Origin of the sequence: Microbacterium sp. M3 (assembly GCF_033548675.1) — a bacterium.
Classification (GTDB): Bacteria; Actinomycetota; Actinomycetes; order Actinomycetales; family Microbacteriaceae; genus Microbacterium; species Microbacterium arthrosphaerae.
In genome coordinates this window covers 791,816-897,308 of record NZ_JAWTZT010000001.1, presented here as the reverse complement: position 1 = coordinate 897,308, position 105,493 = coordinate 791,816, and the positions used below count along the sequence as shown (strand labels likewise).

At 70.7% G+C, this 105,493-nt stretch carries 102 protein-coding genes and 1 tRNA gene (1 of these 103 only partly in view); 55 read left to right on the top strand and 48 right to left on the bottom strand.

Features of this window, described 5'->3' with window-relative positions:
• Nucleotides 1-31: 31 nt before the first annotated feature.
• The 6 genes from R8Z57_RS04125 to R8Z57_RS04100 form a co-directional block, all read right to left on the bottom strand.
• Entirely contained in the window at nt 32-1,129 is a 1,098-nt protein-coding gene (locus R8Z57_RS04125) for an extracellular solute-binding protein (RefSeq protein ID WP_318352473.1), read from the bottom strand.
• Nucleotides 1,130-1,175: 46 nt separating this feature from the next.
• Nucleotides 1,176-2,291: an ABC transporter ATP-binding protein gene (locus tag R8Z57_RS04120; protein WP_318352472.1), complete on the bottom strand. Its 1,116-nt coding sequence runs from the start codon at nt 2,289-2,291 to the stop codon at nt 1,176-1,178.
• Nucleotides 2,288-4,045: an ABC transporter permease subunit gene (locus R8Z57_RS04115; protein WP_318352471.1), complete on the bottom strand. Its 1,758-nt coding sequence runs from the start codon at nt 4,043-4,045 to the stop codon at nt 2,288-2,290. The genes R8Z57_RS04120 and R8Z57_RS04115 overlap by 4 nt, the downstream gene beginning before the upstream one ends.
• Nucleotides 4,046-4,108: 63 nt before the next feature.
• Nucleotides 4,109-4,495, bottom strand: a complete 387-nt coding sequence (locus R8Z57_RS04110) for a cupin domain-containing protein (protein WP_318352470.1) — start codon at nt 4,493-4,495, stop codon at nt 4,109-4,111.
• Entirely contained in the window at nt 4,492-5,460 is a 969-nt protein-coding gene (locus R8Z57_RS04105) for a C-terminal binding protein (RefSeq protein WP_318352469.1), read from the bottom strand. Before R8Z57_RS04105 ends, R8Z57_RS04110 begins: the two co-directional genes overlap by 4 nt.
• A gap of 85 nt (nt 5,461-5,545) precedes the next feature.
• Entirely contained in the window at nt 5,546-5,893 is a 348-nt protein-coding gene (locus tag R8Z57_RS04100; RefSeq protein ID WP_318352468.1) for a cupin domain-containing protein, read from the bottom strand.
• A gap of 148 nt (nt 5,894-6,041) precedes the next feature.
• Here R8Z57_RS04100 and R8Z57_RS04095 point away from each other — a divergent pair, with 148 nt between their 5' ends.
• The 5 genes from R8Z57_RS04095 to R8Z57_RS04075 all read left to right on the top strand — a co-directional run bounded on the left by R8Z57_RS04095 (nt 6,042) and on the right by R8Z57_RS04075 (nt 10,020).
• A complete protein-coding gene (locus R8Z57_RS04095; RefSeq protein ID WP_318352467.1) occupies nt 6,042-6,518 on the top strand; it encodes an Lrp/AsnC family transcriptional regulator in 477 nt (158 codons plus the stop codon).
• Entirely contained in the window at nt 6,515-7,903 is a 1,389-nt protein-coding gene (locus tag R8Z57_RS04090; RefSeq protein WP_318352466.1) for an aspartate aminotransferase family protein, read from the top strand. Before R8Z57_RS04095 ends, R8Z57_RS04090 begins: the two co-directional genes overlap by 4 nt.
• Nucleotides 7,904-7,955: 52 nt before the next feature.
• A complete protein-coding gene (gene ald, locus R8Z57_RS04085; protein ID WP_318352465.1) occupies nt 7,956-9,047 on the top strand; it encodes an alanine dehydrogenase in 1,092 nt (363 codons plus the stop codon).
• 163 nt (nt 9,048-9,210) lie between these two features.
• Nucleotides 9,211-9,675, top strand: a complete 465-nt coding sequence (locus R8Z57_RS04080; RefSeq protein ID WP_318352464.1) for a DUF6098 family protein — start codon at nt 9,211-9,213, stop codon at nt 9,673-9,675.
• Nucleotides 9,676-9,684: 9 nt separating this feature from the next.
• Nucleotides 9,685-10,020 carry a sugar ABC transporter ATPase gene (locus R8Z57_RS04075; RefSeq protein WP_318352463.1) on the top strand — a complete coding sequence of 112 codons (336 nt, stop codon included), beginning with the start codon at nt 9,685-9,687 and terminating at the stop codon, nt 10,018-10,020.
• Nucleotides 10,021-10,074: 54 nt separating this feature from the next.
• On the opposite strand, the gene R8Z57_RS04070 is transcribed toward R8Z57_RS04075, so the two are convergent.
• Nucleotides 10,075-11,451 carry a permease prefix domain 1-containing protein gene (locus R8Z57_RS04070; RefSeq protein ID WP_318352462.1) on the bottom strand — a complete coding sequence of 459 codons (1,377 nt, stop codon included), beginning with the start codon at nt 11,449-11,451 and terminating at the stop codon, nt 10,075-10,077.
• A 1-nt stretch (nt 11,452) separates the two neighbouring features.
• Nucleotides 11,453-11,827 carry a PadR family transcriptional regulator gene (locus tag R8Z57_RS04065; protein WP_318352461.1) on the bottom strand — a complete coding sequence of 125 codons (375 nt, stop codon included), beginning with the start codon at nt 11,825-11,827 and terminating at the stop codon, nt 11,453-11,455.
• A gap of 171 nt (nt 11,828-11,998) precedes the next feature.
• Between R8Z57_RS04065 and R8Z57_RS04060 the strand changes: the two genes are divergently transcribed.
• Together R8Z57_RS04060 and R8Z57_RS04055 are read left to right on the top strand one after the other, a co-directional pair.
• Entirely contained in the window at nt 11,999-12,760 is a 762-nt protein-coding gene (locus tag R8Z57_RS04060) for a DUF1684 domain-containing protein (protein WP_318352460.1), read from the top strand.
• 78 nt (nt 12,761-12,838) lie between these two features.
• Nucleotides 12,839-13,996 carry an ion transporter gene (locus R8Z57_RS04055; protein WP_318352459.1) on the top strand — a complete coding sequence of 386 codons (1,158 nt, stop codon included), beginning with the start codon at nt 12,839-12,841 and terminating at the stop codon, nt 13,994-13,996.
• 24 nt (nt 13,997-14,020) lie between these two features.
• On the opposite strand, the gene R8Z57_RS04050 is transcribed toward R8Z57_RS04055, so the two are convergent.
• Nucleotides 14,021-15,268, bottom strand: a complete 1,248-nt coding sequence (locus R8Z57_RS04050) for an MFS transporter (RefSeq protein ID WP_318352458.1) — start codon at nt 15,266-15,268, stop codon at nt 14,021-14,023.
• 171 nt (nt 15,269-15,439) lie between these two features.
• Complete coding sequence (locus R8Z57_RS04045) at nt 15,440-16,504, bottom strand: ArsR/SmtB family transcription factor (RefSeq protein ID WP_318352457.1); 1,065 nt, start codon at nt 16,502-16,504, stop codon at nt 15,440-15,442.
• Between R8Z57_RS04045 and R8Z57_RS04040 the strand changes: the two genes are divergently transcribed.
• Nucleotides 16,503-16,898: a cupin domain-containing protein gene (locus R8Z57_RS04040; RefSeq protein ID WP_318352456.1), complete on the top strand. Its 396-nt coding sequence runs from the start codon at nt 16,503-16,505 to the stop codon at nt 16,896-16,898. The genes R8Z57_RS04045 and R8Z57_RS04040 overlap by 2 nt on opposite strands.
• A gap of 13 nt (nt 16,899-16,911) precedes the next feature.
• Nucleotides 16,912-17,202, top strand: a complete 291-nt coding sequence (locus tag R8Z57_RS04035) for a DUF4287 domain-containing protein (protein WP_318352455.1) — start codon at nt 16,912-16,914, stop codon at nt 17,200-17,202.
• A gap of 15 nt (nt 17,203-17,217) precedes the next feature.
• Here the strand turns inward: R8Z57_RS04035 and R8Z57_RS04030 are convergent, their stop codons facing one another.
• From R8Z57_RS04030 to R8Z57_RS03990, 9 genes are all read right to left on the bottom strand, one after another.
• A complete protein-coding gene (locus R8Z57_RS04030; RefSeq protein WP_318352454.1) occupies nt 17,218-17,817 on the bottom strand; it encodes a DUF1992 domain-containing protein in 600 nt (199 codons plus the stop codon).
• Nucleotides 17,814-18,665 (bottom strand): NAD(P)-dependent oxidoreductase, encoded by an 852-nt coding sequence (locus R8Z57_RS04025; protein WP_318352453.1) that lies wholly within the window; start codon nt 18,663-18,665, stop codon nt 17,814-17,816. Before R8Z57_RS04025 ends, R8Z57_RS04030 begins: the two co-directional genes overlap by 4 nt.
• A gap of 58 nt (nt 18,666-18,723) precedes the next feature.
• On the bottom strand, nt 18,724-19,758 hold the full coding sequence (locus R8Z57_RS04020; RefSeq protein WP_318352452.1) for a LacI family DNA-binding transcriptional regulator: 1,035 nt from the start codon (nt 19,756-19,758) through the stop codon (nt 18,724-18,726).
• Nucleotides 19,751-21,268 carry a sugar ABC transporter ATP-binding protein gene (locus tag R8Z57_RS04015; RefSeq protein ID WP_318352451.1) on the bottom strand — a complete coding sequence of 506 codons (1,518 nt, stop codon included), beginning with the start codon at nt 21,266-21,268 and terminating at the stop codon, nt 19,751-19,753. Before R8Z57_RS04015 ends, R8Z57_RS04020 begins: the two co-directional genes overlap by 8 nt.
• 59 nt (nt 21,269-21,327) lie before the next feature.
• Complete coding sequence (locus R8Z57_RS04010; RefSeq protein ID WP_318352450.1) at nt 21,328-22,347, bottom strand: ABC transporter permease subunit; 1,020 nt, start codon at nt 22,345-22,347, stop codon at nt 21,328-21,330.
• Nucleotides 22,344-23,387, bottom strand: coding sequence for an ABC transporter permease (locus R8Z57_RS04005; protein WP_318352449.1), 1,044 nt, complete (start codon nt 23,385-23,387; stop codon nt 22,344-22,346). The genes R8Z57_RS04010 and R8Z57_RS04005 overlap by 4 nt, the downstream gene beginning before the upstream one ends.
• Nucleotides 23,384-24,919 (bottom strand): sugar ABC transporter ATP-binding protein, encoded by a 1,536-nt coding sequence (locus tag R8Z57_RS04000; RefSeq protein WP_318352448.1) that lies wholly within the window; start codon nt 24,917-24,919, stop codon nt 23,384-23,386. Before R8Z57_RS04000 ends, R8Z57_RS04005 begins: the two co-directional genes overlap by 4 nt.
• A gap of 113 nt (nt 24,920-25,032) precedes the next feature.
• Entirely contained in the window at nt 25,033-26,028 is a 996-nt protein-coding gene (locus tag R8Z57_RS03995; protein ID WP_318352447.1) for an ABC transporter substrate-binding protein, read from the bottom strand.
• A gap of 264 nt (nt 26,029-26,292) precedes the next feature.
• Complete coding sequence (locus R8Z57_RS03990) at nt 26,293-27,234, bottom strand: oxygenase MpaB family protein (protein ID WP_318352446.1); 942 nt, start codon at nt 27,232-27,234, stop codon at nt 26,293-26,295.
• 94 nt (nt 27,235-27,328) lie between these two features.
• On the opposite strand from R8Z57_RS03990, the gene R8Z57_RS03985 reads away from it, so the two are divergent.
• The 5 genes from R8Z57_RS03985 (at nt 27,329) to R8Z57_RS03965 (ending at nt 33,758) form a co-directional block, all read left to right on the top strand.
• The gene (locus R8Z57_RS03985; protein WP_318352445.1) at nt 27,329-28,327 is read left to right on the top strand and encodes a LacI family DNA-binding transcriptional regulator; all 999 of its coding nucleotides are present in this window, start codon (nt 27,329-27,331) and stop codon (nt 28,325-28,327) included.
• Between the two features lie 242 nt (nt 28,328-28,569).
• Nucleotides 28,570-29,319, top strand: a complete 750-nt coding sequence (locus tag R8Z57_RS03980; RefSeq protein ID WP_318352444.1) for an L-ribulose-5-phosphate 4-epimerase — start codon at nt 28,570-28,572, stop codon at nt 29,317-29,319.
• Nucleotides 29,319-30,977, top strand: coding sequence for a xylulokinase (locus R8Z57_RS03975; RefSeq protein ID WP_318352723.1), 1,659 nt, complete (start codon nt 29,319-29,321; stop codon nt 30,975-30,977). The genes R8Z57_RS03980 and R8Z57_RS03975 overlap by 1 nt, the downstream gene beginning before the upstream one ends.
• 143 nt (nt 30,978-31,120) lie before the next feature.
• Nucleotides 31,121-32,632 carry an L-arabinose isomerase gene (gene araA / locus R8Z57_RS03970; protein WP_318352443.1) on the top strand — a complete coding sequence of 504 codons (1,512 nt, stop codon included), beginning with the start codon at nt 31,121-31,123 and terminating at the stop codon, nt 32,630-32,632.
• Between the two features lie 181 nt (nt 32,633-32,813).
• A complete protein-coding gene (locus tag R8Z57_RS03965; protein WP_318352442.1) occupies nt 32,814-33,758 on the top strand; it encodes an aldose 1-epimerase family protein in 945 nt (314 codons plus the stop codon).
• Between the two features lie 68 nt (nt 33,759-33,826).
• Here the strand turns inward: R8Z57_RS03965 and R8Z57_RS03960 are convergent, their stop codons facing one another.
• On the bottom strand, nt 33,827-34,024 hold the full coding sequence (locus tag R8Z57_RS03960) for a hypothetical protein (protein WP_318352441.1): 198 nt from the start codon (nt 34,022-34,024) through the stop codon (nt 33,827-33,829).
• Between the two features lie 123 nt (nt 34,025-34,147).
• Between R8Z57_RS03960 and R8Z57_RS03955 the strand changes: the two genes are divergently transcribed.
• A complete protein-coding gene (locus R8Z57_RS03955; RefSeq protein ID WP_318352440.1) occupies nt 34,148-34,531 on the top strand; it encodes a DUF5684 domain-containing protein in 384 nt (127 codons plus the stop codon).
• Nucleotides 34,532-34,581: 50 nt separating this feature from the next.
• Here the strand turns inward: R8Z57_RS03955 and R8Z57_RS03950 are convergent, their stop codons facing one another.
• Nucleotides 34,582-35,454 carry an SDR family NAD(P)-dependent oxidoreductase gene (locus R8Z57_RS03950; protein WP_318352439.1) on the bottom strand — a complete coding sequence of 291 codons (873 nt, stop codon included), beginning with the start codon at nt 35,452-35,454 and terminating at the stop codon, nt 34,582-34,584.
• A 103-nt stretch (nt 35,455-35,557) separates the two neighbouring features.
• Between R8Z57_RS03950 and R8Z57_RS03945 the strand changes: the two genes are divergently transcribed.
• The 4 genes from R8Z57_RS03945 (at nt 35,558) to R8Z57_RS03930 (ending at nt 39,216) form a co-directional block, all read left to right on the top strand.
• Nucleotides 35,558-36,187 carry an asparagine synthase gene (locus R8Z57_RS03945; RefSeq protein WP_318352438.1) on the top strand — a complete coding sequence of 210 codons (630 nt, stop codon included), beginning with the start codon at nt 35,558-35,560 and terminating at the stop codon, nt 36,185-36,187.
• 31 nt (nt 36,188-36,218) lie between these two features.
• Entirely contained in the window at nt 36,219-36,629 is a 411-nt protein-coding gene (locus R8Z57_RS03940; RefSeq protein ID WP_318352437.1) for an MmcQ/YjbR family DNA-binding protein, read from the top strand.
• A gap of 99 nt (nt 36,630-36,728) precedes the next feature.
• A tRNA-Arg gene (locus R8Z57_RS03935) sits at nt 36,729-36,801 on the top strand.
• Between the two features lie 774 nt (nt 36,802-37,575).
• Complete coding sequence (locus R8Z57_RS03930; RefSeq protein WP_318352436.1) at nt 37,576-39,216, top strand: cellulose binding domain-containing protein; 1,641 nt, start codon at nt 37,576-37,578, stop codon at nt 39,214-39,216.
• A gap of 147 nt (nt 39,217-39,363) precedes the next feature.
• On the opposite strand, the gene R8Z57_RS03925 is transcribed toward R8Z57_RS03930, so the two are convergent.
• Both R8Z57_RS03925 and R8Z57_RS03920 read right to left on the bottom strand, forming a co-directional pair.
• Nucleotides 39,364-41,508: an alpha-galactosidase gene (locus R8Z57_RS03925; protein WP_318352435.1), complete on the bottom strand. Its 2,145-nt coding sequence runs from the start codon at nt 41,506-41,508 to the stop codon at nt 39,364-39,366.
• Complete coding sequence (locus R8Z57_RS03920; RefSeq protein ID WP_318352434.1) at nt 41,505-42,488, bottom strand: LacI family DNA-binding transcriptional regulator; 984 nt, start codon at nt 42,486-42,488, stop codon at nt 41,505-41,507. Before R8Z57_RS03920 ends, R8Z57_RS03925 begins: the two co-directional genes overlap by 4 nt.
• 311 nt (nt 42,489-42,799) lie before the next feature.
• On the opposite strand from R8Z57_RS03920, the gene R8Z57_RS03915 reads away from it, so the two are divergent.
• The 10 genes from R8Z57_RS03915 (at nt 42,800) to R8Z57_RS03870 (ending at nt 56,371) form a co-directional block, all read left to right on the top strand.
• Nucleotides 42,800-44,122 carry an ABC transporter substrate-binding protein gene (locus tag R8Z57_RS03915; protein ID WP_318352433.1) on the top strand — a complete coding sequence of 441 codons (1,323 nt, stop codon included), beginning with the start codon at nt 42,800-42,802 and terminating at the stop codon, nt 44,120-44,122.
• Between the two features lie 66 nt (nt 44,123-44,188).
• Nucleotides 44,189-45,184 carry a sugar ABC transporter permease gene (locus R8Z57_RS03910; RefSeq protein ID WP_318352432.1) on the top strand — a complete coding sequence of 332 codons (996 nt, stop codon included), beginning with the start codon at nt 44,189-44,191 and terminating at the stop codon, nt 45,182-45,184.
• Nucleotides 45,181-45,999 (top strand): carbohydrate ABC transporter permease, encoded by an 819-nt coding sequence (locus tag R8Z57_RS03905; RefSeq protein ID WP_318352431.1) that lies wholly within the window; start codon nt 45,181-45,183, stop codon nt 45,997-45,999. The genes R8Z57_RS03910 and R8Z57_RS03905 overlap by 4 nt, the downstream gene beginning before the upstream one ends.
• Nucleotides 45,996-48,512, top strand: a complete 2,517-nt coding sequence (locus R8Z57_RS03900; RefSeq protein ID WP_318352430.1) for a glycosyl hydrolase 2 galactose-binding domain-containing protein — start codon at nt 45,996-45,998, stop codon at nt 48,510-48,512. Before R8Z57_RS03905 ends, R8Z57_RS03900 begins: the two co-directional genes overlap by 4 nt.
• Nucleotides 48,509-49,483, top strand: coding sequence for a glycoside hydrolase family 113 (locus R8Z57_RS03895; protein ID WP_404810342.1), 975 nt, complete (start codon nt 48,509-48,511; stop codon nt 49,481-49,483). The genes R8Z57_RS03900 and R8Z57_RS03895 overlap by 4 nt, the downstream gene beginning before the upstream one ends.
• Complete coding sequence (locus R8Z57_RS03890; protein WP_318352429.1) at nt 49,480-50,430, top strand: N-acetylglucosamine kinase; 951 nt, start codon at nt 49,480-49,482, stop codon at nt 50,428-50,430. The genes R8Z57_RS03895 and R8Z57_RS03890 overlap by 4 nt, the downstream gene beginning before the upstream one ends.
• A 79-nt stretch (nt 50,431-50,509) precedes the next feature.
• Complete coding sequence (locus R8Z57_RS03885) at nt 50,510-52,549, top strand: glycoside hydrolase 5 family protein (RefSeq protein WP_318352428.1); 2,040 nt, start codon at nt 50,510-50,512, stop codon at nt 52,547-52,549.
• 82 nt (nt 52,550-52,631) lie between these two features.
• Nucleotides 52,632-53,795 carry a mannose-6-phosphate isomerase, class I gene (gene manA / locus R8Z57_RS03880; protein WP_318352427.1) on the top strand — a complete coding sequence of 388 codons (1,164 nt, stop codon included), beginning with the start codon at nt 52,632-52,634 and terminating at the stop codon, nt 53,793-53,795.
• A gap of 57 nt (nt 53,796-53,852) precedes the next feature.
• The gene (locus R8Z57_RS03875) at nt 53,853-54,890 is read left to right on the top strand and encodes a LacI family DNA-binding transcriptional regulator (protein WP_318352426.1); all 1,038 of its coding nucleotides are present in this window, start codon (nt 53,853-53,855) and stop codon (nt 54,888-54,890) included.
• Between the two features lie 227 nt (nt 54,891-55,117).
• On the top strand, nt 55,118-56,371 hold the full coding sequence (locus R8Z57_RS03870; RefSeq protein ID WP_318352425.1) for a cellulase family glycosylhydrolase: 1,254 nt from the start codon (nt 55,118-55,120) through the stop codon (nt 56,369-56,371).
• Nucleotides 56,372-56,417: 46 nt separating this feature from the next.
• Here the strand turns inward: R8Z57_RS03870 and R8Z57_RS03865 are convergent, their stop codons facing one another.
• Nucleotides 56,418-57,560: an integrase core domain-containing protein gene (locus R8Z57_RS03865; RefSeq protein WP_378722548.1), complete on the bottom strand. Its 1,143-nt coding sequence runs from the start codon at nt 57,558-57,560 to the stop codon at nt 56,418-56,420.
• 448 nt (nt 57,561-58,008) lie between these two features.
• On the opposite strand from R8Z57_RS03865, the gene R8Z57_RS03860 reads away from it, so the two are divergent.
• Nucleotides 58,009-58,620 carry a dihydrofolate reductase family protein gene (locus R8Z57_RS03860; protein WP_318352424.1) on the top strand — a complete coding sequence of 204 codons (612 nt, stop codon included), beginning with the start codon at nt 58,009-58,011 and terminating at the stop codon, nt 58,618-58,620.
• 152 nt (nt 58,621-58,772) lie between these two features.
• The gene (locus tag R8Z57_RS03855; RefSeq protein WP_318352423.1) at nt 58,773-59,504 is read left to right on the top strand and encodes an EAL domain-containing protein; all 732 of its coding nucleotides are present in this window, start codon (nt 58,773-58,775) and stop codon (nt 59,502-59,504) included.
• Nucleotides 59,505-59,553: 49 nt separating this feature from the next.
• Here R8Z57_RS03855 and dinB read toward each other — a convergent pair whose 3' ends face one another.
• The 3 genes from dinB to R8Z57_RS03840 form a co-directional block, all read right to left on the bottom strand.
• The gene (dinB, locus tag R8Z57_RS03850) at nt 59,554-60,750 is read right to left on the bottom strand and encodes a DNA polymerase IV (RefSeq protein ID WP_318352422.1); all 1,197 of its coding nucleotides are present in this window, start codon (nt 60,748-60,750) and stop codon (nt 59,554-59,556) included.
• A gap of 72 nt (nt 60,751-60,822) precedes the next feature.
• A complete protein-coding gene (locus tag R8Z57_RS03845; protein ID WP_318352421.1) occupies nt 60,823-61,599 on the bottom strand; it encodes an alpha/beta hydrolase in 777 nt (258 codons plus the stop codon).
• Between the two features lie 9 nt (nt 61,600-61,608).
• Nucleotides 61,609-61,908, bottom strand: a complete 300-nt coding sequence (locus R8Z57_RS03840) for a hypothetical protein (protein WP_318352420.1) — start codon at nt 61,906-61,908, stop codon at nt 61,609-61,611.
• Here R8Z57_RS03840 and R8Z57_RS03835 point away from each other — a divergent pair.
• The 3 genes from R8Z57_RS03835 (at nt 61,882) to R8Z57_RS03825 (ending at nt 64,511) form a co-directional block, all read left to right on the top strand.
• Nucleotides 61,882-62,247, top strand: coding sequence for a VOC family protein (locus tag R8Z57_RS03835; RefSeq protein ID WP_318352419.1), 366 nt, complete (start codon nt 61,882-61,884; stop codon nt 62,245-62,247). The genes R8Z57_RS03840 and R8Z57_RS03835 overlap by 27 nt on opposite strands.
• Nucleotides 62,248-62,351: 104 nt before the next feature.
• Complete coding sequence (locus tag R8Z57_RS03830) at nt 62,352-63,938, top strand: L-serine ammonia-lyase, iron-sulfur-dependent, subunit alpha (protein ID WP_318352418.1); 1,587 nt, start codon at nt 62,352-62,354, stop codon at nt 63,936-63,938.
• Between the two features lie 117 nt (nt 63,939-64,055).
• Nucleotides 64,056-64,511 carry an Hsp20/alpha crystallin family protein gene (locus R8Z57_RS03825; protein WP_318352417.1) on the top strand — a complete coding sequence of 152 codons (456 nt, stop codon included), beginning with the start codon at nt 64,056-64,058 and terminating at the stop codon, nt 64,509-64,511.
• A gap of 62 nt (nt 64,512-64,573) precedes the next feature.
• On the opposite strand, the gene R8Z57_RS03820 is transcribed toward R8Z57_RS03825, so the two are convergent.
• The gene (locus R8Z57_RS03820; protein WP_318352416.1) at nt 64,574-65,164 is read right to left on the bottom strand and encodes a thymidine kinase; all 591 of its coding nucleotides are present in this window, start codon (nt 65,162-65,164) and stop codon (nt 64,574-64,576) included.
• Nucleotides 65,165-65,246: 82 nt separating this feature from the next.
• On the opposite strand from R8Z57_RS03820, the gene R8Z57_RS03815 reads away from it, so the two are divergent.
• Complete coding sequence (locus R8Z57_RS03815) at nt 65,247-66,047, top strand: ABC transporter ATP-binding protein (RefSeq protein WP_318352415.1); 801 nt, start codon at nt 65,247-65,249, stop codon at nt 66,045-66,047.
• Nucleotides 66,044-66,778 (top strand): ABC transporter permease, encoded by a 735-nt coding sequence (locus tag R8Z57_RS03810; RefSeq protein ID WP_318352414.1) that lies wholly within the window; start codon nt 66,044-66,046, stop codon nt 66,776-66,778. The genes R8Z57_RS03815 and R8Z57_RS03810 overlap by 4 nt, the downstream gene beginning before the upstream one ends.
• Before the next feature lie 6 nt (nt 66,779-66,784).
• Here R8Z57_RS03810 and R8Z57_RS03805 read toward each other — a convergent pair whose 3' ends face one another.
• Entirely contained in the window at nt 66,785-67,225 is a 441-nt protein-coding gene (locus tag R8Z57_RS03805) for a MarR family winged helix-turn-helix transcriptional regulator (RefSeq protein ID WP_318352413.1), read from the bottom strand.
• Between the two features lie 42 nt (nt 67,226-67,267).
• Here R8Z57_RS03805 and R8Z57_RS03800 point away from each other — a divergent pair, with 42 nt between their 5' ends.
• Entirely contained in the window at nt 67,268-69,067 is a 1,800-nt protein-coding gene (locus R8Z57_RS03800) for a DUF2207 domain-containing protein (protein ID WP_318352412.1), read from the top strand.
• 113 nt (nt 69,068-69,180) lie between these two features.
• Entirely contained in the window at nt 69,181-70,848 is a 1,668-nt protein-coding gene (locus tag R8Z57_RS03795) for an alpha-amylase family protein (protein WP_318352411.1), read from the top strand.
• Nucleotides 70,849-70,935: 87 nt separating this feature from the next.
• Here R8Z57_RS03795 and R8Z57_RS03790 read toward each other — a convergent pair whose 3' ends face one another.
• Entirely contained in the window at nt 70,936-72,354 is a 1,419-nt protein-coding gene (locus tag R8Z57_RS03790; RefSeq protein WP_318352410.1) for an HNH endonuclease signature motif containing protein, read from the bottom strand.
• Nucleotides 72,355-72,742: 388 nt separating this feature from the next.
• Here R8Z57_RS03790 and R8Z57_RS03785 point away from each other — a divergent pair, with 388 nt between their 5' ends.
• From R8Z57_RS03785 to R8Z57_RS03770, 4 genes are all read left to right on the top strand, one after another.
• Nucleotides 72,743-73,279 (top strand): DUF1643 domain-containing protein, encoded by a 537-nt coding sequence (locus tag R8Z57_RS03785; RefSeq protein WP_318352409.1) that lies wholly within the window; start codon nt 72,743-72,745, stop codon nt 73,277-73,279.
• Nucleotides 73,280-73,337: 58 nt separating this feature from the next.
• Nucleotides 73,338-73,826: a GNAT family N-acetyltransferase gene (locus R8Z57_RS03780; protein WP_318352408.1), complete on the top strand. Its 489-nt coding sequence runs from the start codon at nt 73,338-73,340 to the stop codon at nt 73,824-73,826.
• Nucleotides 73,827-74,118: 292 nt separating this feature from the next.
• Nucleotides 74,119-74,823, top strand: a complete 705-nt coding sequence (locus R8Z57_RS03775; RefSeq protein ID WP_318352407.1) for a DUF899 domain-containing protein — start codon at nt 74,119-74,121, stop codon at nt 74,821-74,823.
• Nucleotides 74,824-74,886: 63 nt separating this feature from the next.
• A complete protein-coding gene (locus tag R8Z57_RS03770) occupies nt 74,887-76,110 on the top strand; it encodes a DUF4232 domain-containing protein (protein WP_318352406.1) in 1,224 nt (407 codons plus the stop codon).
• A 118-nt stretch (nt 76,111-76,228) separates the two neighbouring features.
• Here the strand turns inward: R8Z57_RS03770 and R8Z57_RS03765 are convergent, their stop codons facing one another.
• Nucleotides 76,229-77,122 carry a phospholipase gene (locus R8Z57_RS03765; protein ID WP_318352405.1) on the bottom strand — a complete coding sequence of 298 codons (894 nt, stop codon included), beginning with the start codon at nt 77,120-77,122 and terminating at the stop codon, nt 76,229-76,231.
• Nucleotides 77,123-77,425: 303 nt separating this feature from the next.
• Here R8Z57_RS03765 and R8Z57_RS03760 point away from each other — a divergent pair, with 303 nt between their 5' ends.
• A complete protein-coding gene (locus tag R8Z57_RS03760) occupies nt 77,426-79,381 on the top strand; it encodes an FAD-dependent oxidoreductase (RefSeq protein ID WP_318352404.1) in 1,956 nt (651 codons plus the stop codon).
• A gap of 45 nt (nt 79,382-79,426) precedes the next feature.
• Here R8Z57_RS03760 and pgi read toward each other — a convergent pair whose 3' ends face one another.
• Complete coding sequence (gene pgi / locus R8Z57_RS03755; protein WP_318352403.1) at nt 79,427-81,109, bottom strand: glucose-6-phosphate isomerase; 1,683 nt, start codon at nt 81,107-81,109, stop codon at nt 79,427-79,429.
• A 178-nt stretch (nt 81,110-81,287) separates the two neighbouring features.
• Between pgi and R8Z57_RS03750 the strand changes: the two genes are divergently transcribed.
• The 4 genes from R8Z57_RS03750 to R8Z57_RS03735 are packed head-to-tail and all read left to right on the top strand — an operon-like array spanning nt 81,288 to nt 83,193.
• Nucleotides 81,288-82,127, top strand: a complete 840-nt coding sequence (locus R8Z57_RS03750) for a Cof-type HAD-IIB family hydrolase (protein WP_318352402.1) — start codon at nt 81,288-81,290, stop codon at nt 82,125-82,127.
• Nucleotides 82,128-82,136: 9 nt separating this feature from the next.
• Nucleotides 82,137-82,289: a hypothetical protein gene (locus tag R8Z57_RS03745; RefSeq protein WP_318352401.1), complete on the top strand. Its 153-nt coding sequence runs from the start codon at nt 82,137-82,139 to the stop codon at nt 82,287-82,289.
• Nucleotides 82,290-82,309: 20 nt separating this feature from the next.
• A complete protein-coding gene (locus R8Z57_RS03740; RefSeq protein ID WP_318352400.1) occupies nt 82,310-82,717 on the top strand; it encodes an HNH endonuclease in 408 nt (135 codons plus the stop codon).
• Entirely contained in the window at nt 82,714-83,193 is a 480-nt protein-coding gene (locus tag R8Z57_RS03735) for a GNAT family N-acetyltransferase (RefSeq protein WP_318352399.1), read from the top strand. The genes R8Z57_RS03740 and R8Z57_RS03735 overlap by 4 nt, the downstream gene beginning before the upstream one ends.
• A gap of 67 nt (nt 83,194-83,260) precedes the next feature.
• Here the strand turns inward: R8Z57_RS03735 and R8Z57_RS03730 are convergent, their stop codons facing one another.
• A complete protein-coding gene (locus R8Z57_RS03730; protein ID WP_318352398.1) occupies nt 83,261-84,016 on the bottom strand; it encodes an SDR family NAD(P)-dependent oxidoreductase in 756 nt (251 codons plus the stop codon).
• Nucleotides 84,017-84,124: 108 nt separating this feature from the next.
• Here R8Z57_RS03730 and R8Z57_RS03725 point away from each other — a divergent pair, with 108 nt between their 5' ends.
• On the top strand, nt 84,125-84,706 hold the full coding sequence (locus R8Z57_RS03725; protein ID WP_318352397.1) for a TetR/AcrR family transcriptional regulator: 582 nt from the start codon (nt 84,125-84,127) through the stop codon (nt 84,704-84,706).
• Between the two features lie 4 nt (nt 84,707-84,710).
• On the opposite strand, the gene R8Z57_RS03720 is transcribed toward R8Z57_RS03725, so the two are convergent.
• Both R8Z57_RS03720 and R8Z57_RS03715 read right to left on the bottom strand, forming a co-directional pair.
• On the bottom strand, nt 84,711-85,547 hold the full coding sequence (locus tag R8Z57_RS03720) for a hypothetical protein (RefSeq protein ID WP_318352396.1): 837 nt from the start codon (nt 85,545-85,547) through the stop codon (nt 84,711-84,713).
• 61 nt (nt 85,548-85,608) lie between these two features.
• A complete protein-coding gene (locus tag R8Z57_RS03715; RefSeq protein WP_318352395.1) occupies nt 85,609-86,295 on the bottom strand; it encodes a TetR/AcrR family transcriptional regulator in 687 nt (228 codons plus the stop codon).
• 115 nt (nt 86,296-86,410) lie between these two features.
• Here R8Z57_RS03715 and R8Z57_RS03710 point away from each other — a divergent pair, with 115 nt between their 5' ends.
• Entirely contained in the window at nt 86,411-87,874 is a 1,464-nt protein-coding gene (locus R8Z57_RS03710; RefSeq protein WP_318352394.1) for an MFS transporter, read from the top strand.
• Nucleotides 87,875-87,890: 16 nt separating this feature from the next.
• On the opposite strand, the gene R8Z57_RS03705 is transcribed toward R8Z57_RS03710, so the two are convergent.
• Together R8Z57_RS03705 and R8Z57_RS03700 are read right to left on the bottom strand one after the other, a co-directional pair.
• Nucleotides 87,891-89,618 (bottom strand): amidase, encoded by a 1,728-nt coding sequence (locus tag R8Z57_RS03705; RefSeq protein WP_318352393.1) that lies wholly within the window; start codon nt 89,616-89,618, stop codon nt 87,891-87,893.
• A gap of 121 nt (nt 89,619-89,739) precedes the next feature.
• Entirely contained in the window at nt 89,740-90,774 is a 1,035-nt protein-coding gene (locus R8Z57_RS03700; protein WP_318352392.1) for an agmatine deiminase family protein, read from the bottom strand.
• A gap of 97 nt (nt 90,775-90,871) precedes the next feature.
• On the opposite strand from R8Z57_RS03700, the gene R8Z57_RS03695 reads away from it, so the two are divergent.
• The 3 genes from R8Z57_RS03695 to R8Z57_RS03685 all read left to right on the top strand — a co-directional run bounded on the left by R8Z57_RS03695 (nt 90,872) and on the right by R8Z57_RS03685 (nt 92,690).
• Nucleotides 90,872-91,501, top strand: a complete 630-nt coding sequence (locus R8Z57_RS03695) for a TetR/AcrR family transcriptional regulator (RefSeq protein ID WP_318352391.1) — start codon at nt 90,872-90,874, stop codon at nt 91,499-91,501.
• A 126-nt stretch (nt 91,502-91,627) separates the two neighbouring features.
• Nucleotides 91,628-91,807: a hypothetical protein gene (locus R8Z57_RS03690; protein WP_318352390.1), complete on the top strand. Its 180-nt coding sequence runs from the start codon at nt 91,628-91,630 to the stop codon at nt 91,805-91,807.
• Nucleotides 91,808-91,856: 49 nt separating this feature from the next.
• A complete protein-coding gene (locus R8Z57_RS03685) occupies nt 91,857-92,690 on the top strand; it encodes an aldo/keto reductase (RefSeq protein ID WP_318352389.1) in 834 nt (277 codons plus the stop codon).
• Between the two features lie 466 nt (nt 92,691-93,156).
• On the opposite strand, the gene R8Z57_RS03680 is transcribed toward R8Z57_RS03685, so the two are convergent.
• Together R8Z57_RS03680 and R8Z57_RS03675 are read right to left on the bottom strand one after the other, a co-directional pair.
• Nucleotides 93,157-93,903: a 3-beta hydroxysteroid dehydrogenase gene (locus R8Z57_RS03680; protein ID WP_318352388.1), complete on the bottom strand. Its 747-nt coding sequence runs from the start codon at nt 93,901-93,903 to the stop codon at nt 93,157-93,159.
• Between the two features lie 56 nt (nt 93,904-93,959).
• Nucleotides 93,960-94,703 (bottom strand): SDR family oxidoreductase, encoded by a 744-nt coding sequence (locus tag R8Z57_RS03675; protein ID WP_318352387.1) that lies wholly within the window; start codon nt 94,701-94,703, stop codon nt 93,960-93,962.
• 127 nt (nt 94,704-94,830) lie between these two features.
• Here R8Z57_RS03675 and sigJ point away from each other — a divergent pair, with 127 nt between their 5' ends.
• Nucleotides 94,831-95,712, top strand: coding sequence for an RNA polymerase sigma factor SigJ (gene sigJ / locus R8Z57_RS03670; protein ID WP_318352386.1), 882 nt, complete (start codon nt 94,831-94,833; stop codon nt 95,710-95,712).
• A 43-nt stretch (nt 95,713-95,755) separates the two neighbouring features.
• Complete coding sequence (locus R8Z57_RS03665) at nt 95,756-97,885, top strand: S9 family peptidase (protein ID WP_318352385.1); 2,130 nt, start codon at nt 95,756-95,758, stop codon at nt 97,883-97,885.
• 108 nt (nt 97,886-97,993) lie between these two features.
• Here R8Z57_RS03665 and R8Z57_RS03660 read toward each other — a convergent pair whose 3' ends face one another.
• From R8Z57_RS03660 to R8Z57_RS03630, 7 genes are all read right to left on the bottom strand, one after another.
• Nucleotides 97,994-98,779 (bottom strand): siderophore-interacting protein, encoded by a 786-nt coding sequence (locus tag R8Z57_RS03660; RefSeq protein WP_318352384.1) that lies wholly within the window; start codon nt 98,777-98,779, stop codon nt 97,994-97,996.
• A gap of 35 nt (nt 98,780-98,814) precedes the next feature.
• A complete protein-coding gene (locus R8Z57_RS03655; RefSeq protein ID WP_318352383.1) occupies nt 98,815-99,567 on the bottom strand; it encodes an ABC transporter ATP-binding protein in 753 nt (250 codons plus the stop codon).
• A complete protein-coding gene (locus R8Z57_RS03650) occupies nt 99,567-100,559 on the bottom strand; it encodes an iron chelate uptake ABC transporter family permease subunit (protein WP_318352382.1) in 993 nt (330 codons plus the stop codon). Before R8Z57_RS03650 ends, R8Z57_RS03655 begins: the two co-directional genes overlap by 1 nt.
• The gene (locus R8Z57_RS03645; RefSeq protein WP_318352721.1) at nt 100,556-101,518 is read right to left on the bottom strand and encodes an iron chelate uptake ABC transporter family permease subunit; all 963 of its coding nucleotides are present in this window, start codon (nt 101,516-101,518) and stop codon (nt 100,556-100,558) included. The genes R8Z57_RS03650 and R8Z57_RS03645 overlap by 4 nt, the downstream gene beginning before the upstream one ends.
• A 74-nt stretch (nt 101,519-101,592) precedes the next feature.
• The gene (locus R8Z57_RS03640; protein WP_318352381.1) at nt 101,593-102,636 is read right to left on the bottom strand and encodes a siderophore ABC transporter substrate-binding protein; all 1,044 of its coding nucleotides are present in this window, start codon (nt 102,634-102,636) and stop codon (nt 101,593-101,595) included.
• Between the two features lie 182 nt (nt 102,637-102,818).
• Complete coding sequence (locus tag R8Z57_RS03635) at nt 102,819-103,004, bottom strand: DUF1918 domain-containing protein (protein ID WP_318352380.1); 186 nt, start codon at nt 103,002-103,004, stop codon at nt 102,819-102,821.
• 66 nt (nt 103,005-103,070) lie between these two features.
• Nucleotides 103,071-103,295 carry a hypothetical protein gene (locus R8Z57_RS03630; protein WP_318352379.1) on the bottom strand — a complete coding sequence of 75 codons (225 nt, stop codon included), beginning with the start codon at nt 103,293-103,295 and terminating at the stop codon, nt 103,071-103,073.
• A 99-nt stretch (nt 103,296-103,394) separates the two neighbouring features.
• Here R8Z57_RS03630 and R8Z57_RS03625 point away from each other — a divergent pair, with 99 nt between their 5' ends.
• Nucleotides 103,395-104,312 (top strand): aldo/keto reductase, encoded by a 918-nt coding sequence (locus R8Z57_RS03625; protein WP_318352378.1) that lies wholly within the window; start codon nt 103,395-103,397, stop codon nt 104,310-104,312.
• 5 nt (nt 104,313-104,317) lie between these two features.
• On the opposite strand, the gene R8Z57_RS03620 is transcribed toward R8Z57_RS03625, so the two are convergent.
• Nucleotides 104,318-104,734 carry a VOC family protein gene (locus tag R8Z57_RS03620; protein ID WP_318352377.1) on the bottom strand — a complete coding sequence of 139 codons (417 nt, stop codon included), beginning with the start codon at nt 104,732-104,734 and terminating at the stop codon, nt 104,318-104,320.
• A 210-nt stretch (nt 104,735-104,944) separates the two neighbouring features.
• Nucleotides 104,945-105,493: the 3' portion of a DNA-3-methyladenine glycosylase 2 family protein gene (locus R8Z57_RS03615; protein ID WP_318352376.1), read on the bottom strand. It continues 462 nt past the right edge of the window; only the last 549 of its 1,011 coding nucleotides appear in the window; the start codon falls outside the window, past its right edge — the gene reads right to left on this strand; the stop codon is at nt 104,945-104,947.

Genomic DNA, 105,493 nt, shown 5'->3' with positions numbered 1-105,493 from the left:
CCCCCCCCCCCCCCCCCCCCCAGGGTGGGTCTTACTGGCCGACCCAGCGGTTGAAGGCGTCGAGCACCTCGTCGAGGTTCTCGGCGTAGTAATCGGTGTCCTGCCGGATGGCGTTGTCGATGTTGGAGCCGACGGGAAGGAAGGGCTGGACCTCCTCGGGGAAGTCCGAGGGCTCCACGCCGATCACCGAGGCGGGGATGGGGGTCGGGATCTTCGAGGCGAACGCGATCTGGCCGTCCTTGTTCTCGATGACGTGTGCCAGCAGCTGCTGGGCCGCGGCGACGTTCGGACCGTCAGCGGGGATCGACCACACGCTGTTGGAGTAGCCGCCCTCGTCCCACGTGATCTCCATCGGGAACCCGTTGTCGGCGAGCGCGGAGTTGGCCCGGTTGGCCCAAAGGATGCCGATGTCGCACGAGCCGTTCTCGAACGACTCGATCGACTGGGCACCGCTCGTCCACCAGGTGATGTCGCCCTTGATCTCGTCGAGCTTGGCGAGCGCCCGCTCGACGTCGAGCGGGTAGAGCTCGTCGGGCGCGACGCCGTCGGCGAGGAGCGCCGCCTCGAGGGTCCAGCCGTACTGCGGGTTGTTGAAGAAGCAGCGCTTGCCGGGGAACGTCTCCAGATCCCACAGGTCGGCCATCGTGCTCGGTGCGGTGTCGTACGCCTCGCCGTCCCACGCGAGCACCATGCCGAACGTGCCCACCTCGATGCCGTGGTCGGAGTACGTGCCCTCGACCAGCTTGTCCACGGGCACGATCGACGTGTCGATCTCGGCGAGGAAGCCCTGCTCTGCGGCCGTGGCGGCATCGTTGACGGTCGGGAGGAAGAGCAGGCTCCAGGGAACCTGCCCTGCTTCCGCCGCGCCGAAGAACTTCGTCGCCGCCTCGTTGTAGTCGTCGGTGACGGTGACGCCGGTGTCAGCCGTGAAGTCGCCGAAGAGCGTGGCGTCGAGCTGCTCCCAGACCGTGCCGCCGCTGGTGTCGTAGAAGAGGATGTCGCCGCTGATCTCCTGCGCGTCCCCGGACGCCTCGGGGGTCGCGGACGACGACGCACACGCCGAGACGGCGAGGGCGGTGACGAGCAGTCCCGCTCCGGCAAGGAGCGAGCGCGAACGTGAGTGTGTCATTTCGATCCTGCTTTCTTGGTGCTTTCTTGGGTCATCCGAGATCGGGTCAGGCCTCGGAGGTCTTCTCTCGCGGGATGAGCGCGACTTCGCCGGCGCGCACGCACAGCGAGACGACGTCGCCCGCGCGCGGCACGGCGTCGTAGGGGTCGAGGTCGGCGGCGAGCTCCGTCCCGGCCAGCTCGAACCGCACGCTCTGGCGCTGCCCGAGGAAGCGGGACGAGATCACGCGTGCCCGGCCGAGCCGGTCGTAGCCCGCCGGCGCCTCACCGCCGCAGACGCGGATCTGCTCGGGGCGGATCACACAGGTGGCCTCCGGCCCCGCGACGGCGCTGTGGGGCCTGGTCGTGATCCGCGCTTCGCCCCACGCCACCGTCGCCAGGTCGCCGCTGCGCTCGACCACGGTGACGTCGATGAGGTTCGCCTGGCCGAGGAACTTGGCGACGAACAGGTCGGCGGGGGAGCGGTAGATGTCCTCCGGCCGCCCGATCTGGCAGATCTGGCCGTCGCGCATGACACCCATCCGGTCGGAGAGGATGAAGGCCTCGTCCTGGTCGTGGGTGACGTAGATCGCGGTCGTGTCGGATTCGCGCTGGATCCGCCGCACCTCTGCGCCGAGATCCTGCCGCAGGGCGCGGTCGAGGGCGCCGAGCGGCTCATCCAGGAGCAGCACGCGGGGGCCCTGGGCCAGCGCGCGGGCCAGCGCGACGCGCTGCTGCTGCCCACCGCTGAGCTGGCCGGGGTGCCGGTCGCCCAGGCCGCCCAGTGCGACGAGCTCGATCATCTCCGCGACCCGGCGCTGGCGCGCCGCCCCCTCGACGCGGCGCACCTTGAGGCCGAACTCGATGTTCTGCGCGACCGTCAGGTGGGGGAAGAGGGCGTAGTTCTGGAAGACGAAGCCGATGTCGCGGCGCTGGGTCGGCACGTGGGTGACGTCTTCGCCGTCGATGTCGACGCGACCCCGGGTGGGGTCGAGCAGGCCGGCGATGATGCGCAGCAGGGTGGTCTTGCCCGAGCCGCTCGGGCCGAGCAGGGTGAAGAACTCGCCGGCGTGCACGCGCAGATCGGTGTCGTCGAGGGCGGGTTTCCCGTTGTAGTCGAGACCGACGGCGGTGGCCGTCACCTCGCCGCGCGACGTGGACCGGATGGTGGTGGTGTCGCTCATGAGCTCTCCTGAGTCGAGGGGGGAGTGTTCTTGCGCCGGATCGCGGAGACGACGCCGCGGATGGCCAGGATGACGATGACCGCGGTCACGAGGAGCGATGCGACGGCGGGCACCGTCGGGACGATCCCGCTCTCGAGGTACTTGTAGATGGTCACCGGCAGCGTCTTGGTCGGCCCGGTCTGGAGGAACAGGGCCAGCACGACCTCGTCCCACGAGGTGACGAACGAGATCACGAAGGCGCCGACGATGCTCGGGATGATCCCGCGCACGACGACCGTCCAGAAGGCGCGCGTGCGCGAGGCGCCGAGCGTCCATGCCGCTGCCTCGAGTCCGCGGTCGGCACCGCTCATCGCGGCGAGGATGATGGCGAAGGCGAGCGGTGCGGCGATCACGGTGTGGGCGAGGATGAGCCCGATGATCGTGCCGGTCATGCCGAGCCGCAGCTGCACGTCGTACTCGCCGATGGCCAGGAGGATCGCGGGGGTGATGAGCGGCGCGAAGGCGAGCCCCGAGACGATCGCCTTGCCGGCGGTCGAGGTCATCGAGAGCATCGCCCGGGCGAGGACGAGGGCGATCGCGACGGAGAGGATGCCGGTGCCGAGGCCCACGACGAGGCTCTGCCCGATGGGACCCAGCCATGTGGCCGTCGTGAAGACCTGCGCGTACCACTGCAGCGTGAAGCCGCGCGGCGGGAACACCACCGTGCCGGTCTCGCCGATGGAGAGCGGGAAGACGAAGAGCACGGGCAGGACGAGGATCGTGATGGTGACGAAGGCCACCACCGCCGAGGCCACCATGGGTGCCGACCAGCGGAACGGCTGATCGCCGCTCACACCTTTCACCTGCACGGGCCCCACGCCCGTCTTGAACTCGCCGGTCACGCGCACCACGCCGACGTAGCAGATGAGCGTGGCGATGAGGAGCAGGATGCCCATGGCGCTGGCCACGGCCCACTGGAAGATGTCGATCTGCTGCTGGATGTAGACCGAGATCGTCTGCTCTGCCGGACCGCCCAGGATCGCCGGCACGAGGAAGAACCCGAGCCCGAGGATGAAGATCAGCAGCGTCCCGCTCATCAGCGACGAGCGGATCATCGGCAGGTAGACGGAGAAGAACGTGCGCGTCGGTGAGGCCCCGAGCGTGCGGGCCGCCAGCAGGAGGTTGCCGTCCACGGCGACCATGCCCGCATAGAGCACGAGCACCATGTACGGGAGCAGGTACATCACCGTGCCGACGAGGGTTCCCGCGGGCGTGTAGAGGAGGTTGAACTCTCCGAGCCCCAGCAGCAGCGAGAGCTGGTTGATCGGCCCGTTCGGGCTCAGGATCGACGTCACCGCGAACAGGCGGACCACGATCGAGATCCAGAAGGGCACGAGGATCAGCAGCAGGAGCAGTGTTGCGGTGCGGCGCTTCAGCCGGGAGATGAAGTAGGCCGTCGGGAACGCCAGGAGCACCGTGATGATGGTCGAGTTGACGGCGAGGAGGAGCGTGCGCCACTCGACGCGGAGCAGGAAGTCGTCCTGGAACAGCTGCAGGTAGGCGTCCAGTGAGAAGGTGGGGGAGGCGAGGTCGAAGCGGCCGTCCTCGCTCAGGCTGCGCAGAACCACCGTGAGGATCGGCCACACGAAGAAGATCAGATAGAAGATGATCACGGGCGCGAGCAGCGCGATCCTCACCGCCGCCGCTCCCGCGCGCGAGCGCCGCACCGAGCGTGCGGGCACCGCGATCGGTGTCGTCATCTGCTGAGCAGCCATCTCACCCCTTCAGAATTTTGGAACAACGTACCAATATCGTGTTGCCGGCAGATGTCGCGATTGTCACGCGTCGGCGTCGCCGTGGGCGATGATGGCGGCTCGGTAGATCGCGTAGACCTTCCGCACCGTCTCGGTGACGTGCCACTCGCCGCTCCACCCGGCGTGGAGCGAGACCGTCACGCCCGGCGCGATGGTGGTCGCGGAGCCGTCGGGGTGCGTGAGTTCACCCGCGCCCGAGACGAAGTGCATCACTTCGCCGACGTCGTTCTTGGCAGAGAGGAAGCGGCCGGGCGTCACCTCCCACACGCCGATCTCAAGGCCCGGAACGTCGACCAGCACGCGCTCGCCGCATCGCGGGTCGCCCTCGACGACGCGCGCCGGTGACGGCGAAGGGCCGAGTTCGATGCTCTCCGGCCGAAGCGTCTCGGCGAGGGCGGCGAGGGTGGTCATGGGGTGTTCCTTCCGGCAGTCGCGGCGAGCGCCGCGCGGTTGACGATCGACGGCGCGTCGCCGCCGACCAGGAGAGAGGCGCAGCGCTCCGACAGCAGCGCGCGCAGTCGCGGCTCGGATTGCTCCGAGTACCACGCGATGTGGTTGGTGACGATCGCGCCGGGCGCCGTGAGCAGCGGATCCGCGGGATCCGCCGGCTCGGTCTCCAGCACGTCGACGGCTGCACCGGCGAGTGCGCCGGCCTCGAGCGCCGCGGCGAGCGCAGCAGTATCGATCAGGGCGCCGCGCGACACGTTGACCACATGGGCGGTCGGCTTCATGCGACGGAGCGCCGCCGCGTCGATCACGTGCCGCGTCTCGCTCGTCAGCGGCAGGTGGAGCGTCAGCACGTCCGCCCGCGCGAGGACCGTCTCGAGGGGCGCCAGCGTGACGTCGTCGGACGTATCCACGTACGGGTCGTACGCGACGACATCGCCGAAGAAGGGGCGCAGCAGCCGGATCGTCTCGCGGCCGATGCGGCCGAGGCCGATCACGCCGAGCGTCGCCTGCGAGAGCGCCGGCATCGGCGTGAGGTCGCGCCAGTGCGTCCATCTCCCCGCGCGGACGAGTCGATCGGCCTGCGGGACGCGCCGGACCGACGCGAGCGCGAGCGCGGCGGCGTGGGTGGCGACCTCTTCCTCGCAGTAGTCCGGGACGTTGACGACGCGGATGCCGCGACTCGTCGCGGCCGCGATGTCGATGGTGTCGACGCCGACCCCGTACCGGCCGATCACCCGCCAGCGCGGGTGGGCGTCCATCTCCGCCGCGCCGATGTCGGCGAACTGGACCAGTACGCCGTCCGCTTCGCGCGCGTCGGCGGCGCCGTCGCGGGCGTCGAGGACCTCGACGCCGCGGTCGACGGCGACTCGACGCTCGACGTCGACGTCTCCGTATGCGGTGTCCAGGACCGCCAGGACGGGCTTCATCGCTCCATCACCCCTGTTGCGTGGCTGCGGGAGCGACCGTGCTCCCTAGTTAATGGAACACCATTCCACAATCCGATCGCGCCGGTCAACGTCCGAACTCCATCTCCGGTGCGTCGTCGATCATGAGGAACGTCGCCTGCGCGTCCGACACGTTGTGCCCCCGGTGCGCACGGCCGGGCGAGACGATGGACCCGTCGCCCGCCGAGATGGTGAACGTCTCGCCGTCCTGATACTCGTAGCTCATGGCGCCCTCGAGCACGAACCCGCGATGGCCCTTCTCGCACCAGACGTCGTCGCGAACGGCGCCCGGCCGATAGGTGACGCGGTTCCATGTCGATCCGTCGGCGGCGACCACGGTCTTCAGCCGGATCCCGGCAACCTGCTCGTCCCACTCCAGGGCGTCCAGCCCGATGACCTCGACGTCGCTCTTCATCTCGCCGCTCCTGTTCCCCGCATCCCGTCCGCCCATTCGGGCGGCGGCACTCTGCGGATTCGGTTGATTCAGGACCATAGCGCAGAGATTTCGATATTGAAACACCGTTCCAAGAACTGATACCGTCGTCGCGACAAGGAGGCAGACGATGCCCGCAACCGCACGACGCACCCCGACGGTCGCCCTCGACGACGTCGCCAAGGGGATCATCGAGCAGCTCCAGATCGACGGCCGTCGCACGTACGCCGACATCGGCAAGGCGGTCGGGTTGAGCGAGGCGGCCACGCGGCAGCGCGTGCAGAAGCTCGTCGACCACGGCGTGATGCAGGTCGTGGCCGTCACCGATCCGATGCAGCTCGGATTCGCCCGCCAGGCGATGATCGGCGTCAAGGCCTCGGGCGACACCCGCCGCGTGGCGGACGCCCTCAGCGGGCTGCCCGGGGTCTCGTACGTCGTGCTCACGGCCGGCTCGTACGACCTCCTGGTAGAGGTCGTCTGCGAGAGCGACGACGACCTCATCGTGCTCCTCAACGACCGCATCCGCACGCTCGACGGCGTCGTCTCGACCGAGACGTTCGTCTACCTGAAACTCCACAAGCAGCACTACAACTGGGGGACCCGATGAACCCGACGCGCACCGAGGCCGAACTCCGCGAGATGGCCAGAGACCACCTCTGGATGCACTTCTCCCGGCAGTCCGTCATGACAGAAGGGCCGGGAGTGCCCATCATCGTGAAGGGCGAGGGCCATCACGTGTGGGATGCCGCCGGCCGACGCTACATCGACGGGCTCTCGGGTCTGTTCGTGGTGAACGCCGGGCACGGCCGCAAACGCCTCGCCGCCGCCGCGGCGCGGCAGGCGGAGGAGCTCGCCTTCTTCCCCATCTGGTCGTACGCCCACCCGGCCGCCATCGAGCTCGCCGACCGCATCGCCGAGCTGGCGCCCGGCGACCTGAACCACGTCTTCTTCTCCACGGGCGGCGGCGAGGCGGTCGAGACGGCCTTCAAGCTCGCGAAGCACTTCTTCAAGCTTCAGGGCAAGCCCACCAAGCACAAGGTCATCTCGAGGGCCATCGCCTACCACGGCACGTCGCAAGGCGCGCTCGCCATCACGGGACTCCCGGGCATGAAGTCGATGTTCGAACCGGTGACCCCCGGCGGGTTCCGGGTGCCGAACACGAACTACTACCGTGCCGCCGAGATGGGGTTCCCCGGCGGCACGCCGGAGGAGTTCGGGCTGTGGGCGGCGAACCGGATCGAGGAGATGATCCTGTTCGAGGGGCCCGAGACCGTGGCGGCGGTGTTCCTCGAGCCGGTACAGAACTCCGGCGGCTGCTTCCCGCCGCCTCCCGGGTACTTCCAGCGGGTGCGCGAGATCTGCGACGAGCACGATGTGCTGCTCGTGTCGGACGAGGTCATCTGCGCCTTCGGGCGGCTCGGCACCTGGTTCGGCGCCGAGGCCTACGGCTACCAGCCCGACATGATCACGTTCGCCAAGGCGGTCACGAGCGGCTACTCGCCGCTCGGCGGCACGATCGTCAGCGATCGCGTGTACGAGCCGTTCTCCCAGGGTGCGGCATCCTTCCCGCACGGGTACACCTTCGGCGGGCACCCGGTGTCGGCGGCGGTGGCCCTGGAGAACCTCGACATCTTCGAGGAGGAGGGGCTGCTCGCGCACGTGCGCGAGAACTCGCCCCTGTTCCGCGCGGCGCTCGAGAGGCTCCTCGACCTGCCGATCGTCGGCGACATCCGGGGCGACGGCTACTTCTTCGGCATCGAGCTCGTGAAGGACAAGGCGACGAAGGCCACGTTCGACGACGACGAGTCCGAGCGTCTGCTGCGCGGCTTCCTGTCGACGGCGCTGTTCGACGCCGGGCTGTACTGCCGGGCCGACGACCGCGGCGACCCCGTCATCCAGCTCGCCCCGCCGCTCACGATCGGCCCCGCGGAGTTCGACGAGATCGAGCAGATCCTCCGCCGCGTCCTCACCGAGGCGTGGCGCCGGCTCTGACCCGGCCGGCCCAGACCCCACCCCGCGAGACCACCGACGAAAGGGACGACGGATGCGCGTCAGCATTCCCGCCGAGATCAAGAACAACGAGAACCGTGTCGCCATGACACCCGCCGGCGTCGACCAGCTCGTGAGGGCCGGTCACGAGGTCATCGTGCAGTCCGGCGCCGGTGCCGGCAGCGGCTTCAGCGACGAGCAGTACCGCCTGTCCGGAGCGCGGCTGCTCGACGACGCCGCCGACGTGTGGGCAGCCGCCGAGCTGCTGGTGAAGGTGAAGGAGCCGGTGGCGAGCGAGTACGTCTACCTGCGCGACGACCTGACCCTCTTCACCTACCTGCATCTCGCGGCGGACCGACCGCTCACCGAGGCGCTCGTCGGTGCCGGCACGACGGCGGTCGCGTACGAGACGGTGCAGACGCCCGACCGGGCCCTACCGCTTCTCGCGCCGATGAGCGAGGTGGCCGGCAGGCTCTCGATCGTCGTCGGCGCCTCGACCCTGATGAGCACCGCCGGCGGGCGCGGCGCTCTGCTCGGCGGCATCCCGGGCACCCCGAAGGCGAAGGTCGTGGTGATCGGCGGCGGCGTCGCGGGCGAGCACGCGGCGGCGAACGCCCTGGGTCTCGGCGCCGACGTCACGATCGTCGACATCTCGCTGCCGCGGCTGCGGCAGCTCGAAGTGCGCTTCCAGGGGGCCGTCCAGACGCGCGCGTCGACGCGGTACGAGATCGCCGAGCAGCTGATCGACGCCGACCTCGTCATCGGCTCGGTGCTCATTCCCGGCGCCGCCGCGCCGAAGCTCGTGACCGACGAGATGGTCGCGACCATGAAGCCCGGCTCGGTGCTGGTCGACATCGCGATCGACCAGGGCGGCTGCTTCGAGGGGTCCCGCGCGACGACCCACGACGCGCCGACGTTCCCGGTGCACGACTCGGTGTACTACTGCGTCGCGAACATGCCCGGCGCCGTCCCGAGCACCTCGACCCGCGCGCTGGCGAACGCGACGCTGCCCTACGTCGGCGCGATCGCCGGCCGGGGCTGGGATGCCGCCGCCGCCGCGGATGCGGCGCTGGCGAAGGGGCTGAACGTCCGCGCGGGCGTCATCGAGAACGACGGGGTGCGCGCGGCGTTCGCCGCCGCGTCCTGACGAGCCGGTCGACCGCAGACCACGACGGAGAGCGGATGCCGCGGCCCGCGGCATCCGCTCTCCTCGTGTCTGCGGCCCTAGCCGTCGCCCGGCGGCCCCGTCAACCCCCGTGCCGGGCGGAGCTTTCGTTCGTACGGTGGCTGGTCGAGGGAGAGGGACCGGCATGACCGTAGGATCGGTGCGCGCAGCGCGCACCCTGTTCGTCACCGAGACGATGTTCGACTCGATCACGTCGCTCGCCGAGCTGGCCGAGACCGTGCGCCGCTACGGACGGCTGTATGTGCGGTACAGCGAGGGGCCTCAGGGCGACCGTGAAGGCAGCGTCGACACCGAGAGCGGGCTGCCGCTCCCCGGGCTGTCGGCCAATCCGCTGCACGCCCAGCCGTGGTGGACGCGCGAGCTGGAGGACTGGCTCGCCCGCCAGGTGTGCCAGTACCGCGAGCTCGCCGAGAAGAACCCCGATCGGTTCGCCTGGGTGCTGAGCGGCACCGAGGCCGGTCGCGGACCCGACTGCGAGCCTCTCGTGCGCGCGGTGGTGCCGATCGCCAAGCTCGACCCGGCGCTCCTCGACGAGGCCGCGCACCGCTACGAGACCCGCTTCGACGCCGGGCACGGCCCGGAGGACTGAGAGGAACCGATGTCCGACAACCTTCCCGCCGACATCCCGCAGGCGCCCGACGGCCAGACCGGCATCCAGCCGCTGCGCGATCGCGACACCTCCATCGAGCCCGACCCGGCGCAGGACCCCGCGCAGGCCGAATGGGATCGCACGACCGCGCTCGACGCCGGCGAGGATCCCGACACCGCGACCGCGACGGGCGACGATGCCGCGCACCTCGCGGCGGACGACGAGGACGTGCCGCGTGCCGACCTGCCGTCCGAGGCGCTGCAGCCCGAGACGCAGGGACTGAGTCCCGAAGCGGCCGAGCTCGGCGAGGACGGTCAGGGAGACCTGGCGCCCGAGGACTACTGAGATCGACGGATGCCGCGACCCGGCGTCGCGGCCGGGCCGCGGCATCCGTCTGTCTCACACGTACGCGAAGAGCGGCGGGAACACCACGACCACGATCGCCGCCCACGCCAGGTAGACGGGGACGAACCCGGTCTGCCAGCGTTCGAGCCGCTCGAACGGTGTGCGGTGCATGGCGAACCGCAGCTGCAGCCAGGCGGCGCCCGTGAGGTTCGCGAGCAGGATCACGTTCAGCCCCAGTGAGGCGAGCTTGTTGGGGCTCGCGCCGAACTCCGCGATGCGTCCCACCATCGCGACCAGCAGCATGATGTCGACGACCAGCGCCGCGACGAGCATCACGAGCTGCAGCCGGTCGAACCACGACGGCGGTGCGAGCGGATCGCGGGCCGACAGTGCGTACAGCAGCAGCCCCGCGACCACGACGAGCACGATGTCGAAGAGGATCAGCAGGTCGCGCTGCGCGAACGACTCCGCCTCGCCGCCGTCGATCAGGTTGCCCTGCAGGAGCCCCGCGACGATGAACGCCAGCAGCAGCAGCGTGAACAGCGGGGTGAAGAGCTTGGTGAGTACGGGGGCGATGTTCTCGATCACGCTCTGCTTCGCCTCGACCAGCCAGCCGGCGATGACGACCGCGCCCGCGACACCGCACGGCAGCATCCAGTCCTCGACGAAGGGGCCGACGTCGAGGTCGATGGCCGCGAACACCCCCATCGTGAGGGCGATGAGCACCCCGCCGCCGAGGGCGATCAGCGCGAGGTAGACGACCCACTCGCCGGTGAACCGGATGAAGTCCATGCGCGCCCGGCTCGACGTGACCCGGCCGTTCACGTACGCGATGCCGGTGACGAGCCACAGGGCCACGGCGGAATGGATGGCGGCGAGCACGAGCGTCGCCCCGTCCGGCGCGAAGGGGTAGACGGCCATGATGACGGCGGTGAGCACGAAGGGCGCGGCGACCACGGCGATCGTCCGCGGCGACGCGGCGCGCCGGATCAGGAAGAAGGCCGCGAGGAACGGCAGCACGAGCAGCGCGGCGAATCGCGCGTAGAAGTCGGCATCCACGCCGGACTCGATGCCGAAGAGCGCCGGGATCTTCACGGCCACCGCCGCGCCGATGGCGAGGCCGACTGCGAGCAGCAGGCCTCCGGTGCGCGGCGCGCGGGGCTCGTCGGCGAACATGAGCTGCTTCCAGAGCCGGTCGGAGTGCTCGCGGGCGAACTCCCGTGAGAGGTCGTCGAGGCCGCCCAGGCGCTTCACCGCGACGAGGAATGCCTCGTCGGAGGAGAGGCCGGATGCCTCGAGCCGATCGATCTGGCCCCGCAGATGATCCTCCAGCTCGTCGACGTCGCGGCCGTCGATCGCCTCGCGGCGCGACACGTAGGCTCGCCACGTCGTGATCTGGTCTTCGATGAGGGAGTCGCGGTCGTCGGCCATGTCACACCCCTCCCAGCGCGGGCGCGCCGAAGAAGTCGGTGCCCCCGTCCCGGTCGGACCAGACCTGCTGCAGTGCGCGGCTGACGACGCTCCACTGCTTGCGCTGCTCGGCGAACGCCGAGCGCCCGCTGCTGCTCAGGCGGTAGTGCTTGCGCGGGCGCCCGTTCGGCGATGCGCCCCACGACGACTCCACGTGCCCGAGCCGCTCCAGCCGGTGCAGCAGCGGATACAGCATGCCGTCGCTCCACTCCAGCTCGCCGCCCGAGAGCTCGCCGACGCGCTGCAGGATCGCGTAGCCATACGACTCGCCCTCCGCCAGGATGCCCAGCACCATCGGGGTGGCGGCGGCAGCGACCAGGTCTTTGCCGATCTTCACATCGTCCTCCGTACCTAGAACCTCTAGATGCATAGCAGTGCAATATACCTAGAACCACAAGGTAACACGGATGACGGTGCATGACACCCATGACCGTCGCCGCGGAATGCCGGGCGCGGCGATGTGTTGGGATGTCACGGGGCCGAACGTCGCCCCGGAAGCAGGACGCGCATGACCCTCCCCACCGGCACCACCGAGACCCTGACCGACGAGCGCTGGCTCGCCGTGTCGTCCGCGCACGGCATCGCCGCGCTCCGCCACACCCACTGGCTCGACGACCGCCCCCGCGCGTACGAGGGAGCCCCCGGCCTGTGGCGCGCGGCGGACGGCGCGGTGATCGGCAGCGGGCTGCACGGCCGCGACGACCTCGCGTCCGAGGCGTCGCGGAGCGAGGTGCGGCTGGCGCCGGGGGAGCACCTCGACATCGGCGGTCTGCGCCTGAAGGCGATCAGCCGCGGAGGTGTGCCGGCGCTGCGCGTCTTCGATCCTGAAGCTCCGAGCCGCACCCGGCTGCGCGGCATCCTGTCGTTCCCGCACGCTGACGCGTGGGCGATCCCGGGGCTCTTCCGGCCCGCGGCCGCGGGCACGACGACGGTGATCGAGAGCGTCGACGGCTCGGAGCGCGAGGAGCCCGCCGTCGGCACGATCGCGCTCCAGATCGCCGGTGCGCCCGTCGAGCTCACGGTGACGGGCGACCCCGCCGAGGGGCTCAGCGCCGTCATCGCCGACGCGACCGGAAACGTCGACGCGTACCGGTTCCGGTTCCTCGAGATCGACCCGCCCGCGGCCGACGGCTCGGTCATCGTCGACTTCAACCGCGCCTACCTGCCGCCGTGCGCCTTCAGCGAGCACTACATCTGCCCGCTGCCGCCGGCGAACAACCGCCTCGCCGTGCGTGTGGACGCGGGGGAGCGGATCGCGGAAGTCGCGTGATGCGCTGAGGCGGCGGATGCCTCGACAATGGGTGCGTCGGGCGGCGCACGCCGCTCGCACCCGAGCCGAGGAGCCGCCATGGACCGACCTCTTGCCCGCGCGCGCGAACGCGCGCGTGCGACCGCGCGCACCGAGCTGAAGAACACCGCGTACGAGATCTTCATCGGCGTGCTGTCGATCCTGTCGATCTTCAACCTCGTGCTGGTCTACGCGTTCGCCGGCGACCCGTCGCTGCAGCAGATCCTGTCGGCGATGAACGCGCTGTTCAGCCTCATCTTCCTGGGCGACTTCCTGTATCGCATCTTCACGGTGCCTTCCCCGGCCCGGTACTTCTTCCGGGGCTACGGCTGGGCCGACCTGCTGGCGAGCCTGCCGTTCCCGCAGTTCAAGATCCTGCGCGTGTTCCGCCTGCTGCGCGTCTCGCGACTGCTGCGCGAGCTCGGCTTCCGCACCATCGTGTCGACGCTCATCCACGACCGCGCCAACAGCGCGCTGATGACGCTGCTGCTGATGGGCATCTTCGTGCTCCAGTTCGGCAGCCTCTGGATGCTGGCGGTCGAGGGCCATGCGAAGGACGCGAACATCACCAGCGCGTCGGATGCCCTCTGGTACACGATCGTCACGATCTCGACGGTGGGCTACGGCGACCAGTACCCCGTGACGAACCTCGGCCGCATCATCGGCACGTGCATCATCATCGTGGGCGTCGGCATCTTCGGCACGTTCACGGGCTATCTCGCCAACCTCTTCCTCGGCTCCGGCAAGGGCACGCCGCCGGACGAGGAGACGGATGCCGCGGCCGACGCGTCCGCCCCCGCCGAGGTGTCTGCGGGGGCCGATGCCGCGATGCCCGGTGGTGACAGCGCCGGGGCGTCCGGTGGTGCGGCCGGTCGTGGTGCCGCGGCTGCCGCGGCTGCCGCGGGTGGTGCGGCCGCGGCCGGGGCCGGACCGGCGGTGGACGCCCCGAGCGGGATCGCCCATCACGCGGCGAAGGGGGTGGCGGCCGGCGCGGTCTCGGGCGCGGTGCGCCGTGGGGTGGCAGCGAGCCAGGCCAAGGGCGCGGCATCCGCCGACGCGACGGGCTCCGTCACCGGAGGCGGGGCCGGCGATCCCGGCGTTCCTTCGCCCGCGACTCCGGACGCCGGCGCGGAGGCGACCGCCGCCCGCATCCAGGCCCTCCTGGCGCAGTCCGAGGAGGCGATGGCCGAGGTGCGCCGGCTGATGGCGACGACGTAGTCGCCGCGCGAGCGGATTCGCGGCTCAGCGGCGGCCGGCGACCGCGTTCCACACGCCGGCACCGAGCACGACGGCGGCCGCGGCAACCGGCGCGACGAGCGCGGTGGCGGCGCCGGAGCTCTCGGCGACGACGCCGGTGACGGCGGATGCCGCGGACTGGCCCACGACGACCGCAGACCCGAGCATCGTCATCACGGTGGCCGAGCGTCCGCGCGGCGAGAAGCCGGCGGCGAGGCTGTACTGCGTGACCAGCGTGGGGCCGATGCCGACGCCGATCACGAGGAGGCACCCGGCGATCGCCGCGACGCTGTCGACGAAGGGGAGCGCCGCAGCGCCGGCGACGAGGACCGCGGCGAACGCCAGCCAGCGGGCGCGGAGGGTGAACCGGGCGGGGAACAGCGCCACCCCGAGCGCGAGCGCCGCCGAGCCGATGCCCATGGCGCCGTATACGAGGCCCGCCTGCTCGGGCACGCCTCGCTCGGCCATGAAGGCGGTGAGGGACGTGAGCATCGCGCCGAAGAAGAGACCCATGCCGAGCGCGCCCACCACGGGCGCGAGCACTCCGGCGCGGAAGAGCTCGCGCGCCGGCGCCTGCTGGGGGCGGTCGCCCGAGACGGAAGCCGCCGCCGTCGTCGCGGTCGGGTGCAGCGCAAAGGCCGTCACGAAGACGAGCGCGAGCACGGCGGCGCCGATCACCGGCGCGGCGGGGTTCATTGTCGTCGCCAGGAGTCCGACGATGACCGGGCCGAACACGAAGACGATCTCGTCGGCCGCGGATTCGTACGCCATCGCGCCGTTGACGGTGCGGGTTCGGCGATCCGCGGGATAGGCGCGGCCGATGATGCCGACCAGGCGCGTGCGCGAGAGCGGCGCCACCTGTGGCATCGACGCGCCGATGAGGAACGCCGCACCGAGGAGCGCGGCATCCGGAACCGGCGCGAAGGCCAGCCATGCCATCGCCATGAGCAGCAGGCTGTTGGCCGTGCCGGCGATCAGCAGCACGCGGCGCTGACCGAACCGGTCGGCGGCGGCGCCGAGGAGCGGTCCGACGAGGGCGGTGCCGAGGCCCGTCATGGCGCTCGTGGCGCCGCCGAGCGCGAGCGAGCCGCGTGCCGAGACCACCAGCGTGAGGATGCCGACCACCACCATCGCGAACGGCAGGCGCGCCACGAGTGCGATCGGGAAGTAGGCGTAGCCGACCTCGCGGATGAGGCTCGGTCGCGGTGCCGTGCGGCTCGCAGCGGTGTCGGGATCGACGAGAGTCGTGTGCATCTTTCTCCAGGCCGTCCGCCGAGGGTCGGCGGCATATGGTGCCGCCTTGTCCGCAGCCGGAGCCGCAGGCAGGTAGATGCACATCGAAATGGGCCCGGCCAGTCTACCGGAGCCCGCCTGGGCGACACCTGGCCGTGCGTGCGCCGCCCCGCGGCCGCGGGACGGCGCGGATCAGAGGACGGCGCCGACCAGAGCCTCGCCGAGGGGCGAGCGTCGGTGCAGCACCCGGGCTCCCTCGCGAGTGCTCGAGAGCAGCCCTGCCTCGCGGAGCACCGTGAGGTGGTGGGAAGCCGTCGAGGCGGCGAGCCCGGTGTCGTGCGCGACCTGCGTCGTCGTGCGGGGCTCGTGCGCGTCGAGCAGGATGCGGGCGCGCGCCGGTCCGAGCAGAGCCCCGAGCGCGGCGTCCACATCGGCGGGATCGCGCGCCCACGTCGCAGTCACGCCCTGCGCCGGGTAGAACAGCGTGGGCTGCGCCGGCGGCTCGGTGAGCACGAAGCACCCCGTCGAACCCATGACCGACGGCACGAGCACGAGGCCGCTGCCACGGCAGTCCACGACCTCGCTCCAGATGCGCATCGTGACGCGCACCGCGCCGTCGTGCCACGCGACCCGGTCGTGCAGCGTCTGGATCGTCGCGCCGATCCCGCTCTCCGCGATGCGGCGCGAGCGCACCGCGATGTCGGCGCGCAGGACGCGTTCGAGTTGCGTCCAGACCGGAGCGATCCCCGCGTTCCAGACCGAGAGCCAGGCTTCGGCGATCATGCCGCGCGCCCGGTCGGGGTGGTCGAGCATGCGCTGCACCGCCTCGCGGCGCGCTCCGTCCGTGCGGTCCAGCACCTTCGCCATGTCCACGCCGAACCGCTCGTCGTCGATGTGACGCAGGCGCTCCGCCTCGGCCTCGGGCGTCAGCTCCCACGTCGGCGTGGTGGTCAGGAAGTCCGGGAAGTACCCGTCCTCGCGGATCAGCAGCGCGAGCACCTCGAAGTCCTCGCGGGGGATCGCGCCTCGCGCGGCGCGCATCCATCCCCACTGCAGCGGGTATTCGTCGGGCCGCAGCATCGCCCGCACGGCGTGGCAGAGCTCGTGGCCCGGCGAGATGCCGAAGCGGATCGCCGTGAGGTCGTCCGGCGCCAGCTGGAAGTCGACGTACTTTCGATCCACATCGAAACTATAGGGCGCGACGTCGGCGCCGAGGAGGCTGGTCGCACCAGGAACAGCACGGAAGGACCACCCCATGAGCATGCTCACGCCCGCACCCACACCGGCCATCGTCGCCGCCGCCGACCTGCTCGTCGGCACCGGACGCCTGCGCCGCTTCGTCGGCGCCGAGCACGGTGCGGCCGTGTCGTACTTCCTCGTCGACAACGAGCCCGGTCAAGGCCCCGGCATCCACCGGCACCCGTACGCCGAGACGTGGGTGGTGCTCGAGGGCGAGGCCCGCATCACGATCGCGGGCGAGGTGGTGCACGCGGTCGCCGGCGACACGGCCACGGCGCCCGCGGGCGCGTGGCACGGCTTCACGAACTGCGGCACCGGCCGGTTGCGGGTCCTGTGCATCCACGCCTCCGACCGCATCATCCAGGAGTGGCAAGATGCTCCCGGAGTCCTCGACATCCCCACCGCCGACTGAGAAGGAGAAACGCATGTCGTTCCAGGCATACCTCGACAACATCGAGGACAAGACAGGTCTCACGCCCCGCCAGTTCCTCGAGAAGGCGACCGAGAAGGGATTCGGTCCCGGCACGAAGGCCACGCCGATCGTCGAGTGGCTCGCCGCCGACTACGGCCTCGGCCGGGGGCACGCCATGGCGCTCGTCCACGTCATCACGAAGGGCCCGCAGATCAGCGACAAGCACGTCGGCACCGACACCACCCACTCCGACCCGTCGAACACGCTCTGGCTCGACGGCAAGGCGACGAACCCGAACCCCTGACTCAGCCCGCGGAGGTCAGTCGCGATCCCGGCCTCGACGCCGCCACCACGGGCGACGGCGGCCGGACGCGGCATCCGTCTGCTCCTGTCGCTGCGCAGCGGCGAGCCGGGCCTCGCGCCGCTCCCGCCACGCGGCGAGCTCCGCGTCGACGTCGCGGGTCGGCGTCACCACCGGCGGGCCGCCGAGCAGCTGCCGGCGTGCCTCGATCACCCGGCGGTTGAAGTCGTCGAGCGCCTCACGCACGTCGTCCTCGCGGGCCAGCTCGTCGAGCCGGGACTCGAGCTCGACCGCCTCGACGCGCAGCATGAGCGCGGGAGGGCCGAGCCCGGTGAGCTGCTCCGTCTCGATCTTGCGGCGGATCCACCAGTCGGGGTCGTGCGTCTCGCCGAGCCCCGGGATCGGCTTGCCGGCGCCCGGCAGGTCGTCGAACTCGCCGCGCCTCATCGCCTGCTGGATCGCGGTCTCGACGACCGCCGCGCGATCGGCCGCCGAATACGCCCGTGCGGCCGCCGTGCCTGGGGCTGCGGCATCCGCTCCGCCGTCCTCTTGCTCGGCGCCCTCGCCCGACTGCGCCGCCCGATAGCGGGCGGCCGCGAGGCGCGGGTCGTCGCTCATGATCCGGCGACGTGGTCCCGCCACGAGTGCTGCGGGTCGTAGCCCAAGAGGCGCCGCGCCTTGCCGATCGACAGGAGCGTCTCGTGCTCGCCGAACTCCCGCGTCTCCACGCCGGGGAAGACCTCGGCGACGAGTTCGGCGTTCGGCCGCGACATCACCGTGTCGGCGGCGGCGATGATGTACGCCTCGAAGCCGGGCGGGGCGACCTCGAGGGCGCGCTGCACCGCCTGGGCGCCGTCGCGGGCGTCGATGTAGCCCCAGAGGTTCCACTTGCGCGTGGTCGCGTCGTTGTCGTACGACGGGAACGCCGCGTAGTCCTCGGGCACCATGACGTTCGAGAACCGCAAGCCCGTGATCGACAGGTCGGGGTGCCAGCGCACCAGTTCGACGGCCATGCGCTCCTCGAGGGTCTTCACGAGCGAGTACACCGACTCAGGCCGCGGCGGGTACTCCTCGTCCACCGGGATGTACGGGGGCGGCACGTCGAACGGCAACCCGAGCACGGTCTCGCTCGAGGCGTACACGAGGCGACGGATGCCGAGCCGCACGGCCGCCCAGAACACGTTGAACGTCGCGGTCATGTTGTTGTGGAAGGTGGCGACGTCGGAGCGGATGCCGGGGGCCGGGATCGCACCGAGATGCACGACTGCGTCGAACCCGTCGTGACGGTCGTTGACGGCGGTCAGGGCGTCGACGACCTGGCCGTAGTCGGTGAGGTCGACCTGGACGAAGTCCGGACCGCGGGTGCCGACGACGTCGATGCCGATGACGTCGTGTCCGGCCCCCCGCAGTTCGCGGGCGACGACGGTGCCGAGCTTTCCGGACGAACCGGTGAGAGCGATGCGCATGACTCCAGCGTGGCACGGCCCGCGGGGGTCCGGACCCGCGGGCCGCGAATGCCCGGGGTCAGGCCCGGGGCGCGCGAGTGGACGCGCGGACGATGAGATGCGTCGGGATCGGGGTGTCCTCGGTCACGCTGTCGGGCTCCTCGACGGCGATCAGCACCTTCTGCATGATGAGCTCGCCGAGAGTGCCGAAGTCCTGCCGCACGGTGGTCAGCGGCGGGTAGAGGTACCCCGCCTCGGGCACGTCGTCGAAGCCGACGACGCTGACGTCCTCGGGCACGCGCAGCCCTCGCTCCCGCAGTGCGGAGAGCAGCCCGATCGACATGTGGTCGTTGCCGGCGAAGACCGCCGAGCCCGGCGCGATGTCGAGCTCGAGCCCCACATCGTGGCCGCTCGCCGCCGTCCAGTCCCCGTGGCGCGGCTCGACGATCTCGAGCCGGCGCTCGCCGAGCTCGTCGCGCCAGCCGCGGATGCGCTCGAGGGCGTCGGGGGCACGCGTCGGGCCGGCGAGATGCAGGATGCGCGTGTGGCCGAGCTCGGCCAGGTGACGCACCGCCGATCGCGCGCCCCGGTACTGGTCGATCGACACGATGTGGGGACTGCGCCGGGCGCTGGCGGTCGCCGCCACCAGCGGGATGCTGAGATCGAGGCCGCGCACGACCTCGAGCACGCCGATGTCGACGACGATCAGCACGATGGCGTCGACCCGCTGGCGCAGCAGCCCCTCGACCACCCCCTTGATGGCGGCGGGATCGGGGTCGACCGCGCTGACGGTGTCGACGCTGTAGCGGGCGGCGCGGGCGGCGAAGTTGAAGTGGGTCGCGATCGACGTGGGGCCATAGTCGGGCACGCCGGGGGTCACGAGGCCGATGGTCCGCGTCCGCCGCGTGACCAGGGCGCGCGCCGCGGGGGAGGGGCTGTACCGCAGCTGCGCGATCGCCTGCTCCACGCGGGCGCGGGTGGCCGGGCGCACGTTCGGCAGGTCGTTGATCACCCGCGACACCGTCTGGTGCGAGACGCCCGCGAGGCGCGCGACGTCGAAGATGTTCGCGGCCCGCGTCGATCCGTCGTCGGCCGTCACCCGCGGGTCAGTCATCGAGCTCTTCCGGTCGGGCGACGAGCGCGAGGAGCGAGTCGACGGTCAGCGCGTCGGACGGGAGCGTCTCGACGATGCGCCCGTCGCGGAGGATCGCGACGCGATGCCCGACGCGCAGCACCTCTTCGAGCTCCGCCGAGATGAACATCACCGAGAGACCGTTGGCCGCCATCTCGCCCACGAGGTTCTGGATCTCGACCTTGGCGCCGACGTCGATGCCGCGCGTCGGCTCGTCGAGCACGAGCACGCGCGGCGACAGGGCCAGCAGCCGCGCGAGCAGCACCTTCTGCTGGTTGCCGCCCGACAGCGTGCCGGCCGGACGGTCGAGATCGGGCGGGCGGATGTCGAGCGCCTCGACCCAGCTCGCGGCGAGCTCGCGCTGGCGCGCCGGCGGGATCCGCCGCAGGACTCCGCGGTCGGCCTGCAGCGCGAGAGTGATGTTGTCGAGCACGCTCAGCTCGCTGATGATCCCCTCGGTGCGGCGGTTCTCTGACGAGTACACGACGCCCAACGCGATGGCCGAGCGCGGGCCGGAGGGCGTCCGCGGCGAACCCTCGATGCGGATCACGCCGCTGTCCACGCGATCGATGCCGGTGAGCGAGCGCGCGAGCTCGCTGCGGCCCGAGCCGAGGAGGCCCGCGACGCCCAGCACCTCGCCCTCGTGCAGCGTGACATCGGCGTCACGGATGCCGGCGCCCGCGGTGATGCCCTGCGCGGTCAGCACGGGACGATCTTCGTCGGATGCCTCGGCCACGGCCGGTGCGGCGCTCAGGGCGCTGACGCTCCGGCCGAGCATGGCCTGCACGAGATCGATGCGCAGCAGCTCGCGCGTGAGGTACTCGCCGATGAACCGGCCGTCGCGCAGCACCGTCACGCGGTCGCAGATCTCGTAGACCTGATCGAGGAAGTGCGAGACGAACAGGATCGCGACGCCGCGCTGCTTGAGGTCGCGGATCACGCGGAACAGCTCCGCGACCTCGTCGAGGTCGAGGCTCGACGTGGGCTCGTCGAGCACCAGCACGCGCACGTCGGTGGAGATCGCCCGTGCGATCGCCACCAGCTGCTGGACGGCGAGCGAGTGGGTGCCCAGCCGCGACGCCGGGTCGATGTCGAGCCCGAGGTCGGCCAGGGCCTCGCGTGCCTCGCGCCGGATGCGCCGCCAGTCGATCATGCCGGCGCGCCGCGGCTCACGCCCGAGCGCGATGTTCTCGGCCACCGAGACGTTCGGCAGGAGGTCGATCTCCTGGTAGACGGTGCTGATGCCCGCGCTCTGCGCGTCGTGCGGCGAGTGGAAGCGCACGACCTCTCCGGCGAGGGTCAGCACGCCGGCGTCCAGGGGCAGGGCACCGGTGATCGCCTTGATGAGAGTCGACTTCCCGGCGCCGTTCTCGCCCATGAGCGAGTGCACCTCGCCGGGGAACAGGCGGAAGTCGACGCCGTCGATCGCGGCATCCGCTCCGAAGCGCACCGTCGCCCCGGAGAGCTGCAGCAGCGGCCGCGCCTCGTCCATCAGGCCATTATCCCGACGGATGGAGGTGCGGCCGCTGCGCTCGGACGTGGTGTCGCCGCCTATCTGCGACGCTGCGAGCGTGCGACGATCACGCGCTGCACGACGATGAAGACGAGCAGCAGCGCTCCGATGATGATCTGGGTCCACGCCTGCTCCGCGCCCATGAACGAGATCAGCTTCTTGATCGTGCCGTAGACGAGCACGCCGATGAGCGAGCCGAGCACGTAGCCGGTGCCGCCGGCGAGCAGCGTGCCGCCGATGACGACGGCCGCGATGGCGTCGAGCTCGGTGCCGATGCCGTTGCGCGGGTACCCCGCCCCGGAGTATGCGGTCAGCAGCAGCCCTGCCAGTCCGCCGCACACGCCGCTGATGACGTACACGCCGATCTTCGTGCGGGCGACGTTGAGGCCCATGAGGCGGGCCGACTGCTCGTTGCCGCCGATGGCGTAGACGGTGCGGCCGAAACGGGTCCACATCAGCACCACGAACGCGATCGCGACGGCGAGGAGGGCGATGATGCCGGTGGGCGTGATGTACCAGCCGGCGACGCTGAACCGGGTGCGCTGCAGCCACAGCACGATCGGGTCATCCACCCGGATCGATTCCAGGCTGACGACGAAGGCCAGTCCGCGGGCCAGGAACAACGCCGCCAGTGAGGCGATGAACGGCTGTACGTCGAAGTACTGCACGAGGATGCCGACCAGCAGGCCGATCGCCGCGCCGGCGACGAGCATCACCGGGATCGCCACGACCGCGGGCACGCCTTGCGAGAGCATGCTCGCGCCCAGGATGCCGGTGAACGCCATGACCGAGCCCACCGACAGGTCGATGCCGCCCGTGAGGATGACGAAGGTCAGACCGACGGCGAGCACCACGAGGTAGGCGTTGTCGAGCAGCAGCGCCGAGATGTTGCCCGGGCTGAGGAACCGAGGAAACCTGGCCTGCGCGCCGATCAGGAGCACGATGAGGATCGCGACGGCCGCGAACGTCGGCATGAGCGACGCGTGGCGGCTCATGAACGTCGCGTAGCGCGACGGTGCGGCCGTCCGCGACGGCGACACTTCGAGGGCCCGGGTCATGACGTCACCCCCGCTCCGGCACCGGCGTGCGATCGGCGACGTGCGGCGCCCAGCGCGCTGCGGCCCCAGCGGTGCAGCCGCGGGGACTGCACCAGCACGACGACGATGACGACGATCGCGAAGAACACGGGACTCTGCGCCGAGGGCACACCGAGGAACAGGATGGTCGCCTCCAGGGTCTGGATCGTGAGCACGCCGATGACCGTGCCGGCGATGGTGAACTTGCCTCCCATGAGGGAGGTGCCGCCGAGGACGACGGCGAGGATGGCGTACAGCTCGATGAAGAGGCCCGCCGCGTTCGCATCGGCGGCGCGGATGTTCGAGCTGTAGATGATGCCCGCGATGCCGGCGAGGAGACCGCTCGCCACGTACGCGCCGAACACGATGCCCCGTGCCCGGACGCCCGCGAGCCGGCTGGCCTCGGGGTTGATGCCGACGGCCTCGGTGAGCATGCCGAGGGCCGTGCGGCGCTCGAAGAGCGCGATGACGACGACCGCGACCACCCAGATGAGGAAGGCGAAGGGGAGCGCGAGCAGGTAGCCGGTGGCGATGAACTCGTACGGCTCGCTGTTGACCGTGGTGATGAAGCCCTCGGTGATGAGGAGGGCCACGCCGCGGCCGGCGAGCATCAGCACGAGCGTCGCGATGATCGGCTGGATGCCGACGACGGCGACCAGGAACCCGTTCCACACGCCGAGGACGAGCGAGACGGCGAGCGCCACCAGCAGCGCCACCGCCACGGTGCCCGGGTTGCCGGGGTCGGGGGAGGCGTCGATGATCGTCAGGGCGACGGCGCCCGAGACGGCCATGATCGCGCCCACCGACAGGTCGATGCCCCGCGTCGCGATGACGATCGTCATTCCGAGGGCGACGAGCATGAGCGGCGCGCTGTTGCGGAGGATGTCGATGAGCGCGCCGTAGAGCTCGCCGTCGCGCACCGTCACCAGGATGAACTGCGGGCGCGCGATGGTGTTGATCACGATCAGGGCGAGCAGGGCGACCACCGGCCAGAACAGCCGGTGCTTCACGATCGCTTTCATGCCACGCTCTCCTCTGGCTGGTTGGCGATGTAGTCGATGAGGCCGTCGAGGTCGACGTCGCTGGAGTCGAGCTCGCCGATCTTGCGGCGGTCGCGCATCACGACGATCCGCTGTGCGATGCGCAGCACCTCCTCGAGCTCGGACGAGATGAAGATGACCGAGAGCCCCGCCGCGCTGAGTTCGGCGACCTTGCGCTGGATGTCGGCCTTGGCGCCGACGTCGATCCCGCGCGTCGGCTCGTCCAGGACGATGAGCTCGGGCGCGGTCGCGAGCCACCGCGCCAGCAGCACCTTCTGCTGGTTGCCCCCCGAGAGGTTGCCCGCCAGCATGTTCGGATCGGCGGGACGCACCCCGAGCGCGGCGATGTACTCGGCGACGACGGCATCCGCTTCGCCCTTCCCGATGCGCCGCAGGGCGCCGCGGCGGGCCTGGATGCCGAGCACGATGTTCTCGGCCACGGTGAGGTCGGCGATGATGCCCTCGGCGCGGCGGTTCTCGGACGAGAACGCGATCCGGTTCTCGATCGCGCGGCGCGGGGACGAGTGCTTGGCGACGCGGCCGCCCACCTGGATGTCGCCCGTCTCGGCGCGGTCGGCGCCGTAGAGGAGGCGCACGAGCTCGGTGCGGCCGGAGCCGAGGAGACCGGCGACGCCGACGACCTCGCCGTCGTACACGTCGAGGTCGACCGGCTCGAGCATGCCGCGCCGCCCGACACCGCTCGCGCGCAGCACGGGCACGCCGGTGCGGTCGATGGCGCGGTCGGCCACAGAGGCGAGAGCGGTGAGCTCGTCGAGCTCGCGGCCGATCATCTTGTTGACGAGCTCGCCGCGGGGGAGGTCGCTGAGGAGGTACTCGCCGACCAGGCGCCCGTTGCGCAGCACCGTGATGCGGTCGGAGATCTCGTAGATCTGGTCGAGGAAGTGGCTGACGAAGAGGATCGCGACGCCCTTGTCACGCAGGTCGCGCACGACGCCGAAGAGCTGCTCGACCTCGCCGCGGTCGAGGCTCGAAGTCGGCTCGTCGAGGATCAGCACCTTCGCGTCGAGCACCATCGCGCGGCCGATGGCGATGAGCTGCTGGATGGCGATCGAGTGGCTCGACAGCATCGACCGCGTGTCGATGGTGAGCCCGAGGCTCTCGAGGTGCTCGGCGGCGAGGCGGTGCACGGCCTTCCAGTCGATGCCGGCGACGCCGCGCGGCTCGTGGCCGAGCATGACGTTCTCGCCGACCGAGAGGTTTCCGCAGAGGTTCACCTCCTGGTAGACCGTCGAGATGCCGGCGGCCTGCGCGTCGGCGGTGCCGGCGAAGCGCCGGGGCCTGCCGGCGACGACGATCTCGCCGGCGTCGATGGCGTAGACGCCGGTCAGCGCCTTGATGAGCGTCGACTTGCCGGCGCCGTTCTCGCCCATGAGCGAGTGGACCTCACCCGGTCGGAGGGTGAAGTCGACGCCGTCCAACGCGAGCACGCCGGGGAATCGGATCGTGATCCCGGTCATCTCGACGACCGGCGGGACTGCGGTGTCCGCGGACATGGTGGCTCAGCTGCCTTTCCGGGCTTCGTCGCCGGCACCGCCGCCGGGAGACCGGTGCGATCTCCCGGCGGTGTGCCGTCGATTCACCTTGATACAGGATCGATGCGGTCGGATCAGTAGGGACGGCTGTCGATGACTTCGGCGGCCTGCTCCTGCGTGAACGTCTGGTCCTCGACGTAGACCTGCTTCTCGACGTCGTTGCCGGCGAGGACGTCGGTCACCAGGCCCGCCGCGAGCTCGCCGAGAAGCGGGTTGCACTCGACGATGTAGTTGATCTTGCCGTCGACGAGCGCCTGCATGCCGTCCTTCACCGCGTCGATCGACACGATCTGGATGTCGACGCCCGGCTCGGCGCCCGCCGCCTCGATGGCCTCGATCGCACCGAGGGCCATGTCGTCGTTGTGCGCGTAGACGAGGTCGATGCCGTCGACGCCGTACTTCTGGAGGAAGCCCTCCATGACGGTCTTGCCGCCGTCACGCGTGAAGTCGCCCGTCTGCGAGTCGATCTTCTCGATGGCGGTGCCCTCCACGGCCTCATCGAAGCCGGCCGCGCGGTCGTTGGCAGGTGCGGAGCCGGTGGTGCCCTCGAGCACGACCATCTTGGTCGGGGTGTCGCCGAACGTCTCGGCAGCCCATTCGCCGGCCATGACGCCTTCCTTCTTGAAGTCCAGGCCGACCCAGCTGGCGTAGAGGTCGTCCGACGCCGAGACGGTGCGGTCCTCGAGGATCACCGGGATGCCGGCATCCGCCGCCTCCTGCAGCACGTCGTCCCAGCCGTCCTCCACGATCGGGGCGATCACGATGGCGTCCACACCCTGGTTGATGAAGTCGCGCACGGCCGCGATCTGCGCCGCGGTGTCGTTGTCGGCCGCGTTGAAGATCAGGTCGAACCCGTTCTCGGCCGAGAACGCGTCCTTCATCGACTCGGTGTTCGCCGAGCGCCAGCCCGACTCCGACCCCGTCTGGGCGAAGCCGACGGTCACGACGTCGTCGCCGCCCCCGGCGTCCCCGGCGTCCCCGCCGTCGCCGCTCGTTCCCGCGCAGCCGGTCGCCGTGAGGGCCAGAGCCCCCAGGAGCGCGAACCCGGCGAGAAGCGTCTTCTTCTGCATTCCAAAACCTCCTCGTTCTGGTCCGGCATCGCTGCCGGCTCGTTTCCGCGGAGCCGCCGCTGTGTGGCTCCGACGATGGAGATGTTAGCCCTCACATTCCGTGTGACGGCAAGATGTGAGCGATAACAGTTTCGTAACGCGGGCCGTGTGCCTGATCGACGGTTGCCGCAGCCCGGCGTCCGTCGGGGGCGCAAAAGTGAGGGATCACATTCGGCGCCGAGGCGCCGCGAGGTGGCGTATCACCGGCCCGATCAGCCGAATGCGTCAGCGGGCGGCCGGTGTCGTGCCCGCGTGCGTCTGCGCCGCAGCGGCGAGCCGGCGCAGCCGTTCGCGCGCGAAGTCCTGCGCGCGCGGGCCGCTTGCGAGCGCCCGCGCCGACACCGCGAGGATGACGCGGGTGGTCGTGATGGCCGGCAGCAGGGTGCGGCGCACGCCGAGCAGCCGCCGGTATCGGGCCGGGAGGCTCGCCACGGCGGCGGCGAACAGCACGCGATACGCCAGTCGCATCATCCCGGTGAACGGCACGTCCCGCAGGAACCGCACGACCTCGTCCACCCGTTCGTCCCGGCGCAGCTCGCCCCGCTCGAGGAAGCCGTCCATGCGTGCGTGCAGCTCGGTCTCGGTGAGCGGCGGATTCTCCAGGCGCATGAGGCGGCCGGCCTGCGCCCACTCCCGCACGTACGCGTCGGGTCCGCCGGGGATCGGCCCGCCCCAGCGCTCGTGGGCGCCGAGGAACGCCTCCGTGAACGCCAGGTGCACCCACTCCACGAGGTCGGCGTCGCCGGCCGAGTACGCCCGCGGCCCGTCGGCCGCGTCGAACGTGCCCTGCACGCGCTCGTGAAGCCGGGCCACGCGCGCCGTCTCACGTGCGGCCTGCGCGGTCGAGCCGTACGTGACGCAGATGATCCAGCGAACCGTCCCCGTCAGGCGCCCGATCGGATCCTCGCGATAGCGCGAGAAGTCGTGGACGCCCGCCAATGCGCCCGGGTGCAGCGCCTGCAGGAGCAGGGCGCGGATGCCGGCGACGAACGATCCGGTGCCGGCGTGCACCGTCCACACCGCACCGCCGTCGGCGAAGTACCCCGCGTCGTCGCCGTCGGCGAGCGCCCGCACCCACGCGGGCGTCCCATCGGGGTGGCCCGACAGGGCGGTCAGCAGTCGCGCGCGCAGCGTCGGCCGACCGGCCTTCCGAGAATGCGCCCGCATGCTTCCAGCGTGCCACGCGCGGCGGGCCCGCAGGCCGCCGCAGCGGAGTCCGACGCGCCCGGTCGGCGGCGCCGGTGTGGATAGGGTGTCCGCCATGGACAGCGCGCCCGTGCCCCCGGACTCCCGGCGCATCGGCGTGCGCGAGGTCGCCCGTGCCGCGGGCGTCTCGACGCAGACCGTGTCGCGCGTGCTCAACGAGCACCCGAACATCCGGCCCGAGACCCGGCAACGGGTGCTGCAGGCGATCTCCGACCTCGGCTATCGCGTCAACAACGCCGCCCGCGCCCTCGGCACGCGCACCACGCGCACGCTCGGGGTCATCGCCTCCGACGCCACGCTGTACGGGCCCGCGGTCGGCATCGCCGCGCTCGAGGCGGCGGCCCGCGACGCCGGGCGCTGGATCGCGACGGCGTACGCCGACGCGTCGGCCGAGGCATCCGTCCGCGATGCGGCCGACCGCCTGCTCGCACAGGGCGTCGACGGGCTCGTCGTGCTCGCGCCCCACGCGGCCACGCTCGCGGCGCTGACCGGCGCGCACCCGGGCATCGCGATCGCCGCGCTGCACGCGGGGCCCGGGGCCGAGCGGCAAGAGGAGGGCGCCGCCCTCGCCGTCTCGCACCTGGTCGAGCTCGGCCATCGCTGCATCGGCCGGGTCGCCGGGCCCGAGGAGTGGCTCGAAGCCCGCTCGCGCGAGACGGGCACCTTGCGTGCGCTCGCCGCCGCGGGGCTCGAGCCCGGACCCCGGTGGGGCGGGGACTGGACCGCGGGGGCGGGGGCGCGGCTGGCGGCCGAGGTCGCCGCTGCCGTGCGCACGCCGGACGGGCCCACGGCCGTCGCGGTCGCCAACGATCAGATGGCGCTCGGACTCATCGCCGGGCTGCGCGAGGCCGGTCTCGACGTGCCCGGAGAGGTCAGCGTCGTCGGCTTCGACGACAACCCGGATGCCGCGTACTACCGCCCCGCGCTCACCACGGTCGGCCTCGATCTCGAGGGCGAGGCGCGCCGCGCCGTGGCCGCCGTGCTCGGCGAGACGGCGGAGCAGGCGGCGTCGCCGCAGCTCGTCGTGCGCGCGTCGACCGCTCGTCCCCGCTGACGGGCCGCAGCACGTCGGCGGTGCGCGCCGCCGACCTGCGGGATTCAGTCTGGTGCCGTCCGAGAGCGGGCAGCCGACGCTGCTTGCCGCGGCTCGCGAGGTCGCAGGCGGCCGTCCAGGCTGAATCCAGCAGGGCGATGTGCGCGACGTGCGACCAGCGGGTTGAGCCCGCGCGATGTTACCGGTAACATCGACGCCGCGGCCGAGCGCGCCGCACGACACGAGACCCGACGGAGGACCCCGTGACCACCACCGATGCGGCCGCCACGCCGGCGGCCTTCAGCCCCGAGGTCGAGGCATCCATCGCCGACGTCCGCGCCGAGGTGGCGAAACTCCACGGCGAACTCGTGCGCTACAACCTGATCGTGTGGACGGGCGGTAACGTGTCGGGCCGCGTGCCGGGCGCCGACCTCTTCGTCATCAAGCCGAGCGGCGTGAGCTACGACGATCTCGCGCCCGAGAACATGATCCTCTGCGACCTCGACGGCAACGTCGTCCCGGGTTCGGAGGGCAGCGAACGCAGCCCCTCGAGCGACACGGCCGCGCACGCGTACGTCTACCGGAACATGCCCGAGGTCGGGGGAGTGGTGCACACCCACTCGACCTTCGCGGTCGCGTGGGCCGCGCGCGGCGAGGAGATCCCCTGCGTCATCACCGCGATGGCCGACGAGTTCGGCGGTCCGATCCCGATCGGCCCGTTCGCGATCATCGGCGACGACTCGATCGGCCGCGGCATCGTCGAGACGCTGACCGGCCACCGCTCGCGGGCGGTGCTGATGCAGAACCACGGGCCGTTCACCATCGGCGTCTCGGCGAAGGATGCCGTCAAGGCCGCCGTGATGGTGGAGGACGTCGCCCGCACCGTCCACTACGCACGGGAGGCCGGGCCCCTCATCCCGATCCCGCAGCAGGCGATCGACAGCCTCTACGACCGGTATCAGAACGTCTACGGACAGTCGACCGACGAGCGCCGCGAAGGCGACGAGCGATGATGTCGGATGCCGCGGCCCAGGCGATCCGCGACGGCCGGACCGCGCTCGGCATCGAGCTCGGCTCGACGCGCATCAAGGCGTGCCTCATCGACGCCGACGACCCCGCGACGGTCCTCGCCGTCGGAGCGCACGCGTGGGAGAACCGGTACGAGTCGGGCCTGTGGACGTACTCGCTCGAGGACGTCTGGTCGGGGCTGCAGGCGGCGTACGCCGATCTGGCGGCCGACGTGCAGCGCCGCCACGGCGTCACGCCCGAGACGTTCGGCGCCGTCGGCGTCTCGGCGATGATGCACGGCTACCTCGCCTTCGACGATGCGGGCGAGCTGCTGGCGCCGTTCCGCACCTGGCGCAACACGAACACCGGTGCCGCCGCGGCCGAGCTCACCGAGGCTTTCGGGGTGAACATCCCGCTGCGCTGGTCGATCGCCCACCTGCACCAGGTGGTGCTCGACGGCGAGGCGCACCTCGGCGACGTCCGCTTCGTCACGACCCTCGCAGGCTACGTGCACTGGAGGCTCACCGGCGAGAAGGTGCTGGGGGTGGGCGATGCATCGGGCATGTTCCCCATCGACTCCGCGACCGTCGACTACGACGCCGTGCTGCTCGCGCGCTACGACGCGCTCGCCGCCGGCCGGCTGCCGGCAGCGCACGTCGCCGACCTCCTCCCCAAGGTGCTCGCCGCGGGCGCGCCCGCCGGTGCGCTGACGGCCGAGGGCGCGGCGCTCCTCGACCCCTCGGGTACCCTGCGCCCCGGCATCCGCTTCTGCGCCCCCGAGGGCGACGCGGGCACGGGCATGGTCGCCACCGGCGCGGTCGCGCCGCGCACCGGCAACGTGAGCGCGGGCACCAGCATCTTCGCGATGGTCGTGCTCGAGCGGCCGCTCGCCGAGGTGCACCACGAGCTCGACCTCGTCACGACGCCCTCGGGCGACCCCGTTGCGATGGTCCACTGCAACAACGGCGCCAGCGAGCTGGCCGCGTGGGCCGGGATGTTCGCCCGCTTCGCGGAGACCGCGGGCACCCCGCTCGCCGACGACGCCGTGTACGAGACGCTGTTCCGCGAGGCGCTCGCAGGCGAGGCGGACGCCGGCGGCCTGCTCGCCTACAACCACCTCGCCGGCGAGCCGATCGCCGGGCTCACCGAGGGGCGACCGTTGTTCGTGCGCACCCCCGACAGCCGCTTCACGCTCGCCAACGTCATGCGCGCCCAGCTCTACGGCGTGTTCGGCACGCTCGCCCTGGGCATGCGCGTGCTCGAGGGCGAGGGCGTCGGGCTCGACCGCATGTTCGCGCACGGCGGCATGTTCCGCACCGCCGGCGTCGCGCAGCGGTTCCTCGCCGGGGCGCTCGGCGCGCCGGTGTCGGTCGGCGACACCGCCTCCGAGGGAGGCGCGTGGGGCATCGCGGTGCTCGCGGCGTATGCGCGGGCGGTGGCCGACGCGGATGACCTCGATGCGAGCGCAGCGCGCCCCCTCGATCCGGCGGCCTCGGCCGAGGCATCCATCCCCCTCGCCGTCTACCTCGACGAGCGCGTGTTCGCCGGCGCCGCCATCGTCACCGCCGAGCCCGACCCGTCGGACGCCGCCGGGTTCGCCGCCTACCTCGACCGCTACCGCGCCGGCCTCGCCGTCGAAGCCGCCGCCGTCTCCGCTCTCTGAACCGCTCACCGACCGCTCTCCTCTGACCGTGTCCCGATTTCTCGCCGTCGTGTCCCACTTCCGGTCGCAAACGGCGGCGGGAATGAATGAAATGGGGACATGGATGCCGGGGGCCCGGCCGGACGAAACCCGAAGGAACTGACATGACCCGCACCGCCCTTTCCACCTCGCTCGACGCGTACGAGATCTGGTTCGTCACCGGCAGCCAGACGCTCTACGGCGACGAGACGCTGCGCCAGGTCGCCGAGCAGTCGCAGGCGGTCGCCGCCGGCCTGGACGGCCTCCCCGTCAAGGTCGTGTGGAAGCCCGTCCTCAAGGACTCGGACTCGATCCGCCGGCTCGCGCTCGACGTGAACGCGCGCGACGAGGTCATCGGCGTCGTGGCGTGGATGCACACGTTCAGCCCGGCGAAGATGTGGATCGCCGGCCTCGACGCGCTGCAGAAGCCGCTGCTGCACCTGCACACGCAGGCCAATGTCGAACTGCCGTGGGCCGACATCGACTTCGACTTCATGAACCTCAACCAGGCCGCACACGGCGACCGGGAGTTCGGGTACATCCAGACGCGCCTCGGCGTCGCGCGCAAGACCGTCGTGGGCCACGTGTCGAACCCGGCCGTGCGCCAGCAGGTCGAGGACTGGCAGCGCGCCGCGGCCGGCTGGGCCGCATCGCGTTCGCTCAAGCTCGCGCGCTTCGGCGACAACATGCGCTACGTCGCCGTCACCGAGGGCGACAAGACCGAGGCCGAGCTGCGGTTCGGCGTGCAGGTCAACACGTGGGGCGTGAACGAGCTGGTCGCCGCCGTCGAGGCGCAGAGCGATGCGGACGTCGACGCGCTCGTCCAGGTCTACCTTGCCGAGTACGACGTCGCCGAAGAGCTCCTGCCGGACGGCGACCGCCACCAGTCGCTGCGCGACGGCGCCGCGATCGAGCTCGGCCTGCGCTCGTTCCTCGAAGAGGGCGGTTTCGGCGCCTTCACCACGTCGTTCGAAGACCTCGGCGCGCTGAAGCAGCTCCCGGGTCTCGCGGTGCAGCGCCTCATGGCCGAGGGGTACGGCTTCGGCGCGGAAGGCGACTGGAAGACCGCCATCCTCGTGCGCGTCGCCAACGTGATGGGAGCCGGCCTTCCCGGCGGTGCGAGCCTCATGGAGGACTACACCTACGACCTCGTCGCGGGCGACGAGAAGATCCTCGGCGCGCACATGCTCGAGGTCTCGCCCTCGCTCACCACCGCCAAGCCGCGGCTAGAGGTGCACCCGCTCGGAATCGGGGGCAAGGACGACCCGGTGCGCCTCGTCTTCACGGCCGACACCGGATCCGCGCTCGTCGTGGCGATGAGCGACATGCGCGACCGCTTCCGGCTGGTCGCGAACGTCGTCGAGAACGTCGACGCCCCCGACCTGCCGAAGCTCCCGGTCGGCCGTGCGGTGTGGAAGCCCGCACCCGACTTCGCCACGAGCGCCGCCTGCTGGCTGGCCGCGGGCGCCGCGCACCACACCGTGATGACGACCGCGGTCGGCATCGAGGTGTTCCGCGACTTCGCCGACATCGCCGGCACCGAGCTCGTCGTCATCGACGAAGACACCACGGTGCGCGGGTTCCAGCGCGAGCTGCGCTGGAACCAGGCCTACTACCGTCTCGCGCAGGGCTTCTGAGCCCGACGGAATCCCCGGTCTCGACGAGACCGGGGATTCCGGACGAACCCCGGGGCGATGCCCTCGGTCTCGGCGCGAATGCCTCGGCTCGAGGCCCGTCCGGCCGCGCTCCCGGGTTCGATCAGCCCCGAGCGTCGCCGCTACTCTGGGTGGCGGCATCCCCGATCCCCAAGGAGCCCTCATGGCACGTCCCCCTGCATCCGGAACCCAGCACGCGCTCCGCGCCGGCGACTACGAGGCCGTGGTGGCGAGCGTCGGCGCGACGCTGCGCTCGCTCACCTACCAGGGCCGCGACCTCGTCGTGCCCTTCGAGGCCGACGAGGTGCGTCCGGCTCACCGCGGCGCGACGCTCGCCCCGTGGCCGAACCGCGTGGTCGACGGCACCTATTCGTTCGGCGGCCGCGACTTCCAGCTGCCGCTGACCGAGCCGGCGCGCTCGCACGCGCTGCACGGGCTCGCGACCTGGCTCGACTTCGAGGCGATCGACAAGGGACCCGACCACGTCACCCTCGCGGCGGTCATCCAGCCGCAGACCTTCTACCCGTGGCGCCTGGTGATCACGACGACGTTCTCGCTCGGTCCCGACGGCCTCACGCAGTCGGTGACCGCCCACAACGAGAGCGACGCGCCGGCCCCGTGGGGCACCGGCCCGCACCCGTACCTCGTCGCCGGCGACGGCCGGGTGGACGAGTGGACCCTCGAGCTGCCCGCGGCGCAGGTGCTGGCGGTCACGCCCGACCGTCTCATCCCGACCGACCTCGTGGCCGTCGACGCCGACGATCCGGAGCGCTTCGACTTCCGCGCGGCGCGCCGCATCGGCGCCGCCGAGATCGACCACGCCTACACCGGCCTCGTCCGCGATGGCGAGGGCACCGCGACCGTGCGCGTCACGTCCGCCGACGGATCAGGCGTCGCGATGTCGTGGGACGGTGCGTGCCCGTGGGTGCAGGTGCACACGGCCGACAAGCCCGACCCGGCGCAGAGCCGCCTCGGGCTCGCGGTCGAGCCGATGACCTGCGCGCCCGACGCGTTCAACGCCTCGGCCTACGACTACGACGCCGGTCTCATCGTCATCGACCCCGAGGCATCCGTCACCGCCTCCTGGCGCATCGCCGCGATCGACTGATTGCGCGCTCGCAGCAGAGCGCAGGACGACGCCGGCCCCCCGGTCGGCGTCGTCCTGCTGCTTCGGGATCAGTTGTCCCGCAGGTCTTCCTTGATGTCGTTGCGCGTCTTCACCGAGTCGCGCTCGGCCTCGGCCTTGCGGACCTCGGCGTCGGCCTTCATCTCGTCGACCTTGTCGTTCACGCGATCCGTGGTGTCGTCCCACGAGTCCTTCAGCTTCTCGCCGACGGCCTTCGCGGTCTCCTTGGCGTCGTCCATGAATCCCATTGGTGTCTCCTCTCGTGAGGGATGTCTCGACGGTACGCCCGGAACCCCGGCGGCGCCGGGGGTTGCATCGCGGCGCCCCGCTTGATACGCGGAGGCCCCGGCATCCGCCCCTATGCTGAGCGCATGATCCACGCGCAGCTCGCCGATGCCGTCAATCAGTCGTCCTCGTACGTCACCTGGGGGGTGCTGAGCTTCCTCTGGTACGTCCTCGTCGCCATCGCCCTCTGGATGGTGTTCTCGAAGGCCGGGTACCCGGGCATCCTCGCCCTCATCCCCATCGTGAACGTCTTCATCCTGGTCAAGATCGCCGGCTATTCGGCCTGGATGACGCTGCTCTACCTCATCCCGATCGTGAACATCGTCTTCTCGATCATCGTCGCGATCCGCGTCGGCCGGGGCTTCGGGAAGGGCGGCGTGTGGTCGTTCTTCCTGCTGTGGCTCATCCCGTTCATCGGGTACTTCATCATCGGGTTCGGCAGCAGCGCCACGTACTCCAAGCCCGCCTGACCCTCTTCACGCCGGTCAGCCGGGCGGCGCTTACTCGACGACGACGCCGGTCAGCCGACCGGCGTCGTCGTGTCGATGGCCTCGCGCAGCGGGCGCCGCATGGGAGCCCAGTAGCGCGTCGGCGCGACGCGGGCGAGCACGTCGACCAGCCGCGCCTCGCGCCCCACCATCGTGCGCGGACGACGGCGGACGGTCGCCTCGACGATCCGCGCCGCCGCGTCGGCGGGGTCGGTGTGGTACATCGCGGCCTGCGCGGCGGCGGCCCGCTGCGCCACGGCCGGATCGATGGCCGCGGCGTACCGGCCGTGCAGGATGATCCCGGTCTTCACACCCGCCGGGTACACCGCGCCCACCGTCACGGTGGAGCGCTCGAGCTCGTGCCGCAGCGACTCGGTGAACCCGCGCACCGCGAACTTGCTCATCGCATACGGGATGCGCCCCGCGGGCGCCGCCAGGCCGTAGATCGAGACGAGGTGGGTGATGTGCGCGGCAGGCTCGCGCCGCAGGGCCGGCAGCAGCGCCTGCGTGATGTTGACCGTGCCCCACAGGTTCACGTCCATCAGCCACCGCATCTCGGCCATGGTCAGCTGGTCGATCGAGCCGAGCATCGACGAGCCGGCGCATGTCACGAGGCCCTGGACGTGGGGGTGGGATGCCGCGACCTCGGTCGCCAGCTCCGCCACCGCATCGTCATCGGTGAGGTCGACGACGTGTGTCGTGTGCCCGTGCCCGTGCCCGTGCCCGTGCCCGGGCCCGTCGAGGCTCGCCGCGACGGCCGCGAGTCCTTCCGCGTTGCGGTCGACGAGCGCGATGCGTGCCCCGCGCGCCGCGAGCTGACGGGCGACCTCCGCGCCCATTCCGGCCGCCGCTCCCGTGATGACGGTGGTGCGTCCGCGGACGTCCAGGGGTCGGGTCTTCGCCATGTGCTGCCTCTCCTTCGCGGTCATCGCCGTCGATGGCCCGCGCCTCCGATTCTCGCCGACTCGCGGCGGTGCGACGGGCACTAGCCTGGGGAGGGGAGGTGCGATGGGCAAGACCGCAGAGGCGATCGCCGAAGGCGTGTCCATCGCGTCCGCCGCCGCACGGCTCGCGATCCGCAACCGCATCCTCGTCGAGACGATCGCGCACGACGAGCCGTTCGAGGTCACCGCCTTCGCCCCGTTCGCCCACGAGACGCTCATCGCCCTCGCCGACGAGCAGGACCAGGCGGCGGCCATGGTGAAGCGTCAGCGCAAGAAGGCATGGGGCAAGTTCACCGACCCCGACGGCACACACGACTACCGCGATCGCGACACCCGCAACCTGCGTCGCCGCGGGCGCCAGTACGCCGGAGTCGCCCAGGCGCTGCGTCGCATGGCGGACGACCCGCACGTCGTGCGGACCCTCATCGAGCAATCGCGCGATGCGGCGTGGGGCGACGTCGAGGCGAACCTGCAGCGTCGCCTGCGCGTCGAGGGCATGCGGCCGGAGCTCGACCCCGACTACGACCGCATGCGCGCCGCGCGCATGCAGTCCATCCGCCTCGTCGACCTGCCGCGGCTGGCCGCGCACAAGCGCCACCACGACGACGCGGAGACGGATGCCGCCACCGACGCGATGCCGGCGGAACGGTCGCCGCGCGTCGGGGGCGTCGACATCAGCGAACTCGACTCCTGACACCGCCGGCGTCGAGGGCTACGCTCGGCGCGTGGACGGCGACGCGGCACGGGCGCACCCGATGTGGTTCCCTCCGGAGCACCCGCTGGTCGAACGGGTGCGCGGCATCTGCCTGCCCTATCCCGAAGCAGTCGAGGCGATCTCGCACGGCCGGTGCACCTTCCGGGCCGGGAAGCGCCAGTTCGCGATCGTCGGCGTCGCCGCCCAGCCTGCCGTGCTCTTCATCCCCGACGAGTCGGAGCGGCCGGTGCTGCTCGAGCGTGACGACGTCTTCGTGCCGCCGTACGAGGGGGCGTACGGGTGGCTCGCGCTGCGGGTCGAGGCGGGCGCGGGGGATTGGAGCCTCCTGGCGGAGCTCGTCGACACGTCGTATCGGCGCGTGGCGCTGCAGCGGCAGTTGCGCGCGCTCGACGCCGGCGGCGCCGGAGCGGGCGGCGCGTGAGCGGCGAACACGCCCGGGATTCCGGCATCCTGCCCTCGATTCGCGCCTGGAGAAACCGTGGGGTATTCTTGACGAGTTGTGCGCGCGAGCGAGCAACATGCGCCCGTAGCTCAATGGATAGAGCATCTGACTACGGATCAGAAGGTTAGGGGTTCGAGTCCCTTCGGGCGCGCACTGTGTTGAGACAGTAAGCATTGAAAACCCGCGGAGTTCCGCGGGTTTTCGTGTTTCTGCCGTCCGTTGCGCCCTTCTGATTGCACGGGAGTGCCGTCTGACCGCGAATCAGCGGTGCTGGACACCGAGGCCCGCGGATCCGATGATCCCAGGCGCCGACATCGTCGGAATCAGATGGAGTGCGAACCGAATGTGTGCACTTATGTGTGCACCTATGTGTGCACTAGCGCGTGGCCGCAGTGTGATGTCTTGGGACATCGCTGACGATTCAGCATCAGGACAACCCTGACAGTTGGTTGCGGCCGGGTCCGCGGGGTCGGCGGTACTGACGTAGGCGGTGCCCGGCTTGGGCCAGGTGTGCTCGATGATGAGTGTGTCGTGCAAGCCGAAGACCATCACCGTCTTGCCGGCGTCCATGACGCGGACCCGCCGGCGCCCAGGGCGCGGCTGATGCCGAACTTGACGCCGCGGAACTCGACCGACCCGCCACCTTGCGCCAGCTTCACTCGGAAGCCGTCAGCTGGCCCGGGCAGCAGCGGTTGCGGGGCGATCGGCCGAGGTGGCTCGACGACCGGAGTGCGGTCCGAACCTCGCGCAGAGGGGAACCGTCCGGGCAGGCCTGGATTACTTCAGATCGGCCATACTAAAGCGCTTTATTGACCTCACGTTCCGTCGCCAGTAGCCTCGCGTAAGCGATCGACAGGGCGGCGCGGAAGCTGCTCGCACTCGGGCGTGCCGATCGCTGCTCACCGAGAACTCGAAAGGTTCAACGATGAACACACTCACACGACCGCGACACAGCGGGCGGTGGAGTTTTCTGCTTATTCTGCTCGGCGTCGGCGCTCTGATCGTGTCCCTGCTCGCCGCCACCTCGGCGGCCAGAGCATCTGCGGACGACTTCGTCGAGCGATGCGGCATCCACTTCTGCATCAATGGCGAGACTGCCTACTTCGCGGGAGCCAACTCCTACGATCTCTTCACCTACGGGGCAGGGTCGGGGGATACCGAGACTCAGTACATGTACAAAGACAAGATCGACCAGCAGTTCGCCGACATGGCGGCGGACGGCGTGAACCTCGTGCGCACCTGGATGTTCTCCCACGAGAACTGGCACGGCTTCACCCCGGCGCGCGGCGTGCAGAATGAACAGGAGTGGGCGCTGTTCGACTACATTCTTTATTCGGCCGAGCAGCACGGCGTTCGGGTCATCCCGACGTTCGAGAACTATTGGTCGGCCTACGGCGGCATCGGCACCATCCTCAGCTGGAACGGGCTGGCCAACAGTCACCCGTCGACGGGAGCCTTCTTCGATCAGCAGAAGTGCCCGGGGTGTCTGGATGACTACCTCGATCACGTGGATTACGCCTTGAACCGGGTCAACCACTACACGGGCGTCGCGTACAAGGACGACCCCACGATCTTCGCGTGGGAGCTCATGAATGAGCCGCGGCACCAGGATCAGACCCCCGGCGACAACGCCGTGGGCGCGGTTTTCAACGCGTGGGTCGACACCGTGGGCGCGCACATCCGCTCCATCGATGACCGCCACATGATCACCACCGGCGTCGAGGGTCAGGGCAGCGAGTACGGCTACGGTTCCGACAATGGCGTGCCCTTTGTCGCGACGTGCCAGAACGAGTACGTCGACTTCTGCTCGGCGCACCTCTACCCGACTGAGTGGTGGGCGGATCTATCCATCGCCGAGACGACCACGCTGCTCGAGCAGTGGATCCACGACTCGCACGAGGTCGTGGGCAAACCGTTCTTCCTCGGCGAGTTCAATGCGCACGGCTCGGAGCGGGGAGAGTACTGGGAGGCGATCTACCAGACCCTGGAGGAGACGGATGCTGCGGCCAGCGCCTTCTGGTGGTACCAGGATCGCGCGAAGGACGGCACGTTCGGAGTGCTCAAGGGTGATCCGGAGTTGGCGATCTTCCGCGAGCACGCGGCGGCCCTCGCGGCGAAGAGCGGTGCGGTGGTGACCCCGAACCCGGGCCCTACCGGTACGGCGACGCCGACCCCGACGCCGACTCCTACGGCAACCCCCACGCCGAGTCCTACGGCAACGCCGACTCCTACGCCGACCCCCGTTCCCGGTGGGTGCCGTGTGATCTACCGGCTCGATGACTGGGGTTCTTCGTTCAACGCGAACGTCACCATCACCAACCTCGGGTCCACGGCGATCGCGGACTGGACTCTCGAGTTCGCATTCCCTGGCGCTCAGACGATCAGCTCGGCGTGGAATGCCGAGACACGTCAGTCCGGTGCCGCGGTCACGGCGACCGGAGCGAGCTGGAATGCCACGATCCCCGCGAGTGGCAGTGCGTCGTTCGGGATGAACGGCACCTCGCTCGGAGGAAATGGCACCCCGTCTGCGTTCACGCTCAACGGCGTGGCCTGCACGGTCGGGTAAGAGGGCGGGGCGCGGGCGAACCGTCGGTTCGCCCGCNCCCCCCCCCCCCCCCCCCCCCCCCCCCCCCCCCCCCCCCCCCCCCCCCCCCCCCCCCCCCCCCCCCCCCCCCCCCCCCCCCCCCCCCCCCCCCCCCCCGGTCCGTCGTGCTCAGTCGATCGCGGTGATGTGCAGGACCATTGCCTGCAGCGGCCACAGCGTGGGCAGTTGTATGCCGATCTCGATCAGCGCGGCGCCGGGAAGCACGGTCTCGCCGGCGCTGATCCACGGCGGCAGGATCCAGCCGGCCTTCACCTCGCCAATCTCGGTCCGCATGGTGATGCGATAGTGGCGAGCCGCGTCCAGTTCGGGTAGCCGCAGGCGCTCAGCGCGTGCGTCATCGAGCCCCGACACCGTGGCAACTAGGACAACGGCGGCCGAGGCATCCGGTGCGGTGTAGGCGGTGATCCGCCACGCGTCGTCACGAATCGGAGGATGGGTGACGGTCGCCGTGCGCAGAAGGGGGCGCAGTTCCTTGTACAGCGCCGCGAACCGGGCGATCGCCGCGGTCTCCTCTGCATCGCACGAGAGAATGTCCCATTCGAGTCCAGCCGAACCCATCAGACTCGTCGCCATCCGGTAGGAGAGGTCTGTGGTACGACCGGAACTGTGCGACGTAGTCGGTCCGACATGTGCGCCGATCAGCTCGGGCGGCAGCAGCAGTCCGGTCCAGCGCTGAATGTCCTGCCGTTCGACCGGATCGTTCGAGTCGCTCGCCCAGACGCGATCGGTGACGTTCAGGATGCCGAGATCGGTGCGGGCTCCGCCGCTCGAGCACGACTCGATCTCGAGCGCAGGATGACGTTCCTTCAGCTCGGCGATGAGCCGATAGACAGCCACTGTGTGAGCGTGAAGCCCCGGCCGGCCGTCGTGGACAGACTCGACGAGGTCACGATTGTGATCCCACTTGATGTAGTCGATCCCGATCTCGTTGATGAGCGTGTCGATGCGGTCGAGGATGTGCGCGTAGGCTTCCGGGTTCGCGATGTCGAGCACGTACTGTGTGCGCCAGGACAGCGACGGGTCGTGAGTGAGATGGCGCGGGTCGTGCAGGAACCAGTCCGGATGGCTGCGGGCGAGATCGGAATCGATGCTGATCATCTCGGGTTCGAACCACAGCCCGAACTGCATGCCGAGGCCGTGCACGCTGTCGGCAAGCGGCCGCAGACCGTCAGGCCACGCGGCAGGGTCGACGACCCAGTCCCCGAGGCTCGTCGTGTCGTCGCGACGGCCGAGGAACCAGCCATCGTCGAGCACGAACCGCTCCACGCCCACCTCCGCCGCCCGCTCGGCCAAGCGCTCAAGCCGAACGTGGTCATGGTCGAAGTACACCGCTTCCCACGTGTTGAGCGTGAAGGGGCGGGGGGTCTGCGGATGCTGCGGCCGTGCACGCAGCCAGCGGTGGAAACCCGCGGCGATTCCGTCGAGCCCCCGGTCAGACCACGCGAATGCGGTGGGCGGCGCGGCGTACTCGTCGCCGGGCCGAAGCACGACCTCGCCCGACCGGAGCAGCTCGCCCCCGCCCAGCAGGGTGACGGCCTCGGTGACCCGATCGACACGGTATGTGGTGTCGGCTGACCATGCGATGTGGGTCGCCCACACTCTGCCGCGGTGCCATTCGGGCGACCGCTCCGAGAGGGCCGTTACTGTGGCAGCATCGTGACCGGGGCGGCCGCGACGCGACGCACGGGTGGTGGCGCCCGGGGCGATCTCGGTTGTCACGGCACGCTTCTCGCGCGACCAGCGGCCGTCGAGCGTCGTCGCGTGGGTGGTCGAGTCCGGCACAGGGAGTGTGGCCTCCAGCCAGCCCACGACCACAGGCGCTGCGACAGATCCGTCGTCGTGGCGCAGGCGATGCGTCACCCACACGACACCACCGGGACCGATCTCGAGCCGGGAGCGCAGTGTCAGGGCGGCCGCGGCATCCATCGCTGTGAACTCGCACGTCGTAGCGTCCGCGCGGACATCGGTCAGCACCCACCGCGTGTAGAGCTCGGCACCGTCGCGGGAGACCTGCAGTCCCGGTCGACCGCTCCACCCGTCGCCCTCGGTGGGCAGGATGGTGTTCTCCCAGGCGGCGTCGAGGGTCGCCGGTGGGGTCTGTCGCGAGAGCGCGTCGGCGATCGAGGCCAGTTCGCCATCGCGGAGCGAACCGAGTGAAGCGCCCCAGTGCAGGACAGCAGGCAGGGCCGGACCGCGCGCGTCGATGAGGAGTGAGACTCCTTCTGAGTGGAGATGGATGATCGACTTGGTCACGCTTTTCCTTTCGGGGGTCGCTCGCCGGTGCCGCGTTCGATGACCCACGTCGGCAGGGTCAGCTGCCGCGCGAATCCCGTCGGTTCGCGCATGCGCTCAAGTGCTACCTGCGCGGTGCGGCGCCCGAGTTCGAAGGGGTCGTACGAGATGACTGTCACACCGATGACATCGGCGGTGTCGAAATCGTCGAATCCGACGAGAGCCGTCGTCTCGTCGGCGAGCGCGCGCATGGCGCGCAATGCTCCGATGGTCATGCGGTTGTTCCCGCAGATCAGAGCCGTAGGAGCCTCGTCGCTCGACAGGAGCTGGTGGGCGATGCGCTCGGGAGCCAAGGCGCGATCGTCCTCCAGGCGCTCCCACGGACCCGTCTCTGAGATACCGGCCTCGGCCATCGCCAGCCGGTAGCCGGCGATGCGTTCCGCCTGAGAGTAGATCGACGCCGGGTTGCAGAGATAAGCAATACGGCGGTGACCGCGGGCGAGAAGCCCGCGAGTGGCGTCCATCACGCCGGTGCGGTTGTCGAGGACGACCGAGTCGGCCACGAGGTTGCGAGCCGGCCGGTCGACCGAGATCACGGGCGTCCCCAACTGCCGCTCGCCCTCGAGGTACGACTGATCGTCGGAGACGGGGATGATGATCAGTGCCCCGATCCGCTGGGCGAGCAGCGCGTCTGCGACTCGCTCCTCTCCCTCAGGGGTGTCGTCGGTCGTGGCGACGATGAAACCGTAGCCGTGTGCGGCGAGCTCCTGCTCGATTCCCGTCGCAACCTTGTAGTAGAACGGGTTGCTCAGTTCGCCGATCATCAGGCCGATGGTGTTCGTGCCTTCGCCTCGCCGCAGGCCGCGCGCGAGGAAATTGGGACGGAACCGCAGCCGCTTGGCTGCCATCATCACCCGCTCGACCGTCTCCGCCGCGACTCTTTCGCGTTGGTTGAACACCCGCGACACCGTCTTCGGGCTCACCCCCGCCAGACGCGCCACATCCTGGAGTGTCGCCCGTTGCTGCACTGCCATCGGTCACCTTCCTCACCTCTACGTGTGGTGGCACGCACTAAAAGTTCCATGTCGGTCGTAGGACATTCAACGGACATAGCTTCCATCGCCTCATCCATCTTCGCCGGTTTTTCCAGTCAAAGCGGCGGCCAGTGTCCCACGAGGTTGCCGGACAGTGATGGACAAGCGGAACTAAAGCGTTTTACAAACTCTAGCAATTGTCCTACGCTGACATCCGCACCCGATGGTGAGGGCAACCCTCACACAGTGAGAGGGTGCCATCACAAGGGAGAGATCACATGGCTACACGCAAGGCAATGGTCGGCCTTGTCGCCCTGGCTGCTACGACGACGTTGCTGCTGACGTCCTGCGCCGGCGGCGGAACCGACGGCGGAGACTCGGGCGAGCCCTCGGGCGACATCACGTTCCTGACGAACCGCACCGACCTTCAGACCGACGGAACGTGGGACACGTACGTCGAGGAGTTCCAGAAGAAGTACCCCGACGTCAACGTCAAGGTCGAGGGCATCACCAACTACGCCGACGACGTCAAGACGCGGATGAGCACGCCGAACGGCTACGGGGACGTGCTGATGATCCCGCCGAGCGTCTCGGCCGACCAGTTCCCGGACTTCTTCGAATCGTTCGGATCGGTCGACGACCTGGCGGAGACCTATCGCTTCCAGGCGCCGGCGAGCTACGACGGCGAGCAGTACGGCATTGCACTCGGCGGCAACGCCAACGGTGTTCTCTACAACACCGAGGTCTGGGAGGAAGCCGGGATCACCGAGCTGCCCACGACCGCGGAGGAGTTCCTCGCGGATCTCAAGACGATCAAGGAGTCCACCGACGCGACCCCGTACTACACCAACTACAAGGACGGCTGGCCGCTGGGCGGCCAGTGGTTCTCGAACGTCGGCGCAGTCACAGGCGACCCCGAGGCGCAGAACGCGATGACGGACGACGACGCGCCGTGGACCGAGGGCACCGACGTCTACGCGATCGACTCGCTCCTGTACGACATCGTCTACGAGGGTCTGAACGAAGAGGACCCGCTGACGACGAACTGGGAGCAGTCGAAGAGCGACTTCGCGACCGGCAAGATCGCGACGATGGTGCTCGGATCGTGGGCGATCTCACAGTTCGCCGCCGCTGCCACCGACGCCGGAATCGACCCCAGCGCGGTCGGCTTCATGGCATGGCCGGCGACCGCTGAAGATGGCAAGCAGTATGCGACCATCGGCGGCGACTACAACCTGGCGATCAACAAGAACTCGTCGAACAAGGCCGCGGCGCGCGCGTGGGTCGACTGGCTTCTCGAGGACTCCGGCTACACCGAGACGCAGGGCATGATCTCCGCGGTGAAGGCCGCGCCGCTGCCCGGGAACCTGCAGTCGCTCTCCGACAACGACGTGCAGCTCATCGAGGCGGCACCTGCGCCCGCGGGTGAGGAAGGTCTCCTCAACAACATCGCCGACAAGTCGCAGGTCGACGTCTGGGGCAACATCTACCGCCAGAAGATCGTCGACATCGCCCGCGGCCAGGCCGACGGTGACAAGGACTCCTACTTCGCCCAGCTGAACGAGCAGTGGGGCGAGGCGGTCTCCGAACTCTCCAACTGATCCCCCCGGATCCCCCCGTTGACGGCCCCTGAGGGGGTCGGAGCATCACCCAGAAAAGAGAGAGCAATGTCCGTCTCAGCGAATGAGTCACTTCGCGCGGGTATCTCCGGTCCCCTCAGCGAGTCGATCGAGGCGAATGATCGTCGTCGGCGCTGGCGTCGTCCCGCTTCGGCGGGCGGCGCCCGCCGGACCCGCCGCGCCGGGTTCACCAGATTCACGCCTTATCTGTTCGTGGCCGCGGCCGTCGGCCTGCTGCTTCTGCTGACCTATGTGCCCGCCGTGAACATGATGTGGTACAGCCTCCACGAGTGGAATGGGCTGGGGCCGATCGATGATTTCGTCGGCGTCGACAACTACATCGAGGTGTTCACGAATCCCCGCGTGTTCGCCGTCTTCGGCGTCAGCCTCTATTACTTCGTCGGGTCCTTCGTGCAGATGGCGATCGCCCTCTACTTCGCCACGCTGCTGAGCTTCCACACCCGCTTCTCGAACTTCTTCCGCGGGGTCATCTTCTTCCCCTACCTGATCAACGGCGTCGCGATCGGCTTCGTCTTCCTGTACTTCTTCCAGCCCGGCGGCACACTGGACACCTTGCTGTCCTGGGTCGGGGTGACGGATCCGCCGCAGTGGCTCGGCGACGCGTCCATCGCGAACTTCTCGCTCGCAGGGACGTCGGTGTGGCGGTACACGGGCCTCAACTTCGTGCTGTTCCTCGGCGCCATTCAGTCGATCCCCTCCGAGCTTTACGAGGCGGCGCAGATCGACGGTGCAAGCCGGTGGCAGCAGTTCACCAACATCATCTTCCCGGGCATCCGCCGCATCATCGGGCTCTCGTTCATCCTCGCCGTCGCGGGCAGCCTGTCGGTCTTCGAGATCCCGTACATCATGACGACCGGAGCGAACGGGACAGCCACCTTCGTGATCCAGACGATGCAGACCGCCTTCAGCTACCGCCAAGTCGGCCTGGCCTCGGCCATGGCCGTGGTGCTGCTGGTGATCGTGCTCCTGGTCACCTGGATCCAACGGAAGTTCTTCCCCGACGAGAAGGTCGATCTCTCATGAAGCGCGCACTGCCTGGAGTGGGGAAGTACACCTCGCTCATCATCGCCACGCTGTTCGTTCTGGTGCCGCTGTCGGTCCTCCTGTTCGCGAGCCTCAAGGACAAGCAGGAGTACGCAACCACCGGCCCACTCACCCCGCCGAGCAACTGGTTCAATCTCGACAACTTCGCCACCGCCTTCGAGCAGGGCGACATGCTCTCAGGATTCGTGAACACCACGATCGTGCTGGTCATCTCGCTTGCCGGGACGATCCTCATCGGCACCATGGCGGCGTACGCGGTCGACCGCTTCAACTTCCGCGGCCGCACGCTGATCATGGGCCTCTTCCTCATCGCCACGCTCATCCCCAGCGTGACAAGCCAAGTAGCCACCTTCCAGATCATCAGCGGACTGGGACTCTACAACACCAAAGCCGCGCTCGTACTGCTCTTCATGGGCACCGACATCATCGCGATCTACATCTTCATCCAGTTCATGCAGTCCATCCCGGTCTCACTCGACGAAGCCGCGATGCTCGACGGCGCCAACCGATGGACGATCTACTGGCGCATCATCCTGCCGCTGCTGAAGCCCGCGATCGCGACCGTCGTCATCATCAAGGGCATCGCGATCTACAACGAGTTCTACCTCCCCTTCCTCTATCTCCAGTCCGAGAGCCTGATCTCGACATCTCTCTTCCGCTTCAAGGGTCCGTTCGGCGCGCAGTGGGAGATCATCGCCGCTGCCACGATCCTCGTCATCATCCCCACCGTCATCGCCTTCCTCTTCCTCCAGAAGTGGATCTACAAGGGCCTCGTCGCCGGAGCAGTCAAGTGAGCATCACCACCGATACCCGCCCCCTCGCCTTCCTTCCGGTGCACCGTGCACTGGCCGACGGCTGGTCGCTCGTCGCGGCGTCAGGCCCCGCACCGGAGGACATTGCAGGGCGGGTCGTCCCGGCCGCGGTGCCTGGCGTCGTCCACACCGATCTGCTCGCCGCGGGCCTTATCCCCGATCCGTGCCTCGACGACAACGAGTCCGCCCTCGCGTGGATCGGCCTGGTCGACTGGACCTACGAGACGACGATCGCGACGACGGAGGCCGAGCTGACGGCCGCTGTCCGCCACGATCTGGTGTTCGACGGCGTCGACACCGTTGCGTCGATCTCGCTCAACGGCGTGCTGCTCGCTAACGTCGCCAACCAGCACCGCTCGTACCGGTTCGACGTCACGCGGCTGCTGGCGGCGGGCGACAACCGCCTCGTCGTGGCCTTCCGCAGCCCGGTGCGCGCCGCGAACGAGCAGTCTGTGAAGCTCGGGGTGCGCCAGCGCCCCTATCCGCTGCCGTACGAGGCGATCCGCAAGTCCGCCTGCAACTTCGGCTGGGACTGGGGGATCGCGACGTTCACGAGCGGACTGTGGCGGCCCGTCCGCCTGGAGTCCTGGTCGCGTGCCCGCCTCGCCGAGGTGCGGGTGTCGGCAGAGCCCGTCGGTGACGGCGGCCGCGTGACCGCGGCGGTTCGCGTCCAGCGCGCGTCCGACGTGCCCCTCGACGTGTCGGTCGAGATCGCCGGCGTGCGCACGACCGCGACCATCACGGCGGGGGAGGCGGAGGCATCCGTCGCCGTCGATCTGGATGCCGTCGAGCGCTGGTGGCCGGTCGGCTACGGTGCGCAGGCGCTCTACGACGTGACCGTGTCGCTCGCGACCGAAGGCGAAGCGATCGACGAGACCCGTCGTCGTGTGGGCTTCCGCGAGCTCGAATGGAACACGGACGCCGACGCCGACGGCTCGCGGGCTTTCCAGCTGGTCGTGAACGGGGTGCCGGTCTTCGTCAAGGGCGTGAACTGGATCCCCGACGACGCCCTCCCGGTGCGGGTGGACCGTGCCCGCTACGAGCGCCGGCTCACCCAGGCGCGGGACGCGAATCTCAACCTGATCCGCGTGTGGGGCGGCGGCCTGTACGAGTCCGACGACTTCTACGAGGTGTGCGACGAGCTCGGCCTGCTCACGTGGCAGGACTTCCTCTTCGCGTGCGCCGCGTACGCGGAGGAGGAGCCGCTCCGCTCCGAGATCGAGGCGGAGGCGCGCGAGAACGTCGCGCGCATCGGCCACCACGCATCGCTCGCGCTGTTCACGGGGAACAACGAGAACCTGTGGGGCTACGAGGACTGGGGCTGGCAGGAGCTGCTCGACGGCAAGACCTGGGGCGCACACTACTACTACGAGCTGCTCCCGGGCATCGTGTCGGAGTTGGCGTCGCACGTCCCGTACGCGCCGGGGAGCCCGTTCAGCCCCGGCGGCGGTTGGGACGGCGCGGCCCAGACCGGCCCGCACCCGAACGACGAGAAGCACGGGACCATGCACCTGTGGGAGCAGTGGAACCGCGAGGACTGGCCGACGTACCGCGGCTTCCGTCCGCGCTTCGTGGCCGAGTTCGGCTGGCAGGGGCCGCCCGCCTGGTCGACGCTCACCCGGGCGGTCAGCGACACCCCGCTCACCCCCGAGTCGCCGGGCATGATCGTGCACCAGAAGGCGATGGAGGGCAACGTCAAGCTCAGCCGCGGCCTCGTGAAGCACTATCGCATCCCCGAAGACATGGAGACATGGCACTGGGCGATGCAGCTCAACCAGGCCAACGCCGTCTCGTGCGCGCTGGACTGGTTCCGCGCCCACGCGCCGTTCACCGCGGGTGCCGTGGTGTGGCAGCTGAACGACTGCTGGCCCGTCACCTCCTGGGCGGCGATCGACGGCGACGGCCGTGAGAAGCCGCTGTACTTCGCGCTGAAGAACAGCTTCGCGCCTCGCGCAGTGACGATCCAGCCGCTCGAGTCCGGGCTGTCGGCCGTGCTCACGAACGAGCGCCCCGACGCGTGGACGGGCGAGCTCGTCGTTTCTCGGCGCAACTTCGACGGCAGCATCCTGGCCGAGCAGCGGGTCCCGATCGACATCGCCCCCCGGTCGACGCAGAGCATCGAGATCGTGGCCGATGCCGCGACCGCCGGCGACGCCGCTGCGGAACTGATCACGGCCGACGCTCCGGGTGGCCGTGGGGTGTGGTTCTTCGCCGAGCCCCGCGACAGCGCGCTGCCCGCGGCCCGGACCGTGGTGTCGACCACGCCGGTCGACGGCGGAGTGGACGTGACCGTGAACGCCGGCTCTCTCGTGCGTGACCTGACTCTGCTCGTCGACAAGATCGACCCCGAGGCTCGCGTCGACTCGGGACTCGTCACCCTGTTCCCCGGCGAGTCGCACACATTCCACGTGACGGGCACGACGGTGACGGATGCCGCCGCCTACGCTGCGCCCACCGTGCTCCGGTCCGGGAACCAGCTGGTGGCGTACGCGTGAGCGCCGGCATCCCGGCAGCCGAACTGCTGCGAGAACCCGTCTGCGGCATGACCTGGGGGTGGGTGGGAACCCGCGGCACGTGGGCGACGCCCGCCGCCGCGGACTCGATGCGCCTCATGGCAGACCACGGCGTGAACTGGACGGCCCTCGCCTATGCGGCCGAACAGGCCACCGCGTTCTCGACCGACATCCCGTTCGGGAGCGAGCCGACGGTGACCGATGACGAGATCGTGTGGGCGATCCGGGAGGCGCACAGCCTCGGGATGAAGGTGTGCCTCAAGCCCGTGGTGAACGTCGCGGACGGCACCTGGCGTGCCTTCATCGGCTTCTTCGACTGGGATGTGCCGAACGAGCCCAGCTGGACGCAGTGGTTCGCGTCATACTCGCGATTCATCGTCCATGCCGCGCGCATCGCCGAGGCCGAAGGCTGCGAGATGCTCTGCATCGGCTGCGAGATGGTCCGCGCTGACGGCCAGGAGGCGCACTGGCGGGCGCTCGTCGCACAGGTGCGCGAGGTGTACTCGGGTCCCATCACCTACAACTGCGACAAGTACCAGGAAGACCGCGTCACCTGGTGGGACGCCGTCGACGTCATCTCGTCAAGCGGGTACTACCCGATCGACCAGTGGGAGCAGCAGCTGGACCGGATCGCACCGGTGGTCGAGGCATCCGGCAAGCCCTTCTTCTTCATGGAGGCGGGGTGCCCCTCACGGGAGGGCTCGCCCGCGCTGCCCAACGACTGGAACCTCGCCGGCGCCCCGTCCGGCGATGAGCAGCTCCGGTATTACGAGGAGATGTTCCGGGCCTGCCGATCCCGCGACTGGGTGGGCGGTCTCATGCTGTGGGACTGGCCAGCGGCGCTCTACCAGCCAGACGCCGCGGTCGACAACGACGACTACTGCCCATACGGCAAGCCCGCCGCCCTCTACATGACGGCCCAGTACGCGGCCTGGAAAGACGAGGCACGATGACCGCCCCCACCGTGACCGGGGTGCGGCTCGCCGTCGACGCCGGGCAGACAGGAACGAAGGTCCGCGTCGAGCGGGACGGCCGCGAGGCAGCTGACCGGCTGTACCCAGGCGTGCGCACCCACGAGCCGCTGCTTCCCCAGCTCGCGCGTATCGCCGAGGCCCTGCACGAAGAGGTCGACGCGCCGCTCGACGTCGTCGCGCTCGGGGTGTCGGGTCTCACCGGCCCTGACGCGGACGCCGCTCACCTGCTCTCGCTGCTCGGCACTCTGGGCACCCGGCGGGTGCTGCTCACGCACGATTCCGTCACCTCGTTCCTCGGTTCGCTCGGCGACCGGCGCGGCGCGGTGATCGCCGCCGGCACCGGTGTCGTCACACTCGGCGTCGGGGCCACCCGCGTGGCCCGGGTCGACGGGTGGGGCAACATCATGGGCGACGCCGGGAGCGCGTACTGGATCGGGCGCGCGGCGCTCGAAGCCGCGATGCGGGCCTACGACGGCCGCGACGCGCCGACCGCTCTCACCGAGGTTGTCCGGGAACGCTGGCCGAACATCGAGGATGCCTACATCGACCTGCAGTCGGACCCGGACCGGGTGCGCGTGGTCGCCTCGTTCGCCGAGTCGGTCACCGCACTTGCGGGGACGGATGCCGCAGCCGCTCAGATCTCGCTGCATGCCGCTCGCGAGCTGTCGCGGTCCGTGATCGCCGCACTCGAGAAGGTCGCGGACCCTCTCGAGCCGGACGCAGACGAGTACGTCAGCGCCGTCGGCGGGGTATTCCGTTCCGAACAGATCCGGACCCGCTTCCAGGAGCTCACCGTCGAGGCGCGACCGCACGTGCACATCGAGGACGCACGCGGAACCGGCCTCGATGGCGCGGCGCTTCTGCCGCTGCTATCGGCGGGGCACCCGCTTCGAAGCCACATCTCCGTCGCCGCGCTCGACAGCTGAGCGCGGTGCCGCCTCGGATCGGGCGCCGAGGTTCCGCCGGCGGCAGCTGCCGCCGGCATCCACAACCAGGAGGTCAACGATGACACGCAGTACCAGGCGGCCGAGCAGACGGCTCGGCGCCATCCTGATCGCGGCGGTCGTCGCCGCTGGGCTGGTCGGTGCCGCGTCACCGGCATCGGCCGCGCCCAAGACGGCACCGTTCGTCACTGCCAAAGCGGGCAAGCTGTGGCAGGGCGGCAAGCAGTACGAGTTCGCCGGAACCAACAACTACTACCTCGGCTACAAGTCCGAGGCCATGGTCGACGCGGTGCTCGACGATGCAGCGGAAGCCGGCTTCGACGTGGTGCGTACCTGGGGGTCGCAGGACTTCCAGAACCCGGACGGATCCGGATCCGTGCACCAGAACTTCGAGGGCGTCTGGTACCAGGCCTGGGATGCGGCGGCGGGCAAGCCCGTCGTCAACACCGGGGCCGACGGCCTGCAGAAGCTCGACTACGCGATCGCCGCAGCGGGCGAACGCGGGCTCAAGCTGGTCATCCCGTTCGTCAACAACTGGAACGCGTTCGGCGGCATGGACCAGTACGTGCGCTGGGCGGGGCTCGATGAGCACGCCGACTTCTACACCGACGCGACCATCCGCGGCTGGTACAAGGACTGGGTCTCCACGCTCCTCAACCGCACGAACTCGATCACCGGCGTGAAGTACAAGGACGACCCCACCATCCTCTCTTGGGAGCTCGCCAACGAACCCCGCTGCACGAGCGCTGGCGTGTACCCCAACGGCACCTGCGACACCACGACCATCACGACGTGGGCCGATGAGATGAGCACCTTCGTCAAGTCGATCGACCGCAACCACCTGCTCTCTGCCGGCGACGAGGGCTTCTTCTGCCGTGACGAGAGCAATTGGACGCTCACGCAGAAGTACGGTGCCTCGGGCTACGGCCCCGGGTTCGGCGAGGACTGCGCCGACGGCGTCGACACGGTCGCGTTGGCCTCGCTCAAGAACATCGACATGATGTCGATGCACCTGTACCCCGACCACTGGAAGACGACGACTGCGTGGGGCACCGGCTGGATCAGCGAGCACGCCGCCGCCGCCCGCAAGATCGGCAAGCCTGTTTATCTCGGCGAGTTCGGAGCCATCGACAAGGCGACGCGCATGCCCGTCTACAACGAATGGCTGCGCACCGTCCGCCAGACCGGCGTCGCGGGCGCGCTCTACTGGATCCTCTCCGCCGAGGAAGACAGCGGCGCCCTTTACGCTGACTATGACGGATTCACCGTCTACTGCCCGAGCCCGGTCTGCTCCTTGATGTCGGCGCAGGCCGACCTGGTGCCCGCCCCGCTCAAGAAGCCGCAGACGCTGCTGAAGACGATCGCCGACAACGACGCCGTCACCATCGAGCGAGACACCACGATCGAGATCGACCTGCTCGCCAACGATGTGTCGCTGACCGTGCCACTGCGCCCCGCGACCCTCGACCTCGACCCGTCGACCAAGGGACGCCAGACGACGACGACCGCCGCCGGTGGCACGGTCACCGTGGTGTCGGGTGGGAAGGTCTCGTTCGTGCCGACCGCCGGCTTCACCGGCAAGGTCGAGGTGCCATACTCGGTCGGCAACGGCATCACCACGTCGACGGCGACGCTGACCGTGACGGTCCGTCCGGCTGCGGGCGACCCCGTGGTGATCGCCTCGTGGGAGGACGGTCTTGAAGGCTGGACCCCCGCCAACTGGCAGAGCGATCCGGGCGCGCTCAGCGTCGGCCCCGCGGGCGCGACGGACGGTGCATCGGCCTTGCAGGTCGAGTCGAAGGGCGCGTGGTTCGGCTCACCGGCCGACAGCCCGACGCTCGACCTCTCCAGCCGCGCAGCCGTCGAGTTCGACATCGCCACCGGCGCTGTCGGCACCTCCGTGTCGATCGCGGTGCGCTACGGCGACGCCTGGACCTGGTGCCAGTCACCATGGACCTGGGTTCCCGAGAACACCGCCACGACCGTCACTGCCCCGCTCGACACCTTCGGGTGCGCAGCGGCAGACCTGACGTCCGTGCACGACGTGCTCGTCTTCTTCAACGCCGGTCAGTTCAGCATCGACCGCCTCACGGTGAAATGACCCCGTGAGTTGAGACCGGACGGATGCCGGAGGTCGCCCGAGCTCCGGCATCCGTCCCCTTCCCCTCCACGAAAGGCCACTCATGACGCTTCTCCTCCCGATCGGCAACGAGCCACGCGACTACGCCTGGGGCATCCCGGGCGGCATCTCACGCCTGCTCGGTGGCGAGGCGACGCAAAGGCCGGAGGCGGAGTTGTGGTTGGGTTCCCACCCGCTGTCGCCGAGTCAGGTGAAGACCCCGTCGGCGTTCGCGGACCTCGCGGACTGGGAGCGGCAGACCGGAGACCGGCTGCCGTTCCTGCTCAAGATCCTCGCCGCATCCAGCGCGCTCTCACTGCAGGCGCATCCGACGCCAGCCGACGCCGCCGAGGGCTTCGCTCGAGAAGAGGCCGCCGGCATCCCGAGGGACGCGCCGCATCGCAACTACAAGGACCCGTTCGCCAAGCCCGAACTGATCGTCGCCCTCGAAGACGGCTTCGAGGCACTCTGCGGCTTCCGGGTCGCCGAGTCGGCCGCCACGGATGTGGATGTGCTTGCTGGTCTCGCCGCTGATCCGCGCCCGTACCGCTGGTGGAGCTCGCTGCTTCGCGGGTCTGACGGGATCCGCACCGCCTTCGAGTGGTTGATGAGCGGCGATTCCCTGGTCGAACGCCTGCTGGCGGGATTCGTCGACGACGCATCGCAGTCACCGGAACGCTTCGGCCACCTGCTGCGGCTCGCGAACCAGTATCCGGACGACCCCGGGGTCGCGGTCGCGCTGATGCTGAACCACGTCACACTGGCGGCGGGGGAGTGCCTGTGGCTCCCGGCCGGCAACATCCACGCCTACCTGCGCGGCATCGGCGTCGAGCTCATGGGGCCTAGCGACAACGTGCTGCGCGGCGGACTCACTCCCAAGCACGTCGACGCGCCCGAGCTGCTGCGGGTCGTGGACTTCTCGGGTGGTCCTGCGCCGTACCTGCGGCCGGACACAGGGCGTTCGAACGAACGGGTGTACCGACCGGCGTCGATGCCGTCCGGAGCAGACGTGCCGTTCGTCTTGCACGCAATCACCGGCGACGCCACGATCGAGACCGGGAGCCCCGCGATCGCCATCGTCACGGCCGGTGGCTTCGAACTGGCCGTCGGGTCGGAGCAGCGTCGCGTGGAACGGGGTGACGCGGTTTTCATCACCGGGCCGGTTGTTCTTGAGGTGGCGGGAGAAGGCGGGCTCTTCCTCGCGGATGCCGTGACAGTGACAGCCTGACGGGGGACGACACGCGCCGCGCGCCGTGGGTCTCGATCGGCGGGCTAGTGTGCTGATGTGCCCAATTCCCGCCCTGCGCGCAACCGCGTGACGATCAGCGACATCGCTGAACGCGCAGGAGTCTCCATCGGGGCAGTCTCCTTCGCGCTGAACGGCCGCAAGGGGGTCTCCGACCAGACCCGCGACCGCGTTCAGCGAATTGCGCGAGAGATGGGGTGGGCACCCGCGAGCGCCGCACGTTCGCTTGCCGAAGCTAAGACGGCAACAGTGGGACTGGTGCTCGCCCGCGACCCCCGCACACTCGGCATCGAGTCGTTCTACATGAGGTTCCTGTCCGGGCTCGAGGAGGAGTTGGCGCGACGGGCGTACAGCCTGCTGCTCCAACTGGTCCCTTCCAACGAGGCCGCTGTCGAGACCCTTCGGATGTGGCGGGACTCTCGTCGCGTCGACGGGGTCCTACTGACCGATGTCGTCGATGACGACCCGCGCATCGATATGTTCGGCAGTGACGTGCCCGCCGTCGTGGTCGGCGACCCGTCAGTTGCAGACGGTCTCCACTGCGTGTGGACCGACGACGCGACTTCGATGCGCGAGTCCGTGCGCTACCTGGCAGCGCTCGGACATCGCCGAATCGCACGCGTTGCCGGACCCGAAGGTCTTGCCCACACCCGGATCCGCGACGAAGCTTTCGCGGTGGAGACCGGCACAATGGGACTGGAGCCCGTCCTCCTGCGCACCGACTACACGGCGCAAGCGGGAGCTGCTGCCATCCGGTCGGCCCTCACCGCCCCCGAGCCGCCGACGGCGATCGTGACCGACAACGACATCATGGCGGTGGCCGGACTCACGGTCGCCCATGGACTCGGCCTGCGCGTGCCCGACGACGTGTCGATCATCGCGTGGGATGACTCAGTGCTATGCGAACACACCTTCCCGACCCTCACCGCACTCAGTCATGACGTGATCAGCTTCGGCGCCAACGTCGGGCGACGACTCTTCGCCGCCATCGACGGAGAGCCGGCGGACGCGGTGCTCGACTCCACCCCCCGGCTTATCGCACGCGGGTCGACGGGGCCCATGCGACGAGCCGACTGACCCGGCGATGCTGCCGAACTCGACGACACCGCGGCAGATTCGAAGAAGTCTTTCGATGCGCGGCGGCTTTCGCTATCGTCGGATGTGATCACTAAAGCGCTTCAGTGATCCAGGCGGTGGATGACGCGCCCCAGGCGGAATCCAGGATCGGCTCGCCCTGCGACCGAGACGACGACGAGGTCCCGTCACGACCCGCGGGCGAAGCCGCCCGCAGTCAGGAGTTCCCCATGAGGCGAGCAATCGCCCTGATGATCGGCGTGCTCATCGCGCTGGTCGGCATCCCTGCAACAGCTCAGGCGGCGTCGCCGGGCTTCTCCGTGAGCGGCGGCAAGATCTACGACGCCAACGGCGCGCAGTTCATCCCCCAGGGGATCAACCATGCCCACACGTGGTACCCCGACGAACTCGACTCGCTGGCCGCCATCCGCGCGGCGGGCGCCAACACCGTGCGCGTCGTGCTCAGCGGCGGCCGCTGGGGCACCAGCGAGAACGCGTCAGAAGTCGCCGCCATCATCGGCGAGTGCAAGGCGAACCAACTGGTCTGCATCCTGGAGTATCACGACACGACTGGCTACGGCGAGGACAGCAGCGCCACTTCGCTCGCTGCGGCGGTTCAGTACTGGAAGAGCGTCAAGTCAGCTGTCGTCGGCCGGGAGAAGTACGTCATGATCAACATCGGCAACGAGCCATTCGGCAACTCCTCATACAGTGGCTGGACGTCGGCGACGATCTCGGCGATCCAGGCGCTGCGCGCCGACGGCTTCACTCACACGCTCGTCGTCGACGCCCCGAACTGGGGCCAGGACTGGTCGAACACGATGCGAGACAACGCCCCGGCTGTCGCCGCCGCCGACGGCAACGTCGTGTTCAGTGTGCACATGTACGGCGTCTACGACACCGCGGCGGAGGTGCGCACGTACCTCGACGCCTTCACGAGCCGCGGGCTGGCGATCATCGTCGGCGAGTTCGGCGACAACCACTCCGACGGCAACCCCGACGAAGCGACGATCATGAGTTACACACGCTCGCAGGGTATCGGGATGCTGGGCTGGTCGTGGTCGGGAAATGGCAGCGGCGTCGAGTACCTCGACATGGTCAACGGCTTCAACTCATCGTCTCTCACCGCGTGGGGCCAGCGCTTCATCAACGGCGTCGACGGCCTGAAGGCTCGCAATCCGCAGGTCGCGACCGTCTACAGTGGTGACCCGGGTACCGACCCTGGAACCGATCCAGGGACTGCGCCGAACGGCTACCCGTACTGCTCGAGTGCGTCGAGCGATCCGGACGGTGATGGGTGGGGCTGGGAGCAGTCCCGCTCGTGCGTGGTGCGCGGCTCGGCCGCAGACACTGGCACGCAGCCGTCGACTGCGCCGAACGGCTACCCGTACTGCTCGAGTACGTCGAGCGATCCCGATGGTGATGGGTGGGGCTGGGAGCAGTCCCGCTCGTGCGTCGTGCGCGGCTCGGCGGCCGACCGCTGATAACGGGCCGGCCGCCGCTCTCGTGTGGTGGCCGGCCCCGTTCTGGTCAGGCACCCCGGTGAAGAGCCACGGGTTCGTTGTCTGGCACGCGAATCCTGCATCCCTTCGCGGGGTGTTCGCGTCCAGGGATCGGGCCCCGCCGAATGGGTCGGAAGACCTGGACCGTCTTGCCGGCGTCAAGGACGCAGACCCGGTGCCCGCCGAAGGCGCGGCCGAGACCGAACTTGATGCCGCGGAACTCGACCGATCCGCTGTCCTGCACGATCTTCACTCGGATGTCGTCGGTCAGCGCGGGAAGCGCGGGGTATGGGGTCGCCGGTCGCGGCGGTTCGGCGGCGGGCGTGGCGACCCAGGCCTGCGCGGGGGTGATCCGGCCGGGCAGCGCCTGGTGCGGGCGGTCGGTGTTGTAGATCTCATCGAACGCGTCGACGTGGCCCTGCAACTGCTCCAGAGTGTCGGCCAGCGGCTGCTTGTCGAGGTAACGGAACAGGGTCTGGTGGAACCGCTCGTTCTTGCCTTGCGTGGTCGGTTTGTAGGGCTTGCCGGTGATCGGCTCGACACCGATCGAGCGGAGGTAGGCGACCAGCTGCCCCAGCACCCCACGCCGAGACGGGTTCAACGCCATGCCGTTGTCGGACAGCAGTCGCTGGGGAACACCGCAGGCGGTGATGCCCTTGCGCACCACGGTGACCGCGGCTTCGGAGGTCTCACCCCACGCGATGTGGGACGCGACCGCGAGACGGGAATGGTCGTCGATGAGCTGGAAGATCACGCACTTACGGCCACCGGTCAGCACGTACTCGGTCGCATCCAGCTGCCAGCACGCGTTCAGCTGCGGATACACGAACCGGCGATATGACGCCCGCGGCTTTTTCCTCGGCTCCAGCCTGGCCACCCCGACGCTGCGGAAGATGCGGGCCAGCGACGCCACCGACGGCACCGGCTCCAAACCGAGCGAACGCATCTTCTCGTGCACACTGATCGGGCCGTGGTCCAGGCCCGACTGCTCCAGCGCCGCCCGCACCGCCACCGCCCGCTCTGCGACCGCGTCCACAATCCGGTTCGGGCTCGACGACGGACGCTTCGACCGCGGCTCCAACGCCGCCGCCGGCCCATCCACCGCGGCTCGCTTCCGGATCTCGTAGAACGTCTTCCGTGAGATGCAATGCTCCGCGCAGAACGAGGTCACCGACCCCCGCGGCGCATCCTCCGGCCAGTGCACGATCGCAAGACGAACACGAGGATCAACAGGCTCGACGCGGCTCATCCCTCACAGATAGAGGGGCAGAACTGTCACCACCAACCACACCAGAACCGTCACCGATGTAATGACACACTTCTGTCACCGATGTCCTGAGACATGACACCCAGTGTCCGCAACGGCTCAGCGGGGGTTCCCGCTTGACTACGGATCAGAAGGTTAGGGGTTCGAGTCCCTTCGGGCGCACTGTGTTGAGACAGTAAGCACTGAGAACCCGCGGATCTCCGCGGGTTTTCGTGTTCCTGTCGTCGGTTGCGTCCTTTCGATTCCCGGGGACGCGGTTAACGGGGAATCAGCTTGTCGATCGCGAGTTCGGGATGTCGCCTGATGGGACTGGCGTTGTGACCGTGTCAGCGCACCGGGCTAGCGTGAGCCCATGCCAGCGCTCACGGTCTGCAACTTCGTCACGGTCGACGGACGGTACGAAGACGACGATCATGACATCCTCTCGTTCTTCGAGCATCAGCACCCCGATTACCACGGAGCCGACACCTTCGACCACTACACGACAAGCCTGCTCGCCGAGGCCGACACCGTGCTGCTCTCGGGTCGCCGGTCGTCCCTCGGCAACCTCTCGTACTGGGCGGGCGTCCACCACGACCCGGAAGCCACTGAGATTCGGCGGCGGTTCGCGAAACTCTTCGACCGAGTCGAAAAGGTGATCGTCTCCGACACCATCACCTCGGAAGACCTCGAGCCCTACCCGAACACGCGCATCGTCGCCGTCGCCGATGCGGGCGCAGAGGTCGCTGCGCTCAAGCAAGGACAGGGCCGCGGCCTCCTGGTGCTGCTTGGCCGCGTTCTGTGGAACGACCTGATGCACGCCGGGCTTGTTGACGAACTGCACCTCGTCACGTTCCCCCTCATCGGCGGCGGCGGGGTGTCGCTGTTCGATGCGCGACCGCCCGTCACGCTGAAGCTCCTCGGCACGCACGTGTGGCCCGAGTCGGGAAACGTACTCATGCGCTGGCGGGTCGAGGCCGCGTAGGCCGGTCCGTCACGAGCACGCATGACCAACCGCGTTCCAGCCGGGATGCGCTCATCCGCGGCCATGAGATGCAACAATGACGGCGGGGGAGATCGTGCCGGTCGAGTGGGGCTCGATCCGTGTCGGGGCGGGAAATGGTTGTCAGAGCTGAGGTGTCGAGAGGGCTGGAGCACGCCCTCGACCGCGGCGAGATCTCGGCCTGGTTCCAGCCTCAGATCGATGTGCTGACCGGCCGTATCGTCGCCGCTGAGGCGCTGTGCCGATGGAACCACAGCGACTGGGGAGCGATCGCCCCCCAGGACTTCATCCCCGTCGCCGAGGAGGACGGCACGATCGCCGAGATCGGGCGGTTCATGGCCGTGCAGGCTCTCGAGGTGATGGCCGGGTCGAGCATCGACGTCTCGGTCAACGTCTCGCCCGCGCAGCTGCACGACTCCGGGTTCACCTCGTGGCTCGAGCAGTTCATCGGCCGTGCCCGGCGACGCGCGAGACGCCTCACCCTCGAGATCACCGAAGGCCGCCACATCGTCGACGCACCGGCGGTGATCGCCCGCTTGGACAGGCTGCGCAGGATCGGTGTCGGCATCGCCATCGATGACTTCGGTGCCGGAGAGGCCTCGCTGACTCAGCTGAAACGGCTGCACGCGACCGAGCTCAAACTCGACCGCGCCCTCGTCATCGACGACTCGCGCGCCGCGACCGCGGTGATGGCGCAGGCGGTCGACGTCGCCCACGACGCCGGCGTGCGCGTGGTCGCCGAGGGGATCGAGACCGTCGAGCAGCTCGAGAAGGTCACGTCGATGGGCTGCGACCGTGCCCAGGGCTACCTGTTCGCCCGGCCGATGCCCCGCGCACAGCTCGCACGCGTGCTCCGTTCACGCTGAGCCGCCCGCGAGCGTTCCCGGCGTCGCCCCGCAGCGGAGCCCGGCCTGGTCACTCGTGCTCCGGCAGCACCGGCGTCGACCACCCCGGATCGCGCCCGAGCTGCGCAGCGCGGCCGACGGACGTCGCGCCGAAGCGATCGCGGACGGCGTCGAGCACCGTGTCGAGCCGCGCCCCGTCTTCCCAGTCGATGGGCAGTTCCGGTTGGATGCTGTCGGCCCGGCCGAGCTGCGAGAGTGAGACGCCGATGAGCGTGATGCCGCGATCGGCGATCTCGGGCAGGGCCGCAGCCAGCAGGCTCCGGGCGACTCCGAGCAGCACCGCCGTGCGATCCGTCGGGTGGCGGACCGAGTGCGACCTGGTTGCCTTCGCGAAGTCGCCGAAGCGCAGGCGCAGCACGACCGTGCCGCAGACGCGGTCGCCGTCGCGCAGGCGGCGCGCGAGCCGGTCCACGATCTGCGTCAGGAAGAGATCGAGCTCGTCGGGCGAACGGAGGCGACTGCCCAGCGCCCGCTGAGACCCGATGGAGCCGCGGCGCCGCGTGGTGTCGACGGGGCGGGGATCGCGCAGCCGGGCGAGCGCGTGCAGATGGGCGCCGGCGGCCTTGCCGAGCAGCCGCTCGGCGGCCGCGGCTTCGAGCTCGGCCAGCTCTCCGACGGTGTGGATGCCGAGACCGTGGAGCTTCTCGGCAGTCACCGCGCCGACACCCCAGAGCCGCTCGACCGGCAGCGGCAGCAGAAAAGCCTCTTCGCGCTCGGGCTCGACGACGAGCAGCCCGTCGGGCTTGCTGACGGCGCTCGCGACCTTCGCCAGGAACTTCGTGCGCGCGACGCCGACCGAGATGGCGAGACCGACCTCCGTCTTCACCCGCTGACGCAGCCGCACGGCGATCTGCTCGGGCGTGCCGGCGATGCGCCGGAGGCCGCCGACCTCGAGGAACGCCTCGTCGATGGAGAGCCCTTCCACGAGCGGCGTGGTGTCGCGGAAGATCGCGAACACGTCACGGCTGGCCGCCGAGTACGCCTCCATCCGCGGCGGGACGATCACGGCGTCCGGGCACAGTTCGCGTGCCTGACGACCGCCCATCGCGGTGCGCACGCCGCGCGCCTTCGCCTCGTAGCTGGCCGCGAGCACGACCCCGCCGCCGACGATCACCGGCCGGCCCCGCAGAGCCGGCGCGTCGCGCTGCTCGACCGAGGCGTAGAAGGAGTCCAGGTCGGCGTGCAGCACCGTCGCCTCGCCCCGCATCCGCCCTCCCTCCGGTCGCCCGCCCTCGGATGGTCCCACGCACCGCGGACACCGGCATCCAGGAATCGAGGCTCACGGCACGTGCGCCAGGATCGCCGCCGCCACCGCGCGGGGCGCGGACTGCTGGGCGACGTGGTGCCGCCCGGGGATGAGCGCGAGAGCCCCGCGCGCGGCGCGGTCACGAAGCAGGCGGCACCATTCCAGGCCGGCGATCGGATCGCGTCCGCCGCGGATCACGAGCAGCGGACTCCGCAGCGAACTCACGCGGTCTTCGAGCCGATAGCCGAGCATGTGCCGCAGCTGCGTGAGGTACCAGAACGGTCCGCAGCGCAGATAGTCGGTGAACACGAGGGCGTTGATCTCGGGCGTCTCGCCGAGGGTGTCGACCGCGAGGGCCACGCTCTGCGCCACGACCGTCCGGTGCCGGGTGTCGGCGACGGGCCCCATCGCGACGACGTGCACCACGAGCTCCGGGCGCTGCGCTCCGAGCTCGACCACCCACTGCGACCCCATCGAGTGCCCGACGAGCACCACGGGCCCGACACCGAGCCACTCGATCACGGTCGCGAGTCCGGCCGCCATCGCCGGCACGTCGAGGTCGAGGCCGGGCTTGGGCAGCCCGCCGAACCCCGGCAGATCGACCGAGTACACGCTCCTGGTCCGGGCCAGCTCGTCGTGCAGCCGTGACAGGTACCGGTGCGAGACGCCGATCCCGTGGACGAGCACGATCGCGGGTCCGGCGGCATCCGCTGCGCCGCGCGACTCCGCCGCACGAGGCGAGGCCAGCACACGGAACGCGAGCCCGCCGACGTAGATCCTCCGCTGCGCAGGCCGCTCGCGGTGTCGCACGGCGGGCGGCTACCTGCGCTGCTCGAAGGTGCCGGCGGTGATGGGCACGGCCACGGCGGCGCCGATGCAGAGCACCCCCGCGATGAACACCAGTCCCGGCAGGACCGGCGAGGCGAACGAGATGCCGACCAGCACCATGCCGCCGATGAGCAGGATCAGATAGAGCACGAAGAGCATCGCGACCTCCCGAGATGTGTTGCCTCCTTGATACTCCTGCGCGCGCAGCGGCGGCAGGGGCTTGCGGCGATGGCGCGTCGCGTGCGCCCCCGTCAGAATGACGCCATGAGACTCGTCCAGGTCGCCCAGCATGCCGATGACCTCGAGCGTGCCGCCGGGTTCTACCGCGCGCTCCTCGGCACCCCGCCCGCCGCCGTCTTCGACCCGCCGGGGCTGCTCTTCTTCGATCTCGACGGGGTGCGGCTGCTGCTCGAGCGCGGCGCACCGTCCGCGCTGATCTACCTCCGCGTCGACGACATGGATGCCGCGCTCGCACGCGTGGCCGACGCCGAGGTCGTGACGCCCCCGCGCGTGATCTTCACGCACGACGACGACACGCTCGGTCCTGCCGGGCATGACGAGTGGCAGGCGTTCGTCAAAGACCCGGACGGCAACACCGTCGGTCTCGTCGAGCATCGCCCGAGGGCGTGAGCGTGCACGCTGCGCATCGGCGCGACGTGAGCAGTGGCATCCTGCCCCTATCAAGTCGATAACGAGGGGCACTCTGCACGCGGGGCGAGACTAGCCTGGGACCGATGAGCGCCTACGTCTCGGCGTTCGAGCTGTTCTCCATCGGCGTAGGACCCTCGAGCTCCCACACGGTCGGCCCCATGCGGGCCGCCCTCGACTTCGTCGTCCGGCTGCGCGAGAGCGGCGTGCTCGAGCGCGTGGGCCGCGTCACCTGCACGCTCTACGGCTCGCTCGGCGCCACGGGCATCGGCCACGGCACCCCCGACGCCGTCGTCGCGGGGCTGCGGGGTCTCGAGCCCGAGACGGTGGATCCGGATGCCGTGCGCGCGGCGTGGAGCGGCTGGCCCGACGGTGCGCGGCTCGACCTGGCCGACGTCCACGCGGTGCCCTTCGAGCGCGGCGACGTCGTCTTCGCACCGCGCACCCGGCTGCCGGGGCACCCGAACGCGATGACCCTCGAGGCCTGGGCCACCGCGGTCGACGGGCCGGCGCGTGCGCTCGCCCCGACCGGGATCCGCGCCACCGGACCGGCGGCGGCGACCCCCGAACCCCTTCCGACGTCGGATGCCGGCCTGCTGGTCCGCGAGACGTACTACTCCGTCGGCGGCGGCTTCATACGGCGCGAGGGCGAGCCGCCCCAGGTGCGTGCGCACGCCTACCCGCTGGACTTCTCCAGCGCCGAGGAGCTGCTCGCCCTCTGCGACGAGCGCGGTCTGACGATCGCCGAAGCGGCTCGGCTCAACGAGACGGCGCTGCGGGACGAGGAGCAGGTCGCCGAGGGGCTCGACGCGATCTGGAACGCCATGGCCGCGTGCGTCGAAGCGGGGCTGGAATCCGACGGCGTGCTCCCGGGCATGCTCGGGGTCAAGCGCCGCGCGGCCTCGATCCGCGCGCAGCTCGAGACCGCGGAGGCCGACGGCCGCCGTGAGCTGCCGGGGGAGTGGCTGGGGGCGTTCGCGCTCGCCGTCAACGAGGAGAACGCGGCCGGCGGACGGGTCGTGACCGCCCCCACCAACGGCGCCGCCGGCATCGTGCCGGCCGTCGCCATGTACTGGTGGCGGTTCCTCGCCGACTCCGGCCTGGGCGCCGGCAACGCCGTGACGCCGTACGGCGAGCTGGTCGGCAGCGCGCTGCTGGGGTACCACGGCCACGCGGTCGCGCCGGATGAGGCGGCGGCCTGGGACGAGGCCACGGTGGCAGAGGCGAACCGGCGGCGCGGCATCCGTCGCTTCCTGCTCACGGCGACCGCGCTGGGCTCGCTGTTCAAGGCCAACGCCTCCATCTCTGGCGCCGAGGGCGGCTGCCAGGCCGAGGTCGGGTCGGCGTGCGCGATGGCGGCCGGCGGCCTCACCGCCGTCATGGGCGGCACGAACCGCCAGATCGAGAACGCGGCCGAGATCGCGATGGAGCACCACCTCGGCCTCACGTGCGACCCGGTCGGGGGTCTCGTGCAGATCCCCTGCATCGAGCGCAACGCGATCGCCGCGTCGACGGCGGTGACGGCGGCACGGCTGGCGCTCCGTGGCGACGGGTCGCACTACGTGTCGCTGGACGCGGTCGTCGAGACGATGCGGCAGACCGGCATCGACATGTCGCACAAGTACAAGGAGACGAGCGAGGGCGGCCTCGCGGTGAACGTCATCGAGTGCTGACAGTGCCGTGTTCGTTCAGAGCGAACGCTCGGGCACTTAGCACTCTCGAGGGTCGAGTGCTAATCTGTTCGCAGTTGAGTCGAGTCGACTCAACTCCATGACAGAGAGGAGATTCCCATGGCCACCTACGACCCGTTCCGTGACCTCGACCGCCTCGCGTCGGGTCTCTTCGACACGCGCCGCGGCCCGCGCCGCATGCCGATGGACCTCTACCGCGACGGCGACCACTACGTACTGACCGCCGACCTGCCCGGCATCGACCCGGGCTCGGTCGACATCGACGTCGACGGCCAGCTGCTCACGATCCGCGCCGAGCGCACGCTCCACAGCGGCGACGACGTGAAGTGGATCACCCGCGAGCGCGAGGCCGCGAGCTTCCTGCGCCAGCTCAACCTCGGCCAGGGCATCGACACCGACCGCATCTCGGCGAGCTACAGCAACGGGGTGCTGAGCGTGACGATCCCGGTGAGCGAGAAGGCGAAGCCGCGCAAGATCGAGGTCACCGCCGAGGGCGGCGCCCCGACCATCAAGGCGCACGAGTCGACCGACGCGCCGCAGCCGATCGAGCAGTAGGCGATCGACCCCGCATCGACGGATGCCTCGTCCCCAAGCCCCGGGGCGAGGCATCCGTCATCTCAGGCCGAGGCCGTCACGGCGCCGGTGAAGTGACGCCGGCAGCGTGCCTGGTACGACTCGATCCCGCCGATCTGGGCACTCGTCGGGGTGAGCGGATCCCCGCCGTCGGCGGCCGACACGCGCTGGTGGAACGCCGCGTCCTCGCCGCACACCGCGCAGACGGCGGTGAGCTTGACGACGTCCTCGGCGAGCGCCATCAGAGCCGGCAGCGGCTCGAAGGGCCGGCCGTCGAACGTCACGCACAGGCCCGAGGCGACGACCGTGACGCCCTCGCCGGTCAGGGCGTTCACCGCCGCGACGAGCGGCGGGCCGAAGAACTGCGCCTCGTCGATCGCCACGAGGTCGAGGTCGCGTCCGCGGACCGCGGCGAGCAGGGCGTCCGCGTCGGAAACCGTGCGCGACGGGATGCTGAGCCCGGAGTGCGAGCTGACCTGCCCCTCGCCGCGGCGGTCGTCGAGCGCGTGGCCCACCACCTCTACCGCCAGGCCGGCGATGCGCGCCCGGCGCACGCGACGCAGCAGCTCCTCGGACTTGCCGGCGAACATCGGACCGGCGACGACCTGCAGCCTCGCCTGGGTGCGCGTGTGCATGGGGCACAGACTACGTCCGCCCCACCCGGGCGCGCGCGAGCGGGGGTGGCGCCGCGCGGTGGCGGGGAGCACTATTCATCACGTGAGCAACGAACACGCCGGCGGCGCCGTCACGGTGCGCGGTCTGCACGTGCGCCGCGGCAGCACCGAGGTCTTCCGCGGGCTGGATCTCGACATCCCGCACGGGCAGATCACCGGGCTGCTCGGCCCGTCGGGGTGCGGCAAGACCACGCTCATGCGTGCGATCGTCGGGGTGCAGAAGGTGGCCGGCGGCACCGTCACCGCGCTCGGCGAACCCGCCGGCGCTCCCGGCCTGCGACACCGTGTCGCCTACGACACCCAGGCGGCGTCGGTGTACGGAGACCTCACCATCCGGCAGAACCTGCGCTACTTCGCACGGCTGGTCGACGCGCCGCGGACCGACGTCGACCGGGTCATCGAGCAGGTGGGACTCGGCGATCAGCGCGACCAGACCATCGACTCGCTCAGCGGCGGACAGGAGAGCCGCGTCTCGCTGGCGGTCGCGATGCTGGGGACCCCCGAGCTGCTGGTGCTCGACGAGCCGACGGTGGGCCTCGACCCGCTGCTGCGCAATGAGCTGTGGGGCGTCTTCCGCGGACTCGCCGAGACGGGGGTCACCCTCATCGTCTCGAGCCACGTCATGGACGAGGCGCTCCGCTGCGACCGGCTCCTGCTCATGCGGTCGGGGCGCATCGTCGCCGACACGACCCCCGACGGGCTCCTCGCCGACACCGGGACGACGGATCCGGATGCCGCGTTCCTCGCTCTGATCGAGCGTGACGCGCACGCCGCGACCGAGGGGGCGGCATCCGATCATCCGCTCACGCGTCGCGAGGCGCGCGAGGAGCGGAGGGGATCGTGAACGGCGTGCGCACGTTCGCCACGGCGGGGCGGGTGCTGCGGCAGCTGAGCCACGACCCTCGATCGATCGCCCTCATGCTCGTCGCGCCCAGTCTGCTGGTGGGGCTGTTCGCCTGGCTGTTCAGCGACCAGGAGGGCGTGTTCGACCAGTTCGGCGGGCCGATCCTCGGGCTGTTCCCCTTCATCGTGATGTTCCTCATCACCTCGATCACGACGCTCCGCGAGCGCCGATCCGGGACGCTCGAGCGGCTCATGACCACGCCGATCGCCAAGGCCGACTTCATCCTCGGCTACGGACTGGCGTTCGGGCTGATGGCGACGCTGCAGGCGGTCATCACGGTCACCTTCGCGGTATGGGTGTGCCGCCTCGAGGTCGAAGGGCCGCTGTGGCAGCTGGGGCTCGTGGCGGTGGTGGACGCGATCCTCGGCACCGCACTCGGGCTGCTGGCGAGCGCCTTCGCGCGCACCGAGTTCCAGGCGGTGCAGTTCATGCCGCTCATCGTGTTCCCGCAGATCATCCTCGGCGGCCTCTTCATGCCCCGGGAGGACATGCCCGAGGCGCTGTACCAGATCTCGAAGGTGCTGCCGCTGAGCTACGCCATCGACACGATCAATGCCGTGACCGCCGGCGACGAGGGATGGGACGTATTCGGCCCGCTGCTGGTCGTGGTGGCGTTCGCCGTCGGGTCACTCATCCTCGCCTCGCTCACGCTGCGCCGCCGGACCCCGTAGAGCTGGTCAGCAGCCGGGCTGCTTCTTCCGCAGCTTCGCGGTGAGGTCGCGGAGCTGCGTGAGCTCGTCGTCCGAGAGCAGCGACATGCGCTCGGCGATGGCCTTGCCGTGCGCGCTCGCGATGCGGCGGAACAGCGAGGCTCCGGCATCCGTCGCATGCACGAGGGCGCCCCGCCCGTCGTCGGGGTCGGCGCACTTGGTGAGCAGGCCCCGCACCACCATGCGGTCGACCAGACGCGACACGCTCGGCTGGCTGATGAGCATGTTGGCGGTGACATCGCGCAGCCGGGCGGTCATGTCGCTGCCGCGCGTGACGGTGAGGAGCACGTCGTACTCGGCCTGGCTGAGCGTGTCGTCGTGGAAGTCGTCGTTGATGTCGCCGAACACCTCGTGCTGTGCGCGGAAGAGGCTCTCCCACGCGTCGATGGCGAGGCGGCGATCGGTCATAGCGTCAAGAGTAGGGCAGGGCGCGGACCCTAGGCTGGCCCCATGGGGCCTTCTGCCGTCACCGCGCTGCACCCGCATCGTCGCGCGCTCACGGGACTCGTGTTCGCGCTGCTGGCGGGACTGCTGCTCTCGCTCTCTCTCGCCGCGCCCGCGCGCGCAGACGTCGACGACTTCTCGTTCGAGAGCCTCGACGTCGAGTACCAGCTCGGCCGCGCCGAAGACGGCACGAGCACGCTCACCGTGGTCGAGACCTTCGTGGCGGTGTTCCCCGAGTTCGACCAGAACCGCGGCATGCGCCACATCCTCCCCGACTCGTTCAACGGTGCGCCGCTCAACCCGCAGCTGGTCTCGATCACCGACGAGAACGGCGCTCCTCGCGCCGCAGAGGCGGAGTCCGAGGACGGCGAGTACATCATGACCTCGCGCAGCGACGACTACGTGCACGGACGCCAGACGTACGTCTTCACGTACACGCTCGAGAACGTCACGCGCTTCTATGCCGACACCGGCGCCGACGAGTTCTACTGGGATGTGAACGGCGTCGACTGGGCGCAGCCCTTCGGGCGCATCACGGCACGGGTCACGATGCCCGCCGAGCTGTGGGACGCCCGCACCGGCGAGCAGGCCTGCTACGTCGGGTATCAGGGCGACACCCGCACGTGCACCATCGCCGACGTCGACGGGGCGGTCGCGGCATCCGTCGAAGGAGTGCAGCCGTACCAGACGATGACGATCGCCATCGGCTTCCGCCCCGACACGTTCACCGAGTTCGACACCGGCTACCTCGCATCGCCCTGGGGCTGGCTGCAGGGCGGCGTGGCGCTGCTCGGTCTCGGCACCGCGCTCGTGCTGGCGGGAGTGACCCGCAGACGTCATCTGCGCGACGCCGCCGGGCGGCCCGTCATCATCGCGGAGTACACGCCGCCGCGGCAGATCGATGCGCTCGAGAGCGCCGTACTGCTCGGCCGCACGACGAAGGCGATCCCCGCCGAGGTGCTCGAGCAGGCGGTGGTGGGCAGCATCCGCATCGAGGAGGGTCCGCCCAAGCTGTTCGGCGGGACGAAGCTGAAGGCGGTGCTCGTCGATCCGTCACTGGCCGATGGGGATGGACGGATGCTGCTGCCCGGCCTCTTCCCGTCGGGCACGCCGGGTGAGGAGTTCGAGTTCGGCCGCAGTGACACGCGCTTCTCGACGACGGCCCAGAAGGTGCTGAAGGCGGCCTCGGCGGAACTGACCAGCCGCGGCCTGCGGCGGCCGGTGCCCGGTGGTGCGCGGGCGTGGCCGATCGTCATCGCGATCGTGGCGGCCGTGCTCGTCGTGCTGTTCGGGATCGGGGCGCTCTCGGCCTTCGTCATGCCGCTGGTGCCGATCCTCCTCATCATCGGGTCGGTGCTCGTCGTGCTCGTCGTCGCCGGCATGGTCTCGCACAAGCCGCTCACGGCCGAGGGGGCGGAGGTGCGCGATCACCTCAGCGGCCTGAAGCAGTTCATCGAGTGGGCCGAGGCCGACCGCATCCGCATGCTCCAGTCGCCGCAGGGCGCCGAGCGCGTTCCCGTCGATGTCTCGGACCCGCGCGTGAAGCTCGAGCTCTACGAGAAGCTGCTGCCGTACGCCGTGGTGTTCGGCCAGGAGAAGAAGTGGGCCGACGAGCTGGCCGTGCTCTACGGCGACGGCCGCACGCCCGGCTGGTACGCCGGGTCGGCGGGGTTCAACGCGGCCGCGTTCTCGGCGGGGATCTCGAACCTGTCGACGTCGGCGTCGTCTTCGTCCTCCTCGGGAGGGTCGTCGGGCGGGGGTTCCGCCGGCGGCGGTGGCGGCGGGGGAGGCGGCGGCGGGGTGTGACCCGCCGCCGGCTTCGCGCGGTCGCTCGTCGGGCGTTCGCGCGGGTTAGCGGATGAGCCGCGGTTCCGAAAGGGGGTGCCGCCGGCCCGTGCCGCCAGCCAGACTCGTGACCCGTGAGAATCACCGACACGAGCGACCTGTGGTGGAAGTCCGCCGTCATCTACTGCCTCGACGTCGAGACGTACCTGGACTCGGACGGCGACGGCGTGGGCGACCTGCAGGGGCTCGCTCAGCGCATCGACTATCTCGCGCAGCTCGGCGTGACCTGCATCTGGCTCATGCCCATCTACCCCACGCCCGATCGCGATGACGGCTACGACGTCACCGACTTCTACGGCATCGACCCTCGCCTGGGCAACCACGGCATGTTCGTCGAGATGGTGCGCACGGCCAACGACCGCGGCATGCGGGTGATCGTCGACCTCGTCGTGAACCACACCTCCGACCGGCATCCCTGGTTCGTGGCGGCCAAGCGCAGCGTGAACTCGCCGTACCGCGACTACTACGTGTGGCGCGATGATCCGCCGCCCAAGGGACAGAAGAACACGGTGTTCCCGGGGGAGGCCGACGGCATCTGGACGAACGACGAGAAGTCCGGCCAGTGGTACCTCCACAGCTTCTACGAGCACCAGCCCGACCTGAACATCGCCAACCCGGCCGTGCGCGACGAGATCGCCCGCACGATCGGGTTCTGGCTGCAGCTCGGGGTCGCGGGGTTCCGCGTCGATGCGGTGCCCTTCCTGCTCGAGGTGCCCGAGGGCGCTGACATGGCGAACCCGCACGACTTCCTGCGCGATGCGCGCCGATTCATGCAGCGGCGCTCCAGCGAGGCGGTGCTGCTGGGTGAGGTCAACCTGCCGTACGAGCAGCAGGTCCCGTACTTCGGTGCGACCGACGATGGCCAAGAGCTGACGATGCAGTTCGACTTCGTCGCCATGCAGCGCCTGTACCTGTCCCTGGTGCGACGCGATCCGGCGCCGCTCGTCGAGGCGCTCTCGTCGCGCCCCGCGCTGCCGATCGAGACGCAGTGGGCGAACTTCCTCCGCAATCACGACGAGCTGACCCTCGACCAGCTCAGTGACGACGAGCGCCAGGAGGTGTTCGAGGCGCTCGCCCCCGACGAGAAGCAGCGCGTCTACGGTCGCGGCATCGTGAAGCGGCTGCCGACGATGCTGCAGGGCGATCCGCGGCGCATCCGCATGGCGTACAGCCTGCTGTTCACCCTGCCGGGGACGCCGGTGCTGTTCTACGGCGAAGAGATCGGCATGGGTGAGAACGCCGAGATCCCGGGGCGGCAGGCGGTGCGCACGCCCATGCAGTGGTCGGCGGGCAAGACCGGGGGATTCTCGGATGCCGCGCCCTCGCGTCTCGTGGCTGCGCCCCCGTCCGACGGGTTCGCGCCCGAGCATGTCAACGTGGCCGACCAGATCGAAGACCGCGGGTCGCTGCTCCACTTCTTCCGCGACCTCATCTCGCGGTACCGGATCTCGCCCGAGCTCGGCTGGGGCGCGTTCGAGGTGCTCGAGCAGGATGTCAGCGCGGTGCTCGTGCACTCGCTGCGCGCAGACGTCGGGCGGATGGTCGCGGTACACAACTTCTCGGAGGTGCCGGCCACCGTTCGCTTCGCCCTCGACGACGAGCCCGAGGGGGCGTCGCTGGTCGACCTGCTCGGCGCGCACCGTCTCGAGCTGGGCGAGCGCGGGGAGGTCGAGCTGGAGGTGGCGCCGTACGGGTATCGGTGGTTCCGGGTGGCGCGGCCCGGCGACGGCCGCGTGACCTGAGCGATGGCCGATCTAGGCCGAGGAGACGGTTCGCCGGTCGATGGGCCGAGTGGCCCGGCGCGGCTTCGCCCGCGTGATCGTGACGAGCTAGGCAGGTCTCGATCGCTCCAGGTCGGTGTGGAGCACCCGGTTCGCGGCGCGCCAGGGTCTTCGTCCATCGATCCAGCCCGGGGGCCTGACCTGAGGAACCCCGTCGAGCATCCGGATCTCCCAGCCGCTCGTTTCGATGGTCCGATGGTGGTGCCAGCACAGCAGCACGCCGTTGTCGGTGTGGGTGAGCCCGCCCCGGGAGTGCTCCACGACGTGGTGGACTTCGCACCACGCAGCCCGCACGCGGCATCCGGGGATCACGCAGCCGCCGTCCCGGGTGGAGATGGCGCGCCGCTGCCACCACGTGAACACGCGGTCGGTGACGTGGATCGCCTTGACCTTGCCGTTCGCGCCGAGAGTGACCCGATGGATGGTGCCATGGCATCCGATATGGCGGGCGAAAGCCGCCGGAACCGGCACCTCGCCGTCGGGCCCATCGACGAACGCGACGCCGTCAGGGCGGCCGAGCTGGCTCTCGGCGACCGTGACGACGAGCGTAGGCGCGGCGCCGCCGAGCGTCGGGGTATCGGCAGAGGCTGCCGCCGCAGCGAGAATGCCCGCCAACGCGTCGTGCCGCTTCTGGTCGGGCGTGCGCGGGTCCGGGACGTGCTCGTCTGCCGCGTCTGAACCGCGCTCGATGAGTGCGTCGACGAAGCGGGGTGTGCGGTCCTGCACACGTGGATTCAGGTGCGCGTCGAGGAGTCGCTGAAGGCCGGCCGCCACGTCGGCGGTGACGTTGCCGTGGATCGGGAAGAGGTGGTCGCGCTCGCGCCCGAGACGGAAGGCGCGCCGCTGCTCGGAGTCTTCGTCGGGCAGCGCGCCGTCGGCGTCGAGGTACAGCGCCCAGGTCTGCGTCATGACCCGAAGCTCGGCCACAGTGCACGGCGGTTCGGTCGCTGTGCCGGTGGCGGCGACCACGAGCTCGGATTCCGCCGCCTCCACTTCGTCGGCGCCGCATCGGCGCTGAAGCGGACGGAGTCCGTCGACGATGGTCGTCAGCGCGTCGAGGCTGAGCCGGCCGGTGGCGAAGGCCTGGCGCGCGTGCTCGAACGGTGCCGGGCGGCCGTACCCGGTGAGCGAGGGGCGCGTGGTGACGGCACGGGCGGTGCGCAGCCGCGCGCGAGCGGTGGCGCCGGAGACGTGGATGCTGCGCTCCATGATCTCGGCGGCACTGCCGCACCCGTAGACGGTGGTCAATGTGACGTCGGCGGTGCCGGGCTCACTGCGGCGCCCGACCTCTCCCGCGAGGCCCAGGCGTGCGGCATCCGCCCACCGGCCGATCTCTTCGACGACCTGCAGCGCGTTGACCAGATCGGCGTCGGAAAGCAGACGCTGACCCTCGTGCGCGAGCGGCTCGCGCAGCATCTCGCCGAGGCTCGCAGCCAGGCTGCGGAGGTCGTCGAGCGGGAAGTTCATGCTTCCATCATGCCGAGGGCTTCCGACATCGGAAGCGGTGAAAAACCCCGGTCGGAATGATTTTCTGTGGACAACTCGATGCCTGCGGCCAGCGCCTTCGCCTGGGGAGGAACCGCCGCACCGCCTGGGCAAGAGTAAGGGCCGGTCGGAGAGGCTACCGACCGGCCCTTGTCCCTTGCACCAAGAGTGTCCTGCAATCACATGCCGGTAGCTGCCACAGCAAAACAACTACCGTGCAAGCACTCTATAACGGCCAGATAACGCTGGCAAGGGTTTGTCGTTATCTTTTCGTGATTCATTGATGAAGGCGTCAACGGGCGCGGTGGAGGGCCGCCGGGGCCGCGGGCCGCGTTCCACATGTCATAGTCGATCCCGGTGGAAACACGGGGTGGAAGAGGGGGCGAGAGTGACCCACGAGGGATGGATCTACGAGCGCGCGGCTGATGGTTCGGCGCGGTACGTGCTCGGAACGGTGGGCGAAAAGCCGCTCGTGTGTTTCGGGATCAACCCCAGCACCGCGGTGCCGAACGCTCCTGACCGCACGATCGCTCGGGTGAGCAGGTTCGCGGCCGACAACGGCTACGACAGCTGGATGATGCTCAATGTCTACCCGCAGATCGCGACCGATCCCAAAGACCTCGACCGCGTCCACCGCCCAGAACTCAAGGCCGAGAATGAGCGGCACATCGCTCGGGTGATCGGCGATCGTCGGCTGACGCTCCTGGCGGCGTGGGGAGGACTCGTCACATCCCGGCCGTATCTGCCCTCTCTCCTGCGCGACATCGTGCAGCTGACGACAGATGCCGGCTGCGACTGGGTCTCGCTCGGACAGCCGACGAAAGACGGGCATCCCCGCCACCCGCTCTACGTGCGCGGCGATACCCCGTTCCAGCCGTACAGCACGGCGCGGTACGCCGCGCTCTGACCGGCCGTCCGCGACCGGGGCGTGCGCTCCGTGGGATGCGCTGTGGTTGGCTGGAGGCGTGGAGCTGCACCCGGTACGGGCCCAGGACGTCGCGGCGCTCGCCGAGTTCTTGCGGCGGGTCGACCTCACCGTGAGCGGACTGGATGCCCCGACCGTGCGCCTGTGGCTGGTGCGCGACGCCGTCGGCGCGATCATCGGCAGCACGGGGTACGAGCTCGGCGCGGGTGGTCGGGATGTGCTGATCCGCAGCGTTGCCGTCGACCCCGGCATCCGGTCGTCCGGCATGGGACGTCGACTGGCCCGCTTCGCGTTCGACCGCGCGTCGGAGGAGGGCGCGCGGCAGGCGTGGCTGTTCAGCCGTCGGTCCGGCCCGTTCTGGCAGAGCCTCGGATTCGCTCCGGCCGATCGCCACGCCCTGGCCGACGCCCTCGCAACGACCCACCAGGTGCAGCTCTTCCGACAGACCGGGCAGCTCGACCGGGAGGTCGCCTGGTTCCGGCCGCTCTCCGACGACGGCAGACCGCGGACGCTGGCCGCGATCCGCTGATCACGGCGACCGTCCCTCGCGGGCGGCGACACCCGCGCGCAGGGATCGTCGATCACGCCGGTTGTCGGACGCGCGGGCTCCGGCGTCCGTGCGCGGGCTCCGGCATCCGTGCGCGGGCTCCGGCATCCGCTCCGCGCTCAGCCACCGTCGCCGCCGCGCTCTGACCGGCCACCGTCGGTCCGTAGCCGTCGGTCCGGAGCCGTTGGAGCCTGCGCGCGACGAGCACCCTCTTGACGCCGGCATCCGGATGTGTACAGTGTCAACATATCGACCCGCACCCTCGGAGGCTCCGATGCAGAGCACGACACCGCCGGCACTTCCCTCCGTCGTCGACGCCGACACGTGGCGTCGCGAACTCGCCGAGCTGCGAGTGCGCGAGAAGGCGGCCACCCGCGAGCTCGACGCGATCGCCGCGCAACGACGGCGGCTGCCGATGGTGGAGATGCCCGACTACACCCTCGTCGGCAAGGACGGCCCGGTGCGGCTCGCCGACATCTTCGAAGGCAGGTCGCAGCTCATCGTCTACAACCACATGTGGTTCGAGGGCAAGGAGTGGCAGTGCCCCGGCTGCACCAGCCTCACCTCGCAGTGGACCCGCCTGGACTTCCTCGAGCCCTATGACGCGCGCTTCGTGATCGTCACGCAGGGGCCCATCGACGAGGCGCTCGCCTACAAGGAGCGCGTCGGCAACCGCATGGAGTGGTACTCCACGGCCGACAGTCCGTTCGGCGCCGACGTCGACGCCCCCGCGGGCGGCGGCTTCGCCGTCAACGTCTTCCTGCGCGAGGGCGACACGGTCTACCGCACCTGGCACACCAACGGCCGCGGCACCGAGCAGCTCGCCTTCACCTTCCCGCTCATGGACGTGCTGCCGTACGGCCGCCGGGAGGAGTGGCAGGACTCGCCCGAGGGCTGGCCGCAGACCGACACTTTCGACGGTTGGCTGTCGTCGCAGAAGGTGGCGGAGCTCTACGGCCGGGAGCCGCGCGAGGCGTGACGGTGGACGGATGCCGCGTCCCGCGACTGCGGCCGGGCGCGGCATCCGTCAGTATGAGAGGCGATGAGCACCTCGCCGCGCGACTCCCGCCGATCCTGGACCCCGCTGGTGCCGAGCGTCGCCGCCGGAGCGCTGTGGCTCGTGGTGGCGTGGGTGCGCTGGGCGTTCCTCGACATCCCATCGGGCGTCGCGCAGATCGGCAACCTCATCCCCGCCGTCATCCCGCCCACCGTGCGCACCTGGCCGGCGCCCTGGCCCGCCCTTGCGCTGGTGATGAGCGCGCTCGCGGTCATCGCGTCCCACGCCCTCTTCTCGAGACTCGCGATCACGGGGAAGGGTGGCCGCGCAGCGACGGAGTCCGGCGCGGGTCGGCGTGACGCCCATGCCGCTCCGGCAAACGACCGGCACGCCGCGAATCCCGTGATCGGCGCCTGGTTCGCGACGATCGCCGCCGGTGCGACGGTCGGACTCGCGCTCGATGTCGCCGTGGTCTGGGACTCCCTGGCGATGTTCGGGCCGCGCGGACTCATCGTGGGCGAGTTCGGCGCGGCGGCCGCAGCGGGTGCGCTGTGGGGTCTTGTGGCGGGTTGGATGCCGGGGCTCCTCGCCGGTCGCGCGCTCCGCTCCGTCGAGCCGTCGCGTCGGCTCGCGGGGTGGCTCGTGGTCGCCGCGGGGCTCGCGGTGGTCGCGACGATCGGTGCCACGGTGGCCGGCGCCGACGTGCGCCGCGCCGACATCGCGGCGCAGAATCAGGCCCGGCTCGAGGCGGAGGCCGAGACCAGCTGGGGAGCGCCGCCCGACCCTGCGGCCCAGGGTGAACCGGTGCCCGCGTCGGCGCCCGCGACCGGGCCGCTCGACCCCCAGTGGTGCACGGCCGACCGCGCGATGCTGCTCAAGGGCGAGCCCGACGCGGCGACCGGCCACCGCGGCCTTGCGATCATGCTGTCGAACTTCTCCGACGAGCCGTGCGTCATCGAGGGCTATCCCGACGTGGCGTTCGGCGACCAGAACGCGCATCTGCTCGCGGCGGTCGTCGAGCAGGGCGGCTCGTTCATGGCGCAGGACCCCGGACCGGCGCGCATCGAGCTCCCGGCCGGCGGCTCGGCGGTCACGTACCTCGGTTGGGACGCCGCCCCGCCACACGGCGCGCTCGTGACGAAGACGGTCTACGCCGCGCCCACGGCGGGCATGGAGCGAGGCTCCTGGCCCATCGACCTCGACATCATCGAGGGCTCGACGGTGAAGGTCACCGCGTGGCAGCTCGGCGCCGCGCCCGGCCAGTACTGACCCGACGGCGGCTGCGAGCGCCGCAACGACGCAACGGTGCAACGAACCGTGCGTGGAGTCCGGCGCTGGATGCGACGAAGCCGCGCCCGGCCACCCGGCCGGACGCGGCATCCGTCGATCAATACCAGTCGGTCGCCTGCGAGTGGCCCCATGCGGCGCACGGCGTGCCGTACGCGCGCTGGATGTAGTCCAGGCCCCACGCGATCTGCGTCGTGGCGTTGGACTGCCAGTCGGCCCCGAACGAGGCCATCTTGTCGCCCGGCAGCGACTGCGGAATGCCGGTCGCGCCGCTCGAGCCGTTGTAGGCCTGGTAGTTCCAGCTGGACTCCTTGGTCCACAGCGACTCGAGGCACGAGAACTGGCCGTCACCCCAGCCGTACTGCGACGCGGCCATCTGGCGCGCGGTCGCCTTGGCGCCGTCGGGGGTGTTGGCGGCGGCGAGGGCGGCGGCGGCCGCCTCTGCCTGGCGCTGCGCCTCGGCGGCGGCCGCGGCTGCGGCGGCGGCCGCCTCTTCGGCGGCCTTCTCGGCCTTTGCGGCGTCGAGGCTCTCCTGCAGGTCGGCGACCTCCGCCGACACCGCCGCGGTGGCGGCCTCTGCGTCGGCGGTGATCCCGGGAATGAGGAGCATCGGCACGACCTCGAGGTCTGACAGCTGATCGATCGACGACTCGAGCGCCGCGGTGTCGACCGAGGTGTCGGCGGCGGCGAGGGTGAGCCCCGAGGCCGCGATGTCGGCGGTGAGGGTCTCAGCGGCGGTCAGGGCGCCACGCGCGTCGAGCAGCGTGCCCTGCGCGTCCACGCGGATGTCGCGGAGGGTCCCGGCGGTCGGCACCGGAGCGGCGGCCGAGGCGAGGGCGGTCGCGGCCAGGGGTGCCGCGGCGGCCAGGGCCGGCGAGGCGAAGGTGAGCGCCGTCGTGGTGACGACGGCGAGGGCGGCGCCGGCGGCGACCGCGGGGACGAAGAGGCGGTGACGAGGGCGGCGGGCCGAGGTGGGCGACTGGTCTGAATGCATGACGAACGTACGATCCTTCGGGTTTCCGCGCGAGTGTTCAGCGCGGCGCGTCCGTCGGGTCGGACGCACAAGTCCACGAGTCTGCCTCATCGCCTCTGGACGACTCCCGGTGTTTTCCTGGCAGAACCGTGAGAGCGGTTCTTCTCGAAAGGCCTGATCCGGGGCTCTCAAACGGCGGAGAATGACGGATGCCGGGGGCCGCGGCATCCGTCATCGCCTGTGAATTCTCGTTCACATAACCCTTGTCGTGCGCGGCGTCGATGGTGCATGCTGGCGGCAGCAACGGCGCACCAGGAGGCACCCATGACGTTGACCGCAGCGCAGCGGGCGACATTCGAGTCGATCTTCGACACCTTCGCACCCGGCGACGGCAACGGCATCCCGTCAGCCACGCGGCTGGGGGCGGTTTCCATCGCCGAGGGGATGCTCGAAGCGAACCCCCGGAAGGAGGAGGCCGAGCTTCTCGGGCGTGTGCTCTCGCTGTGGGACACCCCGCTCGGCGGCATGCTGCTCGGGGTCGGGCCGCGCCGCTTCTCGAGCCTGCCCGCCGCGAAGCGCGAGGCGGCGCTGATCGCGATGTCGGACTCGCGTGTGCCGCTCAAGCGCGTTCTCTTCCAGAATCTGAAGTCGGCGGCGATGCTGTCGTACTACGTCGCCCCGGGCGCCGACGGCCGGTCGCCGCTGTGGGACGCGATGGGGTATCCGGGTCCTCCCGGCGCGCGGCCCGACGCGGCGCGACCGCCGCTGCACCCGCAGACCCCCGAGTCGCACCTTTCGCTCGACTGCGACGTGGTCGTCGTCGGCTCAGGTGCGGGCGGAGGCACGGCCGCCGCGGTCCTGGCGGCGGCCGGGCTGGACGTCGTCGTGCTCGAGAAGGGTGTGTACTACGACGACGGCGACTTCGACGGCGGCGAGCTCAGCGGCCTCGCCCGCCTGTACGCGCCCGGCCCGTCGGCCACGGCGGAGGGGCAGCTCAGCATCATGTCGGCGCAGTGCCTCGGCGGCGGCACGGTGGTGAACTTCTCCACGTCGTTCCGCACGCCCGAGCACGTGCGCGCCGAGTGGGCGGGGCACGGGGTGCCGCAGTTCGCCACCGACGAGTACGACCGCGCGCTCGACGCGGTGTGGGAGCGGCTGGGCGTCACCGCCGCCTACAGCGCGCCGTCGCACCGCGACCGGATCATGGAGCGCGGGCTCACGAGCCTCGGCTGGCACGTCGGCGAGCTCGAGCGCAACGTCGCCGGCTGCGACACCGGCGTCGAGTGCGGACGCTGCGGCTACGGCTGCCGCATCGGCGCGAAGCAGTCGGTGACGAAGACGTGGCTGGCCGATGCGGAGGCGGCGGGCGCCCGGCTGTACACCGGCGTCGACGTGCGGCAGATCGACACGGCGGGCGCGCACGCCACCGGTGTCACGGGGCGCACCGCCGCGGGGCACACCGTGACCGTCCGCGCGCGTGCGGCCGTGGTTGCGGGCGGCAGCGTGCAGACGCCGGCGCTGCTGCGCCGCTCGGGACTGGCGAACCCCAACATCGGCAAGCACTTGCGCCTGCACCCGGCCACCGCGGTGTGGGCGGAGTTCGAGGAGGACGTGCGGCCCTGGGAGGGCGCGATGCAGGCGCGCTACTCGGCCGAGCGCGCCGACGTCGACGGCTCGGGCTACGGCTCGGTGTACGAGACGGCCGCGGCGAACCCGGGGCTGTCGGTGGCGTTCCAGTCGTGGCGCGGGGCCCGGCAGCACCTCGAGGTGATGAAGCGCCTGGCGCACTACTCGAGCGTCGGCGTCATCACGCGCGACCAGGACGCGGGCGAGGTGCGCGTCGACAAGGCCGGCGAGCCGACCATGCACTACCGGCTCTCCGACCGCGATGCGGCCCGCGTGCAGGCGGGCGTCGCCGGGGCCTCGCGCATCCTCGAGGCCGCCGGTGCGCTGCGCATGTTCTCGGGCCATCAGGCCGGCATCGAGTGGACGCGCGCGAGCGGCGAGCCGCTCGACGCGTTCATCGCCCGCTGCGCCGCGGCCGGCTACGGTCCCGGGCGATGCTCCATGGCGGCGCTGCACATCATGGGCACGGCACGCATGGGCGGCTCGGCCGAGACGAGCGCGGTCGACCCCGACGGCGCCACCTGGGAGGTCCCGAACGTCGTCGTCGCCGACGCGTCCACCTTCCCGACGGCGTCGGGCGTCAACCCGATGATCTCGATCGAGGCCATCGCCTACATGAACGCGACGCGCCTCGCCGCGCGTCTGCGGGGCTGACGAAGGGGATTCCGGATGCTGCGGCCCGCGGCATCCGCCAGTCGCTCAGGCCTGGCGGTGGGCGGCGTAGTAGGCGAGCAGGGCGCGGGTGGAGGCATCCTGCGCTCCGATCGCGGCCTCGTCGCCCTCGATCGCCGGGGCGATCTGCAGAGCGAGCTGCTTGCCGAGCTCGACGCCCCACTGATCGAACGAGTTCACGCCCCAGATCACGCCCTGCGTGAACGTGATGTGCTCGTACAGTGCCACGAGCTGGCCCAGCACCGCCGGCGTGAGGGCGGGCGCGAAGATCGACGTCGTCGGCTTGTTGCCGGCGAACGTGCGCGCCGCCACCAGCGCGCCGGTGGTGCCCTCCGCCTCGACCTCTTCGGCCGTCTTGCCGAACGCCAGCGCCTTGGTCTGCGCCAGGAAGTTCGACAGGAACAGGCCGTGCACGTCGCGGCCGCCGTCTTCGAGCGGGTAGGCGGGGTTCGCGAAGGCGATGAAGTCGGCGGGGATCAGACGGGTGCCCTGGTGGATGAGCTGGTAGAACGCGTGCTGGCCGTTGGTGCCCGGCTCGCCCCAGAACACCTCTCCGGTGTCGGTGGTGACGGGGGAGCCGTCCCAGCGCACCGACTTGCCGTTGGACTCCATCGTCAGCTGCTGCAGGTACGCGGCGAAGCGGCTGAGCTGCTGGGCGTAGGGGAGCACGGCGTGCGACTGCGCACCGAGGAAGTTCGAGTACCAGACGTTGAGCAGGCCCATCAGCACCGGCACGTTGCGCTCGAGCGGCGTGTTCGCGACGTGCTCGTCGACGGCGTGGAAGCCGGCGAGCAGCTCGCGGAAGACGTCGGGTCCGAGCTCGATCATGAGCGACAGGCCGATGGCCGAGTCGACGGAGTAGCGGCCGCCCACCCAGTCCCAGAACCCGAACGCGTTGTCGGTGTCGATGCCGAACGCGGCGACCTTGTCGAGCGCGGTCGAGACGGCGACGAAGTGGTGCGCGACGGCATCCGTCTTCTTCTCTTCGCTGCCGTCGATCGCGCCCGCCGCCGCGAGGCCCGCCCAGAGCCAGTCGCGGGCGAGGCGCGCGTTGGTGAGCGTCTCGAGGGTGGTGAAGGTCTTCGACGCGACGATGAAGAGCGTCGTCTCGGGGTCGAGGTCCTTGGTCTTGTTCGCGATGTCGAACGGGTCGATGTTCGACACGAAGCGCGCCTGGATGCCGGCGGTCGCGTACGGCTCGAGCGCCGCCGAGATCATGACGGGACCGAGGTCGGAGCCGCCGATGCCGATGTTGACGATGTGGGTGACCTTCTTGCCGGTCACGCCCGTGAACTCGCCGCTGCGGACGCGGTCGGCGAACGCGGTCATCGCCGTGAGCACCGACTGCACGTCGGCATCGATGTCCTGCCCGTCGACGACGAGCGCCGGCTGCGCGCCGGCCGGGCGGCGCAGAGCCGTGTGGAGCACCGCCCGGTCTTCGGTGGTGTTGATGTGCTCGCCGGCGAGCATGGCGGCATAGCGCTCGGCCACGCCGGTCTGCTCGGCCAGGCGCACCAGGGCCGCGAGGATCTCGTCGGTCACGAGGTTCTTCGACAGGTCGACGTGCAGGTCGGCGAGCTCGAAGCTCAGCCGCTCGGCACGGCGCGGGTCGATGGCGAACCAGTCGCGGAGATCGGGGGTGAACGAGTCGCGGATCGCGCTGAGTTGGGCCCAGGCGGACGTGGTGGTGGCATCGACGGGAGCGGTCACGCCCCCTACGGTACCCGCGCCGCCGGACGCGGTGGTTTCGTATTGCTCACCGAGTCCGTCGGGTGATTGTGAGCCGGCGCGGCGGCCGTGGCCGAGGTCCGGCGCGCGGCGGCGGACGGTCCGGTGCCGGGTCGGCGGGGGCCGGACTCGCGGCGACCGACCATAGGCTGGAAAGGCCATGCCCTTCCCCTCACCCGATCTGAAGCTCATCGCCGTCGACATGGACGGCACCCTGCTCGACGGCGACGGCCGTGTGCCCGACGCGCTCTGGCCGCTCCTCGACCGCCTGCACGGGCGCGGCATCCGGTTCGCGCCGGCGAGCGGCCGCCAGCTCGCGACGCTGCAGCGCACCTTCGCCGGCCACCTCGACGACGCCGTCTTCATCGCCGAGAACGGCGCGTACGTCGTCGAGGGCGAGACCGAGATCAGCTCGGACGCGATGGATGCCGCGTTCACAGGCTCGCTCATCGCGCGCGTGCGGGCGCTCGGTGCGGCCGGCAGCGACCTCGGCGTCGTCGTGTGCGGCAAGCGGTCGGCCTATATCGAGCGGGCGGATCCCGCATTCCTCCCGGAGGCGGAGAAGTACTACGCCCGCCTCGAGATCGTGCCCGACCTGCTCCAGGTGGACGATCAGATCCTGAAGGTCGCGATCTTCGACTTCGCCGAGGCCGCCACCACCGCGCCGGCGCTCGACGACCTCCGCGCCACCCATCAGGTCGTCGTGTCGGGGCACCATTGGATCGACGTCATGAACGCCGGCGTGAACAAGGGCGTCGCGCTCCGCCGCCTGCAGGCCGCGACGGGAATCACGCCCGCGCAGACGGCGGTCTTCGGCGACTACCTGAACGACCTCGAGATGATGGATGCCGCGGACCTGTCCTTCGCGATGGCGAACGCGCATCCCGAGGTCATGGCCCGCGCCCGTTACGCCGCGCCGTCGAACACCGAGCAGGGCGTCATCACGACGATCCACAGGCTGCTGGATGGAGTGCCCGAGGTCGCGGCATCCGCCCCCTAGGGTGAACCCATGTTCATGGCGTCCACCGGGTACATCGTCGTCATCCTCGTCTACGCGCTGCTCGCCGCGATCGCGTTCGGCATCGTCTACGGCGCCGTGCGTCTGGCGGTGACCCACGCGCTGAAGTCGCACACCCGGTGGGTCGACCGCGGCAAGCCCTGAGCTCGCTCTAGGCTCCGGGTATGCCCGTGAGCCAGAGCCGCCGCGCGCGTGCGTCGCGCCGCCGCGCGCGCCGCGTCGCGGCCGCCGACAACGACCTCACGCTCGACGAGTGGGAGGCACTCCTCGAGGCGTGGGGCGCGTGCGCGTACTGCGGGGCGGCCGCGGGGCCGTTCCAGAAGGACTGCGTCCTGCCGATCTCGCGGGGCGGCCGCTACACGTTCGAGAACGTCGTGCCCGCCTGCCGTTCGTGCAACGCCAGCAAGTGCAACGACGAGGTCACGGGGTGGCTGCGCCGCAAACGGCTCGACGAGCGGGCCTTCCTGCTGCGGCACGTCGAGGTGCTCGCGGCCTGGCGTGCGTCGTCGGCTCCCGTCGCCCGGGTGAGCGAGCAGCCTGCCGCCGCACCGGGGGGAGAGGTGCCGCAGTGACCGTCGAGATCCGCCCGTACGAGGCACGCGACTGGGACGACATCTGCCGCATCCACGACGCCGCCCGCGTCGACGAGCTGCGAGGGGCGGGGCTGCTCGAGGCCTACCTCGACCTCGCCGCGACGTACGAGAACGAGGGGCTCTTCGACGACGAGGTCTGGGTCGCCGAGCACGACGGCCGGGTGGCCGGCTTCATCGCGGGCTCGGTGTCGGACGAGGGCGGCGAGATCACCTGGATCTACGTCGACCCGGGGCTCTACCGGCGGGGGATCGGCCGCGCGCTCGTCGCCCACTTCGTCTCGCTCTCGGGCGGTCCCGTCGAGCTCGAGGTGCTCGACGGCAATGCCGCGCGCGACTTCTACGAGGCTCTCGGGTTCGTGCTCGAAGGCACGACCACCGGCAAGCTGGCGGGCAACGAGGCCTTCACCGCGACCGGTCACACCCTCGTGTGGCGGCCGGCTGCGGCATCCGCCTGATCCTTCCCGGCGCACAGGAAGCGGCCCGCGCGTTCGGGTCGCGCGGGCCGCTGGTTCGAGACCTCGACTACTGGGCGGCGTAGCCGCCGTCGACGAGGTGGTAGCTGCCGCTGACGAAGGTCGCGGCATCCGATGCCAGGAAGGCGACGAGGTTCGCGACGTCCTGCGGGTCGCCGAGGCGGCCGAGCGCGTGCTTGGCAGCCAGCGTGGTCTGCGCGTCGGTGTCGAGGTTGGCGTCGACGAGCGGCGTGTGGATGAAGCCGGGGCCGACCGCGTTGACGCGCACGCCCTGCGCGCCGTACTCGAGGGCGGCGTTCTTCGTCATGCCGACGACCCCGTGCTTGGCGGTGACGTACGCCGACGACATCGGGATGCCGACCGAGCCCAGCACTGACGAGATGTTGACGATCGAGCCGCCGCCGTTCTTCGCGATGGCCGGCGCCTGCGCGCGCGTGCCGTAGAAGACGGCGTTGAGGTTGATCTCGATGACCTTCTGCCACGAGTCGATCGGGTACTCGCCGATGGGCGCGGCCGCACCGCCGATGCCGGCGTTGTTGACCGCGATCCGCAAGGGGGCGAGGGCCTCGGCGGCCTCGACTGCCGCCTCGCCGACCGCGGGGTCGGAGACGTCGCCGACGAACGCTGCGGCGGTGCCCCCCGCGCCGGTGATCTCCTGGACGACCGCGTCCGCGGCCTCCTGCCGCACGTCCGCGACGAGAACGGCCGCGCCGTTCGCGGCGAGGGTGAGGGCGACCGCCCGGCCGATGCCGGACCCGGCGCCCGTGACGATGGCGGAGCGGTCCGCGACATCGTACGTAGCCATGATTACCTCCGTTGGTGGCGTCATCGCGTGGCGCCGATCACTTCTCCGACATCTGTCGGCTATACATGAGTTAACCTACACCTGTCGGAAAGATTCCCGGAGGGTGCGATGGATCCGCGCAAGCAGCGCAGCCGCGACCGCCTGTACGCCGCAGCGCTCGGACTCGCCGCCGAACGGCCGGTCTCGTCGCTCACCGTGACGCAGATCGCCGAAGCCGCCGGCGTCCACCGCTCGACGTTCTACGAGCACGCGGAGTCGCCCGAGGTGCTCGTGCAGGCGGCGCTCACCGCCGAGCTCGACGCGCTGCGCGCCGAGCTCATGAAGGACCGGTCGGATGCCGCGACCGCCGTCACCACGGTGACCGAAGGCGTGCTGCGCCACATCCTGCGGCACGTCGACCTCTACCGGCGCGAGCTCGCCGACGGCGGGGGCGGGCTGCACGCGATGCTCAGCCGCCACTTCCGGGGGACGACGGCGGCGCTGCTCGAGCGCGGCCGGGTCGAGATCCGGGTCGACGCCGACGGGACGGCGCCGGGGGAGATCGCCGACGCCGCCGCCCGGTTCCTGGCGGACGGCACGGTCGGTGTCATCGACGGGTGGCTGCGGCATCCTGATCCTCGCGTGGAGGACTTCCTGCGGCTGTACCTCGCGCTGCTGCCGACGTGGTGGCCACACCGGCCGCCCGGCTGAGCGCCTACTCGCCTTCCGGCCGCGCGAGCCGGGCGATGCCGTCGATGACGGCGCGGTGGGTCGCGGACGAGCCCAGAACGCGGAAGTGCCCCGCCGTCGGAACGCGCACATTGGTGGCGCCGTCGAGGGCGCTCCCCTCGGGGATGTGCGGGTCGAACGGCCCGAACACCGACACGATGCGGCCGTTCACGGAGGTCTCGCGGCCGAGCATGACGATCGTGGCGTTGCGCGGGCGGAAGGCGCGGATGCTCGGCACGATGAAGAGCCCCGCCAGTCGCGAGCCGCCGAACGGCGTCGCGACGGCCACCAGCCCGAGCAGGCCCAGCGGGCGCTCGCCGGTGGCGGACGCGGTGCTCGCCGCCGCCGCGGGGTCGTCGCCGTCGACAGCCGCAGCGGCGGCGCGCGCGGCCGCGCCGGTCGTCACGAGCGCATGCTTGCCGATGAGTCCACCCTTGCTGTGGGCGACGAGCACGCGGCCGGCCGCCGGTGCCGGGCGGCTCTCGAGCAGCTGGGCGAGGCGGTCGGCGGTCTCGGGGATGCTGTGCCGGTTGACGCCCAGCCCGTGCACCACCCGCACCCGGTGTCCCGCGGCGGCCAGGGCGTCGCCGAGCGGCCGCAGGAACGTCCAGTGCTCGTACACGCCCGGAATGAGGTACACCTCGGGCAGATCGCCGTCGTGGTGCCACGCCCGAGGGGTCGGGCGTGGCCGGCCGATCGCCCACGGGAAGGAGAGCACCGCGAGCTGCCGGCGCGCCGCGTAGACGTAGTCCGCGGCCCACCACAGGCCGCGCCGCAGCAAGGACGCGCGCGGCGGTGCGACGGGCGCGGGGGCGTCGGGCATGCGCCAAAGTCTAGGAGGCGCCGGGGTCGGCGCGGGCGCTCTCGCTCCGGCGCGGTGTGCCTCAGGCGGGCGGGGTCTCGGCGGACGGGTTCCCGATCGGGGCGCCGGGCGGGGTCGGCGTTCCCCGCACGCCGGTGATGGCCGACTCGACCACCGCGGCCGCGAGGGCGTCGATCACCGGCGCGGGCTGCCACCTGACCGGGCCGTGCACGGCGATGTCGGCGAACCCGTGCACCGCCGACCAGCAGGCCCACTCGGCGAAGGGGCGGCGATCGGCGGACAGGGCTCCGGCATCCACCATCGCGTCGAGGGTCTCCATCAGCAGCCGGAAGGGCGCCACGATCTCGTCGTCGAGCGTGACGATCGCGTCGTTGGCGTGCGTGTCCTGCGTGAAGAACGCCGTCTCGAAGAGCCCGGGCTCGCCGCGGGCGAAGTCGATGTAAGCCAGGCCCACACGCCGCAGGCGCTCGATCGCCGCGTCAGCGGGCCCGAGGTCGTCGGGGGTGGCCTCGACGCGTTGCATGATGGCGGTCGCGAGGGCGAGCTGGGCTTCGCCCGCGACGGCGCGCACCAGCTCGTCACGGTCGGCGAAGTGCCGGTAGGCGGCGTTGGGAGAGACGCCGGCGGCGCGCGTCGCCTCGCGCAGGGTCACCGCCGAGGGGCCTCCGGCGCGGGCGAGCTGCAGCCCTTCGCTGACGAGCGCGCGACGCAGATCGCCGTGGTGATACGTGCGCGCGGGTGAGCTCATTGCGCCGTCCTGCTCAGGTGTGTACGTTGTGAACATCGAATGTGAACAGTGTCCACATTCACTCTAGGCCCTCGCCTGCCTTTCCTCGACCGCGAACACGCCGGAGAACCATCGCATGAGTCAGCCGACCCCCGCGGCAGGCGCCCGGGCCGACGATCCTCGCCAGCACACCCCCGACGCGCGGACCGTGCGCGCCTTCCACCAGGTGCTCGTCAACACCGCCGTCGCGAACGTGACCACCAGCTACCTCTGGTTCGCGCTGACGTTCTGGGTCTACCTCGAGACGCAGTCGGTGCTCGCGACCGCCATCATCGGCGGCTCGTACATGCTGCTCGTCGCCGTCTTCGGCGTGGTGTTCGGCGTCATCGTCGACCGCATGAAGAAGAAGGCCGTGATGCTCCTGTCGAGCATCGTGACGCTGTCGGCGTACGTCCTCGCGGGGGCGATGTTCCTCGCGTTCCCCGAGAGCAGCCTGCTCGACTGGACCGGGCCGTGGTTCTGGGTGTTCTCCGGTGTCATCCTCCTCGGCGGCGTCGTCGAGAACCTGCGCAACATCGCGCTGTCGACGACGGTCACGCTGCTCGTGCCCTCCGACCAGCGCGACCGTGCCAACGGCCTCGTCGGTGCGGTCCAGGGCATCGCCTTCATGGTGACGAGCGTGTTCTCGGGCCTGTCGATCGGCCTGCTCGGCATGGGGTGGACGGTCGCCATCGCCATGGCCGCCACCGGCGTCGCTCTCATCCACCTGCTGTTCGTGCCGATCCCCGAGCGCGGCGTCGCGCACGTCGACGGCGAGGCGCCGAAGGGCTTCGGGTTCCGCGGCGTGATCCCGGCCGTGATGGCGGTACCCGGACTTCTGGCTCTCATCCTCTTCTCCACGTTCAACAACCTGGTGGGCGGCGTCTTCATGGCGCTCATGGACCCGTACGGCCTGACGCTCTTCTCGGTCGAGATGTGGGGCATCGTCCTCGGCATCACGAGCTTCGGCTTCATCATCGGCGGCGGGCTGGTGGCGAAGTTCGGGCTGGGCAAGAACCCGGTGCGCACGATGCTGCTGGTCAACATCGGCATCGCCGTCCTCGGCATGACCTTCGCCATCCGCGAGTGGTGGTGGCTCTACGCGCTCGGCATCCTCATCTTCATGGCGCTCATGCCCATCGCCGAGGCCTCCGAGCAGACGATCGTGCAGCGTGTGGTGCCCTTCGAGAAGCAGGGGCGCGTGTTCGGCTTCGCCGCCAGCGTCGAGTCGGCTGCCGCGCCCGTGTCGGCGTTCATCATCGGGCCGCTCGCGCAGTTCTGGCTCATCCCGTTCATGGAGTCCGCGCAGGGCCAGAACTCGCTCGGCTGGCTGCTCGGCGACGGCGACGCCCGCGGCATCGCGCTGGCCTTCGTCGGCGCCAGCCTCGTGCTGCTGCTCGTCGTGCTGCTCGCCTTCGTCTCGAAGCCCTACCGCGAGCTCTCCGACGCCTACGCCGCCGCCGCGCCGCCCGCGGACCCGGATGCCGCGACCGAGCCGCCCGCGCACGCTGCGGAGACGGATGCCGCGACCGGCGCCGATGCGGCGACCACGACGCGATAGCCCCGGCGCGGGGGTGTCAGAGCTCGGGGGTGCGGGGCGGCGGGGTGCGGCGCGGGTGCAGCGCCTCGAAGGCGGCGGCCCAGCGCAGCAGGTCGGCGTCGGCGTAGGCGCGACCCGCGATGGTCAGGCCGACGGGCATGCCGATGTCGGACATCGTGCCCATGGGCACCGTCACGGTCGGGATGCCGAGGTGGCGGATCGCGAGGTTGCCGTTGGCGACCCAGACGCCGTTGCGCCAGCCGAGATCCGCGGATGCCTCGACCACGTCCATGTCGGCGGGCCCGACGTCGGCGACGGCCGGGAAGACCACGGCGTCGAGCGCGAGCGAGGTCATCCAGTCCTCGAGGTCGACGCGGCGAGTCTCCTCCAGGCCGCGGACGCCGTCCTCGAGCTCGGGGATGTCGGTGAAGGCGGCATACGGGTGCTCGCGCACCTGCGCGGGATACGTCGCGATGTCATCGTCGAAGCCGGTATACCGGTCGGGGAGTGCGCCGTCCGGGTGCGGGAAGATCGCCGCACCGTCGACCGCATCGAGCCGGTCGAGCGCCGGGTCGCCGTTGGCGCGCAGGAAGTCGTCCCACGCCCACGCCGACAGGTCGACGATCTCGCGGTGCAGGAATCCCTCGGTCACGAGCCCGCGGGTCTTGATGGTCGGCGCGCCGGGCCTGTCGCCCTCGTAGTTCGTCACGACGGGGAAGTCGACCTCGACCACCTCGGCCCCGGCAGCTTCGAGGTCGCGGCGGGCGGCTTCCCACAGCGCGATCACCGAGGCGCGGGTGTCGATGCGCGAGCCCGTCGGCCCGCCGATGCCGCCGTCGGGGTTCGTGCCCGCCTCGGGGTCGGCGTTGATGTACATGCGCGGCACGCCGAACCGCCGCCCGGCGAGGGACGCCCGGGCGTCGTCGGCGCCGGCCGGCGCGAGCGCCGGGTACGACGCGGGGCGGGTGGCTGAGGCATCCGGAATCTCGATCCACGGCTGCGCACGCCAGAAGTCGCCGCGGGTCTCGGGGTCGTCGGCGACCATGACGTCGAGGATCTCGAGCAGGTCGGCCATCGTGCGGGTGTGGGGCACGACCACGTCCATCGTGGGCACGAGCGGCCAGTTGCCGCGCACCGAGATCACCCCGCGCGACGGCGTGTACGCGCACAGCGCGTTGTTCGACGCCGGCGCGCGGCCGCTCGACCACGTCTCTTCGCCCAGGCCGAACGCCGCGAACGACGCCGCCGTCGCGGTGCCCGAGCCGTTCGACGAGCCCGACCCGAACGCCGACGTCAGGAAGTCCGCGTTGTACGGGCTCTCGGCGCGGCCGTACACGCCGCGCTGCATGCCGCCGTTGGCCATCGGCGGCATGTTGGTGAGCCCGACGAGCACGGCACCGGCCGAGCGCAGCCGCTCGATCGAGAACGCGTCGCGCTGGGCGACGAGGTCGGCGAACGCGGGGGAGCCGGCGGCGACCGTCAGCCCGCGGGCCATGAACGAGTCCTTCGCCGTGTACGGGATGCCGTCGAGCGGCCCGAGCGTGCGCCCTTCGGCGCGACGGACATCGGATGCCGCAGCCTCGGCCCGCGCATCGGGATTGCGCACGACCACCGCGGTGAGGGCGGTGTCGGTGCCGGGGGCGTCGTACGCGTCGATGCGGGCGAGGTACGCGTCCAGGAGCTCGACGGCGGTGACCGCGCCGGACTCGAGCGCGGCGCGCAGCTCGGCGATCGTCTTCTCCACGACGGGGTAGCGGGGGGTCATCGGTCTCCTCCGTGCGCAGCGCGGTCCGTCTCACCTCGCTCGCTCGACGACCCAGGGCCGGTCGTTGAGCGAGCGAGGTACGAGCGAGACGAAACGCCACAAGCGACCGCAGACCGCCGGCTCACGACGACACCTTCGGCTGCTGCTGCGTGATGCAGTGGATGCCGCCGCCGCCGGCGAAGATCTGCCGCGCGTCGACGGTCACGGCGCGGCGGCCCGGGTAGGCGGCCTCGAGGATCTCGCGCGCTCGCGCGTCGGCCCGCTCCTCGCCGAAGCCGCACGCGATGACGCCGCCGTTCACCACGAGGTGGTTGACGTAGCTGTAGTCGACGAAGCCCTCGTGGTCGCGGAGGGTCTCGGGCGCCGGGAGGTCGATGATCTCGAACGCGCGGCCCGCGGCATCCGTCTGCTCCGCGAGGAATGCGCGCAGCGCGCGCGACACCTCGAAGTCGGGGTGCCCGGGATCCTGCTGCGCGTGCAGCAGCAGCCGGCCCGGGGCAGGGATCGTGGCCACGATGTCGACGTGCCCGTTGGTGCCGAACTCGTCGTAGTCGCGCGTCAGCCCGCGGGGGAGCCAGACCACCTTCGTTGCGCCGATGGTGCGGTGGAGCTCCGCCTCGACGCGGGCCTTGTCGGCGAAGCGGTTGCGGCGCGCGTCGAGCTGCACGGTCTCGGTCACGAGGACCGTTCCCTCGCCGTCGACGTGGATGCCGCCGCCCTCGTTCACCAGGAGCGAGCTCACGACGTCGGCGCCCACGAGCCCGGCGGTGAAGCGGGCGTGCTCGGCGGCCTTCCCCCACGAGGCCCACTCCGGAGCGCCCCAGCCGTTGAAGATCCAGTCCACCGCTCCGAGCGCTCCCGGGCGCTCGTCGTCGACGACGAACGTGGGTCCGTGGTCGCGGAACCAGAACTCGTCAACCGGCGTCTCGACCAGCTCGACCGCCGAGTCGACGAGGCGGCGCGCGCGGTCGGTCTGCGACGGATCGACGAGCATCGTCACGGGCTCGAACGCCGCCACGGCGTTGGCCACGTCGGCCCAGGCCGCGTAGAAGCGCTCCTGCTCGGCGGGGTCGTCTCCGAGGGTCGGGCCCTCGTTCGGGAACGCCATCCACGTGCGCTCGTGCGGGTCGCCCTCGTGCGGCATCCTCCAGGCCATCGTCGCCCTCTCGCTCGGTGCGGACCGCGGCTGATCCGTCGGTCGCGGAGTAATTGATCTAGCGATCAATAGGCAAGCTATAGTGTCTGGTGAGCCCATGTCAACCACGCCCGCACGCTCCCGCACACGCAAGGCGCCCGCCGAGCGGGCGGCCGAGATCGTCGCGGCCGCGACCGCCATCGCGCGCGAAGGCGGACTGAGCGCGCTGACGCTCCGCGCGGTGGCCGAGCGCGTCGGCGTCGCGTCGGGCCTCGTCGCCCACTACCAGCCGTCGATGGACGATCTCGTCGCCCGCGTCTACGCCGACCTGGTGGAGGAGGAGGTGCGCGACGTCGAGGCGGTGCTGGCCGATGTCGCCGACCCGGCGGCCCGGCTCGGCGCCCTCATCGACACCCTGATGGACGGCGAGCGCGAGGAGCTCACCGTGGTGTGGGTCGAGGGGTGGGCGATGGCTCGCCGCAGCGAACCGCTCGCCGGCGCCGTGCGCGCGCAGATGGAGCGGTGGCAGACCCTCGTCGAGCGCATCGTCGCCGACGGATGCCGCAGTGGGGCGTTCGCGACGACCGAGCCTGGGGAGGTGGCGTGGGAGCTCATCGGCATGATCGACGGGCTCAATGCGCAGTCGCTCGCCCTCGGCACCGACACCTCGCGGTTCGCGCTGCGCACCGCCCGTGCCGCCGAGGCGCTCGTGGGCGCCCGGCCCGGCTCGATCCCCGTGCGGTCGTGACCGACGGCGATCACGGCGCTGCGGCGGGTGCGCGGGCTGGGCTAACGCCGTCGGGCACCTGACGCAACCCCCCTCCGCCGCTCGGCTCGCCCACGTACGGTCGGGGAAAGCGAGAAGGAGAACGACATGACGAACCTGACCCCCGACGACCGGCGCGACGATGAGGACGCCCTCCTCGACGATGTCCTCGTCGGCGACGACGACCGTCCGCTCGACCCCGACGCGGACGACGACCAGGTGAACAGCGCCGACGCCGACCAGCGCGCGGCGACCGAGGGCGAGATCGACGTCGACGAGCTCCCGTGACCGGCGGCCGCGGCGTGCGGACGGCCGCGCCGAGGGCGAGGATGGAAGCATGAGCGCCATCCCCACCGTGACCCTCAACGACGGCACCTGGTTCCCCGAGCTCGGGCTCGGCACCTACAACCTGCGCGGCGAGGAGGGGATCGCGGCGATGACCGCCGCGATCGACTCCGGCTACCGGCTCCTCGACACCGCGGTCAACTACGAGAACGAGCGCGAGGTCGGCGAGGCGGTGCGGCGCAGCGGCGCGGGGCGGGACGCGCTGCGCGTGACCTCGAAGATCCCGGGGCGCCACCACGGCCGCACCGAGGCCGTCGACAGCATCAAGGGCTCGCTCGATGCGCTCGGCCTCGACCGCATCGACCTGCAGCTGATCCACTGGCCGAACCCCAGCGTCGGCAAGTACGTCGACACCTGGCGCGGCATGATCGACGCACGTGAGCAGGGCCTCGTGCGGTCCATCGGCGTGTCGAACTTCACCGAGGCCATGATCACCGAGCTGATCGAGGAGACCGGCGTCGTGCCGGTGGTGAACCAGGTCGAGCTGCACCCCTACTTCCCGCAGGGGGCGCTGCGCTCCTTTCACGCGATGCACGGCATCCGCACCGAGAGCTGGAGCCCCCTCGCTCGCCGCAGCGAGCTCCTCACCGAGCAGCTCCTCACCGAGCTGGCGACCGTGTACGAGGTCACCCCGACGCAGATCGTGCTGCGGTGGCACACGCAGCTGGGCAGCACGCCGATCCCGAAGTCCGCCGACCCCGACCGTCAGCGCGAGAACGCCGACGTCTTCGGCTTCCGCCTCACCGACGAGCAGGTCGACGCCATCAGCGCCCTCGAGCGCGGGCGCCTGTGGGACGGCGATCCGCTCACCCACGAGGAGATGTGATCGACGGATGCCGCAGCCCCGCGCACTGCGCCGGGCTGCGGCATCCATGTCCCGCCAGGGCATCCGCGTTCCCGTCAGCGGGATCCGCGTTCCCTCGAGTCGCCAAGACACGCCGGAGCACCCGGTTTGTGTCCGGCGTGTCTTGGCGACTCGAGGGGACGGCGAGGGGACGGCGAGGGGACGACGAGGGGACGGCGAGGGGACGGCGAGGGGACGACGAGGGGACGGCGAGGGGACGGCGAGGGGACGACGAGGGGACGGCGAGGGGACGGCGAGGGGACGACGAGGGGACGGCGAGGGGACGGCGAGGGGACGACGAGGGGACGGCGAGGGGACGGCGAGGGGACGACGAGGGGACGGCGAGGGGACGGCGAGGGGACGACGAGGGGACGGCGAGGGGACGGCGAGGGGACGACGAGGGGACGGCGAGGGGACGGCGAGGGGACGGCGAGGGGACGGGCTCGGGTCAGGCGTCGGGCAGGGCGTCGAGCCACTCGGCGAAGGTCTGCGTCCCTCGCAGCGCGCCGCGCCCCGGCAGCAGCGCTCCGGAGCGGAAGGCGCGCCCCAGCGCGCCCGGCGAGTTCACCATCGGCACCGGCGCGCGATAGCCGATCGCGTGGGCGTAGCGGCGCACCATGTCGGCGAGGCTCTCCTCGCGCGGTCCGCCGAGATCCGGGGCGCGACCCGCCGGCCCGGCCTCGGCGAGGGCGACGAGCTGCTCGGCCGCCTCGCGCGCCGCGACGGGCTGGACCCTGCCGCGCGGCGCGACGTGCGCGCCGGGCGGGGCGCGATGAAACGTCATCGCGGCGTACTCGTGGAACTGCGTGGTCCGCAGGATCGTCCATGGCACGTCGCCCGCGGCGACCAGGCGCTCCTGCACGAGCTTGCCGGCGTAGTACCCGTCGGGCGCGGCCTCGGCCCCGACGATCGAGAGCACGACGTGGTGCGCGACACGCGCGGCCCGGCCCGCGGTGAGCAGGCTCTTGGTCGCCCCCGCGAAGAACGACACCGAGACATCGGGCTTCGAGGTCGTCACGTTCGTGACGTCGATCACCGCGTCGATGCCGTCCAGGCGACCGGCGATCCCCGCGCCGCTCAGCAGCTCGACGCCGGTGCGCCGCGAGAGCACGACGATGTCGTGACCGCGCTCGCCCGCGACGGCGGCGACGTGCACGCCGGTCATGCCGGTGCCGCCGGCGATGGCGATTCTCACGGGTCCTCCGGGTCGGGTTCCCTCCATCGTCCCCGACCCGGATCGCTCGCGGTAGGTCAGGCCTGGTGGGCGAGCCAGTCCGCGAACGTCTGCTCGCCGAGCACGGCACCCGCGCCCGGGAGAGCGAAGCCCGCGCGCATGCCCTTCATCTGGGCGCCCGGAAGGCTCACCGACGGGATCCACCCGCGGTGGCCCGTGCTGCGCGCGTAGGCCTTCACCATGTCGTCGAGCCGCTCCTCGCGCGGGCCGCCGAGGTCGGCGGCGCGGCCACGGGGTTCGCCGGCGGCGAGGCTCGCGAGGTGCGCCCCGACCTCCCGCGCCGCGACGGGCTGCACCCGCGCGCGCGGCGCGACGTGCAGCGGCCCGAGCTTCGCCTGCGCGAACAGCTGCCCGGCGAACTCGTGGAACTGCGTGGCGCGGAGGATCGTCCACGGCACGGCGCCTGATTCGACCACCCGCTCCTGTGCCACCTTGCCGGCGTAGTAGTCGTGGGGCATGCGGTCGACGCCCACGATCGACAGCAGCACGAGGTGCCGCACGCCCGCACGCCCTGCGGCGGCGAGCAGATTCCCCGTGGCGGTCTCGAAGAATCGCGTCGCCGCGTCCGCCGACAGCGTCGAGACGTTCGACGTGTCGACGACGGCGTCGGCGCCCGCGAGCGCGTCGTCGAGCCCCGTGCCGGTGGTCAGATCGACCCCCGTGCGCCGGCTCAGCACGACCGCGTCATGCCCTTTCGCCCGCACCGCCTCGACGACGTGATGTCCGACCACTCCGGTGCCTCCGGCGACCGCGATCCTCATGACCTGCTCCTCTCGTCCCGCCCGGTGCGGGATGCCCTCACCTCACCGACGACGCGGCACGCCAGAATGTGAGCCGGCAGAGTCTCATCCGCGGCCGTGCGTCGCCGGATGTCGCGAAGGGAGCAGGATGCCGTCGATCGACGAGGCGGAGAGCGAGCGCGGGGCGCTGCTGGGCCTCTGCTACCGCATGCTCGGGACGGTCGCCGACGCCGAGGACGCGGTGCAGGAGACCTTCGTCCGGTGGCTGCGCCTGTCGGATGCCGAGCGCGCGGCGATCCGCAACCCCGCGGCATGGCTCACCCGGGTCGCCGGGCGGATCTGCCTCGACATGCTCGGGTCGGCGCGCGCCCGGCGTGAGCGTTACGTCGGCGAATGGCTGCCCGAGCCGGTGCCGGGCGACTCGCCGCTCGCAGCGGCCGCCCCGGTCGATCCGGCCGAGCGCGTCACGCTCGACGACTCGGTGTCGATGGCGCTCCTGGTGATGCTGGAGTCGCTGAGCCCCGCCGAGCGCGTGGCGTTCGTGCTGCACGACGTGTTCGGCGTGCCCTTCGCCGAGATCGCTGAGACGGTCGGACGCACACCCGATGCGGTGCGCCAGCTCGCCTCCCAGGCGCGCCGCCACGTGCGGGAGCAGCGCGCGGGCGCCGCGACGCGGCAGGAGCACGACGCCGTGGCGCGCGCGTTCGCGGCGGCGACGACGACGGGCGACCTCGATGCCCTGGTCTCGGTGCTCGATCCTGCCGTGGTCCTCCGCTCCGACGGCGGGCGGCGCGTGTCGGCGGCACGGCGGCCCGTCCACGGCGCCGATCGCGTCGCGCGCTTCCTGCTGGGGCTTCCCCGCCTCGAGCCCGAGGCGGTGATCGCGCCCATCGAGACCCCGGATGGGATGGGCTTCCTCGCGACGCGCGACGGTGAGGCCATCGCGCTGCTGACGCTGCGGGTGGTCGCCGGGCGGATCGCCGACGTGTACGTCATGCGCAACCCCGACAAGCTCACCCAGTGGGGCTGACCGGCCGACCCGGCGTCGGGAGGCGTTCGGTTAGCGTGGAGCCATGGCGACCCCCTTCGACTCCCTGGACGACTTCATCGCGCTGCCCCGGGCGGAGGCCATCGCCCTCTCGCCGGACGGGAAGACCGCCGTGCTCACCGTCGCCGCCCTCAAGAAGGACGGCACGGGCTACGAGCGGGCGCTGTGGGCGATCCCCGCGACCGGTGGGGGCACGCCGCGGCGGCTGACGCGGTCGGCCAAGGGCGAGGCCGGCGCCGCCTTCACGGCGAGCGGCGACATCCTCTTCGTCTCCGCCCGCCCCGATTCCGAGGGCGACGCCGACGACGAGTCCGGCCAGCTGTGGCTGCTCCCGGCAAAGGGCGGCGAGGCCCGCCCCGTCACGCGGCTCGCCGGCGGCGTCGACGGCATCGCCGCGACCGCTGACGCGGCGGACCGCCTCGTGGTCACGGCATCCCTCCTCCCCGGCGCCGACACTCTCGAGAGCGAGGCCGCGCTGCGGGCCCGGCGCAAAGAGAAGAAGGTGTCGGCGATCCTGCACGAGACCTACCCCGTGCGCTTCTGGGACCACGATCTCGGCCCGGCCGAGCCGCACCTGATGGCGATCGACGTCGACGCGCTCGAAGACACGATCGCCGCGGTGGTCGCCGAAGCAGCCGCCGCCGACGAGGTGCGAGCGGATGCCGCAGCCTCCGCCTCTGCCGAGGCTCCGGCATCCGCTGCCGACGAGAAGCCGTACCCCGCGACACTGCCGCGCCCGCGCGACCTCACGCCCCGGCCCGGGCGGTCGGCCGACCACGCCGAGGCGGCCCTCACGCCCGACGGGTCGCGGCTCGTCGCCTCGCTGGAGCACCGCGAGCAGCGGGCCGGCCGCCGCGTGATCGTCGCGATCGACACGGCCTCGGGGGAGCGGGCCACGCTCTTCGACGAGGTGGGCGTCGACTACGAGATGCCGGCCGTGAGCCATGACGGCACCCGGATCGCCTACCTCCGCACCGTCAAGAGCACCCCCGAGGCGCCGACCGACTACGAGGTGTGGGTGGCCGGCATCGACGGCAGCGGGGCCCGCCGGATCGCCGCGGAGTGGGATCGCTGGGCCTCGTCCCTCGCGTTCGACGCCGGCGACGAGGCGCTCATCGCGACCGCTGACGAGAACGGCCGCGGGCCGGTGTTCCGCCTCCCGCTGGACGGCGGCGCGCCGCAGCGCCTCACCGACGACGATTTCGCGTACGCGAACGTCGTCGTCGACCGTGGCACCGGCGACCTCGTGGCCCTGCGGTCGTCGTGGGTCGTGCCGCCGCATCCGGTGCGCATCGCGCGCGACGGCGACGTCACCCCGCTCGCGACCCCGGCGGCGGCACCGTCCGCGCCGGGTTCGATCACCGAGGTGGAGACCACGGCGGAGGACGGCGCACGGGTGCGCGGCTGGCTGCTGCTGCCGGAGGGCGCGACGGCGAATGCCCCGGCCCCGCTGCTGCTGTGGATCCACGGTGGTCCGCTCAACAGCTGGAACGCCTGGAGCTGGCGGTGGGCGCCGCTGCTCGCCGTCGCGCGCGGCTACGCCGTGCTGCTGCCCGACCCGGGGCTCTCGACCGGGTACGGCCTGGAGTTCATCGCGCGCGGGTGGAACAGCTGGGGCGGCAAGCCCTACACCGATCTGCTGGCGATCACCGACGCCGCCGAGGCGCGCGATGACATCGACGAGACCCGCACCGCCGCGATGGGCGGGTCGTTCGGCGGCTACATGGCCAACTGGATCGCCGGGCACACCGACCGCTTCCGCGCGATCGTGACGCACGCGAGCCTGTGGGCGCTCGACCAGTTCTCGGGCACCACCGACAGTTCCGAGTACTGGCAGCGCATCTTCACCCCCGAGGCCATGCTCGAGCACTCGCCGCACCGGTTCGTCGGCGAGATCCGCACGCCCCTGCTCGTGGTGCACGGCGACAAGGACTACCGGGTTCCGGTGGGCGAGGGGCTGCGGCTGTGGTCGGAACTCGCCGAGCACCACGCCGATGCCGAGGGGCGCATGCCGCACCGGTTCCTGTACTTCCCCGACGAGAACCACTGGATCCTGAAGCCTCAGCACGCGGTCATCTGGTACCAGACGGTGTTCGCGTTCCTCGGCGAGCACGTGCGCGGCGAGGAGTTCTCGCGCCCCGAGCTGCTCGGGTAGCCGGCGGCGCGCACAGAATCGGAGGTTTCCGGCGACACGCCGCGAGACGGATGCCGCATCCGGCGTGTCGGGAGGATCTTCCGATTCTGTGCTCGGTGTCTGGGGGGGTCAGTGCGGGGCGTGGTACTCGGTCTCGCCGCGCTTCCAGTAGCCCTTCACCACGATCTGCGCGGCGTCGAGCCCCCAGCGATCGAGCAGCAGCGCGCGGCCGGGCTTGACGATCGACTGCTCGGCGGCGACGAACCCGAACACCGACCCCGACGGGCGGTCGTCCGCGCCGAGCCGGTCCAGCCGGGCGGCGAGGGCCGCGCCGGCCGCATCGGCGCCGCGGTGCACCTGCTCGACCACGACGCCCGCCGGCGCGTCGATCGCGAGCTCGTGCGCGGCATCCGTCACCTCCACCAGGATCCGCCCGACGGCGTCGGCGTCCATCGACTGCGCGAAGCGGCGCATCGCCGGCACCGCCGTCTCGTCGCCGGCGAGCAGCCACCCGTCGGGGCGACCGGTCAGCACCTTCGAACCGCGGGGCCCGCCGACGCCGGCGATCGCGCCGAGGGGCGCCGTCGCCGCCCACGCCGCCGCGACGCCCGCCGTGCCGATGGCGGGATCGCCGTGGACCGCGAACTCGAGTTCGAGCCAGTCGTCGCCCCACGCCAGCGGCGTGTACTCGCGGCTCGGGGCGGCGCGGAGCTCTTCGACGGACTGAGGATCGCCGTCGGGGAAGAAGATGCGGATGTGGTCGTCGGCGCCGAGCGACGTGAAGCCGGCCAGCTCCGGGCCCTGCAGGCGGACGCGCACGTACGCGCGAGTCAGCCACTCCCGCGCGGTCAGCGTGACACGGCGGAAGCGCAGCTCCAGGCCGGTGGGCTCGAGGGTGAAGGTCGATGCGGTCATGGGTTCTTCCACTTTCTGATCATGGCGGGGCGAGGTCAGCCCCACAGCACGATGGGGCGGCCGTCGATCTCGGCGACGCGCGCGGGGGTCTCGTAGAGCGCGCCGAGACGCTCCTCGGTGATGACGTCGGCGACCGGCCCGTGGTGCACCACCCGGCCGTCGCGCATGGCGACGATGTCGTCGGCGTACTGGGCCGCCACGTTGATGTCGTGCAGCACCACGACCACCGTCATCCCGCGTTCGTCGGCGAGGCGCCGCACGATCTTCATGAGCGCTACGCCGTGCCGCGGGTCGAGGTTGTTGAGCGGCTCGTCGAGCAGCAGGTGGTCGGTGTCCTGTGCGAGCGCCATCGCGACGAACGCGCGCTGGCGCTGACCACCCGACAGCTCGTCGAGGAAGCGGTCGCGCACCGCGTCGAGGTCGAGGAGGCCGATGGCCCGCTCGACGTGGACGCGGTCGTCGGCCGTGCGGCCCGACCCGCCGTGAGGGAAGCGGCCGTACGCGACCAGGTCGTCCACGCTCAGCCGGATCGCGAGGTGGTTGTCCTGCCGCAGGATGGCGAGGCGCCGTGCCAGCTCGCGCGACCTCGTGGTCGTCACGTCCAGCCCGTCGACCGTGATGACACCGCCGTCGGTGCCGATCAGCCGCCCGACGGCGGCGAGGAGCGTCGACTTGCCGGCGCCGTTCGGCCCGATGATGGCGGTCACGCCCGGTCGGATGTCGAGCGACACGTCGTCGACGGCGACCAGTGCGCCGTGGCGCTTGACCACCGAGTCGGTGCGGATCATCAGCGGGCCCTTCCGGTGAGAACGAGGACGATGAAGAACAGGCCGCCGACGAACTCGATCACGATCGGCAGCTCGGTGCCGAAGCCGAGCACGCGGGCGAGGATGAGCTGGCCGCCGACGAGGGCGATCACGCCGATCGCGATCGCCGCGGGGATGCTGCGCAGGTGCCGGTGGCCGACGGCGCCGTAGGCGAGGTTCGCGACGATCAGGCCGAAGAACGTGACCGGCCCCACGAGAGCGGTGGATGCCGCCACCATCGCCGCGATCACGACGACGACGTGCATCACGACGCGGCGGTGGTCGACCCCGAGCGAGATCGCGGTGCTCTCGCCGAGCGACAGCACGTCGAGCTCGCGCCGGACCGGCCACAGCGACGCGAGCGCCACCGCGACGAGGACGGCCGTGGGCACCAGCAGCTCGCGGTCGACCGAGGTGAAGCTCGCGAAAGTGAGGTCCTGCAGGATGGCGAACGTGTCGGGATCGAGCAGCCGCTGCAGGAACGCGGTCACCGAGCGGAACAGCACGCCCAGCACCAGGCCGGCGAGCACGATGACGTGCAGGTCGAACCGGCGGCGCACGAAGAGCCACCAGTACAGCAGCACGATCGATCCGGTCATCAGCACGAGCTCGACCGTCCACGACGCCAGCGGCGGGGCCGCCACCAGCAGGGCCGGGCCGATCGCGAAGGCGACGACGGTCTGGATCGCGAGGAACACCGCGTCGAAGCCCATGATGCCGGGCGTGAGGATCCGGTTGGCGGTGATCGTCTGGAAGAGCACCGTCGCCGCGCCGACCGCGGCTGCGGCGATGACCATGCCGGCGATCGTGCGCGAGCGCAGCCCGAGCGCGTACTCCCACTTGCCGGGCAGGTCGGTGAAGAGGAAGACGAGCACGATCGCCACGGCGACGGCCGTGAGGGCCAGGAGGGCGCCGGTCGGATGCCGGAGCGTGCGCGTGGCGCGCCGGGCTCCGTCGATGAAGGTCGCGGTCATCGCAGTGCCTCCCGCGGGGCGGGCGCGCGGCGCCGAGGCGCCGGGGCGTCGACCGGACGAGCCGTGCCGAGCAGCAGCCAGAGGAACACGACACCGCCCAGAACGCCCATGACGACGGAGATGGGCAGCTCGAAGGGGAACCGCACCACGCGGCCGATGATGTCGCACAGCAGCACGATGGCAGCGCCCAGCAGGGCGACCAGCGGCACGGCGCGGCGCATGTTGTCGCCGATGAGCCGGCTGACGATGTTCGGGGCGATCAGTCCGAGAAAGGGCAGCGCACCGGTGACCACCATCAGGATGCCGGTGACCAGGGCGATGATGGCCACGCCGAGGCCCATCACGGCACGGGTGTCGAGTCCGAGCCCGCGGGCGGCGTCGTCGCCCAGTCCCGCCACGGTGAAGCGGTCGGCGGCGACCCACGCCAGCAGCGCCGCCGCTGCGGCGAGGAAGAGGATCTCGTAGCGACCGCGGAGGATGCTCGAGAAGTCGCCGACGCCCCAGCTGAGGAGCTCCTGGAGCAGGTTGGTGCGGTACGCGATGAACATCGTCACGGCACCGATCACACCGCCGTAGAGGATGCCGACGATCGGCACGAGCACGCTCGAGCGCGACGGGATGCGGCGCGCGAGCGCCAGGAAGCCGAAGACCCCGACCAGTGCGCCGACGGCCGCGAAGAGCGCCTTGGCCCACAGCGGCAGTCCCGGGACGGACAGGAGCACGGCCAGCAGCGCCAGGCTCGCGGCATCCGTCGCTCCCGTGGTGCCCGGCTCGACGAACCGGTTGCGGACCAGCAGCTGCATGATGAGGCCCGTGATGGCGAACGCGGCGCCGGCGAGCACGAGCGCGACGGTGCGCGGAATGCGGCTGGCGAACAGGATGAAGCCGTCGAGCTCGGCGACGCCGATGAAGAGGGAGAGCGTCGCGAGGGCGGCCACGGCGGCCGCCCCCGCGACGATCCACTGCGTAGGGGAGAGGGAGATGCGGCTCAGGGCTCGGCGCTCCCTGCCCGGGGGTCCTGCGGCATGACGCGTCAGCCCGCGACGACGGCCTCGTGCACCGAGGTCAGCACGTTCTCGATCGCGGTCAGCCCGTTGATCACGATGTACAGCTCGCTCGCCGGGAGGTAGACGATGCGGTCCTCCTGCGCCGCGGTCGTCTGCGCGACGAGCTCGTTGTCGAGCGTCTCCTCGGCGCTCGAGCCCTCGCCGGTGGCCGCGCCGCGGTCGAAGGCGAAGATCCAGTCGGGGTTCGCGGTGAGCAGGAACTCGTTGGTCACGGTGTCGCCGTGGGACGAGCCCTCGGCGCCGGGGAGATCGGCGGCGACGACGGCGGGCGTCCAGCCGAGTTCGTCGTAGAAGTAGCCGAAGCGCGACCCCTCGCCGAAGGCGCCGTACTCGCCGCCCGAGACCGACAGCACGAGGGCGGTGCCTTCCGCCTCCGCCTCCAGGGTCGAGACCAGCTCGTCGATCCCGGCGGTGAGGTCGGCGACCTCGTCCTCCTTGCCGAAGATCTCGCCGAGCTGCGCCGCGCGCTCGAGACCGGCGGCGGGATCGAAGGTGCCGGCGTACGCGCCGGTGAGGTCGATCGTGGTCGCAATCTCGGAGAGCTCGTCGTACTGGCCGGTGCTGCGGGCGGCGACCACGATGAGCTCGGGCTCGAGCTCGGCGACGGCCTCGAAGTCGGGCTCGAAGAGCGTGCCGACCTTCGGCAGGTCGGCGTATTCCGACAGGTAGTCGGGCAGCACCACGTCGGGGATGCCGACCACGGCAGCGCCCGCGCCGATGGCGTCGAGGGTGTCGAGCGTGGCGATGTCGAAGGTCACGACCGAGGCGGGGTTCGCCGTCACCTCGACGGACTCGCGAGCCACGTCGGTGTCTTCCTGGTACGAGGACTCGCCGTCCTCCTCCACGAGCATGAGCGTCGGCTTGGCGTTCCCGACGACGACGGTCGAGTTCTCGGCGGTGTCGGCCGCGGCGGCGTCTCCCGATGCGGACGGCGACGCGCACGCGGTGAGGGCGAGAGCGGTGACGCTCAGAGCAGCGACGGGCAGAAGCAGGCGCGTTCTCTTGTGCATGTAGGTAAGGCTAGCCTAACAAGCGAGACGGCCGATTCTGATAGGGTCTGCGCGCGGGCGCGCCGAGACGCGCGCGGCCAGGCGCTGGACGGGCGGAAGCATGGCTCGGCGTCCGCCGCGCGAGGCCTCGCGGTCAGGGCGCGTGGCGGACCGGCCCGTCGAACCTCGCACGAGCCACGGGCTCAGGACGCGTGCCGGATCTCGCAGTCACCGCCGGGCGACAGGATCGCCTCGTGGCCGTCGTCGTACCGGACGACGAGCAGTGGGTTCTCCGTGCTGCCGCGGACCTCGATGACCTCGCCGGCGCGCTCGGTCGCCCCGACGACGCGTCCGTGGATGATCACGCGGTCTCCGACGCTCGCATTCATGCGGACCACCTCCTGGCGCTCACGATACGACGCGCGCTCGGGCAGGGGTAGGGGCGCCGCCGGCGGTCAGATCTGCGCGCCGTCGTCGTCGCGATTCTCGAGGCCCACGTTGCGGCCGCGCCACGACTCGTACGCCATGAGCCACCCGATCGACACGGCGGCCGCCAGCACGACGCCGAGCAGGACGTTTCCCCAGATCAGCCCGAAGACGATCCCCAGTGTGAACATCAGGGCGGTGCCGAACGCCCACCCCGAATGCCCGCGGGTCCAGCCTCTGCGCGTCGTGGTCATGGCCACAGCCTAGAGCCGCGCGGCCCTGGCGCGGGCGGCGCCCGGCGCCGCGGCGCTCGGTAGGTTGGAACGACGACCACCTCTCACGGAACGGACGCCATGACCCTCAACGTCAGCCCGCTCACCCTCGGCACCTCCGGTCTCGGCCGCGACACATCCCCCGGGTCGGCCGAGGAGGAGGCTGTGGTCGCCTTCGCGGAGCAGCTCGTCGCGAGCTCGCACGCCTTCGTCGACACGTCCAACAACTACGCGGCGGGCCGCTCGGAGGCCGTGCTCGGCCTCGCGATCGCCCGGACCGGAGCCGAGGCCGCGACGCGCGTCATCTCGAAGGTGGACTGCGACCCCGAGTCCGGAGCCTTCGACCGCGACCGGGTGCTCCGCTCGTTCGACGAGACCAGCGCGCGCCTGGGTGTCGAGCGCCTGCCGCTGCTGCACCTGCACGATCCGTACACGGTGACCTTCGACGAGGCGATCGGTCGCGGCGGTGCCGTCGAGGGCCTCATCGAGCTGCGCGAGTCGGGGCGCGTCGACGCGATCGGCGTGGCCGCCGGGCCGATTCCGCTCATGGCCCGGTACGTCGCCACCGGCGTCTTCGACGCGGTGCTCATCCACAACCGCTTCACCGTCGTCGACCGCTCCGCCGAACCGGTGTTCGCCGACGCGCGGGAGCGCGGCATGACCGTGTTCAACGCCGCCCCGTACGGCGCCGGCATCCTCGCGACCGGCGCACGAGAGGGCGCGATGTACGGGTACCGGCCGGCGACGCCCGAGCTCCAGGAGTGGGTGTCGCGCCTCGAGCGCGTGTGCGCCGCGCACGGCGTGGCGCTGCCGGCGGTGGCCCTGCACTTCTCGATGCGCTCGCCGCTCGTCGACTCGACCGTCGTCGGCATCTCGTCGGCCCGGCGCCTCGCCCAGCTGGACGAGCTCGCGGCGGCGCCGATCCCCGAGGACGTCTGGCACGAGCTCGAGGCGCTCGGACCCGCCCCGTCGACGATCGACGACAGCGCCTACGCCTAATCGGCTCAGGCCTGCGGGGCGTTGAGCGCCACCATCCAGTCGATGCCGAAGCGGTCGGTCAGCATGCCGAACCTGCCGCCCCAGGGCGGTGTGTCGAACGGCATGTTGATCGTTCCCCCGTCGGCGAGCTTGTCCCAGAAGCCCTGCAGCGATGCCTCGTCGTCGCCGCTCACCGACACCGAGATGCCGGCGGGCTTCTCGTACGGCATGCCGCTGGGCGTGTCGGCGCCCATCAGCACGAAGCCGTCGGGGCTGGTCAGCTGCGCGTGCATCACCAGGTCGTTCTCGGCCGGGTCCTGCACCATGCCCTCGAACTGGCCGAAGGTCGAGACGTCGAGGTCGCCGCCGAAGACGCTCTGGTAGAACGTCATCGCCTCGCGGGCCTGGTCGCGGAAGGAGAGATACGGGTTGAGGCTGGGCATGTCGAGCTCCTGAGGACGGAAGATGGATGCCGCGCCCGGCCGCGTGGCGCCTCCCAGTGTCGTCCTCGCCTCCGACATCGACAAGGGACCCGGGCCGGAACGCCGGGCCGGAACGCCGGGCCGGAACGCCGGGCCGGAACGCCGGGCCGGAACGCCGGGCCGGAACGCCGGGCCGGAACGCCGGGCCGGAACGCCGGTCCGGAACGCCGGTCAGCGCGCGCGGTGATCCTCCGGGTGGAGGCGCGGACCACGGCGCGGCTCGCGGACGCCGCTCGCACCGATGAGGCGGATCACCCGCTGCCGCTGCCCGGCCCACGGCGCCAGGAGCTGCAGCATCCCGTCGTCGTCCACGCGATGCCCGGTCAGCGCGTACCCCACCTCGTGGGCGAGGTGGTAGTCGCCGACGCTCACCGCGTCGGGGTCGCCCAGCGCGCGGATGCGGGTCTCGGCCGACGTCCACGGCCCGATTCCGGGCTGACTGATGAGCACGCGGTCGACCGCCTCGCCGTCTTCGGCGTCGAGCACGGCCCGCACGATCGCGTCGCCCCGCCGCGCGGCGCGGACCACCGTCTTCGACTGCGGGGGCTCGAGCCCGGCCCGGTGCCACACCCACGACGGGATGTGCTGCCAGCCGTCGACCGTGGGCGGCGCGAACATCGGCGACGGAGTCGGTCCCGGCGCGCGCTCGCCGCACCACGTGACGATGCGCCGCCAGGCGCCGAATGCCTGCACGCCGGTGACCTTCTGCTCGAAGATCGC

Excerpts from the sequence above, each read along its gene's own strand:
- R8Z57_RS04095 (WP_318352467.1), top strand. The coding sequence starts at position 6,042 with ATGCCCGCAACCGCACGACGCACCCCGACGGTCGCCCTCGACGACGTC.
- R8Z57_RS03915 (WP_318352433.1), top strand. The coding sequence starts at position 42,800 with ATGGCTACACGCAAGGCAATGGTCGGCCTTGTCGCCCTGGCTGCTACG.
- R8Z57_RS04040 (WP_318352456.1), top strand. The coding sequence starts at position 16,503 with ATGAGCATGCTCACGCCCGCACCCACACCGGCCATCGTCGCCGCCGCC.
- R8Z57_RS03715 (WP_318352395.1), bottom strand. The coding sequence starts at position 86,295 with ATGAGCTCACCCGCGCGCACGTATCACCACGGCGATCTGCGTCGCGCG.
- R8Z57_RS04075 (WP_318352463.1), top strand. The coding sequence starts at position 9,685 with ATGTCCGACAACCTTCCCGCCGACATCCCGCAGGCGCCCGACGGCCAG.
- R8Z57_RS03960 (WP_318352441.1), bottom strand. The coding sequence starts at position 34,024 with ATGGGATTCATGGACGACGCCAAGGAGACCGCGAAGGCCGTCGGCGAG.
- R8Z57_RS03630 (WP_318352379.1), bottom strand. The coding sequence starts at position 103,295 with ATGACCACGACGCGCAGAGGCTGGACCCGCGGGCATTCGGGGTGGGCG.
- R8Z57_RS04050 (WP_318352458.1), bottom strand. The coding sequence starts at position 15,268 with ATGCACACGACTCTCGTCGATCCCGACACCGCTGCGAGCCGCACGGCA.
- R8Z57_RS03835 (WP_318352419.1), top strand. The coding sequence starts at position 61,882 with ATGAGACTCGTCCAGGTCGCCCAGCATGCCGATGACCTCGAGCGTGCC.
- R8Z57_RS04100 (WP_318352468.1), bottom strand. The coding sequence starts at position 5,893 with ATGAAGAGCGACGTCGAGGTCATCGGGCTGGACGCCCTGGAGTGGGAC.
- R8Z57_RS03950 (WP_318352439.1), bottom strand. The coding sequence starts at position 35,454 with ATGGCGAAGACCCGACCCCTGGACGTCCGCGGACGCACCACCGTCATC.
- R8Z57_RS03905 (WP_318352431.1), top strand. The coding sequence starts at position 45,181 with ATGAAGCGCGCACTGCCTGGAGTGGGGAAGTACACCTCGCTCATCATC.
- R8Z57_RS03890 (WP_318352429.1), top strand. The coding sequence starts at position 49,480 with ATGACCGCCCCCACCGTGACCGGGGTGCGGCTCGCCGTCGACGCCGGG.
- R8Z57_RS03765 (WP_318352405.1), bottom strand. The coding sequence starts at position 77,122 with ATGCATTCAGACCAGTCGCCCACCTCGGCCCGCCGCCCTCGTCACCGC.
- R8Z57_RS04045 (WP_318352457.1), bottom strand. The coding sequence starts at position 16,504 with ATGGGGTGGTCCTTCCGTGCTGTTCCTGGTGCGACCAGCCTCCTCGGC.
- R8Z57_RS03930 (WP_318352436.1), top strand. The coding sequence starts at position 37,576 with ATGAACACACTCACACGACCGCGACACAGCGGGCGGTGGAGTTTTCTG.
- R8Z57_RS03745 (WP_318352401.1), top strand. The coding sequence starts at position 82,137 with ATGTTCATGGCGTCCACCGGGTACATCGTCGTCATCCTCGTCTACGCG.
- R8Z57_RS03870 (WP_318352425.1), top strand. The coding sequence starts at position 55,118 with ATGAGGCGAGCAATCGCCCTGATGATCGGCGTGCTCATCGCGCTGGTC.
- R8Z57_RS03760 (WP_318352404.1), top strand. The coding sequence starts at position 77,426 with ATGACGTTGACCGCAGCGCAGCGGGCGACATTCGAGTCGATCTTCGAC.
- R8Z57_RS03685 (WP_318352389.1), top strand. The coding sequence starts at position 91,857 with ATGAGCGCCATCCCCACCGTGACCCTCAACGACGGCACCTGGTTCCCC.
- R8Z57_RS04035 (WP_318352455.1), top strand. The coding sequence starts at position 16,912 with ATGTCGTTCCAGGCATACCTCGACAACATCGAGGACAAGACAGGTCTC.
- R8Z57_RS03725 (WP_318352397.1), top strand. The coding sequence starts at position 84,125 with ATGGATCCGCGCAAGCAGCGCAGCCGCGACCGCCTGTACGCCGCAGCG.
- R8Z57_RS03635 (WP_318352380.1), bottom strand. The coding sequence starts at position 103,004 with ATGAATGCGAGCGTCGGAGACCGCGTGATCATCCACGGACGCGTCGTC.
- R8Z57_RS03655 (WP_318352383.1), bottom strand. The coding sequence starts at position 99,567 with ATGATCCGCACCGACTCGGTGGTCAAGCGCCACGGCGCACTGGTCGCC.
- R8Z57_RS04080 (WP_318352464.1), top strand. The coding sequence starts at position 9,211 with ATGACCGTAGGATCGGTGCGCGCAGCGCGCACCCTGTTCGTCACCGAG.
- R8Z57_RS03995 (WP_318352447.1), bottom strand. The coding sequence starts at position 26,028 with ATGCAGAAGAAGACGCTTCTCGCCGGGTTCGCGCTCCTGGGGGCTCTG.
- R8Z57_RS03690 (WP_318352390.1), top strand. The coding sequence starts at position 91,628 with ATGACGAACCTGACCCCCGACGACCGGCGCGACGATGAGGACGCCCTC.
- R8Z57_RS04005 (WP_318352449.1), bottom strand. The coding sequence starts at position 23,387 with ATGAAAGCGATCGTGAAGCACCGGCTGTTCTGGCCGGTGGTCGCCCTG.
- R8Z57_RS04060 (WP_318352460.1), top strand. The coding sequence starts at position 11,999 with ATGACCCTCCCCACCGGCACCACCGAGACCCTGACCGACGAGCGCTGG.
- R8Z57_RS03990 (WP_318352446.1), bottom strand. The coding sequence starts at position 27,234 with ATGCGGGCGCATTCTCGGAAGGCCGGTCGGCCGACGCTGCGCGCGCGA.
- R8Z57_RS03650 (WP_318352382.1), bottom strand. The coding sequence starts at position 100,559 with ATGACCGCGACCTTCATCGACGGAGCCCGGCGCGCCACGCGCACGCTC.
- sigJ (WP_318352386.1), top strand. The coding sequence starts at position 94,831 with ATGCCGTCGATCGACGAGGCGGAGAGCGAGCGCGGGGCGCTGCTGGGC.
- R8Z57_RS04070 (WP_318352462.1), bottom strand. The coding sequence starts at position 11,451 with ATGGCCGACGACCGCGACTCCCTCATCGAAGACCAGATCACGACGTGG.
- R8Z57_RS03985 (WP_318352445.1), top strand. The coding sequence starts at position 27,329 with ATGGACAGCGCGCCCGTGCCCCCGGACTCCCGGCGCATCGGCGTGCGC.
- R8Z57_RS03710 (WP_318352394.1), top strand. The coding sequence starts at position 86,411 with ATGAGTCAGCCGACCCCCGCGGCAGGCGCCCGGGCCGACGATCCTCGC.
- R8Z57_RS03955 (WP_318352440.1), top strand. The coding sequence starts at position 34,148 with ATGATCCACGCGCAGCTCGCCGATGCCGTCAATCAGTCGTCCTCGTAC.
- R8Z57_RS03720 (WP_318352396.1), bottom strand. The coding sequence starts at position 85,547 with ATGCCCGACGCCCCCGCGCCCGTCGCACCGCCGCGCGCGTCCTTGCTG.
- R8Z57_RS03975 (WP_318352723.1), top strand. The coding sequence starts at position 29,319 with ATGTCGGATGCCGCGGCCCAGGCGATCCGCGACGGCCGGACCGCGCTC.
- R8Z57_RS04090 (WP_318352466.1), top strand. The coding sequence starts at position 6,515 with ATGAACCCGACGCGCACCGAGGCCGAACTCCGCGAGATGGCCAGAGAC.
- R8Z57_RS03730 (WP_318352398.1), bottom strand. The coding sequence starts at position 84,016 with ATGGCTACGTACGATGTCGCGGACCGCTCCGCCATCGTCACGGGCGCC.
- R8Z57_RS03665 (WP_318352385.1), top strand. The coding sequence starts at position 95,756 with ATGGCGACCCCCTTCGACTCCCTGGACGACTTCATCGCGCTGCCCCGG.
- R8Z57_RS03860 (WP_318352424.1), top strand. The coding sequence starts at position 58,009 with ATGCCAGCGCTCACGGTCTGCAACTTCGTCACGGTCGACGGACGGTAC.
- R8Z57_RS03750 (WP_318352402.1), top strand. The coding sequence starts at position 81,288 with ATGCCCTTCCCCTCACCCGATCTGAAGCTCATCGCCGTCGACATGGAC.
- R8Z57_RS04105 (WP_318352469.1), bottom strand. The coding sequence starts at position 5,460 with ATGAAGCCCGTCCTGGCGGTCCTGGACACCGCATACGGAGACGTCGAC.
- R8Z57_RS03945 (WP_318352438.1), top strand. The coding sequence starts at position 35,558 with ATGGGCAAGACCGCAGAGGCGATCGCCGAAGGCGTGTCCATCGCGTCC.
- R8Z57_RS03790 (WP_318352410.1), bottom strand. The coding sequence starts at position 72,354 with ATGAACTTCCCGCTCGACGACCTCCGCAGCCTGGCTGCGAGCCTCGGC.
- R8Z57_RS03625 (WP_318352378.1), top strand. The coding sequence starts at position 103,395 with ATGACCCTCAACGTCAGCCCGCTCACCCTCGGCACCTCCGGTCTCGGC.
- R8Z57_RS03800 (WP_318352412.1), top strand. The coding sequence starts at position 67,268 with ATGGGGCCTTCTGCCGTCACCGCGCTGCACCCGCATCGTCGCGCGCTC.
- R8Z57_RS04020 (WP_318352452.1), bottom strand. The coding sequence starts at position 19,758 with ATGACTGACCCGCGGGTGACGGCCGACGACGGATCGACGCGGGCCGCG.
- R8Z57_RS03825 (WP_318352417.1), top strand. The coding sequence starts at position 64,056 with ATGGCCACCTACGACCCGTTCCGTGACCTCGACCGCCTCGCGTCGGGT.
- araA (WP_318352443.1), top strand. The coding sequence starts at position 31,121 with ATGACCCGCACCGCCCTTTCCACCTCGCTCGACGCGTACGAGATCTGG.
- R8Z57_RS04030 (WP_318352454.1), bottom strand. The coding sequence starts at position 17,817 with ATGAGCGACGACCCGCGCCTCGCGGCCGCCCGCTATCGGGCGGCGCAG.
- manA (WP_318352427.1), top strand. The coding sequence starts at position 52,632 with ATGACGCTTCTCCTCCCGATCGGCAACGAGCCACGCGACTACGCCTGG.
- R8Z57_RS04055 (WP_318352459.1), top strand. The coding sequence starts at position 12,839 with ATGGACCGACCTCTTGCCCGCGCGCGCGAACGCGCGCGTGCGACCGCG.
- R8Z57_RS03830 (WP_318352418.1), top strand. The coding sequence starts at position 62,352 with ATGAGCGCCTACGTCTCGGCGTTCGAGCTGTTCTCCATCGGCGTAGGA.
- R8Z57_RS04115 (WP_318352471.1), bottom strand. The coding sequence starts at position 4,045 with ATGGCTGCTCAGCAGATGACGACACCGATCGCGGTGCCCGCACGCTCG.
- R8Z57_RS03620 (WP_318352377.1), bottom strand. The coding sequence starts at position 104,734 with ATGCCCAGCCTCAACCCGTATCTCTCCTTCCGCGACCAGGCCCGCGAG.
- R8Z57_RS03770 (WP_318352406.1), top strand. The coding sequence starts at position 74,887 with ATGAGCACCTCGCCGCGCGACTCCCGCCGATCCTGGACCCCGCTGGTG.
- R8Z57_RS04120 (WP_318352472.1), bottom strand. The coding sequence starts at position 2,291 with ATGAGCGACACCACCACCATCCGGTCCACGTCGCGCGGCGAGGTGACG.
- R8Z57_RS03700 (WP_318352392.1), bottom strand. The coding sequence starts at position 90,774 with ATGGCCTGGAGGATGCCGCACGAGGGCGACCCGCACGAGCGCACGTGG.
- ald (WP_318352465.1), top strand. The coding sequence starts at position 7,956 with ATGCGCGTCAGCATTCCCGCCGAGATCAAGAACAACGAGAACCGTGTC.
- R8Z57_RS03675 (WP_318352387.1), bottom strand. The coding sequence starts at position 94,703 with ATGAGGATCGCGGTCGCCGGAGGCACCGGAGTGGTCGGACATCACGTC.
- R8Z57_RS03885 (WP_318352428.1), top strand. The coding sequence starts at position 50,510 with ATGACACGCAGTACCAGGCGGCCGAGCAGACGGCTCGGCGCCATCCTG.
- R8Z57_RS03695 (WP_318352391.1), top strand. The coding sequence starts at position 90,872 with ATGTCAACCACGCCCGCACGCTCCCGCACACGCAAGGCGCCCGCCGAG.
- R8Z57_RS03805 (WP_318352413.1), bottom strand. The coding sequence starts at position 67,225 with ATGACCGATCGCCGCCTCGCCATCGACGCGTGGGAGAGCCTCTTCCGC.
- R8Z57_RS03705 (WP_318352393.1), bottom strand. The coding sequence starts at position 89,618 with ATGACCCCCCGCTACCCCGTCGTGGAGAAGACGATCGCCGAGCTGCGC.
- R8Z57_RS03820 (WP_318352416.1), bottom strand. The coding sequence starts at position 65,164 with ATGCACACGCGCACCCAGGCGAGGCTGCAGGTCGTCGCCGGTCCGATG.
- R8Z57_RS03840 (WP_318352420.1), bottom strand. The coding sequence starts at position 61,908 with ATGCTGGGCGACCTGGACGAGTCTCATGGCGTCATTCTGACGGGGGCG.
- dinB (WP_318352422.1), bottom strand. The coding sequence starts at position 60,750 with ATGCGGGGCGAGGCGACGGTGCTGCACGCCGACCTGGACTCCTTCTAC.
- R8Z57_RS04125 (WP_318352473.1), bottom strand. The coding sequence starts at position 1,129 with ATGACACACTCACGTTCGCGCTCGCTCCTTGCCGGAGCGGGACTGCTC.
- R8Z57_RS03740 (WP_318352400.1), top strand. The coding sequence starts at position 82,310 with ATGCCCGTGAGCCAGAGCCGCCGCGCGCGTGCGTCGCGCCGCCGCGCG.
- R8Z57_RS04025 (WP_318352453.1), bottom strand. The coding sequence starts at position 18,665 with ATGCGCATCGCTCTCACCGGTTCGTCCGGAAAGCTCGGCACCGTCGTC.
- R8Z57_RS03965 (WP_318352442.1), top strand. The coding sequence starts at position 32,814 with ATGGCACGTCCCCCTGCATCCGGAACCCAGCACGCGCTCCGCGCCGGC.
- R8Z57_RS04000 (WP_318352448.1), bottom strand. The coding sequence starts at position 24,919 with ATGTCCGCGGACACCGCAGTCCCGCCGGTCGTCGAGATGACCGGGATC.
- R8Z57_RS04110 (WP_318352470.1), bottom strand. The coding sequence starts at position 4,495 with ATGACCACCCTCGCCGCCCTCGCCGAGACGCTTCGGCCGGAGAGCATC.
- R8Z57_RS03660 (WP_318352384.1), bottom strand. The coding sequence starts at position 98,779 with ATGACCGCATCGACCTTCACCCTCGAGCCCACCGGCCTGGAGCTGCGC.
- R8Z57_RS04010 (WP_318352450.1), bottom strand. The coding sequence starts at position 22,347 with ATGACCCGGGCCCTCGAAGTGTCGCCGTCGCGGACGGCCGCACCGTCG.
- R8Z57_RS03775 (WP_318352407.1), top strand. The coding sequence starts at position 74,119 with ATGCAGAGCACGACACCGCCGGCACTTCCCTCCGTCGTCGACGCCGAC.
- R8Z57_RS04015 (WP_318352451.1), bottom strand. The coding sequence starts at position 21,268 with ATGGACGAGGCGCGGCCGCTGCTGCAGCTCTCCGGGGCGACGGTGCGC.
- R8Z57_RS03910 (WP_318352432.1), top strand. The coding sequence starts at position 44,189 with ATGTCCGTCTCAGCGAATGAGTCACTTCGCGCGGGTATCTCCGGTCCC.
- R8Z57_RS03640 (WP_318352381.1), bottom strand. The coding sequence starts at position 102,636 with ATGCACAAGAGAACGCGCCTGCTTCTGCCCGTCGCTGCTCTGAGCGTC.